This window comes from Alistipes provencensis, from assembly GCF_900083545.1.
Taxonomy (GTDB): Bacteria; Bacteroidota; Bacteroidia; order Bacteroidales; family Rikenellaceae; genus Alistipes; species Alistipes provencensis.
Window position 1 is genome coordinate 3,368,023 of sequence record NZ_LT559262.1, and the last position, 115,343, is coordinate 3,483,365.

General features: G+C 59.5%; 83 protein-coding genes (2 of these 83 only partly in view). 40 read left to right on the plus strand and 43 right to left on the minus strand.

Annotated elements, in window-relative coordinates:
• From BN5935_RS13225 to BN5935_RS13250, 6 genes are all read left to right on the plus strand, one after another.
• On the plus strand, positions 1-453 hold the 3' end of the coding sequence (locus BN5935_RS13225) for a BACON domain-containing protein (RefSeq protein ID WP_064976511.1). It extends 1,137 nt beyond the left edge of the window; only the last 453 of its 1,590 coding nucleotides appear in the window; its start codon lies beyond the left edge, outside the window; its stop codon occupies positions 451-453.
• 96 nt (positions 454-549) lie between these two features.
• Positions 550-3,738 carry a SusC/RagA family TonB-linked outer membrane protein gene (locus tag BN5935_RS13230; protein ID WP_064976512.1) on the plus strand — a complete coding sequence of 1,063 codons (3,189 nt, stop codon included), beginning with the start codon at positions 550-552 and terminating at the stop codon, positions 3,736-3,738.
• A 13-nt stretch (positions 3,739-3,751) separates the two neighbouring features.
• Positions 3,752-5,617: a RagB/SusD family nutrient uptake outer membrane protein gene (locus BN5935_RS13235; protein ID WP_064976513.1), complete on the plus strand. Its 1,866-nt coding sequence runs from the start codon at positions 3,752-3,754 to the stop codon at positions 5,615-5,617.
• A gap of 21 nt (positions 5,618-5,638) precedes the next feature.
• Positions 5,639-8,530 carry a SusC/RagA family TonB-linked outer membrane protein gene (locus BN5935_RS13240; protein ID WP_064976514.1) on the plus strand — a complete coding sequence of 964 codons (2,892 nt, stop codon included), beginning with the start codon at positions 5,639-5,641 and terminating at the stop codon, positions 8,528-8,530.
• 12 nt (positions 8,531-8,542) lie between these two features.
• Positions 8,543-10,303 carry a RagB/SusD family nutrient uptake outer membrane protein gene (locus BN5935_RS13245; RefSeq protein WP_064976515.1) on the plus strand — a complete coding sequence of 587 codons (1,761 nt, stop codon included), beginning with the start codon at positions 8,543-8,545 and terminating at the stop codon, positions 10,301-10,303.
• A 19-nt stretch (positions 10,304-10,322) separates the two neighbouring features.
• Positions 10,323-11,372 carry a DUF1735 domain-containing protein gene (locus BN5935_RS13250; RefSeq protein ID WP_064976516.1) on the plus strand — a complete coding sequence of 350 codons (1,050 nt, stop codon included), beginning with the start codon at positions 10,323-10,325 and terminating at the stop codon, positions 11,370-11,372.
• A gap of 76 nt (positions 11,373-11,448) precedes the next feature.
• On the opposite strand, the gene BN5935_RS13255 is transcribed toward BN5935_RS13250, so the two are convergent.
• Positions 11,449-12,849 carry a sulfatase family protein gene (locus tag BN5935_RS13255; protein WP_082944151.1) on the minus strand — a complete coding sequence of 467 codons (1,401 nt, stop codon included), beginning with the start codon at positions 12,847-12,849 and terminating at the stop codon, positions 11,449-11,451.
• 198 nt (positions 12,850-13,047) lie between these two features.
• Between BN5935_RS13255 and BN5935_RS13260 the strand changes: the two genes are divergently transcribed.
• From BN5935_RS13260 to BN5935_RS13305, 10 genes are all read left to right on the plus strand, one after another.
• Positions 13,048-14,187 (plus strand): aldose epimerase family protein, encoded by a 1,140-nt coding sequence (locus BN5935_RS13260; RefSeq protein ID WP_064976962.1) that lies wholly within the window; start codon positions 13,048-13,050, stop codon positions 14,185-14,187.
• 9 nt (positions 14,188-14,196) lie between these two features.
• On the plus strand, positions 14,197-18,180 hold the full coding sequence (locus BN5935_RS13265) for a hybrid sensor histidine kinase/response regulator transcription factor (protein ID WP_064976517.1): 3,984 nt from the start codon (positions 14,197-14,199) through the stop codon (positions 18,178-18,180).
• A gap of 178 nt (positions 18,181-18,358) precedes the next feature.
• The gene (locus tag BN5935_RS13270; RefSeq protein ID WP_064976518.1) at positions 18,359-21,364 is read left to right on the plus strand and encodes a SusC/RagA family TonB-linked outer membrane protein; all 3,006 of its coding nucleotides are present in this window, start codon (positions 18,359-18,361) and stop codon (positions 21,362-21,364) included.
• A gap of 20 nt (positions 21,365-21,384) precedes the next feature.
• Positions 21,385-22,854, plus strand: coding sequence for a RagB/SusD family nutrient uptake outer membrane protein (locus tag BN5935_RS13275; RefSeq protein ID WP_064976519.1), 1,470 nt, complete (start codon positions 21,385-21,387; stop codon positions 22,852-22,854).
• 8 nt (positions 22,855-22,862) lie between these two features.
• Positions 22,863-23,963 (plus strand): glycoside hydrolase 5 family protein, encoded by a 1,101-nt coding sequence (locus tag BN5935_RS13280; RefSeq protein WP_064976520.1) that lies wholly within the window; start codon positions 22,863-22,865, stop codon positions 23,961-23,963.
• Positions 23,964-23,974: 11 nt separating this feature from the next.
• Positions 23,975-25,879, plus strand: a complete 1,905-nt coding sequence (locus BN5935_RS13285) for an exo-alpha-sialidase (protein ID WP_064976521.1) — start codon at positions 23,975-23,977, stop codon at positions 25,877-25,879.
• 19 nt (positions 25,880-25,898) lie between these two features.
• The gene (locus tag BN5935_RS13290) at positions 25,899-27,788 is read left to right on the plus strand and encodes a fimbrillin family protein (RefSeq protein ID WP_064976522.1); all 1,890 of its coding nucleotides are present in this window, start codon (positions 25,899-25,901) and stop codon (positions 27,786-27,788) included.
• A 34-nt stretch (positions 27,789-27,822) separates the two neighbouring features.
• Positions 27,823-31,152 carry a DUF5107 domain-containing protein gene (locus tag BN5935_RS13295; protein ID WP_064976523.1) on the plus strand — a complete coding sequence of 1,110 codons (3,330 nt, stop codon included), beginning with the start codon at positions 27,823-27,825 and terminating at the stop codon, positions 31,150-31,152.
• 67 nt (positions 31,153-31,219) lie between these two features.
• A complete protein-coding gene (locus BN5935_RS13300) occupies positions 31,220-32,896 on the plus strand; it encodes an exo-alpha-sialidase (protein ID WP_147625841.1) in 1,677 nt (558 codons plus the stop codon).
• A 19-nt stretch (positions 32,897-32,915) separates the two neighbouring features.
• A complete protein-coding gene (locus BN5935_RS13305; protein WP_064976525.1) occupies positions 32,916-34,331 on the plus strand; it encodes a sulfatase in 1,416 nt (471 codons plus the stop codon).
• A 47-nt stretch (positions 34,332-34,378) separates the two neighbouring features.
• Here the strand turns inward: BN5935_RS13305 and BN5935_RS13310 are convergent, their stop codons facing one another.
• Positions 34,379-36,595 carry a sodium-translocating pyrophosphatase gene (locus BN5935_RS13310; RefSeq protein WP_064976526.1) on the minus strand — a complete coding sequence of 739 codons (2,217 nt, stop codon included), beginning with the start codon at positions 36,593-36,595 and terminating at the stop codon, positions 34,379-34,381.
• Positions 36,596-36,742: 147 nt separating this feature from the next.
• Between BN5935_RS13310 and BN5935_RS13315 the strand changes: the two genes are divergently transcribed.
• The gene (locus BN5935_RS13315) at positions 36,743-37,198 is read left to right on the plus strand and encodes a hypothetical protein (protein ID WP_064976527.1); all 456 of its coding nucleotides are present in this window, start codon (positions 36,743-36,745) and stop codon (positions 37,196-37,198) included.
• A gap of 81 nt (positions 37,199-37,279) precedes the next feature.
• Here the strand turns inward: BN5935_RS13315 and BN5935_RS13320 are convergent, their stop codons facing one another.
• Genes BN5935_RS13320 through BN5935_RS13335 form a run of 4 tightly spaced genes read right to left on the minus strand, consistent with a single transcriptional unit; the run spans position 37,280 to position 40,096 of the window.
• Positions 37,280-37,795, minus strand: a complete 516-nt coding sequence (locus BN5935_RS13320) for a prolyl-tRNA synthetase associated domain-containing protein (protein ID WP_064976528.1) — start codon at positions 37,793-37,795, stop codon at positions 37,280-37,282.
• Position 37,796: 1 nt separating this feature from the next.
• Entirely contained in the window at positions 37,797-38,735 is a 939-nt protein-coding gene (locus tag BN5935_RS13325; protein ID WP_064976529.1) for an NAD(P)-dependent oxidoreductase, read from the minus strand.
• A 52-nt stretch (positions 38,736-38,787) separates the two neighbouring features.
• Positions 38,788-39,513, minus strand: a complete 726-nt coding sequence (locus BN5935_RS13330) for a tRNA threonylcarbamoyladenosine dehydratase (RefSeq protein WP_204244917.1) — start codon at positions 39,511-39,513, stop codon at positions 38,788-38,790.
• A complete protein-coding gene (locus BN5935_RS13335) occupies positions 39,506-40,096 on the minus strand; it encodes a TatD family hydrolase (protein WP_064976531.1) in 591 nt (196 codons plus the stop codon). The genes BN5935_RS13330 and BN5935_RS13335 overlap by 8 nt, the downstream gene beginning before the upstream one ends.
• A gap of 328 nt (positions 40,097-40,424) precedes the next feature.
• Here BN5935_RS13335 and BN5935_RS13340 point away from each other — a divergent pair, with 328 nt between their 5' ends.
• Genes BN5935_RS13340 through nqrF form a run of 6 tightly spaced genes read left to right on the plus strand, consistent with a single transcriptional unit; the run spans position 40,425 to position 46,345 of the window.
• Complete coding sequence (locus tag BN5935_RS13340; protein WP_064976532.1) at positions 40,425-41,780, plus strand: Na(+)-translocating NADH-quinone reductase subunit A; 1,356 nt, start codon at positions 40,425-40,427, stop codon at positions 41,778-41,780.
• 20 nt (positions 41,781-41,800) lie between these two features.
• Complete coding sequence (nqrB, locus tag BN5935_RS13345; RefSeq protein WP_064976533.1) at positions 41,801-42,910, plus strand: NADH:ubiquinone reductase (Na(+)-transporting) subunit B; 1,110 nt, start codon at positions 41,801-41,803, stop codon at positions 42,908-42,910.
• A gap of 12 nt (positions 42,911-42,922) precedes the next feature.
• On the plus strand, positions 42,923-43,777 hold the full coding sequence (nqrC, locus tag BN5935_RS13350; protein WP_064976534.1) for an NADH:ubiquinone reductase (Na(+)-transporting) subunit C: 855 nt from the start codon (positions 42,923-42,925) through the stop codon (positions 43,775-43,777).
• Position 43,778: 1 nt separating this feature from the next.
• On the plus strand, positions 43,779-44,426 hold the full coding sequence (locus tag BN5935_RS13355; RefSeq protein WP_064976535.1) for an NADH:ubiquinone reductase (Na(+)-transporting) subunit D: 648 nt from the start codon (positions 43,779-43,781) through the stop codon (positions 44,424-44,426).
• Positions 44,427-44,437: 11 nt separating this feature from the next.
• A complete protein-coding gene (gene nqrE, locus BN5935_RS13360; RefSeq protein ID WP_064976536.1) occupies positions 44,438-45,058 on the plus strand; it encodes an NADH:ubiquinone reductase (Na(+)-transporting) subunit E in 621 nt (206 codons plus the stop codon).
• A gap of 24 nt (positions 45,059-45,082) precedes the next feature.
• Positions 45,083-46,345 (plus strand): NADH:ubiquinone reductase (Na(+)-transporting) subunit F, encoded by a 1,263-nt coding sequence (nqrF, locus tag BN5935_RS13365; RefSeq protein ID WP_064976537.1) that lies wholly within the window; start codon positions 45,083-45,085, stop codon positions 46,343-46,345.
• A gap of 143 nt (positions 46,346-46,488) precedes the next feature.
• Here nqrF and BN5935_RS13370 read toward each other — a convergent pair whose 3' ends face one another.
• The 20 genes from BN5935_RS13370 to BN5935_RS13465 form a co-directional block, all read right to left on the minus strand.
• The gene (locus BN5935_RS13370; protein ID WP_064976538.1) at positions 46,489-47,889 is read right to left on the minus strand and encodes a sulfatase family protein; all 1,401 of its coding nucleotides are present in this window, start codon (positions 47,887-47,889) and stop codon (positions 46,489-46,491) included.
• 23 nt (positions 47,890-47,912) lie between these two features.
• Complete coding sequence (locus tag BN5935_RS13375; RefSeq protein WP_064976539.1) at positions 47,913-48,461, minus strand: RNA polymerase sigma-70 factor; 549 nt, start codon at positions 48,459-48,461, stop codon at positions 47,913-47,915.
• Between the two features lie 257 nt (positions 48,462-48,718).
• Positions 48,719-50,392, minus strand: a complete 1,674-nt coding sequence (locus BN5935_RS13380; RefSeq protein WP_064976540.1) for a DUF6528 family protein — start codon at positions 50,390-50,392, stop codon at positions 48,719-48,721.
• 27 nt (positions 50,393-50,419) lie between these two features.
• Complete coding sequence (locus tag BN5935_RS13385) at positions 50,420-51,265, minus strand: sugar phosphate isomerase/epimerase family protein (RefSeq protein WP_064976541.1); 846 nt, start codon at positions 51,263-51,265, stop codon at positions 50,420-50,422.
• A 14-nt stretch (positions 51,266-51,279) separates the two neighbouring features.
• Positions 51,280-53,316 carry an outer membrane protein assembly factor BamB family protein gene (locus BN5935_RS13390; RefSeq protein WP_064976542.1) on the minus strand — a complete coding sequence of 679 codons (2,037 nt, stop codon included), beginning with the start codon at positions 53,314-53,316 and terminating at the stop codon, positions 51,280-51,282.
• A 27-nt stretch (positions 53,317-53,343) separates the two neighbouring features.
• Complete coding sequence (locus tag BN5935_RS13395; protein ID WP_064976543.1) at positions 53,344-54,729, minus strand: RagB/SusD family nutrient uptake outer membrane protein; 1,386 nt, start codon at positions 54,727-54,729, stop codon at positions 53,344-53,346.
• Positions 54,730-54,741: 12 nt separating this feature from the next.
• The gene (locus BN5935_RS13400; protein ID WP_082944153.1) at positions 54,742-58,173 is read right to left on the minus strand and encodes a SusC/RagA family TonB-linked outer membrane protein; all 3,432 of its coding nucleotides are present in this window, start codon (positions 58,171-58,173) and stop codon (positions 54,742-54,744) included.
• Between the two features lie 37 nt (positions 58,174-58,210).
• Positions 58,211-59,161, minus strand: coding sequence for a FecR family protein (locus BN5935_RS13405; RefSeq protein WP_235821114.1), 951 nt, complete (start codon positions 59,159-59,161; stop codon positions 58,211-58,213).
• A gap of 42 nt (positions 59,162-59,203) precedes the next feature.
• The gene (locus BN5935_RS13410) at positions 59,204-59,545 is read right to left on the minus strand and encodes a BACON domain-containing protein (RefSeq protein WP_064976545.1); all 342 of its coding nucleotides are present in this window, start codon (positions 59,543-59,545) and stop codon (positions 59,204-59,206) included.
• A gap of 31 nt (positions 59,546-59,576) precedes the next feature.
• On the minus strand, positions 59,577-61,112 hold the full coding sequence (locus tag BN5935_RS13415; RefSeq protein ID WP_082944154.1) for a sulfatase family protein: 1,536 nt from the start codon (positions 61,110-61,112) through the stop codon (positions 59,577-59,579).
• Positions 61,113-61,328: 216 nt separating this feature from the next.
• Positions 61,329-62,699 (minus strand): MFS transporter, encoded by a 1,371-nt coding sequence (locus tag BN5935_RS13420; RefSeq protein WP_064976546.1) that lies wholly within the window; start codon positions 62,697-62,699, stop codon positions 61,329-61,331.
• Positions 62,700-62,703: 4 nt separating this feature from the next.
• Complete coding sequence (locus BN5935_RS13425; protein WP_064976547.1) at positions 62,704-63,621, minus strand: glycerophosphodiester phosphodiesterase family protein; 918 nt, start codon at positions 63,619-63,621, stop codon at positions 62,704-62,706.
• Between the two features lie 13 nt (positions 63,622-63,634).
• The gene (locus BN5935_RS13430) at positions 63,635-65,230 is read right to left on the minus strand and encodes a sulfatase family protein (protein ID WP_235821115.1); all 1,596 of its coding nucleotides are present in this window, start codon (positions 65,228-65,230) and stop codon (positions 63,635-63,637) included.
• 10 nt (positions 65,231-65,240) lie between these two features.
• Positions 65,241-66,005 (minus strand): endonuclease/exonuclease/phosphatase family protein, encoded by a 765-nt coding sequence (locus BN5935_RS13435; RefSeq protein WP_235821116.1) that lies wholly within the window; start codon positions 66,003-66,005, stop codon positions 65,241-65,243.
• A gap of 226 nt (positions 66,006-66,231) precedes the next feature.
• Positions 66,232-67,131, minus strand: a complete 900-nt coding sequence (locus BN5935_RS13440) for an endonuclease/exonuclease/phosphatase family protein (RefSeq protein WP_064976966.1) — start codon at positions 67,129-67,131, stop codon at positions 66,232-66,234.
• Positions 67,132-67,136: 5 nt separating this feature from the next.
• Positions 67,137-69,377 carry a DUF5689 domain-containing protein gene (locus BN5935_RS13445; RefSeq protein WP_064976549.1) on the minus strand — a complete coding sequence of 747 codons (2,241 nt, stop codon included), beginning with the start codon at positions 69,375-69,377 and terminating at the stop codon, positions 67,137-67,139.
• 25 nt (positions 69,378-69,402) lie between these two features.
• Positions 69,403-70,089, minus strand: a complete 687-nt coding sequence (locus BN5935_RS13450) for a BACON domain-containing protein (protein WP_147625842.1) — start codon at positions 70,087-70,089, stop codon at positions 69,403-69,405.
• Positions 70,090-70,117: 28 nt separating this feature from the next.
• Positions 70,118-71,602 carry a RagB/SusD family nutrient uptake outer membrane protein gene (locus BN5935_RS13455; protein WP_064976551.1) on the minus strand — a complete coding sequence of 495 codons (1,485 nt, stop codon included), beginning with the start codon at positions 71,600-71,602 and terminating at the stop codon, positions 70,118-70,120.
• Between the two features lie 12 nt (positions 71,603-71,614).
• A complete protein-coding gene (locus BN5935_RS13460) occupies positions 71,615-74,836 on the minus strand; it encodes a TonB-dependent receptor (protein WP_082944220.1) in 3,222 nt (1,073 codons plus the stop codon).
• A gap of 299 nt (positions 74,837-75,135) precedes the next feature.
• A complete protein-coding gene (locus tag BN5935_RS13465; RefSeq protein WP_064976552.1) occupies positions 75,136-76,155 on the minus strand; it encodes a FecR family protein in 1,020 nt (339 codons plus the stop codon).
• Positions 76,156-76,316: 161 nt separating this feature from the next.
• On the opposite strand from BN5935_RS13465, the gene BN5935_RS13470 reads away from it, so the two are divergent.
• Complete coding sequence (locus BN5935_RS13470) at positions 76,317-76,874, plus strand: RNA polymerase sigma-70 factor (protein WP_064976553.1); 558 nt, start codon at positions 76,317-76,319, stop codon at positions 76,872-76,874.
• Positions 76,875-77,237: 363 nt separating this feature from the next.
• On the opposite strand, the gene gpmI is transcribed toward BN5935_RS13470, so the two are convergent.
• Positions 77,238-78,761 carry a 2,3-bisphosphoglycerate-independent phosphoglycerate mutase gene (gene gpmI / locus BN5935_RS13475; protein ID WP_064976554.1) on the minus strand — a complete coding sequence of 508 codons (1,524 nt, stop codon included), beginning with the start codon at positions 78,759-78,761 and terminating at the stop codon, positions 77,238-77,240.
• A 176-nt stretch (positions 78,762-78,937) separates the two neighbouring features.
• Entirely contained in the window at positions 78,938-81,559 is a 2,622-nt protein-coding gene (gene alaS / locus BN5935_RS13480) for an alanine--tRNA ligase (RefSeq protein WP_064976555.1), read from the minus strand.
• 98 nt (positions 81,560-81,657) lie between these two features.
• Between alaS and BN5935_RS13485 the strand changes: the two genes are divergently transcribed.
• The 4 genes from BN5935_RS13485 to BN5935_RS13500 are packed head-to-tail and all read left to right on the plus strand — an operon-like array spanning position 81,658 to position 84,625.
• A complete protein-coding gene (locus tag BN5935_RS13485) occupies positions 81,658-82,680 on the plus strand; it encodes a M23 family metallopeptidase (protein ID WP_064976556.1) in 1,023 nt (340 codons plus the stop codon).
• Position 82,681: 1 nt separating this feature from the next.
• On the plus strand, positions 82,682-83,632 hold the full coding sequence (locus BN5935_RS13490) for a M23 family metallopeptidase (protein ID WP_064976557.1): 951 nt from the start codon (positions 82,682-82,684) through the stop codon (positions 83,630-83,632).
• Between the two features lie 12 nt (positions 83,633-83,644).
• Positions 83,645-84,061 carry an MmcQ/YjbR family DNA-binding protein gene (locus tag BN5935_RS13495; protein WP_064976558.1) on the plus strand — a complete coding sequence of 139 codons (417 nt, stop codon included), beginning with the start codon at positions 83,645-83,647 and terminating at the stop codon, positions 84,059-84,061.
• 6 nt (positions 84,062-84,067) lie between these two features.
• Complete coding sequence (locus BN5935_RS13500; protein ID WP_064976559.1) at positions 84,068-84,625, plus strand: HAD family hydrolase; 558 nt, start codon at positions 84,068-84,070, stop codon at positions 84,623-84,625.
• Between the two features lie 224 nt (positions 84,626-84,849).
• Here BN5935_RS13500 and BN5935_RS13505 read toward each other — a convergent pair whose 3' ends face one another.
• Together BN5935_RS13505 and BN5935_RS13510 are read right to left on the minus strand one after the other, a co-directional pair.
• Positions 84,850-87,690: a PD-(D/E)XK nuclease family protein gene (locus BN5935_RS13505; protein ID WP_064976560.1), complete on the minus strand. Its 2,841-nt coding sequence runs from the start codon at positions 87,688-87,690 to the stop codon at positions 84,850-84,852.
• Positions 87,687-88,388, minus strand: a complete 702-nt coding sequence (locus tag BN5935_RS13510; protein WP_064976561.1) for a GIN domain-containing protein — start codon at positions 88,386-88,388, stop codon at positions 87,687-87,689. Before BN5935_RS13510 ends, BN5935_RS13505 begins: the two co-directional genes overlap by 4 nt.
• A gap of 96 nt (positions 88,389-88,484) precedes the next feature.
• Here BN5935_RS13510 and BN5935_RS13515 point away from each other — a divergent pair, with 96 nt between their 5' ends.
• From BN5935_RS13515 to BN5935_RS15600, 4 genes are all read left to right on the plus strand, one after another.
• Positions 88,485-91,631 (plus strand): UvrD-helicase domain-containing protein, encoded by a 3,147-nt coding sequence (locus tag BN5935_RS13515; RefSeq protein WP_064976562.1) that lies wholly within the window; start codon positions 88,485-88,487, stop codon positions 91,629-91,631.
• The gene (locus BN5935_RS13520) at positions 91,628-93,325 is read left to right on the plus strand and encodes an ATP-binding cassette domain-containing protein (RefSeq protein WP_064976563.1); all 1,698 of its coding nucleotides are present in this window, start codon (positions 91,628-91,630) and stop codon (positions 93,323-93,325) included. The genes BN5935_RS13515 and BN5935_RS13520 overlap by 4 nt, the downstream gene beginning before the upstream one ends.
• Before the next feature lie 149 nt (positions 93,326-93,474).
• On the plus strand, positions 93,475-94,335 hold the full coding sequence (locus tag BN5935_RS13525) for a hypothetical protein (protein WP_064976564.1): 861 nt from the start codon (positions 93,475-93,477) through the stop codon (positions 94,333-94,335).
• Between the two features lie 181 nt (positions 94,336-94,516).
• Positions 94,517-94,756 carry a hypothetical protein gene (locus tag BN5935_RS15600; RefSeq protein ID WP_235821117.1) on the plus strand — a complete coding sequence of 80 codons (240 nt, stop codon included), beginning with the start codon at positions 94,517-94,519 and terminating at the stop codon, positions 94,754-94,756.
• Between the two features lie 155 nt (positions 94,757-94,911).
• Here the strand turns inward: BN5935_RS15600 and tsf are convergent, their stop codons facing one another.
• From tsf to BN5935_RS13590, 12 genes are all read right to left on the minus strand, one after another.
• Positions 94,912-95,742, minus strand: coding sequence for a translation elongation factor Ts (gene tsf, locus BN5935_RS13535; protein WP_064976565.1), 831 nt, complete (start codon positions 95,740-95,742; stop codon positions 94,912-94,914).
• Positions 95,743-95,776: 34 nt separating this feature from the next.
• Entirely contained in the window at positions 95,777-96,709 is a 933-nt protein-coding gene (gene rpsB, locus BN5935_RS13540) for a 30S ribosomal protein S2 (protein ID WP_064976566.1), read from the minus strand.
• Positions 96,710-96,891: 182 nt separating this feature from the next.
• Complete coding sequence (rpsI, locus tag BN5935_RS13545; protein WP_010260168.1) at positions 96,892-97,278, minus strand: 30S ribosomal protein S9; 387 nt, start codon at positions 97,276-97,278, stop codon at positions 96,892-96,894.
• Positions 97,279-97,283: 5 nt separating this feature from the next.
• Complete coding sequence (gene rplM, locus BN5935_RS13550) at positions 97,284-97,739, minus strand: 50S ribosomal protein L13 (protein WP_064976567.1); 456 nt, start codon at positions 97,737-97,739, stop codon at positions 97,284-97,286.
• Between the two features lie 184 nt (positions 97,740-97,923).
• On the minus strand, positions 97,924-99,423 hold the full coding sequence (locus tag BN5935_RS13555) for a TonB family protein (RefSeq protein WP_064976568.1): 1,500 nt from the start codon (positions 99,421-99,423) through the stop codon (positions 97,924-97,926).
• A 108-nt stretch (positions 99,424-99,531) separates the two neighbouring features.
• Entirely contained in the window at positions 99,532-100,695 is a 1,164-nt protein-coding gene (locus BN5935_RS13560; RefSeq protein WP_082944155.1) for an energy transducer TonB, read from the minus strand.
• A gap of 99 nt (positions 100,696-100,794) precedes the next feature.
• Positions 100,795-102,006 (minus strand): sodium ion-translocating decarboxylase subunit beta, encoded by a 1,212-nt coding sequence (locus BN5935_RS13565; protein WP_064976570.1) that lies wholly within the window; start codon positions 102,004-102,006, stop codon positions 100,795-100,797.
• 4 nt (positions 102,007-102,010) lie between these two features.
• Entirely contained in the window at positions 102,011-102,472 is a 462-nt protein-coding gene (locus BN5935_RS13570; protein ID WP_064976571.1) for a biotin/lipoyl-containing protein, read from the minus strand.
• A gap of 13 nt (positions 102,473-102,485) precedes the next feature.
• A complete protein-coding gene (locus tag BN5935_RS13575; protein WP_235821118.1) occupies positions 102,486-102,821 on the minus strand; it encodes an OadG family protein in 336 nt (111 codons plus the stop codon).
• Between the two features lie 13 nt (positions 102,822-102,834).
• Positions 102,835-104,397, minus strand: a complete 1,563-nt coding sequence (locus tag BN5935_RS13580) for an acyl-CoA carboxylase subunit beta (RefSeq protein WP_064976573.1) — start codon at positions 104,395-104,397, stop codon at positions 102,835-102,837.
• Positions 104,398-104,402: 5 nt separating this feature from the next.
• A complete protein-coding gene (gene mce, locus BN5935_RS13585; protein WP_064976574.1) occupies positions 104,403-104,813 on the minus strand; it encodes a methylmalonyl-CoA epimerase in 411 nt (136 codons plus the stop codon).
• Between the two features lie 210 nt (positions 104,814-105,023).
• Positions 105,024-106,013, minus strand: coding sequence for a glycosyltransferase family 4 protein (locus tag BN5935_RS13590; protein WP_064976575.1), 990 nt, complete (start codon positions 106,011-106,013; stop codon positions 105,024-105,026).
• A gap of 71 nt (positions 106,014-106,084) precedes the next feature.
• Here BN5935_RS13590 and BN5935_RS13595 point away from each other — a divergent pair, with 71 nt between their 5' ends.
• Both BN5935_RS13595 and meaB read left to right on the plus strand, forming a co-directional pair.
• Positions 106,085-106,549, plus strand: a complete 465-nt coding sequence (locus tag BN5935_RS13595; protein WP_064976576.1) for a hypothetical protein — start codon at positions 106,085-106,087, stop codon at positions 106,547-106,549.
• A 6-nt stretch (positions 106,550-106,555) separates the two neighbouring features.
• A complete protein-coding gene (gene meaB / locus BN5935_RS13600) occupies positions 106,556-107,677 on the plus strand; it encodes a methylmalonyl Co-A mutase-associated GTPase MeaB (RefSeq protein WP_064976577.1) in 1,122 nt (373 codons plus the stop codon).
• A gap of 65 nt (positions 107,678-107,742) precedes the next feature.
• Here the strand turns inward: meaB and BN5935_RS13605 are convergent, their stop codons facing one another.
• Complete coding sequence (locus BN5935_RS13605; protein ID WP_064976578.1) at positions 107,743-108,465, minus strand: SIR2 family NAD-dependent protein deacylase; 723 nt, start codon at positions 108,463-108,465, stop codon at positions 107,743-107,745.
• 96 nt (positions 108,466-108,561) lie between these two features.
• Here BN5935_RS13605 and BN5935_RS13610 point away from each other — a divergent pair, with 96 nt between their 5' ends.
• The 6 genes from BN5935_RS13610 to BN5935_RS13635 all read left to right on the plus strand — a co-directional run.
• Positions 108,562-109,977 (plus strand): glutamate decarboxylase, encoded by a 1,416-nt coding sequence (locus tag BN5935_RS13610; protein ID WP_064976579.1) that lies wholly within the window; start codon positions 108,562-108,564, stop codon positions 109,975-109,977.
• A gap of 179 nt (positions 109,978-110,156) precedes the next feature.
• Positions 110,157-110,918, plus strand: a complete 762-nt coding sequence (locus tag BN5935_RS13615) for a DUF1295 domain-containing protein (RefSeq protein ID WP_064976968.1) — start codon at positions 110,157-110,159, stop codon at positions 110,916-110,918.
• Positions 110,919-111,016: 98 nt separating this feature from the next.
• On the plus strand, positions 111,017-112,228 hold the full coding sequence (locus tag BN5935_RS13620) for an NADH:flavin oxidoreductase (protein ID WP_064976580.1): 1,212 nt from the start codon (positions 111,017-111,019) through the stop codon (positions 112,226-112,228).
• A gap of 1 nt (position 112,229) precedes the next feature.
• Entirely contained in the window at positions 112,230-113,042 is an 813-nt protein-coding gene (locus BN5935_RS13625) for an SDR family NAD(P)-dependent oxidoreductase (RefSeq protein WP_064976581.1), read from the plus strand.
• Positions 113,043-113,301: 259 nt separating this feature from the next.
• Entirely contained in the window at positions 113,302-113,943 is a 642-nt protein-coding gene (locus BN5935_RS13630) for an HAD family hydrolase (protein WP_064976582.1), read from the plus strand.
• Positions 113,927-115,343: the 5' portion of a DUF748 domain-containing protein gene (locus tag BN5935_RS13635; RefSeq protein WP_064976583.1), read on the plus strand. The gene runs 1,004 nt beyond the window's last position; 1,417 of the gene's 2,421 nt are visible here — the first part of the coding sequence; it begins with the start codon at positions 113,927-113,929; its stop codon lies beyond the right edge, outside the window. Before BN5935_RS13630 ends, BN5935_RS13635 begins: the two co-directional genes overlap by 17 nt.

The following is a 115,343-nucleotide window of genomic DNA, read 5'->3' on the forward strand; positions in this document are numbered from 1 at the left end:
GGCAAGGGACACTACGCCGTAAAATCGGTATGGACGGACGACAACCTGGAATTCACCATTCCCGTGAAGAATTTCGCAGCCGGACAGGCCGTCAATATCCGTTACGGTGCGAGGAGCAAGAAAACGGGCGCGCGGTATTGGATAGTGGAGTATTTCGACCAGGGAACGTGGAAACCCACCAGTACGAAAGAATACACTTTCTCCGGAAACGGATTGCACGTCACGGCTACTTACGAACTGACAAAGGCGGACAAGGTAGAGAACATCAATGAAACCGCCCGCTTTACGGAGGCCGTAGACAACGGCGTCATCCGGTTCCGCATCCGCTGCGTCACCGGCACCTGCACGATCGAAGGCAAAGTGATAGCCCAACCCAGCAGCGGTGCCGCCCCCCGCTTCTGTCAGTGGAGTACGGGCGACCACGACGCCATCGCATTCTATCTGGTAGACTGAAACAGCTGAGCGAGGACTGCCGGCCGCGTCACCCGCTGACGGCCGGCAGTCCGCCGCAGCCATTTCCCCAACCTATATAACCAACCTAATCCCAATATGGAAAACTTCTATCTCAAACCGCTCACACCATCGCTGCACGGGCTTCGCCGTCTGGCCGCCATGGTGTTGCTGCTGCTGTTCGCCGCCACGGCAGGACCGGCTGCCGCCAGAGAGCCAGCCGCCGACGCGCAGCAACCGACGATTCAGGCCAAAGGCCGCGTCGTCGACACCAACGGCCATGCGATCGCCGGCGCGGCGATCACGACAAAGGGAGGACCCGCCGGCGGTACGATCACCGACGCACAGGGCGCATTCACACTCCGTGTCCGCAAAGGCGCCGTGCTTCACGTCTCGTTCCTTGGCTACCAGACACGGGAAATCGTCGTCGTCGACGCATCGCCGCTGACAATAAAACTCGCCGAAGAAACGCATCAGGTCGAAGACGTGGTGGTGGTCGGATACGGCGTTCAGAAGAAAGAGAGCGTCCTTGGTGCCATCTCGCAGGTGAATAACGAACAGCTCGTCAATTCGGGCACCACGAACATCACCAACGCCATCGCCGGCAAACTTTCGGGCGTGACGACCATTCAGACGGGCGGACAGCCCGGCAACAACGACGCCAACATCTTCATTCGCGGCGTATCGAGTTGGAACGGGTCCACGCCGCTGGTGCTCGTTGACGGCGTGGAGCGCAGTTTCGCGGACATCGACCCCAACGAGGTCGCCTCGCTGTCGGTGCTCAAAGACGCTTCGGCGACCGCCGTGTTCGGCGCCAAAGGCGCCAACGGCGTCATCATCGTAACCACCCGCACGGGCTCCACGGGCAAGCCCAAGATGAACATCTCGCTCTCCTACGGCATGGACTTCCCGACGATGATCCCCGACCACATCGGCTCGGCGCAGACGGCCGAACTGCTCAACGTGGCGCTGAAAAACGCCCAGAGCTACGGCTCGATGATTCCCCGTTCGGAGATCGAGGAGTATGCCCATCCTTCGTCGCGCATCAATTCGATCCGCTATCCGGACAACGACTGGTTCGACATCGCCATGCGCAAGTGCGCCCAAACCATCAACGCCAACTACAACGTCTCGGGCGGTTCGCAGCGCGTCAAATACTTCCTCTCGCTGGGATATACCCACGAGGGGTCGATCTTCAAGGATTTTTCGGAGTGGAGCAACGCCAATTTCCGCTACGACCGCATCAACTACCGTTCGAACCTCGATTTCGACGTGACGCGCAGCACGAAACTGTCGGTCAAGGTGGGCGGTGTGCTGGGAATCAAAGACACGCCGACGAACAAGACCGTATCGGGCATGTTCAACATGATGTATTCGGCTTCGCCGATGATGTATCCGGCCTACTACCCCGACTGGGTGCTGGAAGAGATTCCCGACACGGACTATCCCGACGCCTCGGGAGGCCGTCTGTCGAGTCCACGCACAGCCTACTTCGGGAACATCCGTACGTCGCTCTCGACGGGCGAGTTCGAACAGACCACGGACAACAAGCTCTATACCGACATCAACTTCGAGCAGAAGCTCGACTTCATCACCAAGGGGCTCTCGGTGAAAGCCAACGTCTCGCTGAGCACCTACTACTCCCGCATCTCGCAGACGGCGACCAACTCCAATCCCACCTTCTACATCGACTGGAACCGGTACGACGCAGGCGACGGCAATCCGTGGATTTACGCCGCAGCCAGCGAACTGATCTACGAAAACACACCCTACGCCGTGACCCGCGGGGCGATGCAGGGCGACTATTACGTCACATTCTACTGGGAGGGTGCCCTGAATTACAACCGCACCTTCGGCGACCACACCGTGACGGCACTGGCGCTCTTCAACCAGCGGGAAAACGTCAAGGGCACGGCCTTCCCCTACCATTCGCAGGGCGTGGTGGGCCGTGTGACCTACGATTACAGGCACAAATACCTCTTCGAATGCAACCTCGGGTACACCGGGTCGGAACAGTTCTCGCCCGAGAACCGCTATGGTTTCTTCCCCTCGGTGGCCATAGGCTGGGTGCCCTCGCAGGAGCGTTTCTGGAAAGAGGCGATGCCTTGGTGGTCGAAACTGAAGATCCGTTATTCGGACGGGCTGGTCGGCAGCGACTCCGGTTCGCGGTGGCTCTATTTCAGCGACTACATCAAGGGCGGCGACAGCTACATCTACGAAGGCGCCGCGGCAAACATGGTCGCTCAATGGGAAGAGGCCCGCAAACGCGATCTGGGTATCGAAATGGGCTGGCTGAACAACCGGCTGACGCTCAACTTCGACCTTTTCGACGAAAAGCGCACCAACATGCTTGTCAAGCCCAACGTCACGATGCTCGTCGGCACCTCGTACAAGGAGGTCAACCGCGGCAGCATGAAGAAGCACGGCATCGACATCGAACTGGGCTGGGCCGACAGGACCTCCACGGGATTCGGATACAACCTCACGGCGATGCTCTCGCTCAACGAGAACCGCATCACCAACTACGAGGACGCCCCCTACGCCCCCGAATACCAGAAGACCGCCGGAAAACCCTACAAGGGGCAGACCGACGGCGTGAGCATCGTCGATTCGGGCTATTTCGAATCCATCGACGACATCCACAACTACCCGGCCTACACGACCGACTGGAATTTCGTCAACGTGGGCGCCTACAAATACCTCGACTATTCGGCCGACGGCCGGCTCTCCGTCGAGGACCTGCACGCCATCGCCGGCAGCCAGTATCCGCCGGTGGTCGGCTCGTTCCGGGCCGGATTCGACTACAAGGGATTCGAATTCAGCATGCTGTGGTACGCCAACCTCGGCAAGTGGGTCGAATACAACAAGAGCTGGGAGATCGAGTTCAACAAGGGCGACTACCGCATCACCCACTCGCAGCTCGACTACTGGCGGCCCGACAACCGGGATGCCAATCACGCCACGCTGGTTTACGGAGGAACGTCGGGACACCCGATGTACATGTGGGCCGGCGGCAGCGGCGATGCCGGAGCCAAAATGATGCTCGAGGGCCGCACATGGCGCAAGGCCGACTACCTCTCGCTGAGGGAGATCTACCTCGCCTACACGTTCAACGCCAAACGCCTCCGCCAGAAGGTCGGGTTCCGCAACCTGAGTATCTACCTCACGGCGAACAACCTGCTGACGTTCTCCTCGCTGATCGAAGGAGACCCTGCGAGCACCACCTTCACCTCGGGGTTCTATCCGCAGATGACCAGCATCAAACTGGGGGTTAAAATCGGATTCTAAAACTGCTATGATTATGAAAAAACTGATACTATTCCTTCTGGTTGCATGCAGCGCAGCCTCCCCCGCCTGCACGTTCCTCGACATAGACCCCGAAACGGGCCTCGATGAAAATCAGGTGTTCTCGACATGGGATAACTTCAAAGCCTATTTCAACAACGTCTACGAAGGACGCACGGGGCAGAAGAGCAGCGGCGACAACATCAATATCAAGCTGGGCTATCCGCTCTACATCGATTTCAACGACCGCCGTTTTACATGGAATGCCCTGACGGACATGTGTGACGGCGGCCGCTGGCTCCGCGCGCAGCAGATCAAGGCCGGGGCTCTGGGTGCCAACGTCTCCGAATGGACCACCACCACGTCGCGCCGTCCGATCTCCTACTCGATGTTCCGCATCATCCGCGTCGCGAACAGATGTATCGAGAATATCGACATGGTACAGAACGCCAAGCAGATCGATAAGGACGACATCATCGGGCAAGCCTATTTCGTACGGGCATTCGCACACTTTACCCTCTGTCGAATCTTCGGAGGCATGCCCTACCTCGACAAGGCGCTCGAAGCCGACGACGACTGGGACATGGCACGCCTCCCGGCCGGGGAGACCTATACGCGCTGCGCCGCAGACCTCGACCGCGCCTACGACTATTTCGTCGCCGCCGGGAAAGTGCGCCGCGACGCGGGACCCGGCTCGGAAGGCCACCTCACCAGCAGCGACATGCCCTATCCGAACGGCGTCGCCGCCAAAGCGCTGAAAGCCCGCTGCCTGCTCTACGCGGCCAGCGAACTGAACAACCTGCATGGCCAGAGCGACTGGGAGGACGCCGCCGAAGCCTGCGCCGAGGCGATCCGCATCGCCGAGGAGAACGGCTACGAGATGCTGCCCTTCTCCGAATGGAACAGCAACTTCTACGGCACGAAATACACCAACGAACACATCTGGGCTTGGAACTACGGCAGCAGTAAGATCAACACGGGCACATGGTCAGGGACTTTCGCCTATCCCGCTTCGAACTACACGAACGGCAGCGGCGACTGTCCGACGCAGAATTTCGTGGACCGCTTCGAAACGCTCGACGGCGACCCGCTTCTGACCGAGGCCGATCGGGAGGCCGCCGCGAAATTCGGCCACTACGACGAACAGGATCCCTACTCGAACCGCGACCCACGGTTCGACAAAACCATCCTCCATGACGGCAGCGTCGTCAGCGGATGCCCGACCGGAATCAACATCCACTACGATCCGGCGACCGGAACCTATCCCACCTCGTCGCTCAACAACAACAACCGCTCGTTCGGCATCGCGTGGGGTTCGAACGACTCGAAAGGGTATTCCAACACGGGCTATTACGTCAACAAGCTGTGGAACGGCCAACTGGGAACTTCGGCCGCCCACCAGCACACCGACCCGCTGATCCGCATGGCGGAACTCTACCTCAACTACGCCGAGGCGGCCAACGAAGCCTACGGCCCCAACGGCAGTGCCGGAGGGCTGTCGATGACGGCGCTGGACGCTGTGAACAAGGTGCGCAACCGGGCCGGAATGCCGGACGTGCTCGACAAGTTCACGGGCGACGCCACCCTGCTGCGCGAACGCATCCGCAACGAACGCTGCGTGGAACTGGCCTTCGAGGGACACCACTATTACTACGATATCCGCAGGTGGAAAATTGCCCCGCAGACCATGACCCAGACACTGATGGGCATATACATCGAGAAGGTCGATGTTTCGAACGAATATCCCCGCGGGCGGCGCTATGTCCGCCAGCCGATTCCGAACAACCGGCAGGCCAACTGGAAAAACGCCATGTACTACCTGCCCTTCCCCGCAGCGGAGGCCAACAAGATGAAAAACTTCGTCAACAATGAACTTTGGTAGAACCTTAGCCCGAATAAAACCATGAGAAACCGCTACATATTTCTGACAGGCACGATGCTCCTGCTGGCGGCCGCAACGGCCGCAGGCGCCCCGCAAAGCGGCGGGCAGGGTTTCGAAAGACCGGTGCTGACCGCCGAACAGATCGCCGCCGACTCCGCGATCCGGGCCCGACGGCCCCTGCGCATCTATCAGACGCTCGAACTGCCCTACGCCCGCACCCTGAACAAGGCGGCCGCAACGGGCAACTCGACGACCTATTACGAACACGACATCGACAAATACCCGACCAACGACTTCCGCAACTCGCTCACGGGCGTCGTCGCGGGACTCACCGTCCGCGAACTGTCGGGAACGCCCGGCATGTTCTACGCTTCGGAATCGGGCCGCACGGCGCTCTATGCCCGCGGCATGACGCCCGGATACGTCGTGGACGGCATGCCGGTCTACATCACCCAACTGCAACTCGACCCCGAAGAGATCGAGAGCATGACTTTCATCCGCGACATCGCCGACAAGGCGTTGCTGGGCTCGCGCGCAGCCGACGGTGTACTCTACATCACCACCCGCCGGGGACAGACCCGGGGCCGGTCGATCCGCGTCGGGTTCGAAAGCGGCGTCAGCGTCGTGGACCGCTTCCCCGAATGGGTCGACGGCGTCGAATACGCACGGCTCCAGAACCAAGCGCGCATCAACAGCGGCTATCTCCCGCCCTACTCGAACGAGGCGATCGAGAACTACGCCCGCAAAGACCCCAACGACCTGACCTATCCGAACGTCGACTACCGGACGATGATGTTCAAGGACACGAAGCCCTATTACAAGGCCCATGTTTCCATCGACGGAGGCACACAGAAGCTCCAGTACAGCGCCTACATCGGTTACGCCGGAGAGGGAGACATATACAAGGTGGGCGACAAAGCCGATTTCAACCGGGTGAACGTCCGCACATACCTCAAAGCGGCTGTCACACAGGACCTCTCGATCGACCTGGGATTCGGCGGAGGGCTCAGCTTCCGCCGCCAGCCCCGCTACGGTTACGGCAGTTCGTCGGCCACGGAGTTCGAAAACGCACTCAGCGATGTCACCACGGTTCCCGCAATCGCGTTCCCGCTGGTCGTTTCGCACGACGAGGAGACAGGTAATAAAATTTACGGCGTCAATACGACCTACAAAGACAATCCCTACGCATCGCTGACCGAAAACGGGTTCTCGACCGAACGCGGCCGTTCGGGGGTAGTCAATGCCACAATCTCCTACGACCTGCATGCGCTGATCAAGGGGCTCAAATTCCAGTCCTATGTGGGACTGAATCTTTTCAACATGAACCGTATCGGCAAGAATCCCGACTATACAGCCGTCATCTACGACCCCGCCACAGGAGAAAGCACCAAGACCACGCACGAGGGAACGCAGGTATCCGGCAAGTCGAGCATGGGCAAATGGACCCACCAAGGGCTCTTCCTGCACGAACGGCTGAGTTACGAATACCGGAACGACGACCACCGTGTCGGGGCCTCGGCTACATGGTGGCTGGAGTCGATCGACCGGACAGGCAATTCGGTCCGCGAACGGCAGGTATCGCTGATCGGCACCCTCGACTACGCTTTCCGCGGTAAATACCTCTTCCAAGCCGTCGTAAATTATGCCGGATCGCCGATGTTCGCACCCGGCAGGCGCTTCGAGGTGTTTCCATCGCTGGGCGTGGGCTGGGTCGTATCCGAAGAGGGATTCATGCAGGGCGTGAAATGGATCGACTACCTCAAAGTGCGCGGACAGGCCGGTATGATCGGCTACGGTTCGTTCGGCTCGCAGGACCTCTACGAAGACAACTACACGAAAAGCGCTGGCATCAAGTTCGGCCCCTACACCACGGGGTACCAGTGGATCGGATCGACCAACGCCAACCAATCCTACGTCAACACCATCTCGCGGCTGGGCAATCCCGACCTCACATGGGAGAAACGCAAGGAGTTCACCGTCGGCATCGACGCCGCACTGTTCGGCAACCGCCTCTCGGTCGAAGTCAACTATTACAACATCCTGCGCGACGGAATCATTACCGAAATGAGCGGCACGCTGCCAGGGCTCTACGGCATGGACAAGATCGATACCTATGAAAACTACAACCGCATCCGTTACCAAGGCTGGGAGGCGGCACTCTACTGGTCGGACAGGGCCGGCGATTTCCAGTACACGGTGGGCGGAAGCCTCACGACGAGCCGGGGAAAATACCTGCGTTACAACGAAAGCGTCGTCTACGACTACCAGAAGGTCACCGGCACGGCGACCGGCTCCTACCGAGGGTATGTCTGCATAGGCAAGTTCACCTCGAAGGAGGAGATCGAAGCCTCGCCCCGGCAGCTCTTCGATGGCGAAGTGCAGATAGGCGACCTGAAATACGCCGACCTGAACAACGACAGACTGATCGACAGCAACGACACGAAGGTCATCGGCAACACCAACCCCAAGCTCGACTACGCCGTGAGCATCAACCTGCGCTACCGGAATTTCGACTTCACAATCGTCGGAACGGGCCGCACCTCGTTCGACACGGCACTGACCAACAAATATTTTTGGAACGGATGGAGCACGGGAACCTACTCGCATTTCGTGCGCGACAACATCGGCGGCGACTATCCCCGCCTGGCATACGTCAAGGCTACGAACAACTTCCAGAGCTCTACCTTCTGGCTGCGCGACGGGGGCTTCTTCAAGATTCAGAACATCGAACTGGGCTACAACGTCCGTTTCCGCGGCCGGTCGGCCGTCAAAGGACTGCGCGTCTTCGTGCGTGGCGCCAACCTCTGCACCATCAGCGGCATCGAGGACGTAGACCCCGAAAACATCAATGCCGGCGTTACGGCCTATCCGCTCTACCGGACCTTTACCACCGGCTTCAAATTCACCTTTTAACCGACTACGGAGATGAAAAAACTGATAATCGCCCTGACCGCCGTACTGTCGTTCGCAGGCTGCTCCGATTTCCTCGACCCGCTGCCGAACGGCCACTATACGGATAAGAACCTGTTGGAATATCCCTCAATGATTCGCGGATTCGTGGAGAAGAGCTACGACCTGCTGCCCACATCCTACTCCGGCGGCGAATACGTCTACCTCGACGGCGCCACCGACGACGCGGTCATCACGGCGCAGACGCACGCCATGCGCCGTTTTGCGGTCGGTTCGGGAACACCTGCGAGCGATCCCTTCGAAACCTTCTGGATACGTAACTATCGCGGTATCATGTACGTCAACAAATTCCTCAAGGACCGTCTGGGCATCAATACCCGCTACATGATAGACAACGAGCAGAACCGCCGTCTGCAGCGTGCGTTACAGGGTGATGCCTATGCCCTGAGGGCATGGTACCAGTTCGATCTGCTGCGTAAATGGGGCGGCAGGGCCTCCGACGGGCGGCTGCTGGGATTCCCCATCGTACTCGAACCCATCGATGTCTTCGACGCCGACGCCGGCTCGTTCGAACGCGCTTCCTACGACCAGTGTGTGGAGCAAATTCTGCGCGACTGCGATTCGGCGCTGGTTTACCTGCCCGCAGCCAACCGCGACTGGCTGGCGAAAGACGTTTCGGTGGAGGGCGCCGTGCGCTGGCACCGCTTCGACGGTATCGCCGTAAAGGCGTTGAAAGCCATGACCTGCCTGCAATGGGCCTCGCCGGCGTTCAACCCGGAGAACGACCCGAAGCGCTGGAACGAAGCGGCCCGGTACGCCGCCGAAGTGATGGACTTCAAGCTCACGCAGGACGGCGCCCACGGGTTCGATCCGACGGCCTCCTTCGCATGGACCGACGCCAACAGCCCCGAAATCATCTGGTCGTCGAACTACTCGAAGAGCAGTACGCTGGAAAACCTCTTCTACCCCGACGGATTCCTCGGGACGGGCGGCGTGGGACCGACGCAGAATCTGGTCGACGCTTTCCCTGCGGCGAACGGATACCCGATCGGCCATCCGCTGGCCAATTACGACAAGGCCATGCCCTACGCCAACCGCGATCCCCGGCTCTACTGCACCGTCTTCCACAACGGCGCCGAGGTCCGCCGCACCACCAACAACGAGCTGATGTACACGTTCGATACCTCGGTCGGCGGACGCGACGAGGCGGGCGGTGTCAACAACACGATGACCAACTACTACGTCCGCAAATACATCTACCTCGGCTGGAACAAGGCTGACGACAACATCCAGACGATGCCCAAGTCGATCTTCTTCATGCGCTGGACCCAAATGTGCCTGATCTTCGCCGAAGCCGCCAACCGGGTTTCAGGACCAACGGCGGCGCTTTACGGCTATACCCCCAAACAGGCCATCGCCTTCCTGCGCAGCCGCCCCACCAACAACGGTATACCGGGCGTCGGTTCAACGGCGGACCCCTATCTCGACGAATGTGCCGCTGCAGGCCGCGACGTGTTCGAAACGCTCGTGCGTAACGAGCGCCGCATCGAACTCTGCTTCGAAGGACAGCGGTTCTACGACCTCCGTCGTTGGGCCGTAGATGCTGCCGAACTCAATGAAGCGATTTACAAACCCCGGATTGCCACCGGGCAGGCAATCTCCTACGAGGAGGTCGAAAAGCGCAACTATCCGTCGCTTTATGTGCCGATCCCTTACACGGAGGTTATTCGCATGAAGGGAGTAGTCCAAAATGAAGGCTGGTCTAATTGGGAATAAAACCGATAAAACGATACTTATGAAAAAAATACTTGCAACACTGCTGGCAGCCGCAACCTTTGCGGGATGCTACGACGAATACGTCAAAGACTACGATTACAGCGGCGTATACATCGCCTACCAATACGACCTGCGTACGTTCGTAGTCGGAGAAGGCATGAAATTTTCGGTCGGGTCGGTGCTCGCGGGCGTCATGTCCAACGAACGTGACCGCTCGGTCTACTACGCGCTCGACGACGAACTGGTGACCGGGGACCTCGCGCCCTTCAACGGGCTCGACGAACTGGGGCAGCCTTCCGACCCGTTCACCGCCTTCGACGTGATGAGCGGCGGATCGACCTCCGGAACGGTGAGCCAAAGCTATGTCACCACGGCCGTCAAGGCCAGCGGCATCAAGGAACTGACGCCGCTGCCGCGCGAATACTTCACGGTCAGCAACGACGAGAAAATGACCATCCGGCGGGGCCGACACTCCGGAACAATCACCGTCCGAGCCGATTCGGCGGCTTTCCTGTCCGACATCCAAGCGAGCAACGAGCCCTACTACGCCATTGGATTCCGCATCACCAGCGCCGATGCGGACACAATCCTGCTCTCCAAATCGTTCGAGGTCATCGCAGTACGCTATGAGAACAAACTCTTCGGCAATTATTACCACGGGGGCGAAACCCATGTGGTGGACGCCCAAGGGCAGGAACTTTCGAAAGAGGTGTATCCGACGGCCGTTCCCAGCGACGAGGGCACGCACGGCATCTACACGCTGACGACCGACGCGCCGGATGCGCTGACGACCAACTACATCGGCACGAAGGAGGGATCGGTGCGCCTGACACTCGACGGCAAGGAGATCCGCGTTTCGGGATCGGTGGACGGCACCCGGGAGGTCGAGGATCTGGGGAGCGGCTTCAACGGCGCGCGGCTGCTTCAAAACCGGAAGCTGTACCTCCACTACCGCTATCCGAACGGCGACGGAACCTTCACGGAGGTCCGGGATACGCTGACGTTCCGCAACCGCATCCGCGACGGCGTGAACGAGTGGCAGGACGAGAATCCAAAAAACTACAACTGATCCCGGCAATGTTCAATCGAAACGGCCTTCGGCGGGATGAATCCGTCCGAAGGCCGTTTCGCATCGCCCGGCGGCGTCACTTGCGGGGCCGGTTGCGGAACGGAACGTCCATTCCGACGCCCGTATCGCCCTGCCGCTTCATCCACTCTTTCAGTTCGCGTTTCATGCGGTCGATCCGGGCGCGGTACGCAGGGTCGCCGATGCGGTTGTTCATCTCCCACGGATCGTCCGCAAGGTCGTAGAATTCGAATTCCGGGCGGTGCACATAACGCCCGACCAGTCTCCGGGCAACGGAATCCCGCTGCGCAGCGTCGGTCCAGACAGGCCACCAGCCTTTCCGGTTGGCGGGATTGTCCAGATTCATGAAGGTCTTGTAAAACGAACTGCCGGGAAGCAGGTTCCAGATCAGGACATAACGTTCGTCGCGGATACTGCGAATGGGATAGGCATTGCCCGCAGTACAGTTGTTGTGCATGGCATAAGCATACCGGCGGGCCTTAGCCCGTTCGCCGAAAAGCACCTTTTTGAAACTTTTCCCGTCGAGTTCCCGCCGGCGGCGGCCTCCGGCAAGGTCGATGAAGGTCGGAAGCAGGTCTTCGTACTGCACGACGGCTTCCGAGACGCTTCCGGGCCGGATGCGCGCCGGATAACGCGCCAGCAGGGCGCTGTGCACGCCGGGATACCAACAGGTCCATTTGCCGCCCGGAAGCTGGGGGCCCTGTTCACCGAGAAACAAAACCAGCGTATTGTCCAGCTCGCCGCACTCGGTCAAAGTCTCCAGCACCGAGCCGACCTCATTGTCCAAAGCCCGGACCTCGGCCAGATAATGGGTGAAAATCTCCCGCATGCGCCGATCGCCGATGCAGTTTCCCGGCATGACGAGGCGCTCCGGGTCGAACTCGGAAGGGTCCCCCCAAGTCCATGGAGCGTGGGGATGGATGCTGCACACGAAAAGCAGGAACGGTCGGGAATCATCGCGCGTAATGAATTCCCGAATGCCGGAGGTATCGTAGGGAGCTTTCCGGCTCACGCAGTTTACCGGAAAGCCCGGCAACTCCTCGAAACGGTACACGTCGGGATTGACGGGGTGGTTCTTGCCCGCACGGGCCACCCGGTAACCCTCTTCGGCCATGTATTCGCAAACGGTCTTCGTGCCGAGAAACGTATCCTTGTGGTTGAGCCACGAACCGTGGCGTGCGGGATAGAGCCCCGTATAGAGCGACGCCCGGATCGGAACACTCATCGACATCGAAGCATAGGCATTGGTCATCCGCAGCCCTTCGCGGGCCAGGCGGTCGATGTGCGTCGTTTCGAGGTTCCGGCCGCCGTAACAGCTTATTTCGGACGACAGCAGATCGTCCGCCACGATCACTACTATATTGGGTCTTCCGCCTTGTGCGGCGGTCGCCGCCGACACGGGAAGAAGCCCTGACGTCAGGGCAGCCATCCGGATAAACCGGGTTGTACGGTCATACATGATATTCGGGGTTTAGTGATTGTAAATTTACAAACAGAACCCCGGGACAGGATGCCAGAATATCGTCAATTAATAACAAAAAATCGGCAGAGCACCCCCTTCGTGTATTTGAGAGCTATTGAAGGTCCGCCGATTGCCGGACAGCATAGCATAAATAGGAAAAAATGGCTATCTTTGTTTAGACTTGAACCTATGGATATGAACCTCCGCAGTATTTGTTTGTGTTTTGCAGCGACAATCCTCACCGCCTGCACATCCCAAATCACGAATGTTTCGGTTGAACCCTTCGGAACCCTTTCAACGGGAGAGCCCGTTACGCTGTACCGCCTGACCAACGAAACCGGCGCCTCGATGGAAGTCATCGATTACGGCTGCCGCGTGGTACGGATCTGCGTTCCCGACCGCAACGGCCGCATCGACGACGTGGTGGTCGGATACGGCGACATCACCTCGTTCGAAACGGGCAGCGAACGCTTTTTCGGCGCCCTGATCGGACGCTACGGCAATCGTATCGGCAACGCATCGTTCCCGCTCGACGGCGACACGGTGTACCTCACCCCGAACGAAACGCTGGGAGGCAGGCCCGGCCACCTGCACGGCGGAACGAAGGGATTCGACCGCGTAATGTGGCAGGGCGAACCATTGCTCGAAGCCGACCGGGCCGGCGTGCGGTTCTCGCGCCTGAGCCCCGACGGCGAGGAAGGCTATCCGGGCAACCTCGCCTGCACGGTCACCTACTGGTGGACGAAAGACGACGTCTGCCGCATCGAATACGAAGCCGCGACCGACAAACCGACGGTCGTCAACCTCTCGAACCACACCTATTTCAATCTCAAAGGGCAGAACGGCGGCTATGTGATGGACCACGAACTGCAAGTCGAAGCCGACCACTATTTCAGGAACACGGCCCAGTATGTGCCGGACGGAGCGATGCTGCCGGTGGAAGATACGCCTTTCGACATGCGCAGCCCGCATCGCATCGACTACGCCATAGACAGCCCCAACCGGCAACTGCACATCATGCGTGGTTTTTCGGTCTGCTGGGCATTACGAAACTACGACGGATCGCTGGCCAAGGCCGCAGACCTCTACTCTCCGCGCAGCGGACGCGGCGTGGAGACATGGACGACCGAACCGGGACTGCTGACCTACACGGGACGCGGACTGAACGGACAGATGATCGGCAAAAACGGCATCCCGCTCGAAAAATTCGGCGGCATGCTGCTGGAAACCCTCCACTTTGCCGACTCACCCAACCGTCCGGATTTCCCCGCCACGATACTTCGCCCCGGAGAACGTTACCATTCCGTCACAGAATTCCGTTTCTATGCAAAATAGACGTTCGCTGTGTACGCCCTTCGATGCTACATACTCCTGACGCTGCTGACAGGATTTTCCGGGTCCGGCCTCCCGACAGCCGCCTGTGCCTCCGAAACTGTCCCCGACGCCCCGAATTTCAACTTCACGCACTACAACTCGGGAAACAGCGAGCTGCCCTACGACCGGGTAAGTAAAATAGTGCAGGACCGCAAGGGATTCATCTGGTTCGGGACCTCCTCGGGACTGAGCCGTTTCGACGGCATCCGCTTCCGCAACTACACCAAAGAGGAGATGGGGTTGAAATCGGCCTATGTGATCGCCCTCTGCACCGATTCCGAGGGCAATCTCTGGATCGGAACCGATCGCGGAGTCTCGGTTTACGATGTCGACAAGGATCGCTTCGAACCGTTCCTCTGCGAAAGCGACATCGGCACGGTCATCCGCAACAAAGCCAACGTCATCCGGCGGGGACCCGACGGCGTGATGTGGATTTCGGTCAACAACCAAGGGCTTTTCGCATTCGATCCCCGCACGCAGACCCTGCGCAACCACTTCTTCGAAAACGGCCGGCAAACACTGCCGGTAAACATCCGCGCGCTGCATATCGACGCCGACAACGGCCTGTGGATCGGACTCTTCTACCATTCGTTCCTCTACATCGGCCACGACAGTACGGATCGTCTCCGGCTGAATGACGCCCGGGAAATCACGGAGTTCCGGAACGACAACGTCGCGGCCGTCAACTCGGCACCGGACGACAGCGGAACGGTCTATGCAGCCAGCGCCCGGCGGGGGCTCTGCCTGCTGAACCGCAACAGCGGTCAAATCCGGACGCTGATCCCGATTCCGTCGCGCGGATTCACGCCCGAAGACCTGTATATCGACCGGGAAGGCATCGTCTGGATGTCTACCAGTGAAGGCGTATACCGCTACGACCCCCGGACGGATTCGGCCCGCAAACTCGCATACGACAGCCATAACCGTTTTTCACTCTCGGACAGCCATGCCTTTGCGGTCTTCGTCGACGCATCGGACGGCATTTGGATCGGCACGAACGTCGGAGGAGTGAATTATTGCGGCGCTTTCCAGCAACAATTCGAAAAGTACTACACAGCCGACGGCCGTTCGTTGGAAGACTGCCTCGTGCGGGGATTCGCGGCCGACAACGCGGGACACATCTGGATCGCAACCGAAAACGAAGGGCTGCTCCTTTACGATACGGAACGCCGCACGCTGAAGCGCATCGCGCACAACCAACTTCCCAACACGCAGTTTTCGGTCTGTTACGAACCGGGAGCGCTGTGGCTCGGAACCGACAAGGGACTTTACCGACTCGACACCCGGACCCGGGCCGTGCGTGAATACGAAACGCTCGGCTATTCGACGACGATGCTGGACCAGCGCGTATTCGCCATCTATCGGACGACAAAAGGCGAACTGTTCGTAGGAACGACCGTAGGGCTGCTGCATTACGACCGTCAAAAAGAGGCGTTCGACCCGATCGACGGATTCGAAGGTATTTTCGTTACCGGCATGGATGAAGACGAGCGGCAGAGACTATGGGTGTCGACCTATGCCAACGGACTGATATGCTACGACCTGACGCAGGGTGAAATCACGGCCAACCACATCGGAACGGAGGACGACCCGGGTCCGCTCAACATGCTCTTCTCGGTATTCGCCGGCTCCGGGGGACGCATCTGGGCCACAAGTTTCAACGGAGGATTCGGGTGCCTCGACACCGCCACCGGACGCTTCGAGAATTACGATACCCGTCGCTGCGACCTGCTGCCTACGAACATTTTCTTCCAGATACTCGAAGACCATGCCGGCACCGTATGGGTAAGCTCGGACAAGGGACTCTTCGCCTTCAATCCGCAAACAAAAGCCATCCGGCGGTTTACGATCTTCGACGGACTGCTGAACAACGATTTCAAAAACTGCGGACTTCGCTCCGCGGACGGCGACCTCTATTTCGGGTCCCGCAGCGGCTTCATCCGTTTCAACCCCGAAAAATTCGACCGGGAAAGCGGAAATCCCCGACTGGTCATCACCGAATTCCGCATCGGCAACGAGCTGGTCGTCCCCTCCGACGACGGGCGTTCGACCCTCGTCCGCAACGTGGATCACACCCGGTCCATCCACCTTTCCCCGCGGCAGAATTCGTTCGGATTCGGATTCGCCGTCCTCAACTCGACGCTGCCGCAGCTCAACACCGTAGAATGCCGGCTCGTCGGTTACGACACGCAATGGCGCCGCACGGTCGCCGACAACACGGTATTCTATTACAACGTGCCGGCCGGAACCTATTCGCTCGAGGTCCGCTGTCTGGCATCGGGCAGCGCACTGCCCATAAGCCACGAAACAGTATCAATCGTGGTAGAACAACGCTTCTATAAAAGCACGACAGCCATCGGACTCTACATCCTGCTGCTTGCAGGCGCGTTCATCGCCTTGTTCGAAGTATACTACAAACGGGCTATTGCCCGGGAGAAGCGCAAGCACGAAAACTACAAGAAACAGAAAGAGGCAGAGCTCTTCCAGCAAAAACTCACGTTCTTTTCGAATATCGTACACGAGATCAAAACCCCGCTGACGGTGATTCACACGCCTTTACAGCAGATACAGGCATCCGGACACCTCAGTCCGGCCGATCGTGACAACCTGCAGGCAATCTGCAACGGCACGCAGTATCTCGACCAACTGGTCCGGGAACTTCTCGACTTCGTACGGGTCGAGAAGCACGGTTACAAACTCGAGTGCAAACCGATGAACATCGTCGAGCGTGCCGGATTCCTCTGTTCGACGTTTCAGGAAACCGCCAAAGCACGCAACCTGCGGCTCACATTTACGGCAGAAACGGACAATATCCGCATCGATGCGGACGAATCGGCCCTGAACAAAATCCTCAACAACCTGCTGCACAACGCCTTGAAATATGCGGAATCCTACATCGAAGTAAACGTCAGGTCACTCGAAGGGACGGCAACGGTCTCTATCACCAACGACGGACAGCCGATCACGCCCGAACAGCGTTCTGAAATATTCAAACCTTTCGTGCAGTATGACAACACTCCCGGGTCCCGAAGTTTCGGCATCGGGCTATCCCTCGCCCGCTCGCTTGCCGAAATGCACACCGGGACACTCGAACTCGCCAATGACACCACCCGCACCACGTTCGTACTGACGCTGCCCGCTACAACACCTATCGCCGAAACAAAGGTCGTACAGGAGCAATCGGCTCCACAGGACCAGTCGCTGCCGCTGCTGCTGCTCGTAGAGGACAACCGGGAACTTACGGCCTATCTCAAGCACAAGCTCGACGCCGACTACCGGGTCATCGCCGTACACGCGGCAGAAAAGGCCGTCGCCGTACTGCAGGAACAGGAGGTGGACATCATCGTTACGGACATTGCCCTGCCCGGTACGAACGGCATCGAACTCTGCCGCACAGTCAGCTCGGATTTCGATCTCTCGCACATTCCCGTCATCGTGACGTCGGCTATTTCGGACACCGCGACAAAGATCGCCTGCATGGAGGCCGGGGCCAGCACCTATATCGAAAAGCCATTCGGGCTCGACTACCTCGAGGCCTGCATCCGGGCCATTCTGGACAAACGCGCCCGGCTGAAGAAAAGCTACCAGAACACGCAGGAACCGCTCGACCCGAAGCAGTTCGGCTTGCAAAGCGCCGACGAGGAGTTCCTGCGCCGACTCGACGAGCTGATCATGCAGCACCTCAACGAACCGGCCTTTTCCAGCAAACAAATCGAAGAGGCGCTCTTTCTGAGCCGCTCGACGCTAATCCGCAAGGTCCGGGCGCTGCTCGACACCACCCCGAACGACTATCTGAAATCCAAGCGGCTCTCGATTGCGGCCCAGCTTCTCGCCCAAAACAAATGCCGGATCAGCGAAGTCTGTTTCACCGTAGGATTCAACTCCCCCTCCTATTTCGCCAAATGCTTCAAGGAGCAGTTCGGGGTATCGCCGGCCGAGTATCAGAAACAATAGACCCCGGTTGCCGAAAACTCGCCGATACGACGATTTTTCCAACCGATGCGACGATTTTTCCATTCCCGGTCCACCCTGTTCCGTCGTAAAACAAAAGCTCCTACATTTGCCGATGAGGACCTCAACGCTGCCATGCAGCCGGCCGGACGGAATTCGGATCAACCTAAAATCAACCCTTATGAAAAATCTCAAACTATTCCGTGCGGCAGGCACCGGAGCCCGGTGGCTCTTCATCGCCTGCCTCACGCTGTTCTGCGGTCAAAGCCTGTGTGCGCAATCGCAAAAAAATGCGGACCATGTCTGTACGGTCCGCATTCTGGACGACGACGGGAAGCCCGTCTCCGGCGCCGCCGTCGTCGTGAAAGGCTCGAACACGGGCGAAATCTCCGACGCCAAAGGCTTCGTCCGCTTCCGCAACATCCCGCGCGACGCCACGCTGCTGGTGACCTACCTCGGCATGGATGCCCGCGAGGAGCCGGTCAACGGCCGCTCCGCATTCGACATCAAGCTCTCGCAGGGCAGTCTGGTGATGGACGAACTGGTCGTGGTCGGTTACGGCGTACAGCGCAAACGCGACCTCTCGGGAGCCGTAGCTCAGGTCAAAGGCGATTTGATCAATGAATTCGCCAATGTCTCGGTGGCGCAGGCGCTTCAAGGACGTGTCTCGGGCGTGCAGATCAACCAGTTGAACGGACAGCCCGGAGCTGCCATTCAGGTCCGCATCCGCGGCGCCAACTCGATCAAGGGCGACAACGAGCCCCTGTGGATCATCAACGGATTTCCCGGCAACATCAACATGATCAACACGTCGGATATCGAGTCGGTCGAAATCCTCAAGGACGCCTCGGCGACGGCCATCTACGGCTCACGGGGAGCCAACGGCGTAGTGATCGTCACGACGAAGGGCGCCAAGGAGGGCAAGATCCGGGTGAGCTACGACGGCAGTGTCGGCATCCAGACCCTCTACAAGCAGATGGACGTGCTGAGCGGCGACGAATACATGACCTATCTGAACGAAAAGGCCCGCGTCAACAGCCAGCCGGCAGTCTTCACACCCGAACAGATCGCAGCCAACGTATGGAACACCAACTGGCAGGACGAAATCTTCCGGTCGGCCGTAATCACCAACCACGCCGTGGACATTTCGGGCGGCGGTCCGACTTTCAAGGGATCACTCGGCCTGAGCTACTTCAATCAGGACGGCATTGTCAAAGAGGGCGGATACGAGCGCATCTCGATTCGCACGAATCTCGAATACAACATCTCGAAGTACATCTCCGCCTCGGCAAACATCATCTTCAGCCGATCGAATCACGACCAGATGAATTCGCAGGGCGGCAGTCGCGGGACTTCGGTAATTAACTCGGCACTCACAGCCTCGCCGCTGGCCACGCCGCATTACGACGACGGCTCGTGGAACGATTTCCAGACGCAGCCCACCGCCGGCATGAATCCCGTGGCCTATCTGCACGAGGTGAAAAACCGCCGGTATGCCAACCGCCTGCTGGCCAATGCCGCACTGACCGTGAAACCGGTCGACGGTCTCTCGATCCAGATTGCCGCAAACGTTCAGAACAGTCAGGCGCGAAGCGACTATACCCGTTCGCTCGCCTATCCGAACTACGACGGTGCAGCATCGATCGATTTCAACGAGGTGGTCGACATCACCAGCAATAACATCATTACCTATGATAAAGGCTTCGGCAGGCATCACATCAACGTTATGGGCGGTATCACTTACGAACAAAGCGTTTCCAAGGCCGTCGGCACGGGAACCGCATCCGGATTCCTGAGCGACGTGGTGGAATCCTACGACCTCGACGCCGCGGATGTCAAGGGTCTGCCCACATCGGGTTACTCCGACTGGCGGATGCTCTCGTTCCTAGGGCGCATCAACTACAACTTCGACAACCGCTACCTGCTCACCGTAAACTTCCGTGCCGACGGTTCGTCGCGTTACAGCAAGGGCAACAAGTGGGGCTATTTCCCCTCGGCGGCCGTCGCCTGGCGCATTTCGCAGGAACAGTTCCTCCGGCAGGCCGACTGGCTGTCGGATCTCAAACTGCGCGTCGGATACGGCGTGACCGGCAGCACCGCCATCTCACCCTATTCGACGCAGAACACACTCGAATCGGTCAACGTCGTGTTCGACAAGACCACCACCGTAGGCTACGCCCCCAAGAACACCTACCTCGGCGACCTGCGCTGGGAGACCACAGCGCAATGGAATGTAGGTATCGATCTGGCGTTACTGAACAACCGCATCCGCCTGACGGCCGATTATTATCACAAAAAAACGACCAACCTGCTCAACGACGTCGAGATGCCCCGGTCGAGCGGTTATACCACCGCCCTGCGCAACGTCGGGGCGATCCGGAATGCAGGCGTCGAATTGCAACTCGACACGCGCATCATCGACAAAGCCGTGAAGTGGGATTTCGGGGTCAATCTCTCGGTCAACCGGTCGAAAGTGCTTTCGCTTTCCGAGGACAAGGACATCTTCGGAAGCACGGTGAGCAACACCATCATCAGCGACCAGCTCAACCTGATGCGCATCGGCGAACCGATGTATGTTTTCTATGGCTACGTCGAGGAGGGATACGACGACAACGGACAGCTCGTCTACAAGGACCTCGACGGCGTGGACGGCATCACGCCGGCCGACAAGACGATCATCGGCAACCCGAACCCCGACTGTTTGCTCAATTTCAATACAGCAGTCAGTTACAGGGGATTCACGCTGAGTGCATTCTTCCAAGGCTCGATCGGCAACGACATCTACTCGCTCAGTATGGCCTCGGCCGCCTACGATTACAGCTCGAATGCCAACACCCTGCGCGAAGTGCTCTACAACCACTGGACCCCCGAAACGCCCAACGCCAAATACCCCAATCTCCGTCAGGATATCGCGCTGAAGATGTCGGACCGCTTCGTCTACGACGGCAGCTACATGCGCCTGAAAAACCTCGAGCTGAGTTACAACATCCCGTGCGGCAAAAGCCGCGTCATCAGCAAGGCCCGCGTCTATGTCAGCGCACAGAATCTCTGGACAATTACTTCCTATCCGTTCTGGGACCCGGATGTGAACGCCAAAGGAGGCAGCTCGTCGCTCGCTCAGGGCATCGACGCCAGCAGCTATCCCGGAGCCCGGACTTTCACGCTGGGATGCCGGCTTGTTTTCTAACGACCTAACCACCGTAAACCATGAAACACATCCTATTCATACTGCTGGCCGCCGCCGGTATCGCAACGTCGCTCCCGTCGTGCGAAAAATGGGAATTTCTCGAGGAACATCCCAAAAAGGTAGACGCCACGACCTTCATGTCCAATGCGGCAGAGGTGCAGAGCGTCATCAATTCGATCTATTATCAACTGCGCCGCCAGATGGGATTCGGGCGCTATCTCTCGGTGCTGAGCGAAAGCCTGGCCGACTACTGCTACGGACGGGGAAACTACGCCACCTCCTATGCCACGGGCCTCACCTCGGGCGGAGTGAGCTTCACGAACGACACATGGGCCGTTCTCTACCGGGCGATCCGCTTCTCGAACGAAATACTCTCGCAGATCGGCGATGCGAAACTCTCGCAGATCGAATACGACCATCTGAGCGGCGAAGCACGCTTTCTGCGTGCCTTCAGCTACTCATACCTAGCCCGTTATTACGGCGCCGTACCTTTCTTCGACGAGCACAACATGAACGACTTCAACAAGCCGCGCACACCCGAACACGATATCTGGGAATTTGTCGCCCGGGAAGCTGCCGATGCTGCCGACCTGCTGCCCGAAAGCGTCGCCCAAACGGGACGCCCCGCCCGCTATGCGGCATTGATGCTGGAGACTGAAGCCCTGCTCTATCTCGAACGCTGGAGCGAGGCCGCTGCGGCCGTCGGCGAAGTGGTCGACTCGGGCCGCTACGGGCTGGTGGAGGTTTCGAAAGCCGACGATTACGAAAACCTCTACGGAACGACGGCCAATGCGACCCGTGAAGAGATCTTCTACTTCAAATACAATCAGGATGACGGCAACAACTTCATGTCGATGTATCTTTGCCGCCCGAATCCGGTGCGCGACGGCGGAAACGTCGGCATCTATACCGACTATGAGAAAAACCTCTTCGTCAAAGGATGGGACAAGGCCGACCTGCGCTATCAGTACAACCTCTGGATACAGACAGGCAACGGCACGCTCAATTCGCTGACGAAAACGGGCATGATCTGTCTGAAGTTCCGCGATTACAACAGCACGGGAGCCGCCAACGACTTCCCCGTGTACCGTTACGCCGACGCGCTGCTCTACTACGCCGAGGCAATTTGCCGCCGCGACGGTAAGCCCGACGAAACAGCTATGGAGGTGCTTAACCAAGTGCATCGCCGCGCCTACGGCCTGAAACCCACCCGTCCGCAGGGTTCGGACTTCCGGCTGGCCGACTACGCCACGCAGGATAAGTTCATGGAGCTGCTGCTTCAGGAGCGCGGCTATGAAACCGCCTTCGAAGGGAAACGCTACTGCGACCTGAAACGCTGCGGCAAACTGGCCGAATATGCCGTAAAAGCGGGCCGTGTCGCAGCCGAATCGGAGGTGGGCCCCGCAGCCTACTGGTGGCCCGTACCCGCCGACGAGTTCAACTACAACACTTCACTCGATCCGACCAAGGATCAAAACCCCGGATATTGATAAAACACATGAAAAAAACAATCATCTATTTCACGATCGCTCTCTTCACCGCAGCCTCCTGCGGCAAGGAAACCCCGGCCCCGGCGCAGCGCTGGTCGCAGGAGCGCGCCAACGCCTGGTATGCGGAGCAGGAGTGGCCCGTAGGCTTCAACTACGTCGCGGCCACGGCCATCAACCAGTTCGAAATGTGGCAGGCGGAGAGTTTCGATCCGCAGACCATCGATTCCGAAATGTCAAAGGCCGAAGGGCTTGGATTCAACACGGTCCGCATCTTCCTGCACGACATGCTATGGGAGGCCGATCCCGCAGGATTCAAACAGCGCATCGACGCATTCCTCGGAATCTGCCACAGCCACGGAATCAAGGCCATCGTGACCTTCTTCACCAACGGCGGCCGGTTCGAAAACCCGCAGCTCGGCAAACAGCCCGAATCGATCCAAGGCATACACAACTCGCAGTGGATACAGAGCCCCGGAGCCCCGTCGGTCAACGATCCGGCTTCGTGGCCCCGTCTCGAACGCTACGTCAAGGACATCCTCACGACGTTCCGCGACGACGACCGCATCCTGTTCTGGTGTCTCTACAACGAGCCGGAGAACTTCAAGCAGGGCGCCCAAAGCCTGCCGCTGCTGCGCGAGGTCTTCAAATGGGGGCGCGAAGCGAACCCCTCGCAGCCGCTCTCGTCGCCGCTCTGGATATGCCCCGGCGTACACGGCACGCGCAGCAATTTCCCGATCGTCTCGTTCCTCGGGGAGAACTGCGACATCATGACGTTCCACTGCTATTACGGACCCGAAGAGATGGAGACCTTCATCTCCCTGATGAAGCAGTTCGGGCGGCCCGTGATCTGCCAAGAGTACATGGGGCGTCCGCGCTCGACCTTCGAGGAGATCATGCCCATACTAAAACGCGAGCAGGTCGGAGCCATCAGCTGGGGACTCACCGCCGGAAAGTGCAATTTCCATCTTCAGTGGTCGAGCAAGGCCGGCGATCCCGAACCCGAAATCTGGTTCCACGACATCTATCGACTCGACGGCACCCCGTACAGCCAGCGGGAGGTAGACTTCATCCGTTCTATGACGCAAGACAAAACCATGAATAACCGATAATTCCACCGAATATGAATCTTCGACAGAACATATGCAACCTCGTGCTGCTGGCGCTGGCCCTTTCGACGGCCGCCTGCACCAAGCCGTCGGCTGACGAAAACCCCAATCCCAAACCGGGTAAGGACGGCGGCGACCCCGCGCCCGTCGATACGGAGATCACTTCGATCCACGACCTGAACGCGACGCAGGGATACCTCAATTCGCACGCCTCGGAGTGGCAGACCAGCTCCGTGGAGATGGACTTCCGATCCTATACGATCCTGCGCCACAAAACCCCGCTCGCGGCCATCAACGCCCGTTATCCCCGTATCAAACGGCTCGCCGACGGAACGTTCCTGCTCACCTACCAGCAGGGAGCCACGGCTCACAGCGTCTACTACGCCCGCAGCAACAATTTCTACATCTGGACCGCTCCCGAAGAGGGGCTCTTCCCATCGTGTGCGCAGAAACAATACGAAAACGACGTGGACGATACGGCTCTGCATTCGTCGTCCGACGCGATCGTGCTGGCCAACGGCGACATCCTTTCGTTCGTATCGTTCCGGCTCAAGAACGGTTACCGGACCAACAACCTGAACAACGGCATCAAGATGCGCCGCTCGACCGATAACGGCAAGAGCTGGAGCGAGTCTCAAATCATCTACCGAGGCACCACATGGGAGCCTTCAGCCGTGCAGCTCGCGTCGGGGGAAATCCATGTCTATTTCACCAGCGCCGACCCCAACAAGGGCGATTCGGGAACCGCCCTGCTCCGCTCGACCGACAACGGTGCGACATGGACCCATGTGGGCAAGGTGATCCGCGAGAACGCCGGTACGGCGACGGACGGTTCGGGCGACCCGATCTACACCGACCAGATGCCCGTACCGATTCAACTGAACGGCTCGGACGAAATCGCCGTTGCATTCGAGGCCCGGTTCGGACGCAACGGAACCGGCGACCAGTATCACCTCGGAATGGCCTACACCCGCGACAACTGGGCGGCGGGCGGACTGACGGGGACCGAGGAAGGCCCTACCGATAAACAGAAGAATCTCTTTCTGAACCAAGCGGCACCCTATCTCCGGCAGTTCCGGTCGGGCGAGACGCTGCTTTCGTGCAACATCAGCCAGCGTTTCAACGTCCGTCTGGGCGACTCCAAAGCGCGCACATTCGGCGAACCGGAGCAGCTCTACGCCGAACGCGGCGTGATGGGATCGGTGGAGATTATCGACGACCACACGTTTGCCGGCGTCTTCCCGGCGGTGTTCACCCAAGACGTGGACGGCAAAGAAACCGACTGTGCCAACCTCATGCTGGCGAAGTTCGTCCTGAATCACCGCATCAACGCCGCGCAGTTCACACCCGCCCTCACCGGCAGCAGCTCCCATTGGAAGGACGTGCAGGATGCCTTGTTCATCGGCAGCGTCTCGCAGGCCCAAGCCGTTTTCCGCTTCGCCTACGACGACACCAACCTCTATTGTCTTGTGGAACGGCTCGACAGCGGGCTCGATGCGGCAGACGGTATCGACCTGATGATCCAGAGCGGAAACGCCACCGGAGACCCGCTGATCCTGAAAATCACCCCCGATGCGGCCAAGGGCACGCTCGTATGCGACAATACGGCAGTAACGTGCGCCGCGACCGTACTCGGCACCTTCGACGAGACGGACAACGACCGGGGCTATGTGGTCGAACTCGCCATCCCGCGCGACCGGATCACCGTGGCCGCAGACCGGATACTCTTCAACGCCGTGCTGCACGACTCTGCCGGCGACGACACCTTCACGGGACTGGCTGCCGGCAACTATGACAAATGGCTGCCCGTCGAACTGAAAGTGCCGACAGAACCCGTTCCCGAACCCGAACCAGGAGACGACGACAACGGCCGCGGTCCCGGATGGAGCAACGGCGACGAAGTCAACCCATGGAAATAACCGTTAACAACCGAAAACCATGAAAACACACCATATCATCTTCATTGCGGCCACAATATGTGCATCGTTAGGATGTTCACAACACGAAGAGGAGAACGGCCTGCGGCCGCAGCAGCCGGACACGAAGCTGTCGATCCGGTCGATCGTCGCGGAGCCCATCGCGAAAACCCGCACAGCACTCGACAACCAGCGCAACGTCGTCTGGAAATCGGGCGACCGGATTCAGGTGTTCAGCGCCGGGAATCCTTCCGGAGCACCCTATGCCACGACCTCGGACAACACCCGCACCGGTATTTTCAATCCGGTCGAAAGTTCGAAATCCGTCGACGACGCGCAGCGCTATGCCGTCTATCCGGCCGACGCCCTGACGAAGGGGCTCTCCGGCGACACGTTCGAAATCGAACTGTCGGCGCTGGCCGAACAATCCTATGCGTCGGCCCTCGGCGCAGGGTCCGACATCGCGGCGCTGCCGATGGTGGCCGCGACCGGCGACAATACGTTCGAATTCAAAAACGTCTGCGGCGGCCTGTTGCTGCGCATCAATGACTATCAGGCACTGGGCATCAAGATCGCGCGTATCGAAGCGACGGCCCGCGGCGGGGAACAGATCGCCGGAAAAATCACGGTCGAGGCTGCGACGGGAACCCCGCAACTGAATCAGGGAACGACGGGAACCTCGGTTACGGTGGACTGCGGAAGCGGCGCCAACATCTCCTCGAACGGCGACCTCTCGAAACCGGACGGCTTCCTCGTTTTCCTGCCCGCCGGAACCTACGCACAGGGATTCTCGTTCAGGATCACCGACACCGAGGGCTGCCGCTACGAGATAGAGACGGCACAGGCCGTGACCGTGACGGCCGGCGTCGTAACGCCGCTGCAAAGCCTGCCGCTGACGCGCTATTACGGTTCGGCGAACTGTTACCGGACGGACGCCTCGGCCCAGACCCTCTCCATCGACGCCACGCCTTATTACACGTTCAGCCAAAACTATGTGCACGAGGAAATCCGCTGCACGGACGCTTCCGGAGCGCCGACCGGCATCCCGGCCAAGGCGCAGGTCGTCTGGCAGCAGCCTGCCGCCGGGGCTTCGGGCAGCGTGGTCGATGCCCCGACGATGGAGGGCGCGACGCTCAAGGTGCCCGTCACCGGCACGAAGGGCAACGCCGTGGTGGCCGTATGCAAGGCGGACGGCACCATCCTCTGGTCGTACCACATCTGGGTCAGCGAGGCACAGGACATAGCGTGCCGGTTCGAAGAGGCCGGGGCCTACACGATGCTCGACCGCAATCTGGGGGCCACATCGACGACCCCCAAGGACCGCAACGCCTACGGACTGTTCTACCAGTGGGGCCGCAAGGACCCGTTCGCCCGCAACCTGACTGCGACACGCCCGGGCGGCAAGCCCTATGAAAGCACTCCGAGCGATCTGGTGAAGACCGAAGACGCCACGGAGGCGACCGGAACCATTGCCTATGCGACCCGCAACCCGCAGACCCGTCTGCTTGCAGCCAAAGAGTGGTATACCGGAACGGGCGGCAACGACCTGCTGTGGGGCGGCACGGCAGAGGGCTCCGTCAAAACGGTGTACGACCCCTGTCCGGAAGGATACCGTGTTCCCGAGGCCCGGCATTTCGCCGAGATGAAATTCACGTCGAAAGCCGAATGCGACGCGAACTACGGCCTGCTGCTCACCGTCGACGGCGAAGACACGAAATCGTACTTCCCCACGACGGGCTATCTCGAAGCGAATAAGGCTGCCACCATGTATCTGGAATACCGCGGATACATGTGGCTTAACGCCGGCGGCGACGCAGAGAACCGCTTCTATGTCAACAATTCGACCGTGAACATCAAGAACGAGCCGCATGCCAAAGGTATGGCCGTGCGCTGCGTGAAGATCGAGCAATAACCGAACAGAAAATATCCAACAAAGAACGAACAGCATGAAAAAAACGAAATTCGCACTCGGCCTCCTCGCGGTGCTGCTCTGCGGCAGCGCCGGCGCCCGGAACGGCGAGGTGAAAATGCGCGAGGGAACCATCACGCTGCCCGCCTACCGGGTGAATGCGCCGGAAAAGGCGCCGCTTTTCGAACGCGACTTCGCCTACCAGCGGGCCCGGCGCGGCGTCTATCCCTACGCCATGAACGATAACCCGACCAACGAAAAGGCCGACACCACCTATCGGGCGTTGTTTCTGGAAAACGACTATCTGGAAGTGTGCGTACTCCCCGATATCGGCGGAAGACTCTTCTACGCCACGGACAAAACCAACGGCTACGAGATTTTCTACCGCCAGCATGTGATCAAACCCGCCAACGTCGGCATGCTCGGTGCATGGATCTCGGGCGGTGTCGAATGGAACGTCTTCCACCACCACCGCGCAACCAGCCAGTATCCGATCGACTACAAGCTGGTGGACAACGGCGACGGTTCGAAGACGATCTGGGTGGGCGAAATCGAGAAGCGCCACCGCATGTCGTGGGCTATCGGCATGACGCTCTATCCCGACCGCTCCTATATCGAGGTGACAGGCCGGTTCTTCAACAACAGTCCCGACCGGAACTCCATGCTGCACTGGAACAACGTCGCCACCCACGCCAACGAGAACTACCAGATCGTATTCCCGGAAAACACCGAATTCGGAACGTTCCACCACAAGAACAGCTTCATGCGCTGGCCTGTGCCCGACGCACCGTATTGCGGCAATCCGGACTACATCGGCAAGGACGTCAGCTACTGGAAAAATCTCCCGGCTCTGATGGGCGGATCGGTATTCGTCTATGACCTGCAGGACGACTTCATCGGCGGATACGACTACGGCAAGAACGCCGGCACGATGCTGGCCGGAAACCGCCACATCAACAAAGGCGGCAAATTCTGGACATGGGGCCACATGAACTACGGCCACGAGTGGGACTGCAAAACCCTCACCGATGAGGACGGAGCCTACGTCGAACTGATGACAGCCGCCTACTCGGACAACCAGCCCGACTACTGCTGGCTCAACCCCTACGAGACGAAGGAGTTCACGGCCTACTGGTACGGCATCCGCGACCTGAAGCACGTCAACCGCGGCAACGAACACGCCACGGTCAACATGGAGGTCGGCGCCGACGGACGGCTGCATCTGGCCGCCAACGTGACCCGCATCCGGCCCGACGCCCGCATCGTCGTGCGGCGCGGCGGCAAGACGCTCTACGAGACGACCGCCCTGATCGCTCCGGGCAAACCCTTCGCCGCCGACACGAAGGTCCCGGCCGAAGAGGTCGCCGAACCGTCGGAGGTAACCATGTACCTCTACGACTCGGAGGGCAGCGAGCTGATCAGCTACCACCCCTACAAGCTGGACCGCACCAAGCCCATGCCCGATCCCGTCGTGCCGCTGAACCCCGATCCGAAAAGCGTGGAGAACACCGAGGAGCTCTACTACCTCGGCATGCGGAATCTCCAGTTCCACAACGCCCACGTCGATCCGAACGACTATTTCTTCGAGGTCGTCCGCCGCGACCCGGGAGACGTGCGCGCCAACACGCAACTCGGCATCCACTACCGGAAGCAGGGCGATTTCGCCCGGGCCAAGAAGCACCTGCGGACCGCCCTCAAACGGCAGACCGCCAACCAGACCCGCGTCAGCGACGGGGAGTCGATGTACAACCTCGGCCTGATCCTGAAAGCGGAGGGCAGATACGCCGATGCCGTCGATACGCTGTACCGCGCGGCCTGGGACTACGAGTACGCCTCGGCGGCCTATTTCCAACTGGCGCAGATTTCGTCGCTCACGGGCGACAGCGGCCGGGCGCTTCAAGAGGCCCGGATGGCCGTCGCCTACAACGGCATGAACCTCGACGCGCGCAACCTGCTGACGACCCTGCTGCGCCGCTCCGACCGGCAGGAGGAGGCTGCCCGAACCGCCGCCGACGTCGTGGCGTTCGATCCGCTCAACTACTACGCGACCTACGAACTGGTCCGCTTGGGGAAACTCCCCGAGGAGACCTTCACACGGCTGCTGCGCGGCGTGAGCGAATCCTATCTGGAGCTGGCGCTCTACTACATGAACAACGGTTTCGGCGACGAGACGGACGACATCCTCGCCCGGAGCGAGTCGATAGCCCCTTACCCGACCGTGGAGTACTATCAGGCGTGGCGGGCCGACGCCCGGGGCGACCGCACGGCCGCCGCGAGACTCTTCGCCAAGGCCGAGGCCGGGAGCACGGATTACGTCTACCCGTTCCGGCTGGAGACGGTCGCCGTCTACGAAAAAGCCCTGAAATACATGCCCGGGAGCGCCAACACTTGGTATTATTTGGGCAACCTCTACTTCCAGAAGCAGCCCGCACGCGCCATGGAGTGCTGGAAAAAGGCCGTCGAGATACGTCCCGACTTCGCCATGGCCCTGCGCAACCTCGGCTGGGGCAGCTTCTTCTTCGCCGGAGACTGCCCGGCCGCAGCCGAATGGTACCGCAAGGCGATCGAAGCGGACCGCGAGGGCAACGCCATCTTCCTTGCCGAGTGCGACGAGATTCTGGAACGCATGAACGCTCCGCTGCAAACCCGCTACGAACTTTTCGCCGGCCGGGAGGCGCTCTATGAAAAGCGCTACGACTCGGAGACGAAGGCCATCAAGCAGCGCATTCTCCACGGCGAATACGAAGAGGTGCTCCGGCCGCTGCTCACGCGCTTTTACAGCCGCCGCGAGCATATCGAGGACCTGCACGACATCTATGTCGACGCCTGCCTGCTCTCGGGCCTCAAGGCCCGGAAGAACGGCGACGACCGCAAGGCCCTCGAATACATGCTGATGATGAACGAGTATCCCGAAAACCACGGATACGCCCATCTGGAGTACTACGCCCGCGACGCACAGGTCTACTACAACATCGGACTGGCCTACGAACGTGTCGGCGACCGGCGCAGCGCCCGGAAATATTTCAAGATGGCGTCGCAGGTCGAAGTCCGCGACGCGGACGGCATCTACAACTACGAAAAAGCGCTCGCGATGCGGAAAATCGACCCCAAAGCCCCGGTCGGCGGAATGCTCCGCAAGATCGTCGAGACCGGAGAGGCCGGCGTGACGGACTATGTTCAGCGCTTCTTCGAGAGCTTCGGCTACGGAGAGTATCCCGAGGATGTAAACGCACGCGCCTACTACATGCAGGGCATCGGCCACAAGGCGCTGGGCGACGAGACCCGGGCGGCGGAGTGTTTCCGCAAAGCCTTGGAACAGCGCAACGACCACCTTTGGGCCAACTATTATCTCGGAAACATCCGATGACCTCCCATCGCACTTGTCAAACCCCGGGGGCCGGCAGGCCCGGCCCCCTCTTTACCCTTCCGACCCCATGAATCCACGCATCCTCCCCCTGCTCGCCGCCTGCATCCTGACGATCGGTCCGGCCGCCGCCGAAGAGAAGCCGGTCCGCCTGCACACGCTCGGTGAGATGAACACGGCCGCCGCGCCGCTGAACTCCCACGCCGGAGCGGAGCGGTACAGCGTGCTCGAATCAATTCACGCATACCGGCAACTGATCCCGGCCGCGAAGCTGAAAACCGACCGGACGGCCATCTACCCCCGCATCAAGCGGATGGCCGACGGACGTTATATTCTCTTCATGCAGGGAGGGCAGATCGCCTCCCGCATCTACTACTGCACAAGCGACGACCTCCTGCACTGGAGCGACACGCAGGTCCTGTTCGAGCCCTACCCCGTCACGACCTCCGAGGGCAGCGACACGCGCTGCTTCTCGACCGTCGATGCCGCCGTACTGGCCGACGGCGACCTGCTCGCCGCCTGCTCGTTCCGCGCCTCCAAGGGTTACAAACACAACGTCGGCTGCGGAATCATGCTCCGCAGGAGCCGCGACAACGGGGCCACATGGTCCGACGAACAGGTGATCTTCGAAGGCACCAACTGGGAACCCTACCTGCTCCAACTGCCCGACGGACGCATTCAGTGCTACTTCACCGACTGCCTGCCCGCGACCCGCAATTCGGGCACCTCGGTCATCACCTCCACGGACAACGGCCGCACATGGCACGGACACATGCGCGTCTGCCGGCAGTACAAGTACGACGACAAGGGCGTGCGGATCTTCACCGACCAGATGCCCTGCTTCCGCCTGCTCAACGACGGAGAGACGCTTTTCGGATTCCTCGAAGCACGTCTCGAACCCGACGGTCCGCAGGGAAGCAGCATCTACACGATGTCGGCCGTCCGCAACCGGGGATTCGACTGGCAGCCGCTCGGCGAGAACTCGGCCGGTCCCGCCGACCGCGAAACGAACCTCTTCAAGGGGTGCGCCGGATATGTATCGACCTTCCCGTCGGGAGAGATCGTCGTTTCGTGCAACATCGACCGGATGTTCAGCCTGAAAATCGGCGACAGCCGGGGCCGCATCTTCAACGGACGGTCGTGGGACGAGGACTGGTACCGCCCCTTCGAGGGCAAAGGCTTCTGGGGCAGTCTGGAACCGATGGACGCCCACCGCGTCATCGGCGCGATGCACTGCGACGAGGGCATCCAGATCGGTGTTTTCTACCTCAACCACCGCATCGACGCCCCGAAAGCCCGCATCCGCCCGGACGGCGACGGCCGGGAGTGGCGCAACGACCAAGCTCTGTTCATCGGCAGCGAATCCCCCACCGAAACGATCTTCCGGGCCTGCCACGACGACAAACGGCTCTACCTGCTGACCGAGCGGCTCGATTCTGCGTCGACCGGAGCGACGGAGATCAGGCTCTCCGTCGAATACGGCGGGCGGCGCATCGGTCTGACCATCGCCCCCGACGGTTCGGTCGTCAGCCCGATTCCCGGCATTCGCGGCGCCAGCCGTGCGGGCCTCACCCCTGCGGGCGTTCCGGGCCGCGCCACGGAGATCGCAGTGCCTCTCGACGCATTGCAGACCCGGCCGGGCGACACGCTGCGGTTCAATGCGACGGTTCGCAGCGGAGCGGTCGAGGACGGATTCACCGCCGCAACGGACGACCCCGAAACATGGATGCGCATCGAACTGAAATAACCGCAAAACGAAACAACCCATGAAACGCGAACTTTTCTATCTGTCGCTGGCCGCAACAGCCGGGCTCCCCCATCAGCCTGCGGCGCTGGCCGGCGAGAAGCCGAAGCAGAAACCCAACGTCATCATCGTCTTCGCCGACGATCTGGGGTGGGCCGAACTGGGATGCTACGGCAACACGTTCAACGAAACGCCCGTGCTCGACAGTCTGGCGCGGTGCGGCGTGCGGTTCACCGACGCCTATGCCTCGGCGCCGATCTCCTCGCCGTCGCGCGCAGGACTGATTTCGGGCCGCTATCCGTTGCGCGAGGGAATCACCGACTACATCAAACCGAACTCCCCGATCCACCTCGCCCCGACCCGCGCCTCGCTCCCCGAGGCTCTGCGCCGCAACGGCTACCATACGGGCATCATCGGCAAATGGCACCTCTCGGGATACAAGGCCAACGGGGCCCCCGTCGAACGGCATCCCGACGAATACGGCTTCGAGGAGGTGATCCTTTCGGCCGAGGAGAGCATCGGCAGCGGCTCCTATTTCTATCCGTGGCACCACCTGAAGTCGGTGACCGATGCCGAAGAACACGAATTCATCGTCGACCGCATGAACCGCGAGGCGATCGGATTCATCGAGCGGAACAGCGACCAGCCTTTCTTCCTCTACCTGAGCCACTACGCCGTGCACACGATGGTACACGGGCAGCCCGAACTGGTGGATTATTTCCGCAGCAAGCCCGGATGCAGCCACAGCGCGCCCTCCAAAAACAACCCCGAAAACGATCCCTACAAGAAATGGCCTGCGGATTATCTGGCCAAACCGCACAATCCGCATCTCGCCGCCCAGCTCAAGGTGATCGACGACGGTGTCGGAATGATCGTCAGGAAACTCGACGAACTGGGAATCGCCGACAACACGATCGTGATCTTCACGAGCGACAACGGAGGTTCCGTTCAGGTGACCGACAACGGACCGCTGCGCGGCGGCAAGGGAACCCTTTACGAAGGCGGCACGCGCGAACCGATGATCGTCTGGCAGCCGGGGCGGATTTGCGGCGGACGGGTTTCGGAACTGCCGACCAGCAATTACGACTTCTATCCGACGCTCTGCCAGCTGACCGGAACACCGCTGCCCGAGGGATTCGAACCGGACGGGGCGAGCATCGCCGACGAACTGCTCGGCACCGGGAAGTGCAGCGCCGAACGCCCGCTCTACTGGTATTTCAAACTGCAAAGCAGGGAAAAGGGCGGCCGCTGGTGCAGCTCGGTGCGGGCGGGCGACTGGAAACTGATCGAATTCCACGACACGGGGGAAAAGGAGCTTTACAACCTGCGCGAAGATCCCGGAGAGACCCGCAACCGGATCGGCGACCTCCCCGAACGGGCGGAACGCCTCGCCGGACAGCTTGCCGACTGGCGCCGGGAAGCAAAACAAGCGAGGTAACGATTTGAAAACCGTTACCTCGTTATGCTTGCTCTTCACATCGGAAATCAGAACAGGTGGAAGGCAACCGTCAGCCCTGCCATCACGATCGAAACCATCGACATCAGCTTGATGAGGATGTTGAGCGAAGGACCCGACGTGTCCTTGAAGGGGTCGCCCACGGTATCGCCCACGACCGTCGCTTTGTGGCAGTCGGAACCTTTGCCCCCGTAGTGGCCCTCTTCAACCATCTTCTTGGCGTTGTCCCACGCTCCGCCGGCGTTGGCCATGAAGACCGCCAGCACGAATCCCGAACTCAGGCCGCCCACGAGCAGTCCCATGACGCCCGCCACGCCGAAGATCAGGCCGACAGCAACCGGAACGATGATGGCCAGCAGGCTCGGAAACAGCATCTCGCGCTGCGCTCCGCGGGTCGAAATCTCGACACAGCGGGCATAGTCGGGGGTTCCCTCACCCGTGAGGATGCCTTTGATCTCCCGGAACTGACGGCGGACCTCCTCCACCATGCTCTGGGCCGCGCGGCCCACGGCGTTCATCGTCAGACCGCAGAAAAGGAACGACATCATCGCGCCGATGAACATACCCACCAACACCGTGGGATTCATCAGCGAAACGCGGTAGTATTCCATGAAATCGAGGATCGAGGCGTCCTGGATGAAGCGCATCGACCCGTCGGACATTTCGAGCATCGTCACGCCGTTGTGCATCAGTCCGATGCGTATTTCTTCGACATACGAAGCCAGCAGCGCGAGGGCCGTCAGGGCCGCCGAACCGATGGCAAAGCCCTTGCCCGTGGCGGCCGTGGTGTTACCCAGCGCGTCGAGGGCGTCGGTGCGCTTGCGGACTTCGGGACCGAGGCCGCTCATCTCGGCGTTGCCTCCCGCATTGTCGGCGATGGGACCGTAGGCGTCGGTTGCCAGCGTGATGCCCAGCGTCGAGAGCATGCCCACGGCGGCGATGCCGATGCCGTAGAGGCCCAGCGACATGTTCTGCGGAGCCATCATGTTCTGCACATCGAAACCGATGGCACAGAGGTAAGCCAGAACGATCGCCACGCCGATGGTGATGACCGGAACGGCCGTGGAGATCATGCCCGAACCGATACCGGCGATGATGACCGTGGCGGGACCCGTCTGGGCGCTGCCGGCGATCTTCTGCGTCGGTTTATAGGAGTGCGAGGTGAAATATTCCGTGGCCTGACCGATGATGATGCCCGCCACGAGGCCCGTGATGACCGAGAAGGACAATCCCACCCAGTTCTCGACGCCCAGCAGGTAGAGGATGCCGAACGTGGCGACGGCGATCAGCAGCGAGCTGAAATTGACGCCCACGCCCAGCGAGCGCAGCAGTTCGCGCATCGTGGCCCCCTCCTTCGTTCGCACGAGGAAGATACCGATGATCGAAAGCAGGATGCCCACCGCGGCGATCAGCATCGGGGCCATCACAGCCTTCATCTGCAGGTCCTCGGAACCGGCCGACGAGAAGGCCGCCGCGCCCAGCGCAGCCGTGGCCAGCACCGAACCGCAATAACTCTCGTAGAGGTCGGCGCCCATGCCGGCCACATCGCCCACGTTGTCGCCCACGTTGTCGGCGATGGTCGCGGGATTGCGCGGATCGTCCTCGGGGATGCCCGCCTCGACCTTGCCCACCAAGTCGGCGCCCACATCGGCCGCCTTGGTGTAGATGCCGCCGCCGACACGGGCGAAGAGCGCCTGCGTCGAGGCGCCCATGCCGAAGGTCAGCATCGTCGTGGTGATGACCACGAGTTTCTGGGGTCCCGCGGCATCGACGAAATAGGTCAGGATCACATACCAGAACGAGATGTCCAGCAGTCCGAGGCCCACGACCACGAGGCCCATCACCGCACCGCTGCGGAAAGCGACCTTCAGGCCGCGGTCCAGCGACTGCCGCGCGGCGTTGGCCGTGCGGGCCGAAGCGTAGGTGGCGGTCTTCATGCCGAAGTAACCGGCCAGCCCCGAGAAGAATCCGCCCGTGATGAAGGCGAAGGGCACCCAGCCGTTCTGCACCCCGGCGCCATAGGCCAGATAGGCGAAAAACAGCGCCAGCACGACGAAGACGATGCCGACGACCTTGTACTGCTGGCGCAGGTAGGCCATGGCACCCTTGCGCACATGCCCGGCGATCTCACGCATGCGCGGCGTACCCTCGTCCTCGCGCTTCATCAGGCGGTAAAACGCCCAAGCGAAGGCCAAGGCGACGATGGACGCGGCAGGTACGATCCAGAAAATCGAAGGAATGTTCATATAGTTGGAAATGTTTTAAGGGTTTGTCGCAGCAACTGAAAACAAATATACAGAATCTTTCGGAATATTGTACTCCCGGGCAGATAGTTGCGGGAGAAATTCGCCGAAAAAAGCTAACTTTGCGACAGTCTCCGTCCTGAGAAACCGATGAAACATGCACCGATACTCCTCCCCTGCCTTGCATGCTGTCTCCTAGCGCTGACGGGCTGTTTCCACAAGGACAGTTCCTACGAACCCGGACAGGACGAAATCGTGAGCCGGCTCACCGGCACGGAATGGGTCCGGGAATACGATCTCACATCGCCCGACGCCACCGTTCGTGAGGCATGGACTCTGCACGGCGACGGAAGCGGCACACGCACGATTGCAACCCACTATGCAGACGGGAAATCCGAAGAGGAGACGACCTATTTCGCATGGTTGTTCACGTCGGTCAACTACAACGTCGTCTACATGAACTATCCCCGCTACTGGCTGATTCTCGAACTCACCCGGGACAGGCTGCGCGTCCAGCAGTCGTCGAAGGACCCGGACCGGCTGATGTCGAATGATCCCCGGATCGAAAAAGTGTTTGCGGCCTCGACGGATGACGATGGCGAATAGCCGGCCCTGCCACTCCGCATTTTTTCGCGGCCGGCAGGCCGAAAACGGTCCGCTATATTAGAGGTGTATCCCGGACTACGGTCAGTACAACTCGATAAACTCGTAGGAGTTGCCGACGGCGGCGAGATACCGCAGGAACTCCTCACGCGGGATGACTACCGTGGCGCGGTTGTCGTTGGGGTGGAACGAGCAGGAGGGCCATTGCCGCAGGTTGGCGTCGAGGAACAGGTGGACGTGGTTCGCAGGGTCGTTGATCAACCCGAAAGGCGACACCGAGCCGGGGCGCAGTCCCAGCCAGCGCTCCATGCGCTGTTCCGAAGCGAACGACAGTTTGCCCTGCCGCAGACGGCGTTCGAGGTCGTGAATGGCCATCGTCTGCTCCGAATCGAAGCAGACGAGGTAGTGGCGGTCGCCCTTGTGGTTGCGGAAAAAGAGGTTCTTGCAGTGCTTCGACCCGTCATCGCGCCACCATTGGCGGGCGATCTCGATGGTCGGAGCTTCGGGGTGTTCGTACCACTCGTAGCGGATGCCGCGGGCGTCGAGGAATTCGAACACCCGGCGGCGGCGTTCGTCGGCCGTGAGGGTTTGTGCGTCCATATCAGCCTATCTTGTAAAATTCCCGGATGTTTCGTGCGATGCACTCCACCAACACTTCGATCGCCTCCACGGGCGACCATGCGTTGTGGGGCGAGAGCAGCAGCCGGTCCGGTTCCCGGATCGAGAGCAGCGGGTTGCCGGGTTCGAGGGGTTCGTGGGCGAAGACGTCGAGACCGGCTCCGGCCAGTTTCCCGGCATCGAGCGCTGCGGCCAGCGCCGCTTCGTCGACGATGCCGCCCCGGGCGACGTTGACGAGGATGGCCGAGGGTTTCATCAGGGCCAGTTCGCGTGCGCCGATCAGTCCGCGCGTGCGGTCGGTCAGCGGGGCGTGGATCGACACCACGTCGGACTGCCGGAGCAGTTCGTCGAGCGGCAGCGAGGGGTAAGGCTCCTCGCGCACGACGCCCGAAGTGGAGGTGTAGGCGACCTCGCATCCCAGCGCCTCGGCGACGCGGGCCACGTTTCGGCCGATGTTACCCAGCCCGACGATACCCCATTTCGCCCCGTGGAGCTGGTGGGTCGTGCGGCCGAAATGGTATTGCAGGGGCGACCCGGCGTAGGCGGTCTTGACATAGCGGTCGTAGTAGACCACCTGCCGCAGCAGCCCGATGGCCGCGCCGATGGTGGTCTCGGTCACGGCGTGGGTCGAGTATCCCACGGCGTTCTTCACGGCGACGCCCTGTTCCGCCGCCGCGTCGAGGTCGATGTGGTTCATACCCGTCGCGGCCACGCAGATCAGCCGCAGGCGGGGAAGCTGTCGGAGGGTCTCGCGGCGGAAAACCACCTTGTTGGTAATCACCACGTCGGCTTCGCGGCAGCGGCCGACGACCTCTTCGCGGGCGGTCGTTTTGTAACCCGTGTAGTTGCCCAGCGCACGGATGGCGTCGAGGTCGGCACCTCCGAGGCTGTATTCGTCCAGAAATACGATGTTCGGTTGCATATCCTTTGTTTTGTTAGTTTTCGTTGGCAGTGCGGATTCAGTCATCGTCTTTTCAGCCCTCCAACTCGCCGATCAGTCCGCGGATGACCACCGAGGCGCATCCGATGCCGAACAGCGCCGGGATGTAGGAGATGGTCCCGACGTTCGACTTCTTGTTCTGCTCCTCGCAGAGGATCATCGCCCCCTCGCGCATCGGCTCAGGCGAGAAAACGGCCCGAAACCCCCGGCGTATGCCGATCTTGTGGAGCCGCTTGCGCAGCATGTGGGCCAGCGGGCAGTGGTGGGTCTTCGAGATGTCGGCGATTTCGAGTTTCGTGGGGTCGGTCTTGGCCCCGGCGCCCATCGAACTGACGAGCGGCAGGCCCCGTTCCAGCGAGGCGGCGATCAGCGCCAGCTTGGGCGAGAGGGTGTCGATGGCGTCCACCACATAGTCGTAACGCGCGGCATCGAGCAGCGTGTAGGTCTCCTCGTCCCTGATATATTTGGCGACTACCGTGAGTTCGATTCCGGGGTTGATGTCGCGCAGGCGTCCGGCCAGCACCTCGGCCTTCGGGCGTCCGACGGTCGAATGCAGGGCCACCAGCTGACGGTTGATGTTCGTCGTGTTCACCACATCGGCGTCGGCGACGGTCATGCGTCCCACGCCTGCCCGGGCGATCATCTCCGCGGCATAGGCTCCCACGCCGCCCAGCCCGACCACGAGCACGTGGGCTGCCTTCAATTGCGCGAGTTTTTCCGCGCCTAACAGTAATTCGGTTCTTTCCAGCCAGTTATCCATGCTGAGTTTCAAATATCCGTTCGTAATTCGCCAGCGTCGCCCGTTGCAGTTCCTCCACCGGGATTCCCCTCGCTTCGGCCGCCCGGGCATAGATTTCCGCGATCGGTACGGGGCTGTCGTCCGTTTCGAGGAAAAGTTGCGACAGAGGCGTTTCGCGCAGCGCCGCAAGCGTCTTGGGCGATGCGAAGGCGCGTTCGCCGAACGAGAGGAAATAGCCTTTCGCAAGGGCCTGCCGCGCCTGCTCGGGCGATCCGATGAAGCCGTGGAAAATTACGGCACGGGGTTCGCACGCCGCCAACTCGCGCATCAGGGGTTCGAAAGCCCTCACGCAGTGGAGCACTACCGGAAGCCCCCGCTCGCGGGCCAGCCGCAACTGGGCGCGCAGCGCCTCGAACTGCACCTCGCGCGAGGGACCGTGCACGAAATCGAGCCCCGTTTCACCCACGGCCTGCGCGTCGGAGAGCCGTTCGCCGAGCGCCGCAACCTCCTGCATGTCAGCATTCCACGGGTGTACGCCCGCCGTGTGGAGTTCGATCCCCGAGCCTGTCGGACGGTGGGTGTGTATGTTGACATAGGGAAGCATGGCAACGGCAAATGTAGGAATTTAACGCGACCCTTGCGAATTTGAGGCCAATTTTTTAACGTACCGCCTGCCGGCGACGGTCGTTGCGGGGCGGCCGGTTTTGCATCCGGGGATTTCGAATTTATTTCGAAGTGCAAGCATTCGAAAGTTCGCTGTTTTGGCCCGAAAGCGGGGCCCGCAAATCTTAATATATTTAAGAAATATTGGTTTGCGCATGGGTGTTTTCAGGAAAAAAATTTGTACTTTCGCACGCGATTAATTGTTAGCACGCTAACAACGCTACGCGGAATATTAATTCCAAACACATAACCATATCAAAATTTTAACCATGTCGAAAATCATTACACTACGCAAGGGTTTAGACATCAATCTGGTGGGCAAACCTCAGGAGTCGTTGGCGGACGCACCGCAGGCTTCGGAGTATGCCCTCTCGCCCCTCGATTTCGAGGGTGTGACTCCCAAGCTGCTGGTTAAGGTGGGCGATCGGGTGAAAGCCGGTACGCCGTTGTTCTTCAACAAGGCCAACGAACGTATCCTCTTCACGTCGCCCGTCAGCGGCACGGTGGCCGCCGTCAACCGCGGTGAGAAGCGCAAGATTCTCAACGTGACGGTAACCCCCGACGCCACGCAGGAGTACGAGGAGTTCCCGAAGCCCGACCTTGGGTCGGCTTCGCGCGGGCAGATCGTCGAACTGCTGCTCCGGTCGGGCCTCTGGCCGATGATCGTGCAGCGTCCCTACGGCATCATCGCCGACCCCAACGACACGCCGAAAGCGGTCTTCGTCTCCGCCTTCGACTCGGCGCCTCTGGCTCCGGACTACAATTTTGTCCTGAAAGCCGAACAGAAGAACCTCCAGACGGGTATCGAAGTGATGCGGAAGCTCACGGCGGGCAAGGTGCACCTCTCGGTGCGCGCCAAGGCCGAAGGACAGATGCCGTCGCTCCGAGGTGCCGAGCTGCACACGTTCGCCGGCAAGCATCCCGTCGGCAACGTCGGCGTGCAGATCCACCACATCGACCCCGTGAACAAAGGCGAGGTCGTATGGACGGTCAACGTGCAGGATCTGGCCATCATCGGCCGCCTGTTCAACGAGGGCCGTGTCGACATGACGAAGATCATCGCCGTGGCCGGTTCGGAGATCGAGAAACCGCACTACATCCGCATGGTGGGCGGCGCGAAGGTCGACTCCGTGGTCAAAGGCAACGTGAAGAAGCAAAAGGAGGGCGACAGCATCCGCTTCATCTCGGGCAACGTACTCACGGGCACCAAGACCGCGCTGGACGGCTTCATGGGCTTCTACGCCAATCAACTGACTGCGATTCCCGAGGGCGACAAGTACGAACTGCTGGGCTGGGCGCTGCCCCGCTTCAACAAGTTCTCCGTATCGCGCGCCTATTTCTCGTGGATCTGCCCCAAGAAGGCTTACGACCTCGATACCAACCTCAACGGCGGCGAGCGTCCGTTCGTCGTGACGGGGCTGTACGAGCGTTACCTGCCGATGGACATCTATCCGATGTACCTGCTGAAGGCGTGCCTCGCGGGCGACATCGACAAGATGGAGAACCTCGGCATCTACGAGGTCACGGAGGAGGATTTCGCCCTGTGCGAGTTCGTCGATCCCTCGAAGATCGAGATTCAGCAGATCATCCGCGACGGTATTAACTTAATGATCAGGGAGGCTTAAAGATGGGACTTCGTAAATTCATGGACAATATCAAGCCCACGTTCTCGAAAGGCGGGAAGCTGGGCTTTCTGGAGTCGACGTTCGATGCGTTCGAAACGTTCCTCTTCGTACCCAACACCACGACCCGGAAGGGTGCGCACATCCGCGACTGCAACGACATGAAACGTACGATGATCATGGTCGTCGTAGCGCTGATGCCGGCGTTCTTCTTCGGCTGCTACAACACGGGCATTCAGGTCGGACTCGAAGGCTTTCAGGCCTTCTTCTACGGACTGGTCCGCGTGCTGCCGATGGTCTGCGTCTCGTATATCGTGGGTCTGGGCATCGAATTCGGGTTCGCGCAGGCGCGCGGCCACGAGGTCAACGAGGGTTTCCTCGTCTCGGGTCTGCTGATCCCGATGATCATGCCGGTGTCGACCCCGCTCTGGATGGTCGGACTGGCGACGGCTTTCGCCGTGGTCTTCGGCAAGGAGGTCTTCGGCGGTACGGGTATGAACGTCTTCAACCCCGCGCTGCTGGCCCGTGCCTTCGCATTTTTCGCCTACACCCCCTCGATGTCGGGTGAGACGGTCTGGTATTCCGACTGGACGATGATGGGCGCGCATGTCGACGGCATCACCGGCGCCACGGCCCTCGAGCAGCTCTCGACGACCAACGCAATGGCTTACTCGCCGTTGGACGCCTTTCTGGGATTCATCCCCGGATCGTTCGCCGAAACCTCGACGCTGGCCATCCTGATCGGCGCCGCCATCCTGCTGTTCACGGGCATCGCCTCGTGGCGCACGATGGTCTCGGTGTTCGTCGGCGGACTGGCCATGGGCTATCTGTTCCAAGCGCTCGGCGTGACGACCTATCCCGCGTGGTGGCATCTGATCGTCGGCGGCTTCGCCTTCGGCGCGGTCTTCATGGCCACGGACCCCGTGACCTCGGCGCAGACCGACAAGGGCAAGTACATCGTAGGCTTCATGACCGGTGCGCTGGCCGTGCTGATCCGCGTGGTGAACCCGGCCTATCCCGAGGGCATGATGCTTTCGATCCTCTTTATGAATGCGCTGGCGCCGCTGGTCGACTACTATGTGGTCGAGGCCAACATCGCCCGCCGCAAGAAACGTGTCAAACTCGCAAAATAGGGGAGATAAGTTATGGCAACGAAAAAATTCAAATGCAATGTCTGCGGCTACATCCACGAAGGTGACGCCGCACCCGCCAACTGCCCTGTCTGCGGAGTTCCCGCATCGGAATTCACCGAGCTGAAACAGGAGAAGAAGGGCATGTTCAGCGACAAGAACGGCAACGCCTATATTATAATGTACTCGACGGTGATGGTCGTCATCGTGGCCGTGCTGCTGGCCGTGGCGGCCCTCGCCCTCAAACCCCGTCAGGACGCCAACGACCTGAACGAGAAAAAGCAGAATATCCTCGCATCGCTCTCGGCGCAGGACCAGTCCTACGACGAGTATATCGACGCCTATGTCGTGGACAAGGAGGGCAGGCGGATCGAAGGCGAGGATGTCTTCGCGCTGCTCAACGACCTGCCGGGCACGTTCGAGGCGGGCAAATTCCCGATCTTCGAGGCCAAGGACGGCCGTGTGGTCATCCCCGTCACGGGCATGGGCCTCTGGGGTCCGGTCTGGGGCTATGTGGCCCTCGAGAAGGACATGGACACCGTGTCCGGCATCATCATGGCCCACAAGGGCGAGACCCCGGGTCTCGGCGCCGAGATCGCCACACCGAAGTATCAGGCCAATTTCGTCGGCAAGACGATCTTCGAGGGCGACAAATTCGTCTCGGTGACGCTCCGCAAGGGCGGCGCCAAGGACCCCGCGCACGAGGTGGACGCCATCTCGGGCGGTACGAAGACCTCCGACGGCGTGACGGCCATGCTCTACAACAGTCTGGAGAACTACCTGCCCCTGCTGGAGGCCAAGCGTGCCGCTGCGACTACCGCCCCTGCGGCAAAAGTGTCTAACGAAGAAAATGTAGAAAACAATGAGTAAGATGGAAAAAGAGCCTTTGTTTTCGGCTAAGAACCTGAAATTCCTGACGGGCCCGTTTTCGGCGAACAACCCGGTCATCGTGCAGATCCTCGGTATCTGCTCGGCGCTGGCCGTCACCGTACAGCTCAAGCCCGCCATCGTTATGGCACTCTCCGTGACGGTCGTCACGGGATTTGCAAACCTCGTGATGTCGCTGCTGCGCAACGGCGTTCCCTCGCGCATCCGCATCATCGTCCAGCTCGTCGTCATCGCCGCGCTGGTGATCCTCGTCGACCAAGTGCTCAAGGCATTCGTTTACGAAGTCTCGAAGCAGTTGTCGGTCTATGTCGGACTTATCATCACCAACTGTATCGTCATGGGCCGCGTCGAGGCCTTCGCACTGGCCAACAAGCCTTGGGCATCGTTCCTCGACGGTCTGGGCAACGGTCTGGGCTACGGCCTGATTCTGGTGATCGTGGCCTTCTTCCGCGAGTTGTTCGGCTCGGGCAGCCTGATGGGTTTCCGCATCATCCCCGAAAGCTGGTACATGGCCGAGGGCGGTTTCTATTCGAACTGCGGACTGATGCTCTTCCCGCCGATGGCGCTGATCATCGTGGGCTGCATCATCTGGGTGCACCGTTCGCGCAACAAGGACTTACAGGAAAAATAGGAGGATAACGTATGGAATCATTGAATATCTTTATCCGGTCGATCTTTATCGACAACATGGTCTTCGCCTTCTTCTTCGGCATGTGTTCCTACATCGCCGTGTCGAAGAGCGTGAAGACGGCCCTCGGCCTCGGCGCCGCCGTTACGTTCGTGATGGTGATGACCGTGCCGCTGAACTACCTCTTGTATGAATTCGTGCTGAAGGCCGGCGCGCTCTCGTGGGCCGGACTACCCGACGTAGACCTGAACTTCCTGTCGTTCATCGTCTTTATCGCCACCATCGCGGCTTTCGTGCAACTGGTGGAGATGGCCGTCGAGAAATTCTCCCCGACGCTTTACAGCCAGTTGGGTATCTTCCTGCCGCTGATCGCCGTGAACTGCGCCATCATGGGCGGCTCGCTCTTCATGCAGCAGAAGGTCGACGCCGCCGAGATTTCGTCGCTCTGGCAGTCGATCGTCTACGGTCTGGGCTCGGGTCTGGGCTGGTGGCTGGCGATCGTGATGATGGCCGCCATCCGCGAGAAGACGACCTATTCGCACATCCCCGCGGCGCTCAAAGGCCCCGGCATTGCTTTCATCATCACCGGTCTGATGGGTATCGCCTTCATGATCTTCTCGGGCATCCAGTTCTAACCTTTAAAAAGAGATTCTGAAAAAATGACTACAACGATTTTAATAGCGATCGCCGCATTTCTGGTAATCACGCTCGTGCTGGTCGCACTGCTTCTCTATGCGAAGGCCAAGCTGGTATCGTCGGGCGACGTGACGATCGACATCAACAACGGCGAGAAGGTCATCAAGACCGAGAGCGGCTCGACGCTGCTCGCTACGCTGGCCAATAACAAGGTGTTCCTGCCTTCGGCCTGCGGCGGCGGCGGTTCGTGCGGCATGTGCAAATGTCAGGTGCTCGAAGGCGGCGGCGACATCCTGCCCACCGAAACGGGATTCATCACGCGCAAGATGGCCAAGGAGCACTGGCGTCTGGGCTGTCAGGTGAAGGTGAAGGAGAACATGAAGATCCACGTCGAAGAGGCCGTTCTGGGCGTCAAGAAATGGGAATGCACCGTGGTCTCGAACCGCAATATCTCGACTTTCCTCAAGGAGTTCGTCGTGAAGCTGCCCGAGGGCGAGAACCTCAAGTTCCGCAGCGGCGGCTACATCCAGATCGACATTCCGAAGTACGACGCCATCAAGTTCTCGGACATGGACGTGGACGAGAAGTACCGCGCCGACTGGGACAAGTTCAAGATGTGGGATCTCGTCGCCACCAACCCCGAACCGACGTTCCGTGCCTACTCGATGGCCAACCACCCGGCCGAGGGCAACATCATCATGCTCAACATCCGTATCGCCACGCCTCCGTTCGACAAGGCCACGGGCGGCTTCATGAAGGTCAACCCGGGTATCTGCTCGTCGTATGTCTTCTCGCGCAAGCCGGGCGACAAGATTACGATTTCGGGTCCTTACGGCGAGTTCTTCCTGCCGGACAACCTGCCCGACACGCAGGAGCTGATCTTCATCGGCGGCGGTGCGGGCATGGCCCCGATGCGCAGCCACCTGATGCACCTGTTCAAGACCGAGAAGACCGCCAAACCGGTGTCGTTCTGGTACGGTGCGCGTGCGCTGAAGGAGGTTCCCTACCTCGACGAGTTCCACCAGATCGAGAAGGATTTCCCCAACTTCAAGTTCAATCTGGCGCTCGACCGTCCCGATCCCGAGGCGGACGCCGCCGGGGTGAAATACACGCCGGGCTTCGTGCACAACGTGCTCTACGAGAACTACCTCAAGAACCATCAGGCTCCCGAGGACTGCATCTACCTCATGTGCGGACCTCCGATGATGATCGCCTCGGTGGTCAAGATGCTCGACGACCTCGGCGTGCCGCCGGAGAATATTCTCTACGACAACTTCGGTTCGTAGCGGATGTAATGATCCGCAAAACGCCGAAGGCGTATAAATGAAGGGGAGGAAAGTTTCCAAATAAATTTGGACTTTCCTCCCCTTCGTTTATTGTTATTGTTTCCGCAGGGATTGCGGATCATTGCTCCAAGTAATGTAGCTGATCAGAACGGGTTATTGGGTTCTGCAAAGTCGTAGAACGTACCGTAATCGCCCCGCCGCGGAGCTCCGGGCATGTCGGGGCGGAAATCGGGGCATTCTTCGACCCGTGCTTTCAGCCTGCGGTAGATCTCCTTCACCTCGTCGCTGCACACTGCAATATCAATCGGATGCTCTTCCATAAAGTCCTCTTTGGTATTGTAGAAGCGGCCGTCCCAATAGTATTTGTATTCGGCGGTACGGGCAGCCCGCGAAGCATACGGCGCCGGCGCCGTCGGCCAAAGCGGATTGTAGTGCATCAGCGAAATCTCTTTCTCCAAGGGTTTCTGTCCCGCGATCTCGGGATAGAGGCTCACGCCGTCGAGCTTCCACTCCGCGGGAACCCCGATCCGCATGGCGTCGGCGAACGTGGGGAAGAAATCCGTAAAATCGGCCAGCCGTTCGCTCGCGCGCGGCGCGATGCGGTCGCCCCAGCAGACGATCAGCGGAACCGAAGTCCCCACGCCCCGCGGATCGCCTTTACCGCCGCGGCGCAGCGTTCCGTCAGCCATCTGCGAAACAATACGCGTCGAGGTGCCGTTATCCGACGTAAAGATGAAGATCGTATTGTCCCACTGCCCGTTCTCCTTGAGCCGTTGTACCATGCGTCCGACCTTCTTGTCCAGATAGGCCACCATGTCGCGGAAATTGGAGGTGTCCTTCCCGAACCGCCCGAGGAAATCCAGATCCCAGCTCTCGGAATCGGGGGTCGGCGTATGGGGCGTATGCACGAGGGGCGTGGAATAATAGAGTAAGAAAGGTTTTTCGGATTCTTTCTGCCGGTCGAGGAACTCGAATGCCGCACCTTCGAACCCGTCGGGGCCGTAGGTCGAATATTCGTAATGACCGTGGTTGTCCATCATGCAGTTGGCGTAACGGTCGGTACCGGTCGGACCGTTGAACTCCTTGTACACTTCGAGCTGGAAAAGGCACCACTCGTCCCATCCCAGCCGCGTGGGCATCTCGCGGTCGCGTCCGAGCTGCCACTTGCCGAACATACCGGTCGTATAGCCGGCCTGCCGGGCCAGTTGGGCGAAGGTGGGTTCGTCGTCGTTCATATAGCCGAAGCAGACGTAGTTGCGGTCGTTGTACTGACCGGTCATCAGTTGCACACGCGAGGGAGAGCTCAGCGGCTGGGCGTGCATATTGCGGAAGAAAAGGCCGTTGCGGGCCAGCGAATCGATCGTGTGCGTGTCGTAGGAGACGCCGCCCATGCAGCCGAAACATTCGGCGCCGATGTCGTCAGCCAGAAAAAGCACGATGTTGGGACGTTCGGAAGATTCAATCCCCGGATGCTGCTCGCCGCAGCCGACTGCCGCAAGCGATAAGACGGACAAACCTGTCGTCTGGAAGTAGGTTGTATTCATGATTATAATTCTTCAATTTTTCATCAGACAAAAAATGACATGACAGACAATATCTTACGCAATCGCGTCAGTGCCACCGAAATATGAAACTGCACGGTATGCGGGCTGATCCCGAGGTTTTCGGCGATTTCATTATAGGACATATGTTCGTAACGACTCATTTTGAACACCCGCCGGCATTGTTCCGGAAGGTTCTCGATCGCCAGCTCGATCATTTCCAGCAGATCTTCCGTCGTTATGCGCCCGCCGGGGTCGACCGACAGTTCCGTTTCGCGGGTCTCGGAGTGCCGAATGTATTGCAGGTGCATTTTGGAACGTTTGAACCGATTGAAGATCGCATTGCGCGTCATCCGGAACAGGTAGGCACGGATCGACAGCACTTGCCCCATCAGGGAGCGGTTTTCCCACACTTGCAGAAAAATATCCTGCGTAACGTCTTCCGCCTCGGTTTCATTTTTCAGAAACCGAAGTGAAAAGTCGTACACCCTCGGAGCATAACGTACATAGAGCGTATCGAGAGCATCAATATCCCCCTGACCAAGTCTGTCTAACAATAATTGCTCTTCGTTCATTGTTTACAAAGTTACCTTTCTTGTTGCAAGGATACAAATATATTATCTGGCAGATCAACACGATATTCAAAAAAATCATGTCGCGTCTAACCATTTGCATCGCAAGATTATTCCATTTTATGAATTACGCAAACAAGAACCATTATGTACGCGAAACGACTCACAGAGGCTCCACAGGCGACGTCACGCACAGATGAACCGCAGACGCTCCGAATAGAGCGTCTGCGGTTGCAGATCTCGCAGGCCATGCGGTATTCCTACCACCTCAAAACCCGAACCTTATACACGCTCAGATCGGGAATGCGGATCAAAAGGTCCGCTTCCCCGCTTTTCACATTCGACGTGTGGCGCAGCGTCTGCGTGGTCCAGTCCTGATCCCCCTCGGGCACGGTCGCATCCGTATACCATGCCTCGCCGGTATCCTCGTTATAGTTCACCGATTTAAGTGCCGTGCAAGCCGAAAAGTGGGTCAGCTCGGAAAAGGTTCCCGACGCCGTATTATAAACATAGGCGCTTTTACCTGCGATGCAAAGGCTGTGGGAATTGACCGTCGTAAGGTCGTGTACCGAATTCTTGGGCGTCTCGACCGTCCGTTCCTCTTCGAGTTCGGGAGCGTCGGTGTTCCAGTTCTTCAACTTGTATATTTTCAGACTCTTGCCCCCGATGGCATAAAGACGCTGGGTCGTCTCGTTCCACACCACGCCGTGCGCCGATTCCAGATCGTACTGGCACAACACCTTATTGTTTTGGCCGAGATCGTAGACCTGCACCTTGTTGCAGTTGGCATCCGCACCCGACGAGCAGGCCAGCACCACCCTATCGTTGGGCAGCAGATCGGACGAGTGCACCTGCGGGCAGGAGGTCGACCACCAGCGAATGGCGTCGGTCTGCCGGTCATAAAGCACGCACCAGCCCGTAGCGCCCGACAGCAGCAGTTTGCGGCCATTGTCCACAGGCTTGCCCTCGCCGACACGGCATTGCGATTCGGGAATGCCCAGAACCGGAGCGACCGTGCGGGAATCCCAGCGCCATACGACGGCGTCCCGATAATCGGCGGGCGATTCGCTCCCGACTTCGATCACGCAGGCGGTGTTGTTGCCGCAGAACAGCAGTTGCGTCGGGAGTTTCTCCGCCTCGGCGGTATCGACCTTGCCGCCCTGCGCCAGCCGCCGCGGTGTATCGTCGACCAGTCGCTCCACCTCCGTATCGCCGTCGTACAGGATCACCGTATAGCCCGACGAAAGGTCCACGGGCGCCAGCAGCGCGACGAGCGTCTGACCTCCGGCCGCGCAGTCGACCGGAACGGCGGGCGTCACGGTCACCTGCGGCGCCGAGGCCGTAACATCCCAGTCCGCCATGCGGACCGACACTTCGCCGCCGATCATCTCGCCGCCATTGGCTTCGACGACGGCGCGTGTAACCTTGTAGCTGTTCTGGATGAGCCGGATATACATCGTGCATCCGAGCTGGGAAAGCTCCATGTCGACCCCTTCGTAGGAGTTGACGACCCCGGTCGTATGGCCCACGAGCAGGGGGGGGGTGAGCGTCCCGTCCTGCGCGGTGGGGACCGTGGTTTTCAGCACCCCGTCCTCGCAGGTCACCTGCGCATCGGCAGGCCACCATGCAGCCACGGCCACGGGCCCTCGCGGCGCCGTGACGTTGAAAAGGAAGAGCGAACGCTCCGTGCCGGGAAGAATCGGTTCGGCAAAGACGGGTTCCGTCCGTCCGGGACCTTCGGCGACCAGAGCCGCCGGCTCGCCCTTCTTCCAGACGACCGAAGTAAGGCCGCCTTCGGCGTTGCAGTATTTTGCGAGTGTCAGATTGGTTTTTGCGGCAAGCAGCGTGCGTCCGGATTCGTCGTCGCTGCACCCTGCGCCGAAAAGCAATGTTCCGGCCAGCAGGGCGAAAAGTCCGTATAGTCTGTTTTTCATGTCGTAAGTCAGTTGAGTGATTGATTGTTATTTGTTGCGCAGCACTTGTCCGTAGGCTTTCACGAGATCGCGGCATGTGGCTTCGCCGTGATGCACCTCGAAGATATACACTCCCCGATAGCCCGCCCGCCGCAGCCTGCGGCAGAGGTCCAGCCAGTCGATCACGCCCTTGCCGGGCAGCCAGTGGCGTTCGTCGCGGCCGTCGTAATCGGACAGATGGACCGTAGCGATCCGGTCGCCGAGCGCCTCGATGAAGTCGGCGTGGCTCTCCAGAAGCAGGTGGTTCGTGTCGAAGCAGACCATGACCTCGGGACACCCTTCGATCAGGCGGAGCATCTCGGCCGAGGTGCGGCCGATGCTGTGGGGCATGTTTTCCACACACAGCACCGCACCGATCTCTTCCGCCGCGAGCGACAGCCGGCAGATGGAGTTGGCGGCGCAGCGTTCGCGTTCGCCGCGCTCCTCCTCCGAAATGGGCCGCGATCCGGGATGCAGCACCAGCCGCCGGGGATGGAAGATGGCCGCCAGCCGGATCATCCGTTCGATATAGGCTACATTCCGTTCCCGCTGTACGGGATCGACGACCGAAATGTCGCATTTGCGGCCGAAAGGCAGGTGGCACGACCAGACCCTCAGTCCGGCCTTCTCCAGCCTCTCGCGCAGGGCGAAAGCCTCGGCATAGCACTCGGCATCGGGGGTTTTGTGGGTGAACGCGTGGAACGTCACCTCGACATACCCGATCCCGGCATCGCGAACCTCCGCCAGTTTCTCCTGCGTCGGTCCCCCGAGAATCCCGAGCGAGGTTCCCATCGGCCGGGCGGCGTACAGCACGCCGCCCAGCATCAGGAACAAACCTAAAAATATCCCTTTCATTTTTCCCCGGTCCGTTACCATTCGATCAGCGACGACTGAATACAACCCGAGCCGCAGTGGTCGCCTCCGTGCGACGACCATCCCCTGCCGCGCGCAGCCCCGATGTATTTACCGATAAAAAGTCCGTTTCCGCCGTCTCCGGAACCTTGGTTCACGGTGTACAATACACCGTCTGCGAGATTGCAGCCGTTCTGACCGTTGTTCTGTGTATAGCTCCAATCGGCAATCTTGTTCCCGGACGTATCGTATTCCAGTACGAGGCTGTCCTCCGTACTGCTGCCGGACGCCATAATGTAAAAATGGTTGTTCGCATCGACCAGCGGACGCGTGAAGTTGAAAGTATTCTTCTTCACGCTGCTCGGCTGCTCTTCATGGACCATCGTCTGCAAATCGGACGAGAAGAACCGTACATATCCGTCTTTCGTTCCGGCGAAGACCGTTCCGTCGCCGGCCACGATGGGTTGGTAATAGTTGTCTCCCCCGGCTGCACTCCGGGCACACAGCGTATGCGAGTCCAAATCAACGGCCGCCAAAGTCGTTCCGTAAGCGAAATAAGCCTTTTTCCGGTCGGGACTCACGGCGAAACCGATGGAGTTGACGATCGAAACCGTCACGGCGTCGATCTTCGTACCGTCGGCGGCGCTCACGAAATGGACCGCCGTTTTAGCCCCCACGACTACCTCGCCGCCGTTGACCAGCAGCCCGTAGCCGCAACTGCCGGCTGCGTAAGGCGCCCCCCAGCGTTCCATACCGGTCTCGGCGTCGAGCGCATAAAGATTGCCTTTCGCATCGACGATGTAAACCACCGTACCGTCGGCGCTGACAGCGGGAGGCGCCGAGTTCATCGATCCGCACTTGCTGAACTTCCAGTGCAGCGTACCGTCCGGCTTCACGGCATAGAACTGCCCACCTGCACTGGTTCCGTAGTAGATGTCGCCCGAGACCGGATTGACGGCCGCCATCGATTTCGACTCGGCCTGCGTATCGCCGTTGTCGGTCGGCCTGAACGTCCATTTTTGTTTGCCTGTCTGCACGTCGAAAGCATAGAGGTTGCTGATCTTGTTGCCCGTATTGACATATACCGTCGCAGCGTCGGGCGAAAGCACCGGACAAGTGTAGGTAGGGCTTTCGTATTTGGCACCGTCGGCCTGCTCCCAATCCATGAAATTGACGACATAAGGACGGATCTCGACCGTGATTTTCCATTCGCGCAGCGATTCGTCGATTTTTGCCGACAGCATGACGACCTGACTGCCTGTGGTCTTGAATCCCGAAAGTATCTTGTCGCCCGTGAGGACCGCACCGTCGGGGAAAGTCCACGCCACGTCGCTCGCATCGGCATAGGCCGCCCGGTTGAATTCGAACGTGACGGGCTGGTCGACAGCCGCCGTCTCCGAGGAGATGAAATAGGGAATGGCCTTGGTCGGCATGGCGCGGATCACATCCGCCTCGGCCGCTCCTTTTTCGTATTCGGCCGCCAGCAGGAAGTAATAATTCTTGTCGTTGGTGAGCCCTTCGCACCGGTAAGACGTCACGTCGCGGGCGATCTCCTGCGTCCGGATATCGCCCGGCATATCCTCGTCGTAATAAGAGAGCGTATATTTCTCCACGAGGGTCGAAGGTGCGGACCACGCGAGCGCCACATATCCGTCGCCCGTCTCCGTAACCGTGAGGTCCGTGACCGGAAGACGCGACGTGGAGGGACGGCCCGCTACGCTCACGGCATTGGAGATCAGTTTTCCGTAAACAGCCTGCACATTGAAATTATAGGAGATGCCGTTAGTCAGTTTGTCGACGACATACCGGCTTGCGCCGCCGGTATGCAGCGTCACGGTCTGCGACTCCTCGTCGGTATAGAAAACGATGTAATCGGTGGGATTCCACCCGTCGGGAATCTCCCATGCGAGGGTCACTTCCTCGTCGCCCGGCGTGGCCACGAGATCGGTGACCTGATGCCGTGCGGCGCCGGCCTCGGGAATATCTTCGGTCCAGCACGACGCGGCGAGCGCCGCGAGGCCCGACAGGATGCATATATGAATCAGTTTTTTCATGATTGAAACAGCTTTGAAGTTTTACGATCAGTAACCGGGGTTCTGCCAGAGTATCGCCTTGTCGTTCACGATCTCGATCTGATTCTGCGGAATGGGAAACAGCAGGTTGTGCGCATCGAGCTTGTAGCCCATTTCGTGGAAGCGGTCGAGCGCCAGCCCCAGTCGCACGAGGTCGAACCAGCGGTGGCCTTCGAGCGCGAACTCACGGCCGCGTTCGTCGGCAAGCGCCTCGATGAAGGCCTCTTTCGAGGGAACGTCCCCGGCTTCGAGCGCGTCGAGTCCGGCCCGTGTACGGGTCTTGTTGAGATAAGGCAGTGCCAGCGTCCGCTGGTCGAGTGCATTCAGCGCCTCGGCGTACATCAGCACCACGTCGGCATAGCGCAGGTGCGGGAAATCATTCTCCACCACGTTGCCTTTCAGAGCGTCGTTCCGGTTGTCGAACCACTTGTTCAGCAGATAGGTCCCTTTTTTGTCCTCCGTGTACTCGGAAACCAACGGCAGGCGGTTGTCCTGCGCGTCGTAGAGCGCCCGGAATACCGGAGCGGGCTGTGTCAACTGTGCTTCTTCGGGTTTGGTGGTCGAATACCAATAGCCGTGGCCCGTATCGTTGGCCTTGTTGTAGTAGAGTGCGAAGATGATCTCCTTGTTCATCTTGTTTTTCACGTTGAAGGCGTCCGCCGTAGTGTTGACCAAGCCGTAATTGGGATTCTTCATCGCCTCTTCGAGGGCCGTCTTGGCCTCGCCGGGTTTGCCGAACGTGAGGTAAACCTTCGCCAGCAGCGTATAGGCCGCAATATCGGTAACACGGGCTTTCTCGGCACCCTTCGACGCCGGCAGCAGCCGGGCCGCCTCGGCCAGATCGCCCGTCAGCAGGACATACATCTCGTCGTCCGTGCAGCGGCGGATCGTCTTGGCATCGGCCGGGGATACGACCTTGTGCGCAATGGGCACGCCGCCGAAAGCCCGGTAGAGGTTAAAATACCACCACGACCGCATGAAGAGGACTTCGCCGCGGTATTTGTCGTAATTGGGCAGTTCCTCACGGCCTTCGAGGTGATCGAGCACGTCGTTGCAGCGGTAGATGCCGTTGTACCAAGCGTTCCAGATATCGCTCATGATGGCGTTGCTGGAATTCTCCTCGAAGTGGTCGAAATAGTAGGTCGCCGCATCGGAAACCGTCATGGCCTGTTTGCAGCACTCGTCGCTGCGGTAGGCCAGTTCATTGAGGTGGTAGCCCATCTGTGTTTTGAGCTTGTGGTAGCAGGCCGCCACCCCTTGGTCGAAATCGTCGTCGGTAATGTAGTAATTGTTCTCCGTGATGCTGTTGCTCGGATACTGTTCGAAGAAGCTGTCGGTGCAGGAAGCCGCCCCGAAGGCCGCGACGCCCAGCAAAAGATAATATGTTGGTTTCATGATTCCGGTCGATTAGAGGTTGAAGTTGATGCCGACGCTGAACGTGCGTGCCAGCGGATAGGAGCAGTAGTCCTCGCCCGGACGCAGGGCGTCGCTCGCATGGTTGCTGACCTCGGGATTATAGCCCGAATAGTCGGTCCATGTGAAGAGATTCGATCCCTGCACATACACGCGCAGCTTCGAGATGCCGGCCTTGCGGGTCCACTTGTCGGGGAAAGTGTAGCCCAGCGAGAGGTTTTGCAGGCGCAGGTAGGAGCCGTCTTCGACGTGGAACGTCGAGGTGCAGGCGGCGGTGTTGCCCGTCAGCTTGCGGTTCGGGCGGTTCATCTCGCCGTAGGGGAAACGCTGCAATGCATCCCGGGTCATGTTCTGGCTCATGGAGTTGCTCATCAGGTAGCGGCGTTCGAGGTTGAGTATCTCGTTGCCGTAGACGCCTTGGAAGTTGGCCGCCAAGTCGAAGCCCTTCCAAGAAAGATTGACCGAGAAGCCATAGTAGAAATCGGGCATGTAGTTGCCCACGATCACGCGGTCGGCATCCTCTTCGAGAATACCGTTGCCGTTGGTGTCGACGAAGCGGAAGTCGCCGACCTGCGTGGTGCTGAAATGGGGATAGGAGTTCAGCTCCTCCTTGTTGTGGAAGATACCGTCCTGTACGAGCAGGTAATAGCAGCCGACGGGCTGGCCCACGCGCGTGATGTAATAGGCCCCGTCGAACGACGCCTCCTTGATGATGTCGGCGTTCCCTTCACCTAAACTCAGCACCTTGTTACGGTTGAGCGACCAGTTGGCCGAGAGGGAATAGGAGAAATCGCCGAAACGCCGCCGCGAGGTAAGCCCCAGTTCCACGCCCTGATTCTCCATCGAGCCGATGTTCATGTTGGACGAGGTGAGTCCCGACACCGACGAGACGGGAACGTCGAACAGCATGTCGGTCGTCTTCGAATAGTAGTAATCGGCGGTCAGGCCCAGCGTCCCTTTCCAGAAACTGAAGTCCAGCCCCACGTCATACTGCGTGTTCCGCTCCCAGCCCAGATCGGGATTGGCGATCTGCGAGGGGTAGACCTGTGGCCGGAGACCGTTGCCGAGGTCCACGTTCGTCGAACCGTAGAGTTGCAGATATTCCGAGTTGCCGATCTGGGCATTGCCCGTCACGCCGACGCTCAGACGCAGCTTGAGGTCGTCGATCCATTTCACATCGCGCAGGAAGCTCTCGTCGCTCACACGCCAGCCCACCGAGGCCGCGGGGAAATAACCCCACCGGGTATTGGGGGCGAAGCGCGACGAACCGTCGCCGCGGATCGACGCCGAAACCATGTAGCGGCCCTTGTAGGAGTACTGCGCACGCACGAGCCACGAGGCGAAGGTGTAGGCATACTCGTTGTTGTAGGTTTCCGCCGGGTCGATGGTCTTGCCCTTGGTGGTGCGGATCTTGTCGTCGCCCTTGACCCCCGTACCGACGATCTGCGACGTTTTGACATGCTCCTTTTCCGCCTCCCAGACGGCCACGGCATTGAGCGAATGGTCGCCGAAACGGCGCGAGAAAGAGAGCTGGTTGGAGAGCGTCCAGTGGAAATAGGAGTTGGTGATGCTCTTCGCCGTGGGATTCGACGGGTCCTTGTAATTGGCCTTGTTTTTCAGCGGGATATACGACGGCCGGTAATAGTTGCGCGAATAGTTGTAATAGTCGCCGCCGGCCGTGATCTTGTATTCCAGCCCGTCGATGAATTCGTAGGAGGCATAGACGCTGCCCTGCATATTGAGCCGCTCGCGCACGTCGTCGATTTCGAGCGCCAGCGCCACGGGGTTCAGCGTTTCGTTGAACTGCGTGTCGCCCACGCCGTTCTCCTCGAGGCGCAGGTAGCCGTTGTTGTCCCAGTTGTAAGAGCCGTCGGCATTGTAGACCGGGAAGATCGAAGCCGCCATCAGTGCCGAGGCGATCACACCGTCGTTCCCGTACTGGGCGTCCGCATCCACGAAATTGTATTTCGAGTAGGAGGGCGAAAAGCTGGCTCCGTATTTCAGTCGCTTGCGCTTGCCGTCGATATTGGCCCGCATTCCGTAACGCTCGAAATCCGACCCGATGATCGTTCCTTCGCGATAAAGGTAATTGGCGCCGACGTAATAGCTCAGCGTCTTGGTGCGGCCCGAAACCGAAAGACTGTGCTTGTGCGACAGCGCCGTGCGGAAGATGGCATCCTGCCAGTCGGTGTCGGTCAGCGTACCGCTCCGGTCCTCGAGATAGGCGGTGATAATGGGCGGAACCTTATAATAGCCCGTCGCCCCGCGTTCGTTGTAAGGATCGTCGATCGAACCCGTCGGCACCTCCGTCAGGTAGGCGTTGTCGCGCGACTCCTTGTAGAGCTGCGCGAACTCGTAGGCATTGAGCATATCATAGGTTTTCGACACGCCCGAAACACTGAACTGGCCGTCGTAACGGATCACGGGGTGTTCGTCCTGACCGCGCTTGGTCGTGATGAGGATGACGCCGCACGAACCGCGCGAGCCGTAGATCGCCGCAGCCGAAGCATCCTTGAGCACCTCGAGGCTCTCGATATCGTTGCTGTCGAGGTTCGAGAAGGCCCGGGCGTCGCTCGGAATGCCGTCGATGACGTAGAGCGGCTCGTTGCCCGAGGTGGCCGACTGGATGCCGCGGATGCGGATCGAGACGTTGCCGTTGGGCTGGCCGCCCAGCGTGAGCACCTGCACGCCCGGCATCTTGGCGGCCATGGCATCGCGGAAATCGGTCGTCGCAAGCCCTTTGAAATCCTCGGCCTTGATCGAAGCGATCGACGTCGTCACGTCGCGTTTGTTCTGCACGCCGTAGCCCACGACCACCACGTTGTCTACGGCGATCGCTTCGGAGGCGAGCTGCACGTCGGCCTGCGTCTGAGTGTCCGAAAGTGTGACGGAAACCTTGTTATAACCGATCAGCGACACTTCGAGCACGGCGTTTTTCTGACGGATCGACAGCGTATATTCGCCGTCGATCCCCGTCGCCGTGCCTGTCGTGGTGCCTTTCAGGATGACGGTGGCACCGATCACGGGCGCACCGTTTTCGTCGGTCACGCGCCCCTTCACCGTGCGGACAGCGTCCGCAGCGACCTTAGGCGTCTCTTTCGACTTGGCCGTGAGGATGATCTTGCGGCCTTTGATCTCGACGCTCACATCGGGAAGGACCTCCGCAAGAATGGATTCGATACTCCGGTTTTCGGCTTTCACCGTAACCCTCCGATGAGGAGGCGTATCGATCTCGGCATTCACATAAGCGAACGTGTAAGGACTCGCCGCCTCGATCCGTTGCAGAAGTTCCTTGATGGTGACGTTCCGGGCGTCGAGTGTGACGACCGGCGTCTGTGCCCGCGCCGGAATGGCGAAACAGGCACACAGGACGACGGCCAGCACTCCCCGCCACATCGTTTTCAGGTAAAAATTCGGTTCATTCATAATTACTTGGTTTGTTATTAGGTTTTGCGCTGTAAGTTTATCTGGAACCGCCCCGGCCCGTAACGAACACCCGGTCGCCGTCGATTTGATAACGGACCGGCATCAGTCTCGAAATAACCTCCATGATGTCTTCCAACGGTTCGTGCTGAACAACCAGCGACAGCCGTCGGTCGGCGGGAAGCGACGACGAAAGCACGATCTCGACATGGTATTTGCGTTCCAGATTGACCATGATATCCGTCAGCGGCATGTTGTAGAATACCAGACGCTCCTCGAACCACTGGCAGTAGTTCCGTGCATCGACCTGCTCGATGGTGAATCCGCCCTGCAATACATCCTGCGTGAACTTCTGGTCGGGACAAAGCCGGACAGGACGGGAAAGCCCCTCGCCCGAAATGCTGACGGAACCGTTTTTGAGAATAATCTGCCGGGCAGGGTCTGCCGCATATCCGATCGCATCGAACGACGTACCCAGCACCTCGATCTCCAACCCTCCCATGCCGACGCGGAACGGCCGCAGCGAATCCTTTTCGACCTCGAAGAAGGCTTCTCCCGAGAGCGTCACCTCGCGGACCGTGCCGGAGAAATCGGCGTCGTATGCGAGCCGGCTCTCTTCGTTGAGCCATACGCGCGTGCCGTCGGGCAGGGTGAATTCGCCCATGTGCCCTTTCGCCGTCACCAGCGTAATCCGCTCGACAGCCTCTTCGGAGCGAGTGGCGGAAAAATAGCCCCCTGCAAACATCAGGACAGCGGCGGCGGCCGCACCGGCATACCGGAGTACACGCCGCAGGCGGTTCCTGCGAATCTTCGAATGCAACCGATCCAGCCCCTTCCGGATTCTTTCCGGCGAAGCCGCCGCATCGTTCGTTTCCCACAGTTCTTTCATCAGGCTGTCGACCTCCGGATTCCGATCTTGGTCCGCCATCCATTGCCTGAAAGCCTGCCTGACCGAAGTCGGAATATCGGGCTGGGCATAGATGAAATTCAAGATCCGGCGTTGTCGTTCTCTATTATCCATAACGGTACGCCTTTATTCGGCCTTCTGGGTGAATGTATAGGTTTCTTTGTAGGAGCCGGCGGTAAAAGTCACCGTACCGGTCCTCGGACTGCCCGTACCGTTGGCTCCAAAGCTCAGGCGGACGGCAAAAACGCCCCGCGAACCGCCGGCCGGCTCGACCGTGATCCATTCGTCACCCGCGGCGGTCCAGTCGCAGGTCGTGTAGAGCGTGATCGACTTCTCGACGTCGCTCGCGTTGACGCTTCCTTCGGCCGTGTAGACGACGGCGCTGTCGGTGGTTCCGGGATTGTCGTCGTCGCATGCTGTCAACGGCATACACGCCAACAGACCGACGATCCAAAAAAATCGTTTCATAACCTTATCTTTTTATGGTTGTTTCGGAATTCTATCGCCCTTGTTTCACGGCTTCGAGTCTGCCGGCAAGCTCTCGGACAATCTCGGGATACCGCTCCGCTACGTCGTACCGCTCGCACGGATCTTTCGAAATGCGGAAGAGCTGCGGCCGGGGCGAATTGCCCAACTCGACCGACTTGCGGTATTCATAGCTCTGTTTGTCGCTCGGTTCCAAATATTTCCATTCGCCGCAGCGGATGGCCAGCGTATTCTGGCGGTTCTGCTCGATGACGAATTCGCGGTCGGCGTGCCCCGTCCCGAGCAACTCGGGCAGATGATCGCGGCTGTCGGGAGCAGCGCCTTCGGGCAGTGCAACGCCGGTCAGGGATGCCAGCGAGCGGTAGACGTCGATCTGGGAGAAGACGGCACCCTGCTCGCCCGGCCGCACGAACGCCGGCCACCGCACGATGAACGGAATGCGCGTTCCGGCTTCATACAGGCTGTACTTGCCGCCTCGGTAGATACCCGAAGGCGTATGGCCGCCCAGCCGCATGGCCGCCTCGTCCTGATAGCCGTCGTCGATCGCGGGGCCGTTGTCGGAGGTGAAAACCAGCAGCGTATTGTCGGCGATGCCGAGGCTGTCCAACGTGCGCATCACCTCGCCGATCGTCCAGTCGAGCTGCAGGATCACGTCGCCGCGGGTCCCCATGCCGCTCTTGCCCGCAAAACGGGGATGCGGAACGCGCGGCACATGCACGTCGTTGGTTCCCATATAGAGGAAAAACGGCTCATCCTTGTGGCGGGCGATGAACTGCGTGGCTTTCAGGGCTATCGTGTCGGCGATACCTTCGTCGACCCACAGCGCCGAACGGCCCCCGGTCATCCATCCGATGCGCGAAATGCCGTTGACGATCGTGTTGTCGTGTCCGTGGCTCGGACGCAGTTTCAGCAACTCGGGATTCTCGGCGCCCGTCGGCCAGTCGCCGACCTTGTGGTCGTAATTCACCGTGATCGGATCGGCGGGGTCCAGCCCCACGACATGTCCGTTCTCCACGAAGACGCACGGCACACGGTCTACCGTAGCGGGTATGAGATATTCGTAATCAAAACCGATATCACGCGCATCGGGACGTATCTCGACATTGAAATCCGTGCCGCCGACAGGCCCCAGACCGAGATGCCATTTGCCCACGGCCCCGGTGACGTAACCGGCGTCGTGCATGGCATCGGCGAGCGTATGGCACTCCGTGTCGATGATGAGTTCGGAATTTCCGGGAGCGATCTGCGTATTGGGCAGACGCCAAGGATACATGCCCGTCAGCAGACCGAAGCGCGACGGCGTACTGGTGGCGGAAGTCGCATAGGCATTGGTAAAGCGCTGCCCCTGCGCAGCCAGACGGTCGATGTTGGGCGTCGCGACTTTCGTCGCCCCATAGCAGCTCAGGTCGCCGATACCGAGGTCGTCGGAGAAGATAAAGATAATGTTCGGGCGGACATTTTCCGGAACGGGAACCGCCGGATCGCCGGCACAACTCCCTGCAAGCAAGGGAATAACGGGCACAGCACCGAAAAGGATACGCTTGTTCATGGGTCAGTGAAGGGTTTAAAGGTTTTATACAAGGACAAACGGCCGGCAAACACCGCTAGGTAGGAATTGCATTTTTATTTTTTCCATTATGAAAAAGCAACGGTAAAAATAACGTATATTACTGATTAACAATATCAAAGATATGCCATACAAAAAAATGACCATCTTGTAAAAGGCGGCCATTTTTTCGAAATCGAAAATTCCGGGATACTACGTTTAAGCCATTTTCCCTTTGCTTTTGTTTAACAGCGGCAGCAGGAACGAAATCACTGACGCCGCGATCCAGAATAGTGCCACAGGCCCGAAATCGTAGTGCTTCGCGCCGTCGGCGGCTACGGTGATGTGTCTGTCTATGAGCCATCCCGACGCTACGTCCTGAATGCCCGCCGCGATGTAGCTTGCTATTCCCACGACCCCCAGCGCGGCTCCCGTGGCCTTTCGCGGCACGATGTCCACGGCCATCAATCCTCCGAGGAAGCAGATCAAGACCCCGATGGCTATTCCGAACAGCACCATCGAGAGGACGTTCACCCACATGGCGTTTCCACCGTATAGGAACAGCGCCAGCGCCACGGAGTTCAGTATGCCGAACAGCAGCGCGGGAATCTTCCGGTCGCCCTTGAACAGCTTGTCCGAGAACCACCCCGAAAGTACCGTTCCGAGTATTCCCAGCAGTGCGTTTATCGAGACGATCGAGATGGCCTCGACGTCGGAGAATCCCTTTGCCTCTTGGAGGAACAGCACGCCCCAACCGTTTATGGCATAGCGCGAGATGTACATGAATGCGCTCGCCGCAGCCAGCACCCACACGGCCGGTGTTCTGAGCACCTGCTTCTGAATCTCTTTGACGGACTTCTCCGCTCCGGGGACGGGTTTTTCATGGGCCAGCGCCTCGACCGGGGGCAGTCCCTTCGACTCCGGAGTGTCGTGGAGCCAGCAGAGTACCAGCACCACGCCGATGGCTCCTGCCACGGCCGATCCGAAGAACCCGGCCTGCCACCCCGCAAAGGAGACGATGGAGCCTACGAAAAGGAATGAGAAGAACTCCCCGAGGTTGTGGCTTGCGGAGAAGAATCCGTAGTAGGTTCCGCGCTCCTTGAGCGGATACCAGCGGGAGAGGGATATGATGGCCGGAGGCGCCCCCATGGACTGCGCCCACCCGTTCAGTCCCCACATCACGGCGAATGCAACGAATATCACGGCCGTTGGGACTACGGAATGTGCGAGCCCCATGAGCCCCATCAGGGCATTGGCTGCGGCCGAGACGATGAGTCCCGTGGCCATGAAGCGCTTGATGTTGCAGTAGTCGGCAATGAATCCGTTGACGAACTTGCCGATGGCATAGGCGAAGAGGAGTGCCGAGCCGATGACTCCCAACTGCGATGCGTCCAAGGACCCGCTGTCGAGAATGGGCTTCTTCATGACGTTGAGACTGGTGCGGCAGACGTAGTAGAGACTGTATCCGAGCGTTGCGGCGGTGAATGCCTGCAGGCGCAGGCGGCGGTAGTACTTGTCACGCGACACCTCGTCCTGCTCCCGGGCAGGAGCCGCAGGGCTGATGCGGTAGAATTCCGTAATACGGCTCATGGCGTCAGTCGTGCAGTCCGCGCGAGCGGAGGTAGGAGATCAGCAGTTCGGGCCGGTCGGTCTGGATCAGCGTGGCGCCCATATCGACCAGTTTCCCATATACCTCGGCCGGGTCGCCTTCTATCGCGGCATCGTCGCAAAGCCCGCCGTTCAGGGAGGGCCACAGGGAGTTCACCCACAGTTTCGAACCGCCGGCGATGACTTCGCGCATGCAGGTCTCGACCTCGGGCGTGTATTCCGACCAGCAGATTTCGTAAGCCAACAATGGATATTTCAGTCGTTCATAGCTTTCGAGAATTTTTCGGTACGATTTCTTCCCGAAGTTTACAATGGGCATGAAAAGACAATTGTCGACATATTTCGAGAAAGTCGCGGCGGCACGGTCGGCGGTGACATTGCTTTTGATGAGCACCTGTTCCAGCATGCCGTATTTTTCAAGCAACGGATGTATCAACCCGTAATATTGAAATCCTTTGTCGATATTGACGACAATTTTGTCTTTGCATAATATGAGCGCCTCTTCGAGCGTGGGTACTTTCCAATGTGTGACCGCATTCTGCCCCGCACGCAAATTCACCCGCCGAATGGAATCATAAGTAATTTCCGCAATAAGTCCTTTGCCCGAAGTCGTCCGGTCGATGGTACGGTCGTGACAGAGTACCAGCACGCTGTCCGAAGTCAGCGCCAAATCTATTTCTACAATGTCGACCCCCATTTCGATGGCGCTGCGGATGGCAGGGAGTGAATTTTCAGGGTAGTTGCGCCAATCGCCGCGGTGGGAAGCTACCAACACCTTTTTTGAGGCAGGGCTGTGAATTTCGGCAACAATGGCCGACGCACGGTCGGCGGCGGCATTTCTTGTTTGCGTCGTCCCGTCGAGCAGGGAAAAACACGCAAGGAGCAGGATCAGTAATCTTTTCATCGTATTCGGGTTATTAATTTTTTATTGTTTCGTATTGTTCGTAATCGGTCGGAAGTACCCAGTTCGACTGTTCCCACGGGACGATCTCGCCGCTGAGGGTCCGTTCGTAAACCCGGTCCTTACCCGGCTTGTCGTAGGGATAGCGGTCGAATACGTCGCCGTCCCCCGTCATCCGCGGATCGCCCTGCCCGCGCAGCGTCCGGAAAAGCTCGGCACGCAGCGAATCCGCCAGAACCCGGCACGAAACCTCCCCGATGCGGTTTACAAGGCATTCACGATCCGTTTCGACATGGTACAGCTCCTCCGCCGGACGCGGTCCCATCGACAGGTCGTAGTAGCGGCTGTCCTGTCCGCTGCGTTTCAGTTGCAGAATCGCGGTTTTCGTCGGAGAGCTGTCGATGTCGCGGTAGCCCGTTTCCGGATTGCCGCCGGGCAGCAGCCACGGTTTGAGGTTGCACAGATAGAGCCAGCCGTCGCGCACGATGCCCCGGATCGGATAACCCTGATCCCCGGGCCGTCCGTTGTCGTGCCGCTCGCGCCCCAGCAGCGCCCGCCCGCGCAGTACGGCGCAGGGGTCCGGTTCATTCCTCAGCAGCGGCACGAGGCTCCCGCCCGGGAGCCGCCCCATGCCTGCCGTGGCGGGATCGGTCCCGGCGAGCTCCAGAACGGTCGGTGCGATGTCGACGAACGAGACATAGGCCGCCTCCCGCCGTCCCGGGGCGCTCACTCCCCGCAGCCACATCACGGCCAGCGGCATGTGGTGCGCATACTCGTACTGGGTTCCTTTGGCGCGCGGAAAGGGCATACCGTTGTCCGACGTGACGATGATGAGCGTATTGTCCAGCTCCCCGAGCTCCTCCAGCCGGGCCAGCATCAATCCCAACTGCCGGTCGTAATGTTCGAGTTCGAATCCGTAATCCAGCATGTCGTTGCGCACCGTCTCGTTGTCGGGCCAGAAGGCCGGAACACGGTCGATCTCCCCGGTTGTCCGGCCGCCTTTGGCCGCCCCGCTGCCGTATTCGTAACGTCGGTGCGGCTCGCGGCAGCCGAACCAGAAGAACCACGGCCGCGACACATCCTCACGCGAGGAGAGAAAGTCGGAAAAATTCGCCGCATAATCCGTAGCGAGTATCTCGGGGGTCGGAGGCGTCAGTTTCCGGCTCTGCCACGCCTCACCCGTCAGTCGCCGTTTGCGGCCGTTCCTCATGCCGGGGTCGCCCGGAGCCCAGCCCTTGCCGGTGAAAGCCACGTCGTAGCCCGCCTCTTCGAGCGCTTCGGTGAAGACCTTGATATCCTCGGGGAAACGGCAGATGTGATTTCCCGCCTCGCCCAACTGCCACGAGTAACGCCCCGTAAGCAGCGACGCACGCGAAGGCGCCGATTTCGCATTCGGAGTATAGCAGTTCTCGAACAGCACACCCCGTGCGGCCACGCTGTCGAAAACCGGTGTCGAGACCCATCCACAGCCATAGGCCCCGAAATGAAGCCATGCGGCATCGTCGGCAATGCAGAACAGAATATTAGGACGCTGCGGCGTCATATCCTGCGCCCCGGCGGCCGTCAGACCTCCGAAAACCGCCGTTCCCAAAAACAGAATGTCACGAGCCATATGAGATTTATTAAAAAACAAATGTACAGACGATCGGATAGTGGTCGGAAACATACCGGACCCCGTAGGCTTCGCTGTCGAGCGTTTCATAGCGCAACGCCCGGGCCCGACGGAAATAGATGTAATCCAATGTCCGGGCGCGGCTCTTCCCGAAGCCGTTGAACGACGGGCGGTCGTCGCTTTCAGGGGCCGCGTCGTGTGCGGATTCCAGCCATGCGGTATAAGCCTTGAGGTATTCTCCGGTCTTCTGTCCGATCTCGGCATTCATGTCTCCCGAGATAAAAGCCGGGGTGCGTTTCCCGGCGATTTTACGCATCATTTCGACATTCAGCAACGCCCCTCTGCGGCGCGCTTCGTGCCCTTTATGGTCGAGATGCGTGTTGAAATAATAAAATTTCCCGCCGGAAACCTTGTCGCGCAAACATACCCACACCGTAATGCGGCGGTTCTTGGCATCCCAGCCGCGGGACACCTCGCCGGGCGTTTCCGAAAGCCAGTAATACCCCCAGTCGACAAGATCGTATTTTTCGCGGAGCCACATCACCGGGAGATGCTCCCCTTCGGAACTCACACCCTGATCGCGCCCCGCCGAGACATGAGCATAGTCGGGCAGGTGTTCGGTCAGCCATATGACCTGTTCATTCTTCGGTTCCTGAAATCCGATTACGTCGGGACGCTCGCGGGCGATCATGGCGATCGACGCTTCTTTGCGGATATCCCAGACCAGCTCGCCCGTGTCGCCCTTGTGACCCGTGCCACGGATGTTGTAAGACATGAGTTTAAGGGTTGTCACGGTGCGGGCGCTCGCAAGGTCCGCAAAAAGCAGGGCAAACAATATGACTATTTTTTTCATGGTATTCAATTCATTGGCGCAGTCCATACGACATTGCGAATACGGACGAATACGGCCAAAGTTTATATACAGACAACCGATGACCGCCGGCCGCTAGGTCCGGCGGTCATCAAAATTGCCAATTTATCCTCATTTTTTCGCCGAACCATCAAAATTCGGCCGTCAGTACAATCGGATAGTGATCGGAGACGAAGCGTACCCCGTAATCCGCACGGGTGATCGTCCGGAACTGCACCGGCGTTACACGACGATAGAAGATATGGTCGTAATTCCATGTGCTTTTGGCCTCGCTCAATCCGAAATTATTGAAGCTGTACTCCCGATCGGAATCAGGCGCCGCATCGCGTCCGGACCACATCCACTCGTAGTAGGGATTCAGGCAACTGCGGCGCTTGTCATCCGTTGCATAGGATGCGTTCATATCGCCCGCAATGAATACGGGCATGCCGCGTCCGGCAATCTCCTTCATCTTCGCCACATTGAGCCGGGCACACAGCAAACGCGGTTCGTCGTTCTCCGCCTTATAAGGCAGGTGCGTGGTGAAGAAGTAGAACTCCTTTTGTGTGACATTCTCTTTCAAATGCACCCACAACGTAGTCCGGTAATTGCCGTCGGTCGTATTCCATGGCATCGAGGGAACGTCGGGAGTTTCGCTCAGCCAGAAATACCCGCGGTCGAGGAGCGTATATTCGGACGTCAGATAGAAGAGCGACATATGGCCGCACTGGTTTTCAGGATGGTTTTCGTCTTCGGCGATGTAAAACTGCCCATACTCGGGCAGCGCCTCCGAAAGATAGGTCCGCTGCTCGGGGCGCGGCTCCTGCATGCCGATCACACCGGGCCGGACATCACGGATCATCCTCACGCAGGACTCCCTGCGGGACTCCCACGACAGATCGCCCGTGTCGGCCTCGGTCGTCATCCGGATATTGAACGACATTACTTTCAGCGCGGCCTTTACGGGTGGAATTTCGTCTTCCGACGAGCACATGGCCACGAGCAGCGCTGTACAGATCAGCGCCAGTCGATTTTTATAGATTCGTCCCATCGCCGTCACTTGTTATACCGTATGGCAAAATAATCCATTGCACTGGAAGCATCCTTGGCCGGAATTTCGGATACAGCGAACTTCGCAGTGCTGTTAACGGCGTTCCTTTCGGGGGTAAACCGGATATAAACTTTGCCGTGCCCCAGCATTTCGAGCGGTAGCGGCATGTCAATCTGCTTGTAGGCACCCAACTGCCAAGCCTTTACCGAAGAGCTGATTACCATATCCGGCACCTGATAGGAACCGATATACTTCCAGCCGTCATCGCCCGACAGATCGCCCGACAACGACCATTCGGCTTTCCAGAAGATCGGGGAAACCCCTGCTCCGGCCTTACCGCCCTGTACGGTAAACTGCATCGAGAGAAAATCCGTCTCAATATCGGCAGTCGAAAACTCCACACACCACGATTCGCCCCGGTCGTTCGTATAGTCCCACCAGCAAGTCTGTTTCCATGACGTGCATGCAGGACTTGTTTCCTGCCCCTTTCCATCGGCATTGATCTTGGCGTCGACCTTATCGCCTCCGGGATTATTGTAATCCGTGCCGTCTTCCAGAATGATGCCCATACCATATCCCTCATTGCCGATATGGGCCGAGAAAGGCGGCAATGCGTTTTTCGTTCCGACCGGACCAATATAATTCCAAGTCGTATAAGTCGTCGGCTTGATGGTCGTCGAATGGGAGAATCGCCCATTGGCCCCGAAAGTCGGATACCAATAATACCGTTTGTCGGAGGCATCCTGTTTTTGATCCTTAACATAACGATACTCGGTCAGAAGCGCCGAAAAGCTCGCCTCGTCATCAAAACGAATGTCTTCGTAAGCCATGTGGCGAAGTTGGTAACGGCCGATATTGCCGTGCGAATCCTCGTCCGTCCCGTCCCCATAGACATAACCGGGATAAAGCTCGAAAACCACCACTCCGCCAATCTCACCCGACCCGTAGGGTAATTTCCGACCGTCACGGCGATAAGGACAGGTCGTGTTTGTGTAGAGATAGATGCTCGATCCTTCGATGTCGCGCATCAGACGCGGATATTTCGAGGTGATTTCATTATTGTGCGCATTCGTATATCCGTCGTGAATCGGGGTCAGTGCACCTTTACGGACGGGGAATTCACAGTCCCGAAGCGTTACAAAGGTATATACGTCATCGTCCGTCAACTCCGAAACGAATCGTCTTTTATCCGGAATGGCTGCTGCCGTTCCGGCTTCCTGCGCCGTCACCATTTGGGCCGTAACGCCCGAAATGACGTAACGTTCAGGATTTTCATGCCGGGCAAGAGCGGTACCGTACAGCAGAATCTGCACTTTGTCATAACGCCTGAAGATATTGTCCCCGACGCCTGCCGTCTCGATCATAAAGCCATACTTGCCATCGAGACTCTCGATGTAGGCGGTTCTTTGGCTGCCCGAGTAATCTATGGTCATCTCCGTTGTCCGGATATTTTCGCCGGCGTTGCCTGATTCGGGATTACTTACGATATAGCCCTCGATAATGACATATTCGTCGACGGTCACCGACTCTCCGGCATCGGGCAGGCTGCGGATATAGCCGAAATCGACGCTTCGCCCCAGCATGTCTCCAGCGGTTTTCTGCATGACATAAAGGGTCGCAGAATGAGATTCATTCCAGCCGTCGGTCCATCGCAGGATGACGGAAGCCGTGCGGAGCTGCGAATCGTAAGGATTTTTATCGTAATCGAGGCGTAACATGCCTTCCCCATACGAAATACCGGAGATCCAAGCCTCGTCATCCCCGCTCGTATAGACGACATCCCGTTCAATCTCGGAAAAATCGATGTTGGTGTCGAAACGGATAGCATCGCTGCCCGAAACGCTGCCCGAAACGATCAGCGAACCTGAGGGCAGACTCAGCGCCGGAGTCTGCCCGCCGCGCTGCCGGAGCGTTATCGTATCCCGGTGGAGTTTGTTATCGGCTTCGATCAACACCCGTGTCATACGCGGGAAATCGTCATTGTCATCGTAATCGATATAAAACGACGAATCGCCGTCAAGAGTTTCGGCGCTCAGCTCGGCCCACGGCGTTTCCTCAAGAAAGCGTAAATGGCAGCGCCGGTTCGTAAGAACGTCAATATCCACATGCCCCGCCGTTGCATCGACCGTAAATTCGGTTGTTCTGGCTCCAAGCTCCACCAGCGGAGTGTCGTTGCTGTCGTCCACGTTGCATGCCCCGAGGAGAAGCGATCCTGCGGCAGCCGCGATTATGTTGTATTTATTCATGGTTGTCAGACTTTATCGGATTATACTATTCTCCTGCGATTTGCGTGAGGTTCGTCGACGTCGTGTACAACGTCCCGTTCACTGCATCGTCAACTTCCAGTGTCAGCCGAAGTTTGCGGACCGCTCCCGTTGCATTGGCTGCGGCCGTAAAAGTTACCGCATCCGCTGCGATCCGGATATCGGCAATCCACGGCTCGGCATCGGGAAGCTCCCCTCCGTCGACATCGAGACACACCGTTTTCGCCGCAATGCGATCAAGCGCCCCGGTCAGATTGGTCTCAAACGGAAGGACGATCTCTCCACCCGCAGCATTGAGTTCTTTGGTCGGTTCGGTCAGCAGAATTTCCGGCTCAGACACAACGCCGGTTTGCGTAACGACGATATTTTTTTCAAGTCCGTTCGACCGGATAATGATCTCCGTCATCCGGGCAATACCCGGATTATCCCCGTATTCAAGTACAAATTCGCCGTTCCCGCGCCCCGTATGCCGCCGGATCGCCGCCCACGAAATGTCTTCGGCAAAAAAAGCCGTCCAAGATTCCGTCGCATAGACCAGAACGGGCGTGGAACCAGCCGAAGCGTCGAGGGTCAATTTGTGCTGATTAATGGCGAGCGGCAGCTTCTGTTCGAACTCATGCTCGCAGGCAATGAACAGCGACACGGCCAGAAACATTGCAAATCGCCACCTTGTCGTTTTTATTTTAGGATTCATGATCTTTTGATTTTCTGTAATTTGCATTTTACAATCCATAAGCGGCATAGGCGTCGTTATCCAATGCATAATTCGAATAGGTCACTTCGGTATCGGGAATGGGATAGTATTCATGACACGGAAGGATGTTGGCCAATACGGCCTTCGACTCGGTCTGCAGCGTCGTGCGTTCGTACCAGTTACCCCACCGGACCAAATCGAATTTGCGCTGGAATTCACCCAGCAACTCCCGGCCCCGTTCCTCCATGATCTCGTCCATCAGACGGGCCCACGAACGGAAATGCGTATATTCGCCGATACCGGCACGACGTTTTACCTTATTCAGATACTCCATGGCGGCGTCCGCATCCTCTTCCTGCATGCAGAGACATTCGGCCTTCATCAGCAATGCATCCGCATAGCGGAACACCTTGTAATTGTTCGAGTCGTAGGTCGTCTGCATACCGTAGCACCAGAATTTCGGTCCGAAATAAGTTTTCGATTTATCATAGGTCTTGCCGTTCCAACCTGTGGACAACTGCATTTCACGACGTTTATCCGTACCGTCCGCAGGTTGCAGATTGTCATAAAAATAGGTCGTAGGAACGATGGGAACCCATGTCGTCGCGTTATTTCCCAACTCGGGAATCTCCACGCCGGCATAGACCGACGTCCCCTCCGCGCGCGGACGGGGCATACAGATACAGGCCACATTCGAAGTGTAGATCAATCCGCCGGCCGTGTAGGTATGCTGGATTTCGAAAATGGATTCGGGCGTATTCTTCCGGCTGAAAGGAATATCCGAAAGCGGATATTGTTCCAAGTCGCCATAGATAGCTTCCAACTCATTCAGTGCGCCGATTGCCGTATCCCATCGTTTGTTCCACATGGACATCTTGGCGATCAGCATCCATCCCATCGCGGCGCCACAGCGGTTGTCCGCGATCTCGCTCGTACGAATCTGCTCCATGCAGGGCACGCATGCCTGCAACTCCTCGATCAGTGCATTCCGGGTATCTGCGGCCGACATGCGGGGCAACCGTCCCACTTCAGTCAGCACTTCGACATCCGATACGTCGACCGTATAGAACGGGACATCGCCGAAAAACGACGTGAGCAGCCAATAATAAAAGGCGCGGAGGACCTTTCCTTCAGCGAGCAGCGGAGCCCGGACATCCTCTTCGAGCGGCGACCGCTCGATCCCGGCGATAACGGTATTGCAATACATGACTCCTTTATAGGCATTAGTCCAAACCTCGGCACCGAAGCGCGGTTTGGCCGGGGAGATGTCCAACTGGGCGTCCTGAGTGGCAGAGCTCGAATAACACAGGTCGGTAACGCTTTCGGTCGCCAGCATCATTTTGTAGGTATAGAGCGATTTGAGCGGAATATAACAGGAATTGAGCCCTGAAATGCACTGGGACTTGTCCCGGTAGAAGGTTCCGGGCGTCGAGAAGCCACTCGTATCCTCCTCCAGAGTGCAGGCACTCGTTGCAAGCAATACCAGCAGCATCGAATATAATTTTGCTTTCATGTTTCTTACTGTTTAATATCTGATCTGAATGCTGAAAACGATCGTCCGGGGTTTCGGATAGGCGCCCATATCCACACGACGCATCGTGGAACCGTTGCTTTCGGTGGAAACATCCGGATCGAAGCCATTGTACTTTTTCCACAACCAAAGATTCTCACCGCTGACACTCAGTGAAATATCGCGCAGGAAGCGGGTCTTTTTCCGCAGATCGAACGTATAGCCTACTGAAACGTTCTTCAGCCGCAGGAACGAAGCGTCGTGTACTTGCAAATCGCTCGGAACGTTGACATCGCAGCAACCGGCGCTCGGCAGATCCGAATCCGGGTTGCGCACGGGGTGCCATGCATCGAGCATGTAGCGGTACTGGTTGGTATGCTTGCTGCCCGACATGTAAAGCTCCGCATAATTATAGATCTTGCCTCCCAACGAATAGGTGAAATAGACGCCGATATTCAGCTTGCCGATCCGGAACGAATTCTGCAAACCGCCGTAAAGATAAGGATCGGCATTGCCCAAATACACCAGATCATCCTGATTGAGCGTACCGTCATGGTTCATGTCGTAATACCGGGGCAATCCGAGCGATTTGGCCGCACTGGTAATCTGGGTAGCCGAAGCGTAAGCATGGGTTACGCCGTTGCGTTCAAACTCTTCGGTACTTTTCCAGACACCGCCGTAACGGAATCCCCAGAGGGCATTGAGCGGATAACCTTTCACATAACCCTGCATCATGTAGGGATTGTTGCCGGCCGATTTGGCTGCGACGACGAAATCCTCAGTCCCGATATCATCCACCATCTGTTCGTTATGGGCCAACGAAAGGTTCGTGGTCCATGAAAAACGAGGTTTCACGATATTGCGACTCTCGATCGAAAGTTCCCACCCCTTGTTGGTCGTCCTGCCCAGATTGGCATAACGCGAAGAATATCCCGTCTGAGTGGGTGTCTGCACGGACATCAGCAGATCGCAGGTTTTGGAAAAATAACCTTCCGCCGTAATCGACAGCCGGTTCCCGAACAATGCGATATCAAGAGCCGCATTGTAGAGATCGGTCTTCTCCCACGTCAGATTGGGGCTGTCCAGACGACTGCGATAATATGCCACGGGTTGTGAACCGGCGAACAGATAACCGTTCGTAGTACTGGACATGGCGGCCAGCGACCGGTAGGATGAAATGGCGTCGTTACCCGTACGGCCGGCACTCAAACGCAACGAAAAATCGTCAATCCAGTTTACGTCCTTCAAAAAGGCTTCGTTCGAGATATTCCATTTGACAGCAGCCGAAGGGAAAAAGCCCCACTTGTTATTGGCTGCAAAGTTGGAAGCGCCGTCGAAACGCCCCGTCACCGTCAGGTAATAACGGTGTTTGTAATTGTAGTTGACACGGGCCAGATAAGAGAGCTTGGTCTGTTTCGTCGATCCGGACGAAGCCGAGTAGGTCTCCTTGTCCAACACTGCGTTCATGTTGTTCCATGTGACATTGTCATCCATATAACCGGACCCTTGCAGGGTGAAGGTATTGGATTTGAAAACGTAGGTTGTAAAACCGCCCAGCAGATCGAGATGATGCCCGCTCTTCGTATCAAGCCGATATGTGAGCGTGGTCTCGCTTGAAAAGCTGTTTTCATCGTATTCGCCGCGATAGGCCTCGCCGCCCTCCCCTTCGTTCTTCTTGGGCAGCGTGCCCGGATAATAGCGAAACGTATGGCGCTGGTAATTATAATAGGATTCCTGAGTACGCAGTTTGAGATTTTCGGCAAGGTCTATGTCGAACGCAACCGTGTGATTCGATGAAAGCCGCTTGTTGTTGTTCGTGTTCAAGGCAATCGTTGCGCTGGGCGTGTTGATCGGCGCACCGTTTCCGTAATAGGGATTGTAATTGTCGTCCGGATCGATCAGCGGGCTCAGGTAAATAGCGGCATGAAAATAGTTCGGCCCACCGATCTCAGCCAGATTGCTGTCCTGATCCCGGTGTGTAAACGCACCTTTATAACTGATGTTCATCCATTTGAACAACTGATGGCTCAAATTGATACGGCCAGTGATACGCGCCAGCCCGCTGTTGCGGATGATGCCTTCCGTGTTGTTGTAACCCAGTGAAGCGAAATAGCTGCTCTTTTTCGTGCTGTTCGAGACCGAAAGGTTGTAATTCTGATAACCGGCCGTGCGGGTGATCTCATCGATCCAGTCGGTGCCCTCGCCGATGGACAACGGGTCCGGAAGAGGATATTTAGACAGCGGCGTGGACTCATCGACCCCATCGCTGTTGAGGAAAGTATAGTCGTTGCGATAAAGTGCGAACTCCGTTCCGTTCATCAAATCCAGTTTCCGGGGCAACTGCGAAAATCCGACATCGGCTTTGAACGTAATATTGGGCTTTCCGGACAGCGAACGGCCTTTCTTGGTCGTGATAATGATGACTCCATTGGCGCCGCGCGACCCGTAAATGGCCGTTGAAGAGGCATCCTTCAGGACAGACACCGATTCGATGTCTGCAGAATTGATGTCGTTCAGGTCGCTGATGGCATCCATCACGCCGTCGACAACGATCAGCGGCTCGTTCGAGGCCAGAATCGACCGGGTTCCGCGAATGCGAATCGAGGTCGTAGCGCCCGGTTCGCCGGTGGTGGACATGATATCGGCTCCGGCGATACGGCCCTGCAACGCCTGATCGATCGACAGCACGGGAGCATTCTGCACGTCGGACATCTTGACATTGGTCACCGAACCAGTCATATCGGTCTTTTTCACCGTACCGTAACCGATCACAACGATCTCGTCCATCTCATTGGCTTCGTCCTCCAGTACGACATTGACCATCGTCGCAGAAGTAACTTTCACTTCGGCAGGCCGATATCCCAAATACGAGAAATGAAGGGTCATCGGAACCTCGCCCCGAATCGAGAAACTGCCGTCGGCATTGGTCGTCGCACCGCGGGTAGTGCCGGCGACGACCACCGTGGCTCCGACGAGCGGCTCGCCTTTCCGGTTACGGACGTCTCCCGTTACGGTATGCGCCCGTTTCTCCGGGGACACGGGAGTGGCATGACGCGGATCGGCAAGAATGATATCCTTACCTTTAATCTGATAGGAGATGTGCAACGGTTTGAAAAGCCGGTCCAGAACGGAACGAACCGGTTCGTTCTCGGCGAGTATGGAGATCCGGCGTTGCAGATCATGGAGTTTGCTGTTGTAATAGAAACGGTATTCGGTCTGGCGTTCAATGGAATCCATAATTTCACGCAACGGCCGTTCCTGAACGCGCAGCGACAAATTTTGCTGCGGAGCCTGTGCCGATACCGGTTGGAATGCGGCAAGCAGCAGGCACAGAAATAACTTTTTCCGGACTCCGACGATGCTCTTTTTTATCGCCGGATATCCGAAAAGAGATTTGTTTTTCATATCTTTGTAAAGTTTTTAAGATTACCTTCCGAGGTTGGCTTGAGAACTTTTTCGAGCAGGGTTTGTGTCGCATCACGAGCCCTGCTATTCTATTCAGGTCAGTTTTCTTTCATGGGCTGTTTGGATTAGGTTCATATATTCGGTTTCTTCCGGCTCAGCGTAATACGCTGCCGCCCTGCGACAACAGACTCGTACCGGACATCGATACCCGAAGATATCTGCATATATTCGAGAATCAACGACAGGTCTCGATTGTCGAAGGTTCCGGTAAAAGTATAGTCGCTCAGGCAGGCGTCACGCACAACGAACTCTACCCCGAAATTGTGGGACAATCTCCGGATAACTTCGGGGAAAGGCGTGTCGCGGAAAACAAAGGTATTGTCCATCCATTCGACCCCTGAAACGGAAGGGTCCTTGCGAAGCGCGATTTGTCCCGAACTGATATTGTAACGCAGCTCTTCAGAGGGAGTCAGCAGATAATTCCGTATCCCGGACGAATTGTCACCGATATCGACACGGACACGCCCCTCCAACAGGAAGACCTGCGCAATACTGTCGGCCGCATAGGCCTCGATATTGAATTTCGTCCCCAAGACCTGTATTTGCAGATCGTTGTCGGTCATTACGACAAACGGTCTGTCCGGATCATGCGCCACTTCGAAATAGGCCTCCCCGTCAAGCTTCACACACCGGGAGTCCTTCGCATATTTCAACGGGAACCGCAGGGAACTGTTACGGTTCAGAAATACCGACGTTCCATCAGGCAGCGTGTATTCGACCTTTTTTTCGGCATTTGAATTCAAGGTGATATAGGCCCCGGCCGATACCCTGTATCCCGCAAAATACCATGCTCCGATATTCACTGCGACAAGAACGGCCGCTGCGACGGCAACCCGCTGCCACGAAAGCCGGATCGTCTGCCGCCTGCGGCAAACCGACCGCATCACCTTTTCATAGGCAGCCATCACATCCCGGCGACGAATCCGCTCGGCACGCCGCCGCGCATAGTAGATTTTCGCCATATCCAGCAGCATCACTTCGTTTTCGGGATCCGCTCCCATCCATGCCTCGACTTCGGCACGCACATCGGGTGCAGCTTCTCCCTCTATGTATTCGAGCAACATTTCCCCGGACGGTTCGGTCTGTTTCATAAGTTCGTTTTTTTCATTCCGTTCATTACTAAGACAAAAAAAACGAAGCCGACCCTAAAGGAAATCGGAAAAATAATTTTCAAACCTATTCAAGCCGACCTTACGGGCCTTCCGCCCCATGAATCTTTTTTACTATATTTGCAAATGAAACTCAGGTGACGATGCATTACAACGACCCGCAGCTACTCGAAGAACTAAGTAACGGAAATGAACAGGCTTTCAAGCAATTGTTCGTTACCTATTATTCACCCCTATGTGAATTCGCCACCCAATACGTCTCCGACAAGGACGCCGAGGAAATAGTTCAGGACCTCATGATGCATTTTTGGGAAAAGCGGGAATTCCTCGTTATCACCGGTTCCGTAAAATCATATCTTTTCACGGCGGTTCGAAACCGTTGTCTCAATGCCATTCAACGCAACAAATACAAACAAGTCACGCACAATTATATCTACGAAAAACTAAAGGATACCTTTCAGAATCCGGACTGCTATATGTTGGAGGAACTGTCCCGGCATATCGAGAAAGCAGTCAGGGAGCTGCCCGAAAACTATCGGGAAGTATTCTCGATGAGTCGTTTCGGGGATTACACCAACAAAGAGATCGCCGAACGACTGGGCGTATCAATCAAAACAGTGGAATACCGGATCACGCAGGCATTGAAAATTCTACGGGTAAAACTCAAGGACTACCTCTATTTGCTGTCTGTTTGGCTATAGCACCTGATTATAAATACAGAACCTTGATATACGGCGCATACTCCGATGAAATTGAATGGCTAAAACTAATTTCCTCGGAGTCGTTTGTCAAGATGAAGCGCGATGCAGGATACCGCAAATGACTGTTTTGTGCAAAGCACAACAAAACAGACGAGGTAACGGATCTGGAAACCGAAACCTCGTCTGGAATTACCTTTTCATACATGGTCTTCTCCGAAGAAAAAACCACCTGCAAATATTAACTCATTGAAAAATCAATATTTACACCATTTTCGCCTCTCGGAAAACGAATGGAGCGCACTTCGGTACGTCCCGTTCGCCCCGCGTGAGGGATGTGCGGAAACAGCCGCTTAAAATCGGAAACTACAGGTCCACCAGCGCCTTGCCCGTCATGTCGGCAGGCTGCTCCAGCCCCATCAGCTTCAGCACCGTGGGAGCCACGTCGGCCAGAATGCCGTTGTGCACGCCCTTCACGCGGTCCGAAACCACCACGATGGGCACGGGGTTCAGCGAGTGCGCCGTGTTGGGCGTACCGTCGGGATTGACCGCGTTGTCGGCATTGCCGTGGTCGGCGATCATCACCACCTCGTAGCCGTTGGCCTTGGCAGCCTCGACAACCTTCTCCACACATCCATCGACAGCCTTCACGGCCTTCACGATGGCCTCGTAAACGCCCGTGTGGCCCACCATGTCGCCGTTGGCGAAATTCAGGCAGATGAAGTCGAACTTCTGCTCGCCCAGCGCCGCAACCAGCTTGTCGGCAACCTCCGGGGCCGACATCTCGGGCTGGAGGTCGTAGGTCGCCACCTTGGGCGAAGCGACGAGGATGCGCTCCTCGCCCGCGAATTTCTCCTCGCGGCCGCCGTTCAGGAAGAACGTCACATGGGCGTATTTCTCGGTCTCGGCGATACGCAGTTGCCTGAGACCCTGCTTCGAAACATATTCGCCGATGGTGTTGGGCACGTTCTCCTTGTCGAAGAGGATGTGCAGACCCGTGAACTTGGCGTCGTAGGGGGTCATGCAGCAGTAGTAAAGCGGCAGGGTGTGCATCCCCTCGGCGGGCATGTCCTCCTGCGTCAATACGATCGTCAGCTCCTTGGCGCGGTCGTTACGGTAGTTGAAGAAGATCACCAGATCGTTCGGACGGATCATGCCGACGGGCTGTCCGTTCTCGTCGATGCGCACGACGGGCTTGATGAACTCGTCCGTCACGCCCTCGTCGTAGGATTTCTGGACGGCTTCGACCATGTCCGACGAATGTTCGCCGACGCCGTTCACCAGCGCGTCGTAAGCGATCTTCACGCGCTCCCAGCGCTTGTCGCGGTCCATGGCGTAGTAACGGCCGATGACCGTGGCCACCCGGCCCGTCGATGCGGCCATGTGCTTCTCGAGGTCGGCGACGAATCCCTTGCCGCTGCGCGGGTCGGTGTCGCGGCCGTCCATGAAGCAGTGCACGAACGTATTTTCGATCTTGTATTCGGCGGCGATGTCGCAGAGTTTGAAGAGGTGCTCCAGCGACGAGTGCACGCCGCCGTCCGACACCAGACCCATGAAATGCACGTTCACGCCGTTCTTTTTGGCGTATTCGAACGCGGCCTTCACCTCGGGGTTCTGCATGATCGAGTTGTCGCGGCAGGCGCGGTTGATCTTCACGAGGTCCTGATACACGACGCGGCCGGCGCCGATGTTGAGGTGTCCGACCTCCGAGTTGCCCATCTGTCCGTCGGGCAGTCCGACGTTCTCGCCGTCGGTGCGCAGTTCGGCATGGGGATATTTCGCGGTCATGGCCGAGATATATTCGGGATGGACGGTCGAAATCACGTCCGCCTTGTCGTGACGGCCGTTGCCCCAGCCGTCGAGAATCATAAGTAATACCTTGTTGTTCATATCTAACTCTGTTTTAATTACTACCGTTTCGTTATTTCCGAAAGCCGTATTCGTCGCCTACGGCGCCGTTTACAAATTGGACCCACCCCCAACCCCCGCCTTGGCGGGGGCTTAGTCGCGGCGCGACCGGATTATCAACCGGGACTTAGACCAAAACGCGGATGGCAACTACACAATTATTTCAACTGTGCCTCGATCAGCTCCACGGCCTTGTCGATGGCGGCCTGCAGTCCGTCGGGATTCTTGCCGCCGGCGGTCGCGAAGAAATTCTGACCGCCGCCGCCGCCCTGCATCAGTTTGGCGGCTTCGCGCACGACAGCTCCCGCATTCACGCCCTGAGCCGTAACCTCGTCGCCGAGCATGATCGTCAGCGTCGGCTTACCCTCGTTGACGGCACCCTGCACGAAGACCAGCTTCGAAGAGCGCTGGCGCAGGTTATAGGCCAGGTCCTTGATGAATTCCGGCGAACGGTCCGTCTGCATGGCGATCAACTGCACCCCGTGACGCTCGGGCGTCGACGCGATGATCTTGTCGGCCCACTGCGAAACCTGCTCGCGGCGCATGGCCTCGACCTCCTTCGACAGCGTTTCGTTGCTCTCGAACATCTTCTTCACGGCCTGCAGCACCTGCGGGTTGTGGAAATATTCGGCCAGATCGCGCATCGTGTCCTCGGCGGCATAGATGATCTTCTCGGCCTGCTCGCCCGTGACGGCCTCGATGCGGCGCACGCCGGCCGAGATGGCGCTCTCCGAGAGAATCTTGAAGAAACCGATATTGCCCGTGGCGCTGGTGTGCGTACCGCCGCACAGCTCGACCGACGTTCCGAAGCGGACCATGCGGACCCGGTCGCCGTATTTCTCGCCAAAGAGCATCATCGCACCGCACTTCTCGGCCTCTTCCTTCGTCGCCTCGCGGTTCTCCACGAGCGGGTAGTTGGCACGGACGGCGCGGTTGACGATCTTCTCCACCTCGCGCAGCTCCCCGGGCGTAACCTTCTGGAAATGCGAGAAGTCGAAGCGCAGGATTTCGGGCGTCACCAGCGAGCCCTTCTGCTCGACGTGTGCACCCAACACCTTGCGCAATGCCTCGTGCATCAAGTGCGTGGCGGTGTGGTTGTTGGCCGCGGCCTGCCGCTTCTCGGGATCGACCTTGGCCGTGAATTCGGCCGCGGGGTTCTCGGGAAGCTCCCTGACGATATGGATAATCAGGCCGTTCTCCTTCTCGGTGGCGACGACCGCGATGCGCTCGTTGGCGCTCTCGATGAAGCCGATGTCGCCGATCTGACCGCCCGAATTGCCGTAGAACGGCGTGCGGTCGAAGACCAACTGGTACGACGTCTTGCCTTTCGACGTCACACGGCGGTAACGGGCGATGCGGACCTTCTCGGTCAGCGTATCGTATCCCGTGAAGAGGCTCTCCTTGATGGGAATCAGCTCCACCCAGTCGTCGGTGTCGACGGCCGCGGCGTTGCGCGAACGCTCCTTCTGAGCCTGCAGCTCCTTCTCGAATGCCGCCAGATCCACGCCGACACCCTGTTCGCGGGCGATCAGCTCCGTGAGGTCGATCGGGAAGCCGAACGTATCGTAAAGTTCAAAGGCGTCCTTGCCGAAGATCAGCTCGCGGCCCTCTTTCTTGGTGCGCTCGATGACGCCGTCCAGCAGGTTGATACCTGTGGCCAGCGTGCGCAGGAACGATGCTTCTTCTTCTTCGATGACTTTTTCGATAAGCCCCTGCTGCGCTTTCAGCTCGGGGAACTGGCCGCCCATCTGCCCGACCAGTCCGGGAACCAGCTTGCAGAGCGTCGGCTCGGTGAATCCGAGGTAGGTGTAGCCGTAACGCACGGCGCGGCGCAGGATGCGGCGGATGACATACCCGGCCTTGACGTTCGACGGGAGCTGCCCGTCGGCGATCGAGAACGCAATGGCGCGCAGGTGGTCGGCGATCACGCGCATGGCCACGTCGGCCTTGGCATCCTCGCCGTATTTCTTGCCCGACATCGCCGCGATGCGGCCGATCGTGGGCTGGAAAACATCGGTGTCGTAGTTCGACTTCTTGCCTTGCAGGATCATGCACAGACGCTCGAAGCCCATGCCCGTGTCGACGTTGCGCGCCGGAAGCTCCTCCAGCGAGCCGTTGGCCTTGCGGTTGAACTGCATGAAGACGAGGTTCCAGATCTCGATCACCTGCGGATGGCTCGCGTTAACCATCTCGCGCCCCGGCTTGAGGGCGATCTCCGCCTCGTCGCGCAGGTCGAAGTGAATCTCCGAGCAGGGGCCGCAGGGACCCGTCTCGCCCATCTCCCAGAAGTTGTCGTGCTTGTTGCCGCGGATGATGTGGTCCGCCGGCAGGAATTGCAGCCAGTAGTCGTAAGCCTCCTGATCAAACGGCACGCCGTCCTCCTCCGAACCCTCGAACACCGTGGCGTACATCCGGTCGGCAGGCAGCCCGTAAACCCCGTGCAGCAGCTCCCAAGCCCACTCGATCGCCTCCTTCTTGAAATAGTCGCCGTAGGACCAGTTGCCCAGCATTTCGAACATCGTATGGTGGTAGGTGTCGTGTCCGACCTCCTCCAGATCGTTGTGCTTGCCCGAGACGCGCAGACATTTCTGCGTATCGGCCGCACGCGGGTATTTGCGGGGAGCATTGCCCAGAAAGATGTCCTTGAACTGGTTCATGCCCGCGTTGGTGAACATCAGCGTGGGGTCGCCCTTCACGACCATCGGGGCCGAAGGCACGATAACGTGGCCCTTCGACTCGAAGAAGTCGAGAAAAGCCTGACGAATTTTATTCGATTCCATCGTATATTGATTTATCCTATTTTTACGTTCTTGATTTCGGGTTGCAAAATTACACATTTTAAACTAAATTTGCACCTTATTAAAGAGTTTTTTCCGCGATGGGGCAAAAAGGACACAGATTCGGTACCGGGGCGCTGAAGGCCGGTGCGGGGGAGCTGACGCACGAAGCTCAGGTCCTCACGCACGACGTGGTGACGGCCCCGTTCCGGCTGCGGACCTACCGCCTGATCCGCAAGATACTGATCGGCTTCATCCTCGTCTCGATCGCCAACGTCGTCTTCTCCTATTTCTTCTACACCCCCAAGATGTACCGCATCCTGAGCGACAACCGCGAGACGGTCATCAAATACCGCATCCTTCAGGACCGCATCCGCACCGCCCAGCAGCGCGTCGACGAGATCCGCCACCGCGACAACTACGTCTACCGGTCGCTTTTCTCGACCGACACGCTCTCGATCCCGGGCGTGTGGCAGCCCTACCCCGACTCGAAATACGCCCCGCTCGCCGAGGACGAATACGCCCCGCTGATGGTCGGGACGTGGCGGCAGCTCGACGCGCTGGCCCGCACGATCTACCTCGAATCGGTGTCGTTCGACGAACTGCAACTGCTGTCGAAGAACAAGGAGCAGCTTTCGGCGGCCGTTCCGGCCATCTGGCCCATCGACCGCAACGCGCTGCATAACAACCACATCGGCGCTTTCAGCCCGCGCCGCATGCACCCCGTGCTGCACCGCATCATCGCCCACACGGGCATCGACCTCGGGTGCGACCGCGGCACCCCGGTCTACGCCACGGGCGACGCCGTGGTCGAGACCGCCATCGGGAGCGGTTACAACGGCGGCTACGGCCACCAGATACTCCTGAACCACGAATTCGGTTACAAGACGCGCTACGCCCACCTGAGCGACGTGCTCGTGAAGCCCGGTGAACGCGTCGTGCGCGGCCAGCTCATCGGCCGCACGGGCAACACCGGGCGTTCGACGGGTCCCCACCTCCACTACGAGGTGATCCACAAGGGCGTGCCCGTCAATCCGGTCAACTATTTCAACCGCGACATGACCTCCGAGGAGTACGAGAACCTCATGGAGAACATGCGCGAAACCAACTTCGAAAAGCTGTAAGATGGCAGGAAAAAAGGATCTCGAGAAGCTCCGCCGGCGCAAACGCCGCAAGCAGCGCATCATCCGCGCCACGGTCCACGCTTTCGTGTGGCTAGGCATGGCGGTGCTCTACTATGTGGGGTTCTCGCTCTTTTTCGACACGCCGTTCGAGTACCAGCTCAAGCATTCGACCGACCGCCTGCGCCGCGAATACACCGAATTGTCACAGCGTTACGACTCGCTGCAAATGGTCCTCGGCAACCTCACCGACCGCGACCGCAACGTCTTCCGCACCCTGTTCGAATCCGAGCCCTACGACTTCGACTCGGAGTACGAACAGCGCCAGTCGGCGACCTACGAGAAGATCATCGGCCGCTCGACGCGCCAGCTCAAGCGCGAACTGCGCGAAGGGGTCGCGGCGATGGAGAAGCAGTTGGACGAGCTCAACGGCACCTACCTCGACCTGCAATGCCGCATCGACTCGGCAGGCCGCGGGTGCAACAACATCCCGGCGATCCAGCCGGTCATCAACAAGCAACTGACGCTGCTCACGGCCTCCTACGGCATGCGCATACACCCCTTCTACAAGACCCTGCAATCGCATCAGGGCGTCGACTACACCATCCCCGAGGGGTCGCGCGTCTTCGCCACGGCCGACGGCGTGGTGCGCGACGTGGCGCTGCGCAACTCGACGCAGGGACAGACCGTGGTGATCGACCACGGCAACGGCTACGAGACCTCGTACAGCCACCTTTCGAAGACCAATGTCCGCAAGGGACAGACCGTGCGGCGCGGCGACATCATCGCCCTCTCGGGCGACACGGGCCTTTCGCTGGCTCCCCACCTCCACTACGAGGTGCGGCTCGACGGCATGCGCGTGGACCCGATCCACTATTTCTTCATGGAGCTCTCGCCCACCGAGTACCAACGCCTGATGCGCATCGCACAATCGGGCATGCAGTCGTTCGATTAAAACACGGCCGATATGGACAACGAATGGATTCGTAATTTTGGTTTCTCGCACGAAGAGGTCTTTCGGAACGAACAGACACAACAGGTGATCCGGCACATCCGCGCCACATGGGGCGACGAACCCGAATTCCTCTGGGAAAAATTCCCGGAAAACGCTGTTTTCCGACGGCAGGACAACGCCAAATGGTATGCGGCACTGCTAACGGTACAGGCGGACAAGCTGGGCTTCCCGACAGCGGAACGGATGGAAATCCTCGACATTCGGGCCGATGCGGAAACTATGGCGCGGTCGCTCGACTTCGAGCGTTATTTCCCCGGCTACCACATGAACAAGCGCAACTGGCTCACCGTGCGGCTGGACGGCGTCGTACCTTTCGCGGAAATCGTTCCGCTGATTGCCCGCAGCTACGAGCTGGCGGCCAAAAAATAGGATTCCATGCAGATACGCCTCCTCCTGCTCGATTTCGACGGCACGCTGGCCGACACCCGGCGGGCCAATACGCTGGCCTATGTCGCGGCCCTCGGCGAGGCGGGTTACACGCTCAGCGAAGAGGAGTACGCCGCGCACTATTTCGGCATGCGGTGCAACGAGTTCCTGACCCGGCTGGGGATCGCCGACCCCGCCGAGCGGGAACGACTGCGCCTGCGCAAGATCGCCCTCTACCCCACGTTTTTCGACACCGTACGGCTCAACACGCCGCTGTGGGAGTTCTGCCGCCAGTTCCGCGCCGACGGCGGCCGTGTGTGGGTGGTCTCGACCGGCAGCCGGGACAATATCGACCATGTAATGACCCATCTGGGCATCGCAGACGGTGTGGACGGCATCCTCTCGGGAGCGGATGTGGAGCATCCCAAACCGGCCCCGGACTGCTTTCTGGAGGCCATGCGCCGCGAGGGCTGCACACCGCGCGAGACGCTGATCTTCGAGGATTCGCCCATCGGCATCGAGGCGGCGCGCCGCAGCGGAGCGTCGTATTTCACGGTGAAATTATAGACTTAAATCTTGGAGGCAATCCGATCCCGACTCGATGCCGGAGCCGTTAAGCGACGGACCGGCTAAAAGCGCGAGCGGAGGGGACGGGGAGCGTGCGCCCCCGCGAATAGTCGCCCGAAGCCAGCGTTAGACGGTTCGTCGCAGGCGAAAGCATCCGTCGGGGAGTTTTTGGTACTTTTTGCGGAAAAAAGTACATGAAATCCCGCGGCCGCAGGCCGCAAAAACTACCTTTTGCAAATCAGATTGAAATCGCAGAACTTGCAGGTGTCGGCATCCTCGCACTGGCGGAACGGCACCGAAGGGTCGTACAGCTCGGCGAGAGTCTCGCGCACCAACTCCTCGAAACGCCCGGCGTAGAGCGTGTAGCCGGCGCCGCGCACGCCCGTTTCCTTATCGTCGAGCGTCGGCAGGTAGTCGAGGCGGTTCATCGCCCGCACATAGTAGAGCGCCGGCACGGCGTCAGCTCCGCGCGTGCGGTAGAGCATCATGGCGTAAAGCAACGTCTGAAGGATGTTCGAAAGCCGCTGTTTGCCCTCGCCGCGGAAAAGGCTCTCCACCCCCGCGAACTCCAGATGCGGCGCCCCGGTCTTGTAGTCGACCACGCGCAGCGTCCCGTCGTCCAGCGCGTCGATGCGGTCGGCGATGCCCGCGAACTTCACCCGCAGCTCCCGTCCCTGCGCTTCGAACGGGAACGGATAAGCCACCTCCTGCTCCAGTCCCGTGACCGTGAAGGCGTCGTGCGCGGCGTCGTAAGGCATCACCCCGCCCCGCAGGTAGCGCGTGACGATATCTTTCACCAGCAGGAGGTTGCCCGTATAATCCTCGGCCGTGGCCGCTGTGTCCCGGAGGTAATTCTCGTTGATCGCAGCCTCGACCGCCGCCGCCACCTCGCCCGTGCGGAGCATCGTCCGCAGGATCTCGCCGGGGTGCAGCTCCCCCACGATCCGGGCGTAGAGCTTCTGCACCGCGGCATGGAGGATGGTTCCGAACATCGGGGCGTCGACCTCCTCGGCAATCTCGTCGTCGGCCTGAAGCCGCGCCACGGAGTGAAAATAGAACCGCAGGGGACACGCCACATAGCGAAAAAAAGCCGTCGGCGAGAGCGTGGCCTTCGATTCGGGATCGGTGAAGCGCTCCAGACGCCGCATCACCCCCTCGTCCTTCGCCACCTCGATCGGAGCCGTCTCGGCGAGGTTGACATCGACGCCCACCTCGACCTTTTTCACCGGAAAACCGCTCTCATAATCCAACTGGTAAATGTAACGGCTGGGCTCGCCCGTCGATTTGTCGTCGGCATGCGAACAATAGAGCATCCACACCCGCCGGGCACGCTGCACGAGGCGGTAGAAATAGTAGGCGTAAACGCCCTCGTGATGCTCGGGCGTGGGCAGCCCGTAAGCCGCGCGCAGGTTGTAGGGCACGAACGACGCCTGCGCCATGTGGTTACCCGGGAAGTTGTCGTCGTTCATCGACAGCAGGACGACGTTGTCGAAATCGAGGTTGCGGGTTTCGAGGATTCCCATGACCTGCACCCCCTCCAACGGTTCGCCCTCGTAGGGGATGCGCAGGGTTTGCAGGTGGCGGCGCAGGAGCGAGGCGTACACCTCGGAGGTGATCTCGATATCGCATTGATCCAGCGAGTTGCGCAGCTTGGTGAGCTCCTCGGCGATCACGGCCAGAAACTCCACCCGCTGCCGGGCGTCGTCGCCCTCGTAAGGCATCCGGGCCACGGCGGCCGTAACCCTCAGCAGCCAGTCCGAGAGGTCGCGCCACTCGGCGGCGGGCGAAAAGACCATTTGCAGCAGTTCGTTGCGCCCCAGCCATTTGGCGTCGATCGAGATGCGTCGTTCGCGCACGATCTCCTCCTGCATCCCGCGCGTCAGGGCGGCGTCGCAGTCCGAAACATAAGGATGCGCGAGGATGCCCACGGCGTCGGCGTGGTAGAACGTGCATCCCGCCCCTTTCGCGCGGCGGTGAGCCTGCAACTCCACGAGACGCTCGATAAACGTATAGGCCAGGCTGGACCGCAGCGGATAACCCATCGTGACGTTGACCCGCCCGATCTCGGGCGGCAGGGCGTACAACAGCGGCAGGAGCAGGTTCTCGTCCGTCAGCACCACCGCAGTGCGCTTGTCCAACGGCCCCGCGGCAGCCAGACGGCGCAGGATCGCGGCGGCATGTTTACACTGCACGGCGTTCGACACCGCGGCCACGGCGGTCAGCTCCTTGGGCCGCTCCATGTTGTCGTGCGACACGGCCCCGCGCGGCGGGAACTGCACGACGTTCTCGCGCACGAACATCCCGGCTTCCTGCTCGGGGCGATCCTTATAATAGGAGTCGTAATCCCAGTAGAAATCGGTCTCGGCGGCGGTCGAAAGGAACCGGAAAAGCACCTTTTCACACTCCGACAAGGCGTTGAAACCCGCCACGACATAGCGTCTCGGCTCGGGGAACGCATACCCGCCCCCGCGGATGCGGTCGGCGGCGGCGCGCTGGACCATGCCGTTGTAGGCGATGCCCAGCTCAGCGAGACGTTCGCGGAAACGGTGGTAGACGGGCCCCAGCGTCTTCCAGATAGCCAGAAACTTGCGCTTCTCGGCCGAGAGGTCGGCCTCGTCGCCCAGCGACGACCAGAAGCGCAGGATTTGCAACTGCGCGGGGGTGAGGTACGAAATGTCGGCTTCGATCTCCTTGATCTCCGAGATGTTGCGGAACAGCATCGCGGCGTCGATGCGGTATTTGTCCACCGTGTCGAAATCCGTCAGGAGCATATCGCCCCAGAAATAGAACTTGTCGAAAGGCTCGGTGTGGTATTCCGAATAGATTTTGTAGAGCTCGGTGATGAGCCGGATGCGGTCGCCCGCCACGAGGCCCGAGATTTCGGACATCAGGTCGTCGATCGTCACCCACTCGGGCTGCCACATGGGCCGCCCGGCGATGCCCGTCAGGGCGTCGACGAAGAACAGCCGCGCGCGCCGCGACGGAAAGAGCATCGCCCGCTCGGACAGCCCTTCGCCATAGCGGGCATAGAGATCCTCGGCGACTTCGTAAAGAAAGGTTTTCACTCCACCCGCGTGATGTCGCCGCCCATGAATTTCGAACCGCCGCGGACGATGGGCGGAACTCCCTTGTAGGTGATCTTGCCCCCGGTCGAGGTCTTGCCCTGAAAACGGTCGGTCACCCACAGCGAAGCGGTTCCCGAACTGGTGACGTTGACTTCGGCGGCCATCGTCTCCAGCCCCGCGGCTTCGACCTTTCCGGTCGAGACGAACAGCGAGAGGTAGCGCACGGCACCCGTCAGCGTGGCCGAGCTCTTGCCCGAAAGCTCCATCTTGAGGTCCTTGACATCCATCCGGGCCGTCACCTGCGCCATGCCGCCCACCGTCAGATCGAGCACCGTGGCCACCAGCGTGCTGTCGAACGTCGCCACGGCGTCGGCGATGGCGATGCGCTCCAGCGAGTTGTAATAGACCGTCACGGAGGTGCGGTCGGGACGGCGCGCGTCGGCGCGCTCCGAGATGCGCAGCACCTTATCCTTCACTTCGGCGCGGAACTTGGTCGTATAGGAGCCCTTGGTGTCGTAGACGATTTTGGGGGCTTCGGTGTCGGGCACCGAAACAAATTTGATGTCGAGCGGAGCCGTCACTTCAACGGCAGTGAACGAAGTGAGCCATTCGCGGCGTTCCCCGGCTTCGGCGGGCTGCTGTGCGCGGCAGAGCACGGCGGCGGCCAGCATCACGGCCGTCAGAATCATTTTCTTCATAACAAAGGTCTTGTTTTACCTCCGCTAAATTACAAAATTATTGCGAAGTTCGGGATTTGTTTTGTATTTTTACCCTTTAAAACGAAATTTCGGACAGTGAGAGCGAAGATTCTGAATGCAAGCGCCGGATCGGGAAAGACCTACCAACTGGCCTACAAATACGTCTGCGACGTGATCGGCCAACCCGGTCTCTACCGGCACATCCTCGCGGTGACCTTTACCAACAAGGCCACCGAGGAGATGAAATCGCGCATCCTGAAAGAGATTCACGCCTTGGCGTCCGGTGCCGAAAGCCCCTACCTGAAAGACCTGTGCCGCGAGCTGTCGCTCGACGAGCAGTCGGTGCGCAAACGCGCCGCCGAGGTGCGCTCGAAAATCCTGCACGACTATTCGCGCTTCACGGTGCTCACGATCGACACCTTTTTCCAGCGCATCCTACGGGCCTTCATCAAGGAGCTGGGCATCGACCTCAATTACAACGTCGAAATCGAAACGGCATCGGTGCTCTCCAAAAGCGCCGACACGCTGATCGAGCAGATCACCGTCGACCGCGACCTCCAGCGGTGGCTCACGGAGTTCGTGCAGGAGCGCATCGACGAGGGCCGCAAGTGGGACATCCGCGACGGCATTCTTTCGTTGGGCGGCGAACTGTTCAAGGAGAAGAACAAGGCCGCGCTGGGCCGGGCCCGTTCGCGCGAGGAGCTGCACGAGATCGTCTCGCGCGCCACGGCGCACGCCGAGGCGACCAAAAAACGGATGCAGGAAGCGGCCGCGCAGGCCGTTGCCCTCATCTCCGGAGCAGGGCTCACGGCGGCCGATTTCTCGGGCAAGAGCCGCAGTTTCGCCAACTGGTTCTACACCGTCGCCGCGGGCGAACTGAAACCCTACGGCGCCACGGCGGCCAAGATGGCCGCCGCGACCGACGGCTGGGCCGCCAAAGGATCGCCCGCACAGGCACTCGCCACGGAGTTGCACCCCCTGCTGCGCGAAATGTGCGACCTGTACGATACGAACGTGCGGAGCTGGAACACCTGCGACCTGCTGCGCGAGAACTACCGCAGTTTCGCCCTGCTGTCGGACCTCTACGAACGGGTGCAACAGTTGTGCGACGAACAGAATACGATGCTCCTCTCGGAGACCAAATACGTCCTTTCGGAGTTCATCGGCCACAACGACGCGCCGTTCATCTACGAGAAGGTCGGCAACCGTTTCGACCGTTTCATGATCGACGAGTTCCAGGACACGTCGGTCAAGGAATGGGAAAATTTCCTGCCCTTGTTGCAAAACGCCATGGCGCAGTCCGAGGAAACCTCAGTGCTGATTGTGGGCGATATCAAGCAGTCGATCTACCGCTGGCGCGGCGGCGATTGGCGCATCCTCCACGAGAACGCCCAAAAGGCGTTGGGGCACGACAACACGGTCGTGAAAAACCTCAAGGAGAACTGGCGGAGCCTGCCCGCGGTGGTCGATTTCAACAACCGCATCATCCGGCAAATTGTCGCCGCGGACAACCTCGCGCTCAACGAGACCCTCTCGAAAGCCGCCGACGAGGGGGCCATCGACCCCGCGGAGGCCGCCTCGCTGCGCGACACGCTGGCCGACGCCTACCGCGAACACGCCCAGACGCCGCGCCGCAAAGCCGAACATCCGGGTTATGTCTCGGTCGAGACCTTCGCCGAACAGCCACCCGTCGTCGAGCGCATCTGCGCGCTGATCGACAAGGGATTCCGGCCGTGCGACATCATGATCCTCGTGCGCGGGGCCACCGACGGCGCGAAGGTCGCCGCCGAACTGCTCGACTTCAAGCGCCGCAACGAGAATCCGCGCTACCGCTTCGACGTGATGACGCAGGAGGCCCTGATCGTCGGCAACGCCCCCGTCAGTTCGTTCATCGCCGCCGCCCTGCGGCTGGCGCTCAACCCCGACGACTCGCTTTCGCGGGCCGTCTACAATCACTACCTCGGCCACGCTTTCGACCGCGTGCTGACCGACGGCGAACGCGATTTCTTCCGGTCGATCCGCCTGCTGTCGCCCGAGGAGGCGTTCGAGCGCATCGTCATGGAGCACGCCCTCGAGGTCGACCGCCGCCAGACGGCCTACCTGCAAGCCATCCACGAGCAGATCATCGCCTTCTGCGCCACAAAAATCGCCGATATCGCGCTGTTCCTGCGCTGGTGGGAGGAGACGGGCAAAAACCGCTCGCTGTCGGTCGACGAGAGTGCCACGACGGTCGAGATCACCACCATCCACAAGGCCAAAGGACTCGAAAAACGCGCCGTGCTGATCCCCTACTGCTCGTGGGCACTCGACCCCAAGTCGAGCGGCATGGTGCAGAACATCGTCTGGGCCGAGGCCCGCGGCGAGGCGGCCGGCGGGATCGGCCGCTTCCCGGTGAGGTACAAACGGGCGATGGCCGAGTCGGATTTCTCGGCCGAGTACTACCGCGAACTGGTCTACGCCCACGTCGACAACGTCAATCTTTTATATGTGGCCCTCACACGCGCCGCCGAGTCGCTGCACGTCTTCATCCCGCAGAAGGGCGGCCGCACGGTCGGAGGACTGCTGCTGCAAAGCATCCGCATCGACGGCGACAAAGCCCTGCTGGGCGACACCGAGGGACGCTATACGACCGACGAGACGGGCGAACACTTCGCTTTCGGGGAGTTCGCAGGACCCGTCGCCGGCGGTTCGAAACGCTCCGAGGCCGAACACGTCATCCTCGAGGACTACCCCACGGCGCGCGCCGACCTGCGGCTGCGGCTCCCCTCGCAGCGCTATTTCGAGGACGGGGCCGACGTCGAGCTTTCGCCCCGCAACTTCGGCATCCTGATGCACCGGGCCTTCGAACAGGCCGGCGACGAGGCGCAGATCCACGATGCCGTGCGGCGCATGGAGGCCGACGGCACGCTCTCCCCCGACGATGCCGCGACCCTGCGGCAGATGATCGCCCGGGCGTTGGAGCACCCCGAGGTGCGCGAATGGTTCGGGGGCGGCTGGCGGCAGGTCCGCAACGAGAGCGAGATCATCCTCCCCGGAAGCTCGTCGACGCGGCGTCCCGACCGCGTGATGATCGGCGAGGGACGGGTCGTGGCCGTCGACTACAAGTTCGGCGAACGCGACGCCGAACGCTACCGCCGCCAGATGCGCGAATACCTCCGTCTGCTGCTCGAAATGGGTTACGAGGGGGTCGAGGGATACCTCTGGTATGTAAAACTGGGGACGATCGAAAAAGTGGAACCATGAGAAGCATCTTCCAAATACTTCCCGCGGCATTCCGCCGCCGGGGCATCCGGATTGCCGCGACACTGCTGCTGCGCGCCGTGCTGAACCTCGCGGGGCTGGCGGCCCTGCTGCCCGCGCTGACGCTGGTCCTCGATCCCGCGGGATTCGAGGGCGACGGCCCGCTGGCGCACATCTACGCCGCCTCGGGCCTCGGCTCGCCGCACACCTTCGCGCTGGTCCTCTGCGCGGGCGTCGTGGCGTTCATGGTCGTCAAATGCGGCATCAATTTCCTGCTCGCACGCGCCGAACGCCGCTATATCTACGACCTCTACCGCACCCTCTCGCGGCGCCTTTACGTCGCCTACCACGACCGGGGGCTCGCCTTCATCAACAGCTCCAACTCCTCGGTGCTGGCCCGCAACGTCAACGTCGTCTGTCTGGCCTTCGCCGCCGGGGTCCTGCGCCCCGCCGCCGGGGTCATCGCCGAAGCCATGCTCCTCGTACTGCTGTTCGTCGCGCTGGCCCTCTACACGCCTTTGGCGGCCCTGCTCGCCGCCCTGATCTTCCTCCCCTCGGTGTGGCTCTACTACGCGCTGGTCCGCAACCGCATCAACCGCTACGGCGAGCTGGAGAACCGCGCCCAGCGCGAAAAGGCGCGGCTCGTGGCCGAGACCTTCCGCGGCTATGCCGACATCGAACTCAGCAACGCCTTCCCGGGGATGCTCCGGGCTTTCGACCGCACGATGGACGAAGTCGTGCGCACCCGTTCGCGCGAGGCCGACATCGGCCAACTGCCCCAGATGTTCACCGAGGTGGGGCTGGCCGTGGGCATGGCCCTCTTCGCGGCCCTCAGCTTCGGCCACGGGCAGGCCCAACTGCTCTTCGGCGTCTTCGCCGTGGCGGCCCTGCGGCTGATGCCCTCGGTCCGCGGCATCATGTCGGGCTGGGCAACGATCCGTTACAACCGCTACACCATCCCGATCCTGCGCGACGCGGCGGCCCTCGGGGCCGTACCCTGCGAACCGTCGGCACCGAACACCGAGATACTGCCTTTCGAACGCGAGATCGCCGTCCGCAACCTCTCGTTCCGCTTCACGGACAAGGGCCGGGAACTTTTCGGAGGGCTCTCGCTCACGATCCGCAAAGGCGAGCGCATCGGCATCCGCGGCGCCTCGGGAACGGGCAAGACCACCCTTTTCAACCTCCTGCTGGGACTTTACGAACCCACGTCGGGCGAGATCGCCGTCGACGGCGTCGCACTCACCGCGGCCAACCGCCGGGCGTGGCAGAATCGCATCGGCTATGTTTCCCAACACCTGTTCCTCAGCGACGGGAGCTTCGCCTCGAACGTCGCGCCGGGCATCCCGTCCGACGAGATCGACCGCCGGCGGGTCGCCGAAGCGCTCGAAGCGGCCCAACTGGGCGATTTCGTCGCATCCCTGCCCCGGGGCATCGACACCCCCGTCGGCGAATGCGGCTGCCGGCTCTCGGGCGGACAGCGCCAGCGCATCGGCATCGCCCGGGCCCTCTACCGCCGGGCCGACGTACTCTTTTTCGACGAGGCGACCTCGGCGCTGGACAGCCGCACCGAGGGCGAGATCAACCGCTCGATCGCCGCGATCGCCGCGCAAAATCCGGGGTTGACCCTGCTGGTGATCGCCCACCGTGAAACCTCGCTCGAATACTGCGACCGAATCATAACGCTTGAAGAATAAGATGAAACTTCAAAACCCCGAATCGAGGCATCTCCCGGTCGTTGTCGCCGCCTGCAGCGGCGTTTACAAATCATACCCCACCCCAAACCCCTCCCTCAGGGAGGGACTTTGTGCCGCTCCGCGGCAAAATGAACGCTAACGAACGCCTTATGAATTACACAATCGCCAATATCCGCATCTCCCTGCCCGACACCTGCGCGGGAGCGCATTTCACCCGGGCCCTGCACCCGTTCCGGACGGCGGAGCCCGGCCCAGCGGACCTCGCGCTGGAGATCGTCCCCCGGATTCCGAACGAAGCCGGCTACCGCGAACTCTACCGCTTCGACTTCACCGATGCCGACGCCGACTGCCGCTTCGGGCGCGACGACGCAGGTTACCTGCTCGAAATAGCGCCCCGCGACGGCTCCGCCCCGGCCCGCTTCCGCACGGCATACGGCTCAACACAGGCCGCGAGCGACTTCACCCCGCGCCACAACCCGGCGTTGCTGCGCTTCGGATTGTGGACGCTCTACAACATCGCCGCCGTCGGCCGCAAAGCCGTGGCTTTCCACTCCTCGGTGATCCGCCACCGCGACCGGGGCGTGCTGTTCCTCGGGGAGTCGGGAACCGGAAAAAGCACCCACACGCGGCTGTGGCGGGAGCATATCCCCGGCGCCGAACTGCTCAACGACGACAGTCCGATCATCAGCGCCGGCGACGACGCCCCGCAGGTCTGGGGATCGCCGTGGAGCGGCAAAACGCCCTGCTACCGCAACGAGCACCTGCCCATCGCGGCCATCGTGCGGCTCTCGCAGGCCCCGCACAACCGCATCCGCCGCCTGCGCCCGATCGAGGCCATCGGAGCCCTGCTGCCCTCGGCGCCCCCGGCTTTCAGCCACGACGAACGGTTGCAGGACGATGTCTGCACCCTGCTCTCGCGGGTGATCGAAAGCGTCCCGGTCTACCACCTCGAATGCCTGCCCGACGCCGACGCGGCCCGGCTTTCCTGCCAAACCGTCTTCGGAGAATGAATATCTCGGACAACAGCACCGTCTTCGGATTCGTCCGCGACCTGCTGCTCGAAGGGCAGGCCGTCGACGTGCGCGTGATGGGCCAGAGCATGCTCCCGTTCTTCCGCAGCGGCAGCCGCATCCGCCTGCGCCCGCTGCGGCCCGGCCGCTGCGGCCCGGCGACCTCGTCCGCGGGCACGTCGTGCTGGGCGAGACCGACGCCGGGAATTTCGTCGTGCACCGCATCATTCGCGCCGAAACGTCGCACATCGTCCTGCTGGGCGACGGCAACGTCGCCGGCACGGAGACCATCCCCCGGGAGCGGATTTACGGAATCGTGGACTGCGGGCGCCTCCACCTGCTGCTGGCGCGCATCTGGCTGTGGATGCGCCCCGTACGGAAATACCCGCTGTGGTTCCTGCGGAGAATCTGCCGCAAATAGGCACAAAAACAAAAACCGCAAGGAGGCGGGACAATTTCCGGTCAGTGCAGTACAGGTGTCGTGCATCGTGAAAAATCCCCGGATGGGTAGTACCGGAGTACGTCCCATTCGGGGATTTAAGCGATGTGCGGCAGATGCGCCGCAATTATCGGAAACTACTCGCCCAAGGCGAAACGCTTGTATGCAACAACCGTAGCGTCCTTGTCGGCCTTGTGGATGAACTCGGCGATCGTCTCCTTCTCGCCTACCACCGGCTGAGCCAGCAGCGTGTTCTCCTCGAAGAACTTGCGCATCTTGCCCTCGGCGATCTTCTCCAGAATGGCCTCGGGTTTGTTGGCGTTCTTGGGGTCCTGCTTCATGGCCTCCACGGCGATCTTGCGCTCGTGCTCCACGACCTCTGCGGGGCAGTCCGCCTCGGAGATCGAGACGGGAGCCATGGCCGTAGCCTGCATGGTCACGGTGTGAGCCACCTCGGCGGGAATCTCCTTGCTGAAGCCCAGAATCGTACCCAGCTTCTTGTTGAAGTGCACATATGCAGCGCAGTAGGGAGCCTCGATGCGGCCATAATATGCCAGCTCGATCTTCTCACCCGTCTGACCCGACTTCTCGGTCACCATCTCCTCGACGGTATGGCCTTCGTCGTTCTTCGTAGCCAGCAGAGCGTCGCGGTCGGCAGCATCGTTCTTCACGGCAACCTCCAGCATGGCCTCAGCCGAAGCGGTATACTCGGCATTCTGGGCCACGAAGTCGGTTTCGCACGCCAAGCAGAGGATGTAAGCCTTCCGGCCTACGACCTTCGTCACGACGACACCCTCGGTAGCGGTGCGGTCGGCGCGCTTGGCAACGACGAGCTTACCCTTCTCGCGGATAATGTCCTGAGCACGCGCAAAGTCGCCTTCAGCCTCGATGAGTGCACTTTTGCAATCCATCATACCGGCACCGGTCATCTTGCGGAGCTTCATTACATCTGCAGCTTTGATTTCCATAATCTTTTCCTTTCTCTTACGGTTCGTAATACAATTATTCTGCCTTTTCCTCGGCAACGGCCTCTGCGACCTCGGCAACAGCCTCGGCTGCTTCAACTGCTTCGGCGGGAGCGGCAGCAGGCTCCTCATACGGAGTCTCGACAGCGGCAACTACCTCTGCCACGGCAGCCTCCTCTGCATCGATCGAAGCCTTCACGGATTTCTTGATGCGGGGCTTGCCCTCCTTCTTAACTACAGCACCCTCGGCGTCAGCCTCCTGTGCTTCCTTCTCCTTCTCGAGTTTGCGCTCCTCGGAGCCCTCGGCGATAGCGGCGCACATGGCTTCGAGGACCACGGCGATCGACTTCGTAGCATCGTCATTTGCAGGGATAACGTAATCAATGTCGGTCGGATCACAACAAGTGTCTACCATTGCAAATACGGGGATGCTGAGGCGCTTGGCCTCCTTCACGGCGTTGGATTCCTTCTGTACGTCAACGACGAACAGAGCGGCCGGAAGACGCGTCAGGTCGGCGATCGAGCCGAGGTTCTTCTCCAGCTTCGCGCGCTGGCGGGCGATCTGGAGTTTCTCGCGCTTGGAGAAATTATCGAACGTGCCGTCGGTGGTCATCTTGTCGATGGTGGCCATTTTCTTGACGGCTTTACGTATGGTGGGGAAGTTTGTCAGCATGCCGCCTGCCCAACGCTCGGTGACGTAAGGCATACCTACGGCTGCCACCTTTTCGGCAACAACGTCCTTGGCTTGTTTTTTGGTGGCTACGAACAGCACGCGGCGACCGCTCTTGGCGATCTGCTTGATGGCTGCAGCAGCCTCATCGATCTTCAGCACGGTCTTGTGCAGGTCGATGATATGGATGCCGTTCTTCTCCATGAAGATGTAAGGAGCCATTTTAGGGTTCCATTTGCGCTTCAGGTGACCGAAGTGCGCACCGGCTTCCAGTAATGTATTAAAATCTGTACGTGACATTTTAATTCAATTCGTTGGTTTAATTTTAATTCTCTTTTCATCAACTCAGGCGGGTAGCGGCCTTGCCGGTCCCCTGAGTTTTCCGCGGCGCGGCAACCTTGAGGTAGTACCGTAATATATATAGGTAATCCGAAAGGTTTGGAAACCGTCGCCGTGCGTTGCCGAAATTCCGGTCGTGCGTATTAACGCTTGCTGAACTGGAACTTGCGACGTGCTCCGGGCTGACCGGGCTTCTTACGCTCAACCTCGCGGGGATCACGCGTGAGGAATCCGGCCTTCTTCAGTACCGGACGCATCTCGGCGTCGATCTCGCACAGTGCGCGTGCGATGCCCAGACGAGCGGCCGAAGCCTGTCCCGTGATACCACCGCCATCGAGGTTGATGACGATGTCGTAATTCTCCACGGTGTTGGTAGCCAGCAGGGGCTGCTTCACCTGATACTGGAGAATTTCGAGCGGGAAGTAAACTTCAAGCGCTTTGCGGTTGATTGTAATCTGACCCTTGCCCGGCTTCACATATACGCGAGCCACAGCGGCCTTGCGACGACCTACGGTGTTTACAACTTCCATAACTCTTACTTAATCTCGTTTAATTTAATGGTCTTCGGGTTCTGTGCGGCGTGGGGATGCTCCTCGCCGGCATACACCTTCAGGTTCGTGAGCAGCTTTTCGCCCAGACGGGTCTTGGGCAGCATGCCTTTGACGGCCTTCTCGATGATGAAGGTCGGTTTCTTGGCCAGATAGTCGGCGGGCGTGGCGAAACGCTGGCCGCCGGGATACCCGGTGTGACGCGTGTAGACCTTGTCGGTCATTTTGTTGCCCGTGAGCTTCACCTTCTCCGCGTTGATGACGATGACGTAGTCACCGCAGTCGACGTGGGGTGTGTAGCTGGGCTTGTTCTTGCCTCGGAGGATCTTCGCGATCTGCGATGCAAGACGTCCCAATACCTCGTTCGTAGCGTCGATGACGACCCACTCCTTGGTCACCGTCGATGCATTGGCCGAGATAGTCTTGTAGCTTAATGAATCCACTTTCGTTTACGTTTAATTTAACTTATTGTAATCCGTTTCCCGCACTTTGCGGGTGCGCAAAGGTACGAAAAAGATTTCGAACTGCAAAACCAAATGAAAATCAAAATCGTAAACAACGCAAAAAAAGCCGCAACCGCCCCGTATTCAGGGAAGTTGCGGCTTTCATCAATGTCCGGAAACGCTGTCAGGGCCGGGTCGTATAGCTGCCCGACGAGGGACCGAATTCCGGTTTCTGCCCCGCCGCCGGCTTTTCCGGGACCCGGAAATCGACCGGAAGCGTATATTTCACCCGCACGGGCACGTCGTTCTTGCTGCCGGGGGTCCATTTGGGCGACCCGGCCAGCGCCCGCACCACCTCCCGCGAGAGGATCGGGTCGGGCGACCGGATGATCCGCACCGACGAGACCGTGCCGTCGCTCTCGACAACGAACGAAACCAGCACACGGCCCTGAATGCCCGCTTCGAGAGCCTCGCGCGGAAATTTCACCGCCTGCGTCACCCATCTGCGGAATTCCGCAAGGCCGCCGTTCTCGAATCGGGGCATCGCGTCGAGCGAATCGGGGCTCTCCCCGAAATCTTCCTCGCGCCCGAAAGCGAGTATCTGCGAAATCCGGAAGCGGACCTTCTCGCCGCCCGCCACGGCGGGCGTCCACAGCGGAGATTTGTCGACGGCCAGACGGACCAGTTTGGCAAATCCCGACTGCTCCTCGGGGGCGCTCACTTTGATGCCGCTCATCGTGCCGTCGCGCTCGATGATGAACCGCACGTTGACCCGCACCCGGGGCACGGCGGCGCCGGGGTCCAGCAGGCTGTCCACCTGCCGGAACACCCACTCCCGGAAGACTCCGGGCGAGCCGCCGCAGAACCGCGGCAGGCTGTCGGCGCTGGTATAGGCCGTATTGTCTTCGGAATAAAGTCCGTTCGGGCCGCGCAGCAACAGCAGGTCGAAACGCAGCCGGAAATCGGTGCTGCGCTTCTGTCCGTCGGTACCCGCGGGGGTCCACAAAGGCGACGAAGCGATCGTCCGCTGAATCCGGTAGGCGAAATCGGGATCGCTGAAGCGGGTGGTTTCCACCTCGCGCACCTTGCCTTTGCCGTTCACGGAGAACGACACCTCGACCCATCCCTCGTCCCCGCTAAGGAACGTCTTGTCGGGAAACTCCACGTTGCGGAGCACCCAATGCTTAAAGTCGATCAATCCGCCGCCCTGAAATTTCGGCAGCGACGCCCCGACAGGGGATTTCGCCCCCGGCAACTGGAGATTGAAATCGATCGGAATGGAGAGTTTCACCCGCACGGGACGTCCGTCCAACTGCCCGGGAGCCCAGCGGGGCGACCGGCGCACGACGAACAGCGCCGCCTCGGAGAGCGTCGGATCGGGCGACGTCAGCACCTCGGCGTTCGAAACCCGGCCGTCCGCTTCGACGACGAAACTCACCACCACATGCCCTTCGATACCGTAGATGACCGCCTCGCGGGGATAGCGCAAATGCTCCTGCACCCAGCGGCAGAACTCGAGCGTCCCGCCCCCGTTGAACGAAGGCATCGGGTCGGCCAGCAGGTAGGGTTCGGCCGTCAGGGTGTCGATCAGCGGCGGGCCTTCCGCAATTTCAACCGAACGTTCGGCGGCGGCAGCCGTATGGAGCGCCGCAAAAGCCGCTATCAGCAGGATCAACCGTTTCATCGCAAAAGAGGTTTAGTGATGGAGTCGTGTAAATATAGCAAAAAAAGCCGCCGTCAGCAATTCACGGCGCAAAAAATTGGGCCCCGGAAAATTCCGGAGCCCGAATCGTCAGAACTGCGTGATCTGGGACCCGCCCATCCGGGAGGGGTTGGCCGGGCGTCCGTCGCCGCGGTACTCACGGCCGGCCGGAATCCGGAAATCGACGGGAATCGTGTATTTGACCCTTACGGTCTTGCCTTTCTGCTGTCCCGGCGTCCATTTGGGTGAACGTCCGAGCACTCTGAGCACCTCCCGCGAGAACTCCGCTTCGGGAGATTGCAGGATTTTCACGTCCGACAACGATCCGTCCCGGTTGATGATGAAAGTCGCCACGACACGCCCTTCGATACCCTGTTTATACATATCGGCGGGATATTTCACATTGAGTTTCACCCAGTCGCGGAACGTATTGAAATCGCCGCCCCGGAACGTCGGCATCTGTTCCACGATCAGAAAAGCATCATCCTCATCTTTAGGCGAATCGGCCTTCGCCCGTTCGGCCGCCTTGCCGAAAAGCAGTTGCACCCAAGCCTGAATACGGACCTTTTCGCCCTGCATAACGGCAGGGGTCCAACGGGGAACCGAATCGAGTGCCTTTCCGATCCGTTCGACCAGCCATGCCGGAACCCGGTCATCTACCGACAAGTTGGTTATCGAACCGTCTTTCTCGATCACAAGGCGCAGGGACGCGCGTACATCGATCAGCTCACCGTCAGGGTCCCGGTCGCCGACCCGTTCAGCAATCCATTCCCTGAATTTCACCGGACCGCCCCCTTCGAACGTCGGCATCGTGTCGGCTTTTCTGTAAGGAAAATGGTCTTCGGCATACAACTTTCCGTCCGTCCCGCGGCGAAGCACGATCTCCATCTGCAACCGCTCCCTGACATCGGGAGCTCCGCCTTTCCGGGCAGTCCATCCGGTCGATTCGCGCACGATGCGGAGCACCTCCCCGTCCAACGAATCGTCTCCGGAGGATTTTTCCACCTCCACATCCTTCACTTTGCCGTTTTTCGCCACCCGGAATGCCAGAGTAAGCCGAAAAATATCTCCTTCCTGATACCAGTCCCCGGAAAAAGTCAGATTATTCCGCACATACCGGCTGAAGGTGAACATATCCCCGCCCTGAAAAGAAACGGGCTCCCCCGAAAGGGTCTGTCTGCCATCTGTCCGGGATGAGGCTGTAACGGATATGGCCGCGGTCACGGCCAACAGGAAAAGAAGAATTCGGTTCATAAGACAAGTAAGGTTTAGACTTTTTAAAAATACGAATTTTTCCCTGTGAAACAAAAAAAGCCGGAAACAAATCCGGCTTTTTACAAAAATCAGGTTCGGTTATCCGAGGAACGAGAGCAGAATACCCGCGGCAACTGCCGAGCCTACCACGCCGGCCACATTGGGACCCATGGCGTGCATCAGCAGGAAGTTCGACGGATCGGCCTTCTGACCCTCGGTCTGCGACACGCGGGCGGCCATCGGCACGGCCGAAACGCCTGCCGAACCGATCAGCGGGTTGATCTTGTTCCCCTCCTTCGAGAAGAAGTTCATCACCTTGGCCAGCAGCACACCGCCGGCAGTACCCATGCCGAAAGCGATCACGCCCAGCAGGAGGATAAAGAGCGTCCGGGGATTGAGGAACGCCTCGGCCGTAGCCGTAGCGCCCACCGTGAGGCCGAGGAAGATCACGACGATGTTCATCAGCTCGTTCTGCACGGTCTTCGACAGACGGTCCACCACGCCGCACTCCTTCATCAGGTTGCCCAGCATCAGACAGCCCACCAGCGGCGTGGCCGACGGCAGCAGCAGGGCGATGATGACAGTGATAATCAGCGGGAAGAGAATCTTCTCGGTCTTCGACACCGGACGCAACTGGCGCATCTTGATCTTGCGCTCCTTCTCGGTGGTCAGCGCACGCATGATGGGCGGCTGGATCACCGGCACGAGGGCCATGTAGGAATAGGCGGCCACGGCGATCGGGCCCAGCAACTCGGGCGCGAGGATCGCGGTGAGATAGATCGACGTAGGACCGTCGGCGCCGCCGATGATACCGATCGAACCGGCCTCCGAGGGCGAGAATCCCAGCGCATAGGCGCCGATGAACGTGAGGAAGATACCGATCTGCGCCGCAGCTCCCAGCAGGAAGCTCTTGGGATTGGCGATCAGCGGACCGAAATCGGTCATGGCGCCCACGCCTACGAAGATAAGGCAGGGGTATACGCCGAGCTTCACGCCCAGATAGAGGTAGTCCAGCAGTCCGGCCTGCGCCACGAAGATATCCCAGTGGACATGCCCCCCGGCGAAGAGCTCGGTGTGGTAGAGATTGGCTCCGGGAAGGTTCGTCAGCAGCATGCCGAACGCGATGGTCAGCAGCAGCAGCGGCTCGAACTTATGCTTGATGGCCAGATAGAGCAGGAAGAAGGCCACGCAGATCATGACCAGACTGCCCCACCCCATGTTGGCGAAGAGGCCGGCGACGCCGGTCGACTCGACAAAGGTTTCCAGACTTTCCAGCACGAAATTGGAGCCGGAAGTCAATGCACTCCACATAAGCCTACTCGATTACGATTAAAACGTCACCTTCCATTACCGTAGCGCCCTGCTGCACGAGGACCTGCTTGACAACGCCGCCGCGGTCCGCGTCGATGTTGTTCTCCATCTTCATGGCCTCGAGCACGACGAGCGTCTGTCCCGCAGCGATCGTATCGCCGGCAGCGACCTTCACGCTCAGCACGGTGCCCGGGAGGGGGCATTTCACGCTGTAGCCCGAAGAAGGGGCGGCAGCGGCGATGCGCGGCGAAGGCGTCGCCGAGCTGGGGGTGATCATGGCGCTGTTGGCCGACTTGGGAGCCGGAGCGACCTGCGGACGGGACACCGAGGTGGTTTTAGCCCCTTCGATCTCGACTTCGTAATCCACGCCGTTCACCACGACATGAGCCACCGTCGAGGTCTCGTTTACGTTGTCGATCTGGACGTTATAATTATGTCCGTTGATTTTCAGTGAGTAATCTTTCATTTTCTTGTTTAGGTTATTTCCGGTCGGGAAGCTGGGTTAAACCGTGAATTTTCGAATTCCAGGGCGAATAGGCCCGCTTGATGTTGAGAATGGTCAGCACTTCGGATTCGCGGTCGTGCAGGGCGCCCTTGTAGATCTTGAGCGCCGTAGCGATCGCGGCGATCTCCTCGGGGCTGATCATCGGCTGGGCGTCGACCTTCTTGCCGGTCTCGGGACGCACCCGGAAGCAGGCACCGAAACCCTTCATGATGAAGATCAGCGCCACCAGCAGGACGAACACCAGACTGAATCCGATCAGCGACACCCAGAGTATCTCCGACCATCCCCAGTTCATTGCTTGCAGTATCATAAGCTATCGGTCTTTACAGGGGAATGTTCGAATGTTTCTTGGCCGGGTTTTGCAGACGCTTGGTAGCCAGCGACTGCAGGGCGCGGATCACGCGGAAACGCGTGTTGCGCGGCTCGATCACGTCGTCGATGTAACCGTAGCGGGCGGCGTTGTAGGGGTTGGAGAACTTGTCGTTGTACTCCTTCTCCTTCTCGGCCACGAACTTGGCTTTCTCCTCGGGATCGGTGATCGCGGCGACCTCCTTGCCGTAGAGCACCTCGACGGCGCCGCTGGCGCCCATCACGGCGATCTCGGCCGTCGGCCATGCGTAGTTGATATCGCCGCGGATATGCTTCGACGACATCACGATATAGGCGCCTCCGTAAGCCTTGCGCAGCGTCACCGTAACCTTCGGCACCGTAGCCTCGCAGTAGGCGAACAGCAGCTTGGCGCCGTGGGTGATCACACCGCCGTACTCCTGCGTCGTGCCCGGCAGGAAGCCCGGAACGTCCACCAAGGTGACGATCGCAATGTTGAAGGCGTCGCAGAAACGGATGAAACGCGCGGCCTTGCGGCTGGCGTTGATGTCCAGCACACCGGCCATGTACTTGGGCTGGTTGGCGATGATGCCCACCGACTGTCCGTTGAAGCGGGCGAAGCAGGTGATGATGTTCTTGGCATAACCGGCAGCCGACTCGAGGTACTCGCCGTTGTCGACGATGGCCTTGATGACCTCGGCCATGTCGTAGGGCTTGTTGGCGCTGTCGGGGATGATGTCGTTGAGCGAATCCTCCAGACGGGTGATCTTGTCCGTGCAGACGGCCAGCGGAGCATCCTCCATGTTGTTCTGCGGCATGTAGGAAATCAGCTTCTTGATCAGCTCGATACCCTCCTCCTCGGTGTCGACGGCGAACTGCGCCACGCCCGACTTGGTGGTGTGCATCGTGGCGCCGCCCAACTGCTCCTGCGTCACGTCCTCGCCCGTCACGGTCTTCACGACCTTCGGACCCGTGAGGAACATGTTCGAGGTCTCCTTCTTCATGATGATGAAGTCAGTCAGCGCGGGCGAATAGACCGCCCCTCCGGCGCAGGGGCCGAAGATGGCCGAAATCTGCGGGATGACACCCGACGACATCACGTTGCGCTGGAAAATGTTGGCATAACCGGCCAGCGCGTTGACGCCCTCCTGAATGCGTGCGCCGCCCGAATCGTTCATGCCGATGCAGGGTGCGCCGTTGCGCATGGCCATATCCATGACCTTGCAGATCTTGTCGGACATCGACAGCGACAGCGAACCGGCCGTCACGGTGAAATCCTGTGCGAAGACGTAGACCAGACGTCCGTCGATCGTTCCGTACCCCGTCACCACGCCGTCGCCGAAGGTGTGCTTCTTCTCCATGCCGAAATCGTAGCAGCGGTGGGTCACAAACATATCGAACTCCTCGAACGATCCTTCGTCGAGGAGCATCTGAATACGTTCGCGGGCCGTGTACTTGCCCTTGTCGTGCTGTTTGTCGATCGCCTTCTGGCCGCCGCCCATGCGGGCCGTTTCGCGGTTCTCGATCAGTTGGTTGATCTTATCCTGAATTTGGCTCATATCTCTTATTTGTTTTTGTTTTCGCAAAGCTCCGTCAAAATGCCCTGAGTCGATTTGGGGTGCAGGAAAGCGATGGTCATGCCCTCGGCTCCCTTGCGCGGGGTCTTGTCGATCAGGCGGATGCCCTTGGCCTCGGCGTCGGCAAGCTGCTCCTCGATGTTCTCACAGGCCAGAGCCATGTGATGGATGCCTACGCCGCGGTTCTCGATGTACTTGGCGATCGTCGACTCCTCCGAAGTGGGCTCCAGCAGTTCGATCTTGGTCTGCCCCAGCATGAAGAACGCCGTGCGGACCTTCTGGTCGGCAACCTCTTCGATGGCGTAGCACTTAAGGCCCAACACGTTTTCCCAGTAGGGAATTGCTTCATCGAGACTCTTCACGGCGATGCCAAGATGCTCGATATGAGAAACTTTCATAGCAACAATTAAATTTAAGTTAGTAAATATTTATGTGTACTTTCGGTCGTTGTTATTTTGCGAACACAAAGATAGACGAATCTTTCAGAACCGCCAAAATTCGGCGGACTTTTTTTGGCAATAACTTTAGGTTCGAAATTCGCCCGATGTGTCCGAAAAGGCGGTTCGCCCCGGCGGAGCCTCCGGCGGCTTGCGGTTCGAAAGCCGGAGTTACAGGGATGTGTAAATATCCATCAGCCGCTGGGCCACGGCGTATTCGGAGAAAAGCTCCGCACGGCGGCGTTCGCGCCGGCGCATCGCCTGCCGCCACGACTCGTCGCAGAGGGCGTTCTCCAAGGCGGCGACGACCTCGCCCGGCGCCTCGGGATCGACATAGACGGCGGCATCCCCGGCGGCCTCGCGGTTGAGCCGCGTGTCGCTCAGCATCATCGGAAGCCCCGCACGCAGCGCCTCGACCACCGGCACGATCGACGCCTCGGCCCGGGCATCGGGCAGGTAGGCGAAGACCCGCGCCAGCCGGAACAGCGCCGGAAGGTCCGCGGGCGTCAGTTCATAGATGAAATCCACCCGCGTCGCCAAGTGCCGTTTGCGGGCATAGTTCAGCAGGAAATCCGAATAGACCGTGCGGCGGCCGCAGATGACCACCCCGGCCGTGGATTCCGTGGCCGGCAGCGCATCCAGCACAGCCTCGTGGTTGTGGTGCGGTTCGACCGTCCCGAGCATCAGTATAAACGACTCAGGCAGACCATACTTGCGCCGCGTGTGTTCAAGTTCCGCTTGAACCGGCGGTTCCTGCGGCACGCGGGCCGCGAGCGGCATCATGACCTCGATCTTCGAAGGGTCGATGCTCAGCCGCTCCGACAGTTCCTCGCGGGCCGGAGTGCTGACCGTGATGACCCGCTGCGCCTGCCGCAGGGCCCGGCGGTAGAGGCGCAGGGCGATAATCCGCTCGGAGAGGGTGTAGAGGTGCGGGTAGCGCAGGAAGTTGAGGTTGGGGACGGTCATCACCGCCGGGACGCGCCCCAGATGAACGGAGAGCGGCAGCGAGGAGCTGAAGCCGTGGTAGAGGTCGACACGCCCACGATGCTTTGCGTCAACGACATATTCGTGCTCCGGAGCGTAATGCGCCAGCACCTTGGCAAGGTGTTGGAAGTAACTGCCCCGGGACGAAACCGGGGCCGTATCGAGTCCTATTTTCATAACTTGTTCCTGAAAAATTGTTCCATATGGTAAATAATTGCTATCTTTATCGAATAAAACAAGGCTCTCTTATGAAGAAAGTGCTTCTCATCCTGTCGTTTGCGACGGTATCGGCTTTCGGCGGCGCCGCGGCCCAGAACGTCGTGCTCGGCGATCGCGTTCCCGAGCTCAAGGCCCAGAAATGGCTCGACGACCGTCAGCCCGCAGCCGCTCCGGCGACCTACATCGAGTTTTTCCACTCCTCGAATCCCGCCTGCGTCACCTCGCTCGACAAGCTGAAGAAAATGACGGGCAAATTAGGGACCAAACTGCGTGTGATCGTCGTCACGAAAGAAGATACCGCGAAAATCGCCTCCCTGCTCCGGCCCTACCTCTCGCGGCAGATCTCCGTGGTGCTCGGCGCCGAGAAGGGATTCACGGCCTTCGGCGTCACCTATGTGCCGTTCGGCGTGCTGACCGATGCCAAGAACCGCGCGGTATGGATGGGCAACTCGCTGCAATTCAATGAAAAACTGATCGAACAATCAACCAAGTAACGTTCCATGTCATTCACCAAGATAGACCACTACGAAAAAGAGTACGCGGACACGCACCACGACACGGCCCTCAACGTCACGGAAGGCGTTGAGGACCAGCCCATAGTAAGCCCTTACTTCAAGCGTCGCAAGAAGCGCGCGCTCTCGACCGGGGAGTATGTCGCGGGCATCCTCGCGGGCAATATCACCACCCTCTCGCAGGCCATCACGCTGGTCGAATCGTCCAACCCGGCGCACTATGCGCAGGCGCAGGAGATCATCGAGGCGTGTCTGCCCCACGCCGGAAAATCGGTCCGCATCGGCATCACGGGCGTTCCGGGGGCCGGCAAGTCCACGTTCATCGAAGCCATCGGCAACATGGTCGTCGGGCTGCGCCACAAACTCGCGGTGCTGGCCATCGACCCCTCGTCGGAGCGCAGCGGCGGCTCGATCCTCGGCGACAAGACCCGCATGGAGAGCATCTGCAACAACCCCGACGTCTTCGTGCGCCCCTCCCCCTCGGCAGGGTCGCTGGGCGGCGTGGCCCGCAAGACCCGCGAGACGATCGTGCTGTGCGAAGCCGCCGGGTTCGACGTCATCTTCATCGAAACGGTGGGCGTCGGGCAGTCGGAGACCGCCGTGCATTCGATGGTCGACCTCTTTATGTTATTGCAAATTTCGGGCGCAGGCGACGAGTTGCAGGGTATCAAGCGCGGCATTATGGAGATGGCCGACCTGATGGTCATCACCAAGGCCGACGGCGAGAACATCCACAAAGCGGAGCTGGCCCAGACGCAGTTCCAAGGCGCCCTGAGGCTTTTTCCGGTGCCCGAATCGGGCTGGCGGCCCAAGGTCTACACCTCGTCGGCCGTGACCAAGGCGGGTCTGGAGGAGGTCTGGAAGGGCGTCGAGGAGTATCTCGACCACATCGAGAAAAACGGCTATTTCCAGCACAACCGCAACCGGCAGAACAAATACTGGATGTACGAGACGATCAACGAGGCGCTGCGCGGGAGTTTCTACCACAATCCGGCCGTCGAGGCCCGCATCGGAGAGTATGAGACACGCGTGCTGGAGGACAGGATTTCGTCGTTCATTGCCGCCAAGGAGCTGCTGGAGATCTACTTCGACAAGAAACCCAAGCCTTAGACAAACTTCGGCATACGGCAAAAAATCCCCGCAGAAAAAAATCTGCGGGGATTTTAAATTGTCCGTCAGGCGTGCTGGTGTTCGGGATGCTCTTCCACATAAACCGCGCGCAGACGCCCGGCGAGTTCCGGGACGCCCTCGGCGGCGTGTTTGCGGATCACCTCCAGCGGATTGCGGATGCCCCGGATGGCCGGGCGGCCCGGATCGACGACGTAAACCGGAATTTCGGGCCGGATGCACCGCACGAGCGACGCGGCGGGATAGACCGCCAGCGACGTGCCTATCACCACGAAGATATCGGCTTCGGCGGCAAGCGCCGAAGCGCGCTCGAACTCGGGAACCGGTTCGCCGAAAAAGACGATATGCGGGCGCAGCAGCGAGCCGTCGGGAGCCACGTCGTCGAAACCCTGCTCGATGCCGTCGAACGGCACGATGAGCGACGGATCGTCCGAAGAGCGCAGTTTGGTGAGTTCGCCGTGGAGGTGGAGGATATGTGTCGAACCGGCACGTTCGTGCAGGTTGTCGACATTCTGGGTGATGACCTGAACATCGAAATCGCGTTCCAGAGCGGCAATGGCCCGGTGTGCGGGATTGGGTTCCGCGGAGAGCATTTCGCGGCGGCGGTCGTTGTAGAAACGGATCACACCCCGGCGGTTAAAGTCCAGCGCCTCGGGGATACAGACCTCCTCGATCTTGTAATTGCCCCACGTTCCGTCGGAGTCGCGGAACGTCGCAAGGCCGCTGTCGGCGCTGACACCGGCGCCGGTAAAGACAACGAGTTTTTTCATGGCATGGATAGTTACGCAGGGGTAAAGATACGAAAATTATGGCATAGTTCATGCAAGATTCAGCCCATGTAAACCAAAAACAAAATTTTTTACACCATGAATCAGCAAAAACACAACACCGAGGACACCCTGACAGACATTTTCGGATCGAAAGAGATGCGTTCGCCGGCTCCGACGGAATTCATCCCCAAGGACAAGACGGCCCCCGAAATCGCCTATCAGCTGGTCAAGGACGAGACCTATCCCCAGACCCAGCCACGGCTGAATCTGGCAACCTTCGTGACGACCTACATGGACGACTACGCCACGCGTCTGATGAACGAGGCCATCAACATCAACTACATCGACGAAACGGAATACCCGCGCGTAGCGGTGATGTGCGGACGCTGTCTGAATATCGTCGCCAACATGTGGAACACCCCCGAGAAAGCCGAATGGAAAACCGGCGCGCTGGGCATCGGTTCGTCCGAAGCCTGCATGCTGGGCGGTGTGGCCGCATGGCTGCGCTGGCGCAACCGCCGCAAGGCCGCCGGCAAACCCTTCGACAAACCCAACCTCGTCATGAGCACCGGATTTCAGGTCGTGTGGGAGAAGTTCTGCCAACTGTGGCAGATCGAGATGCGCACCGTGCCCCTGACCCTCGACAAGCCCACGCTCGACATCGAGGAGGCCCTGAAGGTCTGCGACGAGAACACCATCTGCATCGTGCCCATCGCCGGCGTGACTTGGACGGGTCTCGACGACGATATCGAAGGGCTGGACAAGGCACTCGACGCCTACAACCAGAAGACCGGCTATGAAATTCCGATCCACGTCGACGCAGCGTCGGGCGGTTTCATCCTGCCGTTCCTCCGCCCCGAGAAGAAGTGGGATTTCCGCCTCAAATGGGTGCTGTCGATCTCCACGTCGGGCCACAAGTACGGACTGGTTTACCCGGGACTCGGATGGGTCGTATGGAAAGACAAGAAATACCTGCCCGATGAAATGTCGTTCTCGGTCAACTACCTCGGCGCCAACATCACGCAGGTGGGCCTGAACTTCTCGCGCCCGGCGGCGCAGATCCTCGGCCAGTATTACAACTTCATCCGTCTGGGATTCGAGGGCTACCGCGAGATTCAGCAGAACTCGATGGACATCGCCCAGTACTGCCACCAGCAGATCGGCAAGATGCCGTGCTTCCGGAACTACGCCAAGGAGGTCGTCAACCCGCTGTTCATCTGGATGATGGACCCCGAGTACGACAAGAAGGCCAAATGGACGCTGTTCGACCTGCAGGCCGCATTGCAGCAGAGCGGCTGGATGGTTCCGGCCTACACCATGCCCAAGAACATCGACGATATGATTGTCATGCGCATCGTGGTGCGTCAGGGCATGTCGCGCGACATGGCGGACATGCTGCTGGGCGATATCAAAAATGCCGTGGCAGAGTTCGAGAAACTCCAGTACCCCACCCCCTCGCGCATCAAGTACGAGAACAAGGAACACCAGAAGGGCAAGGTTTATACGCATTAATCAATGCTGGAAATCTCCGGCAAACGGTCCCGCTTCATTTTCCAAAGCGGGGCCGTTTTCTTGTGCCCTGCCATACGGCGAATTCCGATGCCAAACAGGACAATATCCGCGCATTCGAAAACTTGCCGAAAGCAAAAAAATCCGTATCTTTAACGCGTTTTTACCCGACGCGTGTGATTATGACAGAAACCTTTACTATCTTCCTGATCGTCATGGCCCTGCTGGCCGGCGTGGTTTTCGCCGCGCTCCATTTCTTCGAAGCCGGATACGGCTACCTCTTCGACCGCCGCTACGGGCCTCCCGTGCCGAACCGGATCGGATGGGTGCTGATGGAGTCCCCGGTCTTCGTGCTGATGTGCGTGCTGTGGGCCTCGTCCGAGCGGATGTGGCAGGCCGGGCCGCTGGCGCTGTTCCTGCTCTTTCAGGCCCACTACCTCCAACGGGCCTTCATCTTCCCGCTGCTGATCCGCGGCAAGGGCAAAATGCCCCTCGGCATCGTACTGATGGGCATGACGTTCAACACCCTCAACGCCCTGATGCAGGGCGGATGGATTTTCTACGTCTCGCCCGCGGATTATTACGCCGGATGGTTTTCGCAGCCCTACATCTACATCGGCGGAGCGCTGTTCATCGCCGGCATGACCGTAAACCTCCATTCCGACCACATCATCCGCAACCTGCGGAAGCCCGGCGACACGCGCCACTACATCCCCCGCGGCGGCATGTTCCGCTACGTCTCGTCGGCCAACTATTTCGGCGAGCTGATGGAATGGGTGGGATTCGCCATCGCCTCGTGGTCGTGGGCCGGAGCGGTCTTCGCGTGGTGGACCTTCGCCAACCTCGCACCCCGCGCCGCGTCGCTGCGCCGCCGTTACGAACAGGAGTTCGGCGAGGAATTCACCCGACTCCGCCGAAAACGCATCATACCCTTCATCTATTAACCGCCTTAAAAGGCGGATTTAGGTTGCGGACGGTCTGTCACAACGTTTTTCACCCAGCTCTGCGCCCCAACTGTTTAACTTCCAACTTTTAATATAAAATGTCTTCCCTTTTCACCCCTTATAAGTTAGGCCCCGTCACGCTGCGCAACCGCACGATCCGTTCGGCGGCCTTCGAGTCGATGGGCAAGGACTTCGGCCCCACGCAGCAACTCAAGGATTACCACGTCGCCGTGGCCCGCGGAGGCGTGGGCATGACCACGCTGGCCTATGCCGCCGTATGCCGCAGCGGTCTGTCGTTCAACAAGCAGTTGTGGCTGCGCCCCGAGATCGTCCCGGGGCTGCGCGACATCACCGACGCCGTACACCGCGAGGGAGCCGCCGCAGCCATCCAGATCGGCCATTGCGGCAACATGACCCACTGGACCACCGCCGGGCAGATGCCCATCGGCGCCTCGACGGGATTCAACCTATACGCCTACACGCCCGTCCGGGGGATGAAGAAACGCGAGATCGAACAGGTCGCGCGGGATTTCGGCACGGCGGTGCGCACGGCCCACGACGCCGGATTCGACTCCGTGGAGGTGCACGCCGGGCACGGCTACCTCATCTCGCAGTTCCTATCGCCCTACACCAACCACCGCCGCGACGAGTACGGCGGATCGCTGGAAAACCGCATGCGCTTCATGCGCATGTGTCTGGGCGAGGCGGTCGAGGCGGCCCGGGCGTGCGGCATGGCCATCACCGTGAAACACAACATGTACGACGGTTTCAAAGGGGGCATCGAGATTCCCGAAAGCATCGAGATCGCCAAGGTCATCGAATCGTTCGGCGTGGACGGCATCGTCCTCTCGGGCGGATTCGTCTCGAAGGCTCCGATGGCCGTGATGCGGGGACTGATCCCGATATACACGATGAGCTACTACTCGCCGCTGTGGCTGCGCTACTTCATCCGCTGGTGCGGGCCCTTTATGATAAAACAGTTCCCCTTCGAAGAGTGCTACTTTCTGGAGGACGCCAAAAAGTTCCGCGCCGAGCTGAAAGGGCCGCTCATCTATGTCGGGGGACTCGTCAGCCGCGAGGGCATCGACCGGGCGCTGGACGCCGGGTTCGAACTGGTGCAGATGGCCCGGGCGCTGGTGAACGACCCGTCGTTCGTCGACAAGCTCCGCGCGGGCGACGCCTCGACGCGCAGCGCCTGCGACCACCGCAACTACTGCATCGCGCGGATGTACTCCGTGGACATGAAGTGCTGCAAGGATTGCCCCGACCTGCCGCGAAAGATCGTCGAGGAATTAAAACGTCTGCCTTAAGATGAAACGCGGAGAAGTCACACCGGGAAGCGCCCGGGCGCTCGTCACGGGCGCCGGATCGGGCATCGGGCGCTGCTATGCCCTGCGGCTGGCGGCGCTGGGCTACGACCTCGTACTGGCGGGCAACCGCCGCGAACCGCTGGAGGCGGTGCGCAGCGAGATTCTCGCCGCTGCGAATCGCTGCGACGTGCGCATCGTCGAGATCGACCTCGCACGCGTGGAGGCCGCCGCGGAACTCTGGGACGCCGTGGGGCGCGAAGGGGTCGCAATCGACGTACTGATAAACAACGCCGGGATTTTCTCGTTCCGCGACATCCTCGCCACGCCGCCCGAGCGCATCGAACGCATCCTGCTCCTGCACACCCTCACGAACACCCAGTTGTGCCGTCTGGCGGCCGCCGACATGGTGCGCCGCGGCTGCCGGGGGCATATTCTCAACATGTCCTCCTACTCGCTGTGGATGCCCTTTCCGGGGCTGTCGCTGTACAGCGCGTCGAAAGCCTACCTGCGGTCGTTCTCGGTAGCGTTCTCGAAGGAGGTCGAGGAGCACGGCATCCGCGTCACGGCGGTCTGTCCGGCGGGCGTCGCCACGGACCTCTACGGGCTGACACCCCGCTGGCAGCGCATCGGCAAGCGTCTCGGGGTGCTCATCACCGCCGACTCGTGCGCCCGGCGCGGGCTCAGGGCCCTGTGGCGGGGACGCCGGTGCATCGTCCCCGACTGGTGGAACCGCGCATGGATACCCCTTTGCAAGGTACTGCCGATGTGGGTATTACGGCCGATACGGAAGTTTACAATGAAATTTCAAAAATAGGTCTTTGAGTTATACCCGTTAACCGCGGCCTCCGTCCGCGGAGACTTATGTACTTTTTTCCGCAAAAAGTACCAAAAACTCCCCGACAGATGCCTCCGCCTACGACGAACCGTCTAACGCTGGCTCCGGGCGACTATTCGCGGGGGCGCACGCGCCCCGTCCCCTCCGCTCGCGCTTTTAGTCGGTCCGTCGTTTTACGGCTCCGGCATCGAGTCGGGATCAACCATCGCATTAGATAATAAAAGATAAAAAACAAAATATGGAAAAGATCAAAAATGTAGTCTTCGACCTCGGAGGAGTTCTCGTGGGTCTGGATTTCGACCGCTGCACGGCGGCATTCCGCAGTCTCGGCATGGACGCCGTGGCGCGGATCATAAGCCCCTACTACCCCGCCGAGATGATCGGACGCCTCGAACACGGCGACATCTCGTTCCACGAAGCCTGCGACCGGATGCGGGAACTCGCGGGAACCCCGGAGGTCACCGACGACGAGATCGCTTGGGCCTACGGGGAGTTCCTGACGGAAATACCCGTCGAAAAGCTCCGCCGGATCGACGCCCTGCGCGAAAAAGGCATCCGCACCTATGTCCTCTCGAACAACAACCCTGCGTCGATGGAGTGCATCCGGCAAATGTTCACGGCCGACGGCAAGACGATGGAGGAGTACTTCGACGCCGTGTACCTCTCCTATGAACTGCACGAACTGAAGCCCTCGGAAGCCATTTTCCGCAAGATGATCGCCGCCGGGGGCATGCGCCCCGAAGAGACGCTCTTCATCGACGACGGACAGAAGAACGTCGAAGCGGCCCGCGAGCTGGGCTTCTCGGTCTACATGCCCGCCCCCGGGGAGGATTTCGGGCACATCCTTGAAAACCTGAACCGTTATGAAGAAAATCTATAAGATACTCCTGATTACGCTGGCCGTACTGATCGTACTGGTGCTGGCCGTGGCCATCGCCGCGTCGCCCGTGGCAAAGAGCTACATCGAGAAGCACGACCGCGAGTTGCTGGGCCGCTCGATCCGCATGGAGCGGCTGCGCATGAACATCTTCACGGGACGCCTGCGCGTCGAGGGGCTGAAGATCGGCGGCAGCGACGACTCGACGACGTTCTTCGCACTCGACAGTTTCGACATGCGCATGCGCATCCTGCCGCTGCTGTCGAGCCGCGTCACGGTGAAGCACATCACCCTCGCGGGGCTCGACGTGAAGGTCTACCAGCGGGGCAGCGCGTTCAGCTTCGACGACATCATCGCGCACTTCGCATCGGACACCACGGCCGTTACGGAACCCGCGGAGCCCTCCGACCCGTGGGAGATCGGGATTTACAACATCGCCATCCGCAACGGGCATCTCTTCTACAAGGACCTCGAACTCGACGCCACATGGGGGCTCAACGACATCAACCTCCAAATTCCGGGCGTCTACTTCGGCGGCGAAAAGACCGACGTGGGCGCCGTGCTGAACTTCGCCGAGGGCGGTTCGCTCTCCACGAGCGTCGCCTACGACATCGACACCTCGGAGTTCGACATCGGGCTGAAACTCGACGGACTGGCGCTGACGGGCATGCTCCCCTATTTCCGCCAATGGCTCGACATCGGGGCCGTCGAGGGACGCCTCTCGGCCGACGTGCGGCTGCGGGGCAACACCGAGCATCTGCTGGCCCTGCGCACCGAAGGCACGGCCTCACTTGCGCAGTTCGCGCTGAAAGACCTGCGCCAGCAGCCCGTGGCCGGGGTCGACACGCTGGGCGTGAAACTCGCCGAGGGCGATCTGGGACAGATGCGTTTCCGCTTCGACCGCCTCTACGTCGGGGGATTCTCGCTTGCGGCCGAACTCACGCCCGAGGGCGACAACATTTCGGCGCTGATGAAATCCTCGTCCGAAAGTCCGGAACAGCCCGTCGAAACGACGTCGGAGGCCCCCGCAGGGTCCGCTCCGGTGTTGCAGATCGCCGATCTGGAGATCACCGGCGGCAAGGTCTCGTTCCGCGACCTGACGATGGCCAAACCTTTCGAATACGTCATCAGTGAAATCCGCATGCGGAGCCGCGATTTCGACCCCTCGAAGCGCAACAACCTGCAGGTCGACGCCCGGATGCAGCGCACCGGATCGGCGAAACTCCGCTGGGAGGGAACGCTCGACGACCTGAACAACCAGAACATCACGCTCTCGCTGTCGAACCTCAATCTGAAAGACTTCACGCCCTACTGCGAGCATTTCACGGCCTACCCCATCACGGGCGGCAACCTCACCTTCCGCAGTCAGAACGTCATCCGCAACCGCTATCTCGACGGCACGA

Coding starts and splice junctions, on each gene's coding strand:
- BN5935_RS13460 (WP_082944220.1), bottom strand. CDS start 74,836: ATGGATTCCATTGAACGCCAGACCGAATACCGTTTCTATTACAACAGC.
- nqrF (WP_064976537.1), top strand. CDS start 45,083: ATGACTACAACGATTTTAATAGCGATCGCCGCATTTCTGGTAATCACG.
- BN5935_RS13485 (WP_064976556.1), top strand. CDS start 81,658: ATGGGGCAAAAAGGACACAGATTCGGTACCGGGGCGCTGAAGGCCGGT.
- BN5935_RS13295 (WP_064976523.1), top strand. CDS start 27,823: ATGAAAAAAACGAAATTCGCACTCGGCCTCCTCGCGGTGCTGCTCTGC.
- BN5935_RS13410 (WP_064976545.1), bottom strand. CDS start 59,545: ATGAAACGATTTTTTTGGATCGTCGGTCTGTTGGCGTGTATGCCGTTG.
- BN5935_RS13375 (WP_064976539.1), bottom strand. CDS start 48,461: ATGAACGAAGAGCAATTATTGTTAGACAGACTTGGTCAGGGGGATATT.
- BN5935_RS13240 (WP_064976514.1), top strand. CDS start 5,639: ATGAGAAACCGCTACATATTTCTGACAGGCACGATGCTCCTGCTGGCG.
- BN5935_RS13280 (WP_064976520.1), top strand. CDS start 22,863: ATGAAAAAAACAATCATCTATTTCACGATCGCTCTCTTCACCGCAGCC.
- BN5935_RS13325 (WP_064976529.1), bottom strand. CDS start 38,735: ATGCAACCGAACATCGTATTTCTGGACGAATACAGCCTCGGAGGTGCC.
- BN5935_RS13340 (WP_064976532.1), top strand. CDS start 40,425: ATGTCGAAAATCATTACACTACGCAAGGGTTTAGACATCAATCTGGTG.
- BN5935_RS13320 (WP_064976528.1), bottom strand. CDS start 37,795: ATGGACGCACAAACCCTCACGGCCGACGAACGCCGCCGCCGGGTGTTC.
- BN5935_RS13520 (WP_064976563.1), top strand. CDS start 91,628: ATGAGAAGCATCTTCCAAATACTTCCCGCGGCATTCCGCCGCCGGGGC.
- BN5935_RS13315 (WP_064976527.1), top strand. CDS start 36,743: ATGAAACATGCACCGATACTCCTCCCCTGCCTTGCATGCTGTCTCCTA.
- meaB (WP_064976577.1), top strand. CDS start 106,556: ATGTCATTCACCAAGATAGACCACTACGAAAAAGAGTACGCGGACACG.
- BN5935_RS13330 (WP_204244917.1), bottom strand. CDS start 39,513: ATGGATAACTGGCTGGAAAGAACCGAATTACTGTTAGGCGCGGAAAAA.
- BN5935_RS13235 (WP_064976513.1), top strand. CDS start 3,752: ATGAAAAAACTGATACTATTCCTTCTGGTTGCATGCAGCGCAGCCTCC.
- alaS (WP_064976555.1), bottom strand. CDS start 81,559: ATGGAATCGAATAAAATTCGTCAGGCTTTTCTCGACTTCTTCGAGTCG.
- BN5935_RS13525 (WP_064976564.1), top strand. CDS start 93,475: ATGAATTACACAATCGCCAATATCCGCATCTCCCTGCCCGACACCTGC.
- rpsI (WP_010260168.1), bottom strand. CDS start 97,278: ATGGAAGTTGTAAACACCGTAGGTCGTCGCAAGGCCGCTGTGGCTCGC.
- BN5935_RS13270 (WP_064976518.1), top strand. CDS start 18,359: ATGAAAAATCTCAAACTATTCCGTGCGGCAGGCACCGGAGCCCGGTGG.
- BN5935_RS13290 (WP_064976522.1), top strand. CDS start 25,899: ATGAAAACACACCATATCATCTTCATTGCGGCCACAATATGTGCATCG.
- BN5935_RS13400 (WP_082944153.1), bottom strand. CDS start 58,173: ATGAATGAACCGAATTTTTACCTGAAAACGATGTGGCGGGGAGTGCTG.
- BN5935_RS13510 (WP_064976561.1), bottom strand. CDS start 88,388: ATGAAGAAAATGATTCTGACGGCCGTGATGCTGGCCGCCGCCGTGCTC.
- BN5935_RS13455 (WP_064976551.1), bottom strand. CDS start 71,602: ATGAAAGCAAAATTATATTCGATGCTGCTGGTATTGCTTGCAACGAGT.
- tsf (WP_064976565.1), bottom strand. CDS start 95,742: ATGGAAATCAAAGCTGCAGATGTAATGAAGCTCCGCAAGATGACCGGT.
- BN5935_RS13560 (WP_082944155.1), bottom strand. CDS start 100,695: ATGAACCGAATTCTTCTTTTCCTGTTGGCCGTGACCGCGGCCATATCC.
- BN5935_RS13570 (WP_064976571.1), bottom strand. CDS start 102,472: ATGAAAGATTACTCACTGAAAATCAACGGACATAATTATAACGTCCAG.
- BN5935_RS13555 (WP_064976568.1), bottom strand. CDS start 99,423: ATGAAACGGTTGATCCTGCTGATAGCGGCTTTTGCGGCGCTCCATACG.
- BN5935_RS13465 (WP_064976552.1), bottom strand. CDS start 76,155: ATGAAACAGACCGAACCGTCCGGGGAAATGTTGCTCGAATACATAGAG.
- BN5935_RS13590 (WP_064976575.1), bottom strand. CDS start 106,013: ATGAAAATAGGACTCGATACGGCCCCGGTTTCGTCCCGGGGCAGTTAC.
- BN5935_RS13370 (WP_064976538.1), bottom strand. CDS start 47,889: ATGAATACAACCTACTTCCAGACGACAGGTTTGTCCGTCTTATCGCTT.
- nqrE (WP_064976536.1), top strand. CDS start 44,438: ATGGAATCATTGAATATCTTTATCCGGTCGATCTTTATCGACAACATG.
- BN5935_RS13230 (WP_064976512.1), top strand. CDS start 550: ATGGAAAACTTCTATCTCAAACCGCTCACACCATCGCTGCACGGGCTT.
- BN5935_RS13310 (WP_064976526.1), bottom strand. CDS start 36,595: ATGAACATTCCTTCGATTTTCTGGATCGTACCTGCCGCGTCCATCGTC.
- BN5935_RS13620 (WP_064976580.1), top strand. CDS start 111,017: ATGTCTTCCCTTTTCACCCCTTATAAGTTAGGCCCCGTCACGCTGCGC.
- BN5935_RS13250 (WP_064976516.1), top strand. CDS start 10,323: ATGAAAAAAATACTTGCAACACTGCTGGCAGCCGCAACCTTTGCGGGA.
- BN5935_RS13260 (WP_064976962.1), top strand. CDS start 13,048: ATGAACCTCCGCAGTATTTGTTTGTGTTTTGCAGCGACAATCCTCACC.
- BN5935_RS13500 (WP_064976559.1), top strand. CDS start 84,068: ATGCAGATACGCCTCCTCCTGCTCGATTTCGACGGCACGCTGGCCGAC.
- BN5935_RS13390 (WP_064976542.1), bottom strand. CDS start 53,316: ATGAAAAAACTGATTCATATATGCATCCTGTCGGGCCTCGCGGCGCTC.
- BN5935_RS13385 (WP_064976541.1), bottom strand. CDS start 51,265: ATGAAAGGGATATTTTTAGGTTTGTTCCTGATGCTGGGCGGCGTGCTG.
- BN5935_RS13580 (WP_064976573.1), bottom strand. CDS start 104,397: ATGAGCCAAATTCAGGATAAGATCAACCAACTGATCGAGAACCGCGAA.
- BN5935_RS13440 (WP_064976966.1), bottom strand. CDS start 67,131: ATGGGACGAATCTATAAAAATCGACTGGCGCTGATCTGTACAGCGCTG.
- BN5935_RS13625 (WP_064976581.1), top strand. CDS start 112,230: ATGAAACGCGGAGAAGTCACACCGGGAAGCGCCCGGGCGCTCGTCACG.
- BN5935_RS13245 (WP_064976515.1), top strand. CDS start 8,543: ATGAAAAAACTGATAATCGCCCTGACCGCCGTACTGTCGTTCGCAGGC.
- BN5935_RS13490 (WP_064976557.1), top strand. CDS start 82,682: ATGGCAGGAAAAAAGGATCTCGAGAAGCTCCGCCGGCGCAAACGCCGC.
- rpsB (WP_064976566.1), bottom strand. CDS start 96,709: ATGTCACGTACAGATTTTAATACATTACTGGAAGCCGGTGCGCACTTC.
- BN5935_RS13630 (WP_064976582.1), top strand. CDS start 113,302: ATGGAAAAGATCAAAAATGTAGTCTTCGACCTCGGAGGAGTTCTCGTG.
- BN5935_RS13610 (WP_064976579.1), top strand. CDS start 108,562: ATGAATCAGCAAAAACACAACACCGAGGACACCCTGACAGACATTTTC.
- BN5935_RS13430 (WP_235821115.1), bottom strand. CDS start 65,230: ATGGCTCGTGACATTCTGTTTTTGGGAACGGCGGTTTTCGGAGGTCTG.
- BN5935_RS13285 (WP_064976521.1), top strand. CDS start 23,975: ATGAATCTTCGACAGAACATATGCAACCTCGTGCTGCTGGCGCTGGCC.
- BN5935_RS13470 (WP_064976553.1), top strand. CDS start 76,317: ATGCATTACAACGACCCGCAGCTACTCGAAGAACTAAGTAACGGAAAT.
- BN5935_RS13450 (WP_147625842.1), bottom strand. CDS start 70,089: ATGAATCCTAAAATAAAAACGACAAGGTGGCGATTTGCAATGTTTCTG.
- gpmI (WP_064976554.1), bottom strand. CDS start 78,761: ATGAACAACAAGGTATTACTTATGATTCTCGACGGCTGGGGCAACGGC.
- BN5935_RS13615 (WP_064976968.1), top strand. CDS start 110,157: ATGACAGAAACCTTTACTATCTTCCTGATCGTCATGGCCCTGCTGGCC.
- BN5935_RS13425 (WP_064976547.1), bottom strand. CDS start 63,621: ATGAAAAGATTACTGATCCTGCTCCTTGCGTGTTTTTCCCTGCTCGAC.
- nqrB (WP_064976533.1), top strand. CDS start 41,801: ATGGACAATATCAAGCCCACGTTCTCGAAAGGCGGGAAGCTGGGCTTT.
- BN5935_RS13595 (WP_064976576.1), top strand. CDS start 106,085: ATGAAGAAAGTGCTTCTCATCCTGTCGTTTGCGACGGTATCGGCTTTC.
- BN5935_RS13575 (WP_235821118.1), bottom strand. CDS start 102,821: ATGATACTGCAAGCAATGAACTGGGGATGGTCGGAGATACTCTGGGTG.
- BN5935_RS13495 (WP_064976558.1), top strand. CDS start 83,645: ATGGACAACGAATGGATTCGTAATTTTGGTTTCTCGCACGAAGAGGTC.
- BN5935_RS13275 (WP_064976519.1), top strand. CDS start 21,385: ATGAAACACATCCTATTCATACTGCTGGCCGCCGCCGGTATCGCAACG.
- BN5935_RS13565 (WP_064976570.1), bottom strand. CDS start 102,006: ATGTGGAGTGCATTGACTTCCGGCTCCAATTTCGTGCTGGAAAGTCTG.
- BN5935_RS13380 (WP_064976540.1), bottom strand. CDS start 50,392: ATGAAAAACAGACTATACGGACTTTTCGCCCTGCTGGCCGGAACATTG.
- nqrC (WP_064976534.1), top strand. CDS start 42,923: ATGGCAACGAAAAAATTCAAATGCAATGTCTGCGGCTACATCCACGAA.
- BN5935_RS13435 (WP_235821116.1), bottom strand. CDS start 66,005: ATGTCTTACAACATCCGTGGCACGGGTCACAAGGGCGACACGGGCGAG.
- BN5935_RS13335 (WP_064976531.1), bottom strand. CDS start 40,096: ATGCTTCCCTATGTCAACATACACACCCACCGTCCGACAGGCTCGGGG.
- BN5935_RS13420 (WP_064976546.1), bottom strand. CDS start 62,699: ATGAGCCGTATTACGGAATTCTACCGCATCAGCCCTGCGGCTCCTGCC.
- BN5935_RS13445 (WP_064976549.1), bottom strand. CDS start 69,377: ATGAATAAATACAACATAATCGCGGCTGCCGCAGGATCGCTTCTCCTC.
- BN5935_RS13395 (WP_064976543.1), bottom strand. CDS start 54,729: ATGAAACCAACATATTATCTTTTGCTGGGCGTCGCGGCCTTCGGGGCG.
- BN5935_RS13305 (WP_064976525.1), top strand. CDS start 32,916: ATGAAACGCGAACTTTTCTATCTGTCGCTGGCCGCAACAGCCGGGCTC.
- BN5935_RS13355 (WP_064976535.1), top strand. CDS start 43,779: ATGGAAAAAGAGCCTTTGTTTTCGGCTAAGAACCTGAAATTCCTGACG.
- BN5935_RS13300 (WP_147625841.1), top strand. CDS start 31,220: ATGAATCCACGCATCCTCCCCCTGCTCGCCGCCTGCATCCTGACGATC.
- BN5935_RS13255 (WP_082944151.1), bottom strand. CDS start 12,849: ATGTATGACCGTACAACCCGGTTTATCCGGATGGCTGCCCTGACGTCA.
- BN5935_RS13415 (WP_082944154.1), bottom strand. CDS start 61,112: ATGAACAAGCGTATCCTTTTCGGTGCTGTGCCCGTTATTCCCTTGCTT.
- BN5935_RS13605 (WP_064976578.1), bottom strand. CDS start 108,465: ATGAAAAAACTCGTTGTCTTTACCGGCGCCGGTGTCAGCGCCGACAGC.
- mce (WP_064976574.1), bottom strand. CDS start 104,813: ATGAAAGTTTCTCATATCGAGCATCTTGGCATCGCCGTGAAGAGTCTC.